The organism is Hydrogenophaga sp. (assembly GCF_051858985.1).
Lineage (GTDB): Bacteria > Pseudomonadota > Gammaproteobacteria > Burkholderiales > Burkholderiaceae_C > Hydrogenophaga.
The window spans coordinates 165,117-276,492 of the sequence record NZ_JBHYGM010000002.1 but is presented as its reverse complement, the minus strand read 5'-3'; the positions used below and the strand labels follow the sequence as shown (position 1 = coordinate 276,492).

Genomic DNA, 111,376 nt, shown 5'->3' with positions numbered 1-111,376 from the left:
CACGCCCAGTTTCTTGGCGAGCTGGTCGGCCACGGCGCGGCCCGTCAGATCGGTGCTGCCACCGGGGGGGTAGCCGATGAGCACGGTGATGGGCTTGTTCGGGTAGGCCGCTTCCTGAGCCCACACCGTGCTGGCAAAGAAAGTGGCCAGGATCGGCGCGAGGGCAATGGCGAGAGGGTGCTTCATGGTGTTTCTCCTTCAGATGACCGGATTCTGGTTTCGGGAGACACGCGCGTTGTGCCGTTTCGGCACGCGCCGTTGCCGAAACGTACCAGTCAGCCCGGATCGACCGTCTGCCAGAAGGCTTCCGCGGCCGGCGAGAGCTTGCGCTTGGCGCGCACCATGCGGACTTCGAACCCGATCTCCAGTGCCTTGCTGCCCACGGGCGCAAGTTGCTTCGCCTTGCACGCACCGGCGGCCAGCGACCATGGCAACCACGCCACCCCCAGTCCCTTGAGCGCGTACTCCAGCAGCGCATCGGCCGAGTCGCATTCCACCGTTTCCACCAGACTCGGTGCCTTCGGGTGGTTGCTGAGGTGGTCGCGCACCAGGCGGCCCAGCGCGAGCGTTTCGCCATACGCCAGGTATGGAACGGGCTGCGCCTGGTCGAGGCTGAAGGCGGTCTGTCCCAGTGCATTGACCTTGCCCACCGGCACCAGCCGGTCGGTGGCCACCCGGCGTTGCAGGTACTGGTGTGAACTCAGTCGCATGGCAATCTGCGGGTGGTGGTAGGTCAGCATGAAGTCCGCCTCACCACGCTCGAAACGCTGCAGTGTCTCCGCCATGGAGCCCGTTCGCACCACCACACGCACACCAGCGCGCTGACGCCGGATGCGGGCGAGCCAGTCGGCCGCCACCGTGCGAGCAAGCGTGCGACCCGTGCTCAGCGTCACCGTGGCTGTGCTCGCCTCGCCATCGACACCCGCAATCTCACTGCGCGCCTGCGCCATGGCCGGCACCATCTGCAGCGCGTAGCCCAGCAGCTTTTCGCCCTGGCTCGTCAACCGCACCGAGTTGCCCCGTCGCTCGATGAGAGGCGCTCCAGCCCAGGCCTCCAGCGCCTTGATGCGCCGCCCGAAGGCCGGGTGGGTGACATGCCGCTGTTCGGCGGCGCGCGTGAGGCTGCCGGTGTGGGACAGGGCGATCAGGTCTTCGAGCCATTTGGTCTGCATGGGGCGACTTTAGTGGTGTCGAAAAATTAGCGTTGACTAATCAATGAGTCCTGGCTAATATTTCTCCCATGCCCGAACCCACTCCCATCAACGCCGTCCTGCGCACGCTCGCCGACCCGACCCGCCGGGCCGTGTTCGAGCGCATCGTCGATGCCCACGAGATCACCGTCGCCGACCTCACACGCGGCAGCGGCGTCACGCAGGGTGCGATCTCACAGCACCTCAGGTCGCTCAGGCAGGCTGGCCTCGTGGCCGAGCGGCCGGAGGGTCGCCACGTGTACTACCGGGCCGAACCGCAGGGCCTGGCGCCGCTGGTGGACTGGATGAGCCACTACGGCGTGTTCTGGCAGGACCGCTTCACGCAACTCCGGAAACTTCTCAAGGACATCGACCCATGACCGACACCGCCCTGAAGCCCCGCACGCAGGACATCGAGGTGGACGCGTTCCTGCCGCACGCGCCCGCCATCGTCTGGAAGACGCTCACCACCAGCGAACTCATCGGCCGCTGGTTGATGGTGCCCACAGGCTTCGAGCCGGTGAAGGGCAAGCACTTCACCTTCCAGACCACCCCCGGCGGCGCGTGGGACGGCGTGATCCACCTGCAGGTGCTGGATGTGGTGCCTCATGAGCGCCTGGTGTACAGCTGGAAGGGCGGGCACGACGCGAACGAAGGCTACGGTTCTCCACTGGACACGGTGGTGACGTGGACCCTCACGCCCGCCACCGGCGGCACGCGTCTCAGGCTGGTGCACGCTGGCTTCATCGCGCCTCGCAATGATGTGGCTTTCCAGAAGATGAGCGGCGGCTGGCAGCACGTGGTGCAGAACGTGGGCAAGCTGTCGGGCGAGGTGAGCGAATGAGCGCGCCCTTCACTGGCGGCTGCGCCTGCGGACGCCTTCGCTACGAGATCGACGACGCACCCGTCTTCTCCAACCATTGCCAGTGCCGGGACTGCCAGCGCAAGAGCGGCACCGGTCACGGCTCCTACATGACCTTCCCGGACAGGGGCCGCGTGAAGCTCACAGGCGAGGCGCGCGAATGGAGCGTGAAGGCCGACAGCGGCAAGGTGAAGCATCAGGCCTTCTGCCCCCATTGCGGCTCACCGGTGTACCTCACCTTCGCGGCCATGCCGGGCCTCTTCACCATCCACGCCGCGAGCCTGGACGACCCCACCCGCTTCCTGCCACAGATCGTCACCTACGGCGCGCGCGCCCTGCCCTGGGACTGGATCGATCCGGCGCTGCCGGTGGTGGCGACGATGCCCGGCTGAAGGCTGCTCAGGCCACTTCGGGCGATAGCGCGTGAATTGCCTGGAAATGGGTGAGGAACACGCGCCCGCTGAGGTGCTGCAGAAAGTCAGTCTGCTTGAGCCGGTCCATCACGGGACCTTTCACCTCCGACAGGTGGAGCCGCAACCCGGCCCCGCTCAGCCGCTGGTCAATCGCTTCCAGGCTTTCCAGTGCGCTGGCATCGATGTCATTGATCGCCGAACACTGCAGTACCACGTGTTCGAGCGCGGGGCGCCTGGCCACCACATCGTTGATCCGTTCTTCCAGCGCACGTGAGTTGGCAAAGTACAGGCTCTCGTCGACGCGCAAGCTGAACACGCTCGGGCTGGTCAGCACGGTGTGGCGCTGGACGTTGCGGAAATGCTCCGTGCCGGCGACGAGGCCCACCTCGGCCATGTGCGGGCGGCTGGTGCGGAAGAGGTAGAGGGCCAGCGACACGGCAACGCCCACCACCAGCCCGGTCTCGACGCCGATGCCAAGCGTGGCGAACAGGGTGGCCACCACGGCGATGAAGTCGGCCCTGCCGTACTGCCAGGTCTTGCGCAGGATGCTGAAATCCACCAGCGAGAGCACCGCCACCACGATGGTGGCGGCCAGCGTGGCCTGCGGCAGGTAGAACAGCGCCGGCGTGAGGAACAGCGAAGCCAGCAGGATGCCCACCGCCGTGAACACACCAGCGGCCGGGGTCTGCGCGCCGGCATCGAAGTTCACCACCGAGCGCGCGAAGCCGCCCGTCACGGGAAATCCCCCGGTGAACGCCGCGCCCAGGTTGCTGGCACCCAGCGCCACCAGCTCCTGGTCGGGCTCGATGCGCTGGCGTCGCTTGGCGGCCAGCGTCTGCCCGACCGAGACCGACTCCACGAAACCCACCACGCTGATGAGCAGCGCGGGCACCAGCAGTGGTTGCCAGAGGCCCGGATCCCACAGTGGCAGCGTGAACGGCGGCAGGCCCTGCGGCACGGCGCCCACGATCTTCACGCCCTGCGCCTGCCAACCGAGCGCCCAGGTGAGCAGCGTCGTCAAGGCAATGGCGGCCACGGGTCCGGTCTTGGCGACGATGTCTGCCGCTCGAGTCGACATGCCCAGACGCTGCAGCAGCGGCTTGAGCCCGCTGCGCACCCAGAACAGAAAAGCCACAGTCAACACTCCGATGGTCAGCGTAAGCCCATGCGCTTCACCGAGCTGCGAGAGCAGCGACAGGCCCAGGTTCAGAAAGTTGTGCCCATCGGCCTCCACGCCCAGCAAGGTCTTGAACTGACTCGCTGCGATCAGGATGCCGGATGCCGAGATGAAGCCGGAAATCACCGGGTGACTGAGGAAGTTGGCGAGAAAGCCAAGCCGCAACAACCCCATGGCCAGCAACAGGACGCCCGAGAGAAAAGCCAGGGTGATGGCCGCCGCCCAGTATTCAGGCGAACCCGGCACTGCATGTTCACCGATGGCGGCGGCTGTCATGAGCGACACCACCGCGACCGGCCCCACAGCCAGCACGCGGCTGGTGCCGAACCCCGCATACAGCAGCAGCGGTGCCACACTGGCGTAGAGACCCACTTCCGGCGGCAACCCCGCGAGCATGGCGTAGGCCAGGCTCTGGGGAATGAGCATGATGGTGACGATGACCGCCGCCACCCCATCGCCCAGCAGGGTTTCGCGGTTGTAGGCGCGGCCCCACTGCAGGATGGGGAGCGAGGGCAACATCAGGCCCCCGCGCGCTGGCGAAATCCGCTGCGTTCGGCCACTTCGAAGATCAACATGCCGATCACCATGGCGGCCACGAACACCGCGGCTTTCACCTCACCTGAGGCCATGGACACGATGCCCGGCCCCGGGCAGAAACCCGCCAGGCCCCACCCAGCGCCGAAGGTGAGGCCGCCAACGATCAGGCGCCTGTCGATCTGGTTCGATTTCGGCAGGTGCAGGGCGCCTCCCAGGAAACTGGTCGTGCGCTTTCGCGCCAGGGCAAACGCGAAGAAGCCAACGGCGATGGCGCCCCCCATGACAAAGGCGAGCGACGGATCCCAGGTGCCGAAAAGATCCAGGAAGCCAAGGACCTTGCCCGGGTCGGTCATGCCTGACAACAGCAGGCCCAGGCCAAAAAGCAGCCCGACGAAAAATTCAATGACGCGGTGCATGTGCAGGACCTTTAAAGAACGTGGCGAACCACGAAGACCATGGCGAAACCCGCGCCCATGAAGGCCAGCGTGGCCACCAGCGAGCGCGGCGACAGGCGCGACAAGCCGCACACGCCGTGTCCGCTGGTGCAGCCCGAGCCGTAGCGCGTGCCCAGCCCCACCAGCAGACCCGCGGCCACGATGGTGGCGAGGCCGGCATCGATGCGTGGCGCGTTGGCAAACCCCTCGGGCGCGAGCAGCCCATACACCAGCGGAGCGGCGAGCAGGCCCAGCAGAAAGGCGATGCGCCAGCCGGCGTCGCCCACCTTCGGTGGCAACAGCCCGCCAAGAATGCCGCTGATGCCCAGCACGCGGCCATTGAGCAGGATGAACAAGGCAGAAGCCACGCCCAGCAGAACGCCGCCGGACAGTGACGCCCACGGCGTGAAGTTGGCCCAGTCGATGTTCATCGCTTTTTCCTCGGTGGTTCGCAGAACTGCGCGTGCAGCACCTGCATGACGGCCAGCGCCTGGGGGCTGTCGAGCAGGTAGTAGATGTTCTTGCCTTCCCGGCGTGTGCTCACCAGCGCTTCGTCGCGCAGCACGGTGAGCTGCTGCGAAAGCGTGGGCTGAACGATGCCCAGCAGCTCTTCAAGCTCGCCCACCCGGTGTTCTCCCTGGGAGAGCTGGCAAAGGATCAGCAGGCGGTCCGGGTTGGACAGCACCTTCATGAGGCGACAGGCATCGGCGGCGGCGGCCTGCATGTCCTCAAGGTCAAGGGCGGCGTTCTTCATCGCGGGGGTTCTCCGGTTCTTGAATGTCGCAAAGTATATTGACACACAATATATCTGTCAATATACTATTAACAACTTATCTGAAAAGCGACGCCATGAACCACCCAAGCCTCTCTCCACAAGTGCACGGCCAGTTCGACCCCGCCACCTGGACCGTCACCTACGTGGTCCACAACGGCCCGGGCAGCGAATGCGCCATCATCGATTCGGTGCTCGACTACGACCCCAAGTCGGGCCGCACGCAACATGCCTCGGCCGATCGGGTGATCGATTACGTGCGCGCCAACGACCTGAAAGTGCGCTGGATCCTGGAAAGCCATGCGCATGCCGATCACCTGTCGGCTGCGCCCTACCTGCGTGACCAGCTTGGTGGGCAGGTCGGCATCGGCGCCCACATCACCACCGTTCAAAAGGTGTTCAAGGGCGTCTTCAACCTGGAGCCCGGCTTCCGGCAGGACGGCTCGCAGTTCGACCATCTGTTTCAGGACGGCGAGGTGGTCCCGCTCGGCGCCCTCTCCGGCGAGGTGATGTTCGTCCCGGGCCACACACCCGCCTGCGCGGCCTACCGATTCGGCGACGCAGTCTTCGTCGGCGACACGCTCTTCATGCCGGACGTGGGCACGGCCCGCTGCGACTTTCCCGGCGGAGATGCCCGCGCCCTCTACGCGTCCACCCGCAAGTTGTTGAGCCTGCCGCCTGAGACACGGCTCTTCATGTGCCACGACTACCCGCCAGATGACCGGGAAGTGGCTTTCGAAACCACGGTGGCCGAGCAACGCGAAAAAAACATCCACGTGCACGACGGCGTGAGCGAAGAAGAGTTCGTGGCCATGCGCACGAAGCGCGACGCCACCCTGGAAATGCCCACGCTCATCCTGCCGTCGGTGCAGATCAACATCCGCGCCGGCGAAATGCCGCCTGCTGAAGACAACGGCGTGGCCTATCTGAAGATTCCCCTGAACGCGCTCTGATCGAGCGCACCCCCGTCCCATCCCACCTCCCTGGAGAACTCTCATGACCAAGAACGTCGGCGGCATCGACCGCACCCTGCGCATCGTCATCGGCCTGGCCCTCATCGCGGCTGCCGCCACCGGCACCGTGGGGCTGTGGGGTTACATCGGCGTGGTGCCCCTGCTCACCGGGCTCGTCGGCTGGTGCCCGCCCTACGCCATGCTCGGTTTCAACACCTGCTCGATGAAGAAGTGACTGTCACGCCGGCACGGGATCGGCGGCCGTCTTTTTCTTCCGCTCTTCCAGCCGGTTGCGCAACACCCCGTTGATCTCAGCGCCGAAGATCAGCGTGGTCGCGCTGATGTACAGAAATACCAGCGTGGCCACCACGCCCGCAAAACTGCCGTAGAGCAGGGCCAGCTTGCCCGCCGTGCGCAGCGTGTAAGACAGCGCAGCTGCCGCGCCCACCCACATGGCCGCGCCCACCACGGCGCCGGGCAACACGGTGTAGAGGCGTTGGCGGATGTCCGGCAGCCAGCCGTACATCAGCGCGTACAGCGCCACCAGCACCAGATAAGCCAGCGCATAGCGCACGGCATGGCGGATCCAGTGCACATCCGGCCCTTCACCCACGTTGTCGGCCAGCAGTTGCCACACGTAGGGCAGGATCACCACGGAGCTGAACGCCACCAGAATCGCAGAGCCCACGATCACGGTGAAGAGCGTGACCTTGATGCGTGCTTTCCAGAAGGACAAACCCCGTTCGATGCCATAGGCGCGGTTCAGCGCCGAACGGATCGCCTGCATGCCGGAGGATGCCGTCCACAGCGTCACCACCACGCCAATGGCCAACAGCGCCTGGTTGCGCTGTGCCAGCACCTGGTCGATGACGGGCTGCATGACCTCCCGCACCAACTGCGGCGCGTACTCCATCACCCGGCTGACCAGTTGCGCTGCGTCACCGGGCTTGCCGATGTAGCCGGCCGACGCGGACAGCAGGATCAGCAAGGGGAACATGGCCAGCACCGAGGAGAAAGCCAGGCTGCCCGCCTGGTTCGCGCTCTGGTGAAGGATGTAGTTTCGAACGGCCAGCACCATGACGCGCAGGCCCGGCGTGTTCAGCACGCCTTCCTTGATGCGGCGCCCGGTGTCCTGAATCCTTCCCATCGGCAACAGCGCCCGGCCGGCGCCGTTTATTTGATGCGACGGCCCAGCGGCGTGTACCGAAGCAGCTTGCTCCAGCCATCACGCCCGCTGGCAGCCCTGCCCACCAGTGCGGAGCCCGCCAGCAGGCCGGCGGTGCGAAGCAGGAAAGAAGGGCTCTTGCGGGTGATCATCCAGGCGGCGATGCCCGCCCCCAGCACCAGCCAGTGTTCGCCAGGCGCGCTCGGGCGTGCATGGTCCAGGACTTTCAGTTCCTGGACGGGGGTGACCTCGGGGGTGGGCCGATCCGTGCGGCGGGTCCTCTCGACCATGATGAATCTCCTTGGATGTGGGGAGTTTCAAACTTAACGTCTTGAGAGGCTTTGCCTTGTAGGACGTCTCCGCATCCGGCGTCAGCGCCGCGCCATCCACGCCTCCAGCGGCCAGCGCGTCGGACCGCTGAGCGCGGCTGCGGCCCAGGCCGCCACCCACAGGCCAAGGCAGAACACCACGCTCTGCACCGTCGTCCACATGAGCCCCAGGCCCACCCCGGAAAAGAGCGCCATGCAGATGAGGCTGTGGCCAACGTAGAGCGAGAGCGTGCGCTGGCCCAGCGGCCCGAGCCAGCGGCACCAGCGCGCCCTGCCCCCGCGCGACGCCAGCGCCAGTGCGACCACATACAGCGCCGCCATGGGCATCGACACCCATTCGCCCAGGACCTCCAGCCAGCGACTGACGGGCTGGCTCGCTGGCGTCATGCCATAGCCCCAGCCGTGCAGACCGCCCAGCGCCAACACCGGCACGCACGCCAGCAGCCACACGCGATTGAGCCAGCCGCGCCAGCGACGGTGTGTCAGCAGCCGCAAGCGCGCGGCCGCCACGCCGCAGAGCATGCAGAAATACAGCACGGGCGCCGAAAAGATGAGGGCAGACACCTGCTGCAGCGCATAGGTGCTCGCGTTGACACCCAGGAATTCCCAGGCATTTCGCACGCTGGAAAGCGAAGCACCTTCCACCACCAACGGCAGATCCGACAGACGAAAGATCACGCCTGCCAGCAACAGCTTGGCCAGCACCGCCGCCAAGAATGCGCCGCGCAGGTGCCGGCGAAACCGGCGCCAGGGCATGTGCAATCTGCCGAGCACCTGCCAGCCCACCACGGCGTACATGGTGAGGATGTCGCCCAGGTAGACGAACGCACCGTGCAGCACACCCAGCAGCAGCAGGCGGCCCTGCCTTGCCGCGCCGCGTTGCAGCGCATCGGGCCTGGAATGGCGGCGGGCGGCCAGCCAGAGCCCCATGCCGAACACAAAGGCCAGCATCGTGTAGCCCTTGCCCTGCAACAACCCCGCCACCAGGCCCTGCGTGGCGGCGGCCCACGTACTTTCGGGCGGCAGGCGCAAGCCGAGGTGCGGGCCCAGGGGCGCAATGGCATAGCCCACGGTGTTCACCACCAGCACGGCCACCAGGGCCAGGGCTCGGAGCGCGTCGGGCAGCGGCTGGCGATTCGAGTCGCCCGTCATACGCGGGTCTTGGGTGTGTTCAAGGAAAATCCATGTCGAAGCGAAGCAGGCATGCCCGCCATTGTGCCGACGCGCAGGCTTTGCTCATCATGGGCACTCAGAGCGAAGGAAGGATGACCACCATGACCACGACCACCCACCGCGTCTTCAAGATGGCCTTCGCCAAGGTCTATCCCCTGTATGTGCAGAAAGCTGAGCGCAAGGGCCGCACAAAAGCGGAAGTCGATCAGATCATCCGCTGGCTCACCGGCTACGACCAGGCCGGCCTGGAGCGGCAGATCGAACAAGGCAAGGACTTCGAAGCTTTCTTCGCTGAGGCCCCGGCCATGAACCCCAACACATCGCTGATCACCGGTGTGGTCTGTGGCGTGCGCGTCGAGGCCGTGGACGACCCGCTGATGCAGAAGATCCGCTACCTGGACAAGCTGATCGATGAACTGGCGAAGGGGAAGAAGATGGAGAAGATCCTGCGGGCTTCGCCAGAAGCCTGACGGGCGGCTGCCACGGCTAAACTCGCCTTCAGCCCACGTAGTCAGCTCACTTTCCAAGGCCACATGACAGCATTCAAGGGTTCTTGTCTCTGCGGCAGCGTCACCTATTCGGTCGGTCGTGCGCCGGTTCAAGTCGTGGCGTGCCACTGCGGACTTTGCAGGCGAATGACGGGCGCGCCCTTCTCCGTCTACGTGGTCGCCCGAAGCGCCGACGTTGAGGTCCTGGAACAGAACGCCGACCTCACGCGGCACCAGGTCACCGAGCGAACAACCCGAAGCTTCTGCGGCCAGTGTGGGACGCCGATCTTCAATGTCAACGTCCACGACTACCCGGGGCTGAGCATGCTTTACCTCGGGACGACGGAGGCACCCGAGCGCCACGTGCCGGCCATGGAAATCTTTTGCGAGAACAAGCTTCCCTGGGTCGTGCTCGGCACCACCTGCAGCCCACACGCGCGTTCGCCTGGTGAGGCCTGACACATCTCGGTCAGCTCGACCACACCAGCCTGACTGACCGCCACGCGGTGCAGGCCAGCGAGCCCTTCCCTGCAGCGCAGGCTGCACCAGAAAAAAGCCGACTAGTTGCTCGGCCTCCGCTCCAGCGCAGCCCGCAGCTCGCCCACGATGCCCTTGCGGAAAGCCAGCACGCACACCACGAAGATCACACCGATGATCACGGTGACCCACGAGCCCACCTTGTCGGCCAGCAGGTTCTGCAGGGCAATGACAATGCCGGCGCCGAGCACGGGGCCGAACAGGGTGCCCACGCCGCCCAGCAGGGTCATGAGGATGACCTCGCCCGACATGCTCCAGTGCGCATCCGACAGCGTGGCAAAGCCCATCACCAGGGTCTTGAGCGAACCGGCCAGGCCTGCGAGGGCGGCCGACAGCACGAAGGCCAGCAACTTGTATTTGTCGGTCTGGTAGCCGAGCGAGATGGCACGGGGTTCGTTCTCGCGGATCATCTTCAGCACCTGGCCAAAGGGCGAATGGACGATGCGCGAAATGGCCATGAAGCAGCCGACGAAGATCGCAAGCACCAGGTAATACATGTTGGTGTCCGAAGCCAGCGAGATGAGGCCGAACAGCTCGCCGCGCGGCACACCTTGCAGGCCATCCTCACCGCCGGTCTGGGGCACCTGCAGGCAGACGAAATAGACCATCTGCGCAATGGCGAGCGTGATCATGGCGAAGTAGATGCCCTGACGGCGGATCGCAACCGCGCCCACCACCAGGCCAATGAGCCCCGCGCCCACCGTGCCCGCCAGCAAGCCCCACTCGGGCGTGAGCGCGTAGACCTTGATCAGGTGGCCCGAGATGTAGGCCGCCGACCCGAAAAAGGCAGCGTGCCCGAAGGACAGCAGGCCCGTGAAACCCAGCAGCAGGTTGAACGCGCAAGCGAACAGCGCGAAGCACAGCAGCTTCATGAGGAACACGGGATACAGCCCCACCAGGGGTGCGACCACGGCCAGTGCCAGTAGTACGGCGTAGGTGACGCGGGTGGTTTTGGACAGGTTTTTCATACGATTGACTTCAGGCCTCTTTGCCGAACAGGCCGGCTGGTCGCACCATGAGCACGAGGACCATGATGACGAAGACCACGATGTTCGAAGCTTCGGGGTAGAAGACGCGCGTCATGCCTTCGACCACGCCCAGCGCGAGCCCGGTGAGGATGGACCCCATGATCGATCCCATGCCCCCGATCACGACCACCGCGAACACCACGATGATGAGGTTCGAGCCCATCAGCGGACTCACCTGGATGATGGGCGCGGCGAGCACCCCGGCCAGCGCCGCCAGTGCCGCGCCAGCGCCGTAGGTGAGCATCACCATCATCGGCACGTTGACGCCGAAGGTCTGCACCAGCGCGGAATTTTCGGTACCTGCGCGCAGGTAGGCCCCCAGGCGCGTGCGCTCGATGAGGTACCAGGTGCCGAAGCACACGGCCAGGGACGCGAACACCACCCAGGCTCGGTAGTTGGGCAGGAACATGAAGCCGAGGTCGGTCGACCCCTGCAGCAGATCGGGCACCGGGTAGTTCTGACCCGATGCGCCGTAGATCTCGCGGAACACGCCTTCGAGAATCAGGGTGAGGCCGAATGTGAGCAACAAGCCGTAGAGCGGATCCAGCTTGTACAGGTGCCGAAGGAACAGCCGCTCGATCACCACACCCAACGCCCCCACGAGCAGCGGTGCAACCACCAGGGAAACCCAGTAGTTGACGCCGAACTGGTCGAGCATGATCCAGGCGGCGAAAGCACCCAGCATGTAGAGGGTTCCGTGCGCGAAGTTGACCACGCCCAGGAGCCCGAAGATCACCGCCAGACCGAGGCTGAGCATGGCGTAGAACGCGCCATTGACGAGCCCGAGCAGGATCTGGCCCATGAAGGCCTGATGGGGTATGCCGAAAATTTCCATGGAATCTCGTCCGGTCAGGCCAGACTCAAAAAAACTGCCAGTGAGTCAACATGGGCGCGCCCCGCACGGGGCGCGCCCTGCTTCAAGCGTTTACTTCTTGACCAGCGTGCACTTGGACTCGGCCACCGTGGTGTAAGCCTGCTCGCCGGGGACCTTGGCCACCAGCTTGTAGTAGTCCCACGGCGTGGTGGATTCCTTGTTGCCCTTGACCTGGTACAGGTACATGTCGTGGATCATGCGGCCGTCCGCGCGGATCTGCCCTTTGCTGTAGAAGTCATTGACCTTGGTGCTCTTCATGGTGGCCATGACCTTGTCGGCGTCGGTGGTCCCTGCCGCCTGGACCGCCTTCAGGTAGGTGGTGGTGGCGGAGTAGTTGGCGGCCTGCAGAGAAGAAGGCATGCGCTTGTACTTCTCGAAGAAGCGCTTGGCGAACTTGCGCGAGGCGTCGTCCTGGTTCCAGTACCAACTGTCGGCCAGTTGCAAGCCTTCGGTATTGGCCAGGCCCAGGCTGTGCACGTCGTTGATGAACACCAGCAAGCCTGCGAGCTTCATGCTCTTGTTGATGCCGAACTCGCGGGCGGCCTTCATGGCATTCGTGAAGTCGCCGCCGGCGTTGGCCAGCGCCAGCACATCGGCCTTGGAGGTCTGTGCCTGCAGCAGGAACGAGGAGAAGTCGGACGCGTTCAGCGGGTGGCGCACCGAGCCTGCCACGGTGCCGCCGTTGGCCTTGACCACCGTCGACGCATCGGCTTCGAGCGAATGGCCGAAAGCGTAGTCGGCGGTCAGGAAATACCAGTTCTTCGCGCCGCCCTTCACCAGCGCATTGCCCGCCACCTTGGCCAGTGCCACGGTGTCGTAGGCGTAGTGCACGGTGTAGGGGGAGCACGCCTCATTGGTCAGGCGCGCAGATCCCGCGCCGATCACCATGAAAGGGCGCTTCTTCTCTTCGGCCACCTTGGCCATGGCCAGGGCCGTGCCGGAGTTGGTGCCGCCCACCAGCATCGACAGGCCTTCCTTGTCGATCCACTCGCGGGCCTTGGAGCTGGCCACGTCGGCCTTGTTCTGGTGGTCGGCGGACAGCACCTCGACCGGTCGGCCCAGCACCTTGCCGCCGAAATCTTCGGCCGCCCACTTGACCATCTCGGCGCCAGCAGGGCCGTCGATGTCCGCGTACAGGCTGGACATGTCGGTGATGAAGCCGATCCTCACCGGGCCGGTGCCCTGCGCAGATGCGGCGGTGGCCAGCGCGATGGACGCGGCGATGACGATGGGTTTGAGTTTCATGGTGTCTCCTTCGGGTTAAAAAAAGCCGGGCATGTTGGCGCTGCGGGTACAGCGGTCAGACGCCCAGGTACTCCTGCAACATGGCCATGTTCTGGCTCAATTCCTTCTTCTCGAACTGCTTGACGATCACGCCGTGCTCCATCACGTAGAAGTGATCGGCCAACGGCGCTGCGAAGCGGAAGTTCTGTTCGACCAACACGATCGTGTAGCCCTTCTTCTTGAGGGCGAGAATCATCTCGGCGAGCTTCTGCACGATGACGGGCGCGAGGCCTTCGGATATCTCGTCCAGCAGCAACAGGCGGGCTCCGGTGCGCAGGATGCGGGCCACCGCCAGCATCTGCTGCTCACCGCCCGAGAGGCGCGTGCCCGGGCTGCTGGCGCGTTCCTTCAGGTTGGGGAACATGTCGTAGATCTCGTCCAGCGACATACCGCCGGGGCCCAGCACGGGCGGCAGCATGAGGTTTTCTTCGGCGCTGAGGCTGGCGAAGATGCCGCGCTCTTCAGGGCAATAGCCAATGCCCAGGTGCGCCACGCGGTGCGGCGCCATGCCGATGGACTCCGTGCCCTGGATGCGGATGGAACCCGTGCGCTTGCCCGTGAGGCCCACGATGGCGCGCATGGTGGTGGTGCGGCCAGCGCCGTTGCGACCGAGCAGCGTGATGACCTCGCCCTCGTGCACGGTGAGGTTGACGCCATGCAGGATGTGCGACTCGCCGTACCACGCGTGCAGGTCGTCGATGCGGAGCATTTCCTTGGCCATGGTCAGTGAGCTCCCTGCAGTGCGGTGTCGGCCGAGCCCATGTAGGCCTCGATCACCTGCGGATTGCGGGACACCTCGGCGTACGGGCCATCGGCGATGATCGCGCCCCGCTGCAGCACGGTGATGCGGTCGGCAATGGATGCCACGACGTTCATGTTGTGTTCCACCATGAGGATGGTGCGCCCCTGCGACACCTTCTTGATCAACTGCGTGACCCGGTCCACGTCTTCATGGCCCATGCCCTGCGTGGGCTCGTCCAGCAACATCAGCTCGGGCTCCAGCGCCAGCGTGGTGGCCAGTTCCAGCGCGCGCTTGCGGCCGTAGGGCAGGTTCACCGTCAGCTCTTCGGTGAAATCCTGCAGGTCCACGGCAGCCAGCAGCTCGCGTGCGCGCTCGTGCAGGTGATGCAACGAACTTTCCGCCTTCCAGAAATGGAACGAGGTACCCAGGTTGCGTTGCAAGGCCGCGCGGACGTTCTCCAGCACCGTCATGTGCGGGAACACCGCGGAGATCTGGAACGAACGCACGATGCCGCGTCGCGCAGTCTGTGCGGGTTTCTCGTGGGTGATGTCCACGCCGTTGAACCGGATGGTGCCGCTGCTGGGCGGCAGGAATTTGGTGAGCAGGTTGAAGAACGTGGTCTTGCCTGCGCCGTTGGGTCCTATCAGGGCGTGGATGTGGCCACGCTGCACTTTCAAGTCCACCTGGTTGACCGCCACGAAGCCCTTGAATTCCTTGCTCAAGCGCTGCGTTTCAAGAATGCACTCTGCTGACAATTGCTTCTCCGGCGACTGTTTATCCATGGCCACGCCGGCTTGCGCCAGACGCGATCGATGGGAGTTGTTGGGTCGAGAATCCGCGACCGGTCTGATGGGTGCAAGCGTACTCGCGCTTGGCTGTGGGCGAAAGCAGGGTCTTCACTCAGTGCCCCGCCAGAAACCGATGCACCAGATCCAGTTGCTCGGGCACGTTCAAGGCCGGCGCGTGTCCGCAACCGGCAATGGTCACCACCAGCGCCCGGGGCCCGCGGTCGCGCATGGCTTCTGCGGTGTCGGCCAGCAGCAGGTCCGAGTCGGCACCACGCAGGCACAGCACGGGCACGTCGATGCGGTCGTAGGTGGGCCAGAGGTCGTAATCGTGGGGGTGGTCGATGAACTGGCGCACCATGGCCGGGTCGTAGTGTGGCGTCACGCGGCCGTCCGGCAGGCGTCGGGTGGAGCTCTCGGTGAAGAGGCGCCACTGTGCATCGCTGATGTAGCCGTACGGCTTGTAGACGGTGCGGAAGTACTGCTCCAGTTCGCTCACCGTGTCGAAGCCCGGTGGGCTGCCGGCGTAGCTGCGGATGCGCTGCACCGCGGCGTCGGCGAGCCTGGGGCCGATGTCGTTGAGCACCAGCCTTTCGACTCGGCCGTGCAGTGGCCCCGCTGCGCACGCCATGCCGATGGCGCCACCCATGGACGTGCCCACCCAATGGAAGCGCTTGAGTGCGAGCTGGTCCACCAGCGATGTGGCAATGCGGCCGTAAAAATCGAGGCAGTACTCGGCTTCGGGTTTCGGGCTCCACTGGCTCAGGCCACGGCCAATGGTGTCGGGGCAGATCACACGCCAGCCCAGGGCGCACAGGTGCTCGGCCAGTGGGTCCATGTCGCGGCCCGTGCGCGCCAGGCCATGCCAGGCCACCACCACAGGGCCCGTGGGCTCTTCGGGTTCCCAGTCCATGAAGTGGATCTCGCGGCCCTCGCACTTCAGGTAGCGCGAGCGGGGCAACACGGTGGTGGCGATGGCGGTGTTCATGGGTTGCGGCCCTTCATGCGCGAGAGCACGGCGCGTTCCCTGAGCTTGCCCACGATGCCGGTGGGAAAGTAGTACACCGAAAGCACGAAGAGCAGGCCCAGCCAGAGCAGCCACCGGTCTGGCGTGAGCAGTGCGGGCAGCAGCGGAATGCCCTGGGTGGCCTCGCCGGCCAGGCGCAGCAGATCCTGCAGATAGCTCTGCGCCACCAGGAACAGCACGCTGCCAATGAGCGCGCCGTACAGCGTGCCCATGCCACCGATGACGACGATGAGCAGGATGTCGAGCATGATCTCGAACGAGAGCGAGGTGTCGGGTCCGTTGTAGCGCAGCCAGATGGCCAGCAGGCACCCGGCAAGCGTGGCGAAGCTGGCGGACAACACATTGGACAGCGTGCGGTACACCACCGTGCGGTAGCCCAGCGCTTCGGCTCGGAAATCGTTCTCGCGAATCGCTTGCAGGACGCGACCGAAGGGCGAGTTCACGATGCGCAGGATGGTGAGGAAGATGGCAGTAACGGCCAGGAAGATCAGGTAGTAGGTGATCAGCCGGCCGTTCAGGTCCACCTCGCCCAGCGGCGTGCGGATGGGTTCCTCGCGCAGGCTGAAGCCGGGCGACAGCAGCTCGGGCACGCGGAAGGTCAGGCCGTCTTCACCGCCCGTGAAGTCGGAGAGCTGAGACGCCAGCGTGAGGAAGGCCGAGGCCACGGCGAGCGTGATCATGGCGAAGAAGATCGCCTTCACGCGCAACGAGAACAGGCCGATGAGCAGCGAGAGCACCAGCGAGATCAGCAGCGCGCAGACGATGCCGACCAGCAAGGCACCCCAGCTCGCCTGCTCCACCGAGTTCAACGCAATGGCCACGCCATACGCCCCGATGCCGAAGAACATCGTATGCGCGAAACTCACGATGCCGGTGTAGCCCAGCAGCAGGTCGAAGCTGGCGACCAGCGCCACGAAGATCAGCACCTTGGCCGCCACGTTCAGCGCCTTCACACCAGGGAACAGGAAGGGCGCCAGGGCCAGGCCCAGGAACAGCACGATCAGCAACACGCTGAGCCAGCGGCTGCGCGGGAGGTCGTTGGAAAGGAGTCGGGAAATCATGCGGCGCTCCTGTTCAACGGTTCGTCACCGGGTACACGCCCTGTGGCCGCCACAGCAGGATGGCCACCATCAATGCGATGTTGGAGAACAGCGCCACCTTCGGAGCCAGGAAGCCGGTGTAGTTGGCCATCAGCCCCACCAGCAGGGCACCGATCAGCGCCCCCGTGGTGGAGCCCAGGCCGCCGATGATGATGACGATGAAGATCAGCACATTGACCTGCGCGCCCATCTGCGGAATCACGCTCTGCTGGTACAGGCCCCACATCACGCCGCCCAGGCCGGCCAGCGCGCTGCCCACCACGAACACGCCGATGAAGAGCTGGCGAATGCGGTAGCCGAGCGACTCGACCATCTCGCGGTCCTGCACGCCCGCGCGCACCAGCAGGCCCACCTTGGTGCGGTTGAGCGTCCACACCATGGCCGCGAACACCGCCAGACCCACCAGCACCGCGAGCAGGCGGTACTTCTCCACCGCCGCGTCGCCAAAGATGAAGGAACCGCGCAATGCCTCTGGCAGCGGCAATGCGATCTGCTCCGGCCCCCACACCACCTTGATGAGTTCTTCACCGATGATCATGCCGCCCATGGTGATGAGGATCTGCTTCAGGTGCATGCCGTACACCGGGCGGATGATCAGCCGCTCGAACACCCAGCCCAGCGCGCCGGCCACTGCCATGGCCACCAGCATGGCCGGCAGCAGCGCCGCCAGGTTCAGCCAGAGGCTGTCGGCGGTGGTGAAGCTGTTCATGCTGCCCAGCACCGTGGTGGCCACAAAGGCGCCGAGTGCGATGAACACGCCGTGACCGAAATTCAGCACATCCATGAGACCGAACACCAGCGTGAGGCCCGACGCAATGATGAAGATAATCATGCCCATGGCCAGGCCCGCCACCGTGAGCGTGATCCAGGTGGAGCCGCTGCCCACGGCAGGCAACGCGAGCAGCGCGAGCACGGGCACCAGCGCCAGCGGCTTCCAGTCGAAGTCGGCTTTGAGCAATGTCATTGGTGCGCTCCGAGGGAAAGGCCGAGCAGCCTGGATTGCAGGTTCTCATCGGAAGCCAGTTCTGCCATCGAGCCGCTGTGCACCACACGCCCGTCGTCCATCACGGCCACCGTGTCGCCGAGCTGGCGCGCGAAATTGAAGTTCTGCTCCACCAGCAGGATGGTGGTCTTCGCGGCCTTGAGTTCGCGGAAGGCCGCGATCATGTTCTGGATGATCGCGGGTGCCAGCCCCTTGCTGGGCTCGTCGATCAGCAGCAGCTTGCGCGGCTCGACGATGGCGCGCGAGACGGCCAGCATCTGCTTCTGCCCACCGCTGAGCTTGCCGGCCGGGTGCAGCCAGAACTTCTTCATGGCCGGGAACAGGCCGAAGATCCATTCCAGGCGCTGCGTGTCGATGTCGTCCAGCGTGCGCGCGCCGCGCGCGGACAGCAGCATGTTCTCTCGCACCGAGAGGTCCGAGAAGATGCCCATGCTCTCAGGGACGTATGCCACGCCGCTTTGCGCGATGTCGGGCGTGGGTCGTTGGGTGATGTCCACGCCGTCCAGCGTGAGCGTGCCCTGGCTGGCGTGCCACAGGCCCATGATGGTGCGCAGCGTGGTCGTCTTGCCCGCGCCATTGCGGCCGAGCAGCATGGTCATCTGGCCTGCCGGCACCTCCAGGTCCACGCCGTGGAGGATGTGGTACGCGCCAATGTGGGTGTGCACCCCTTGCAGGGTGAGCAGGTTGCTCATGCTGCCATCTCTTCTTCAGGATTGATGCCGAGGTAGGCCTGCTGCACCACCGGGGAGGCGATCACCTCGGCCGGGTCGCCATCGGCCACCAGTTCGCCGTTGTGCAGCACGATGATGCGGTCCGAGAGTTCGCGCACCACGTCCATCTTGTGCTCGACCAGCAGGATGGTCTTGGTCTTGTCGTTCTTCAGTTGCCGGATCAGGTTCAGGATCACCGGCACCTCGTCCACGCTCATGCCGGCGGTGGGTTCGTCGAACATGAACACCTGCGGCTCCAGCGCCATCAGGATGGCCACCTCCAGCTTGCGCTGATCACCGTGCGGCAGGCTGCTGGCGAGCGCGTCGCGCTTGTCGGCCAGCGCCACGGTCTCCAGCACGGCATCGGCGCGTTCCAGCAGATCGCGCCGGTCGCTCCAGATGCGCCACAGGTTCAGCCCTGCGCGGGCCTTGGCCTGCACGGCCAGGCGCACGTTCTCGCGAACGGTGAGGTTGGGAAACAGGTTGGTGAGCTGGAATGCACGACCGAGGCCGGCCTGCGCCCGCGCCGGCGCACCGAGCGCAGAAATGTCCTTGCCACCCAGCAGCACGCGGCCCGCACTGGCCTTGATCTGGCCGGAGATCAGATTGAAGTAGGTCGTCTTGCCCGCCCCGTTCGGGCCGACGATGGCGGTCAGTGTGCCCGGCGCGAACGCGCACGAGACGGCACTCACCGCCACGTGGCCACCGAAGCGGACCGTGAGATCTTGGGTTTCAAGCATCGAGAATCCTCGGAGAGAGGCAGTGTCCGTTCGCCCTGAGCCTGTCGAAGGGCCTCCAGGCGTGGATGGGTTTCGACAGGCTCAGCCCGAACGGTTGTTGAGAATCAGCGCTTGTTCCTGATGGGAATCGCCAGATCCTCAGGCTTGATCTCGCGAACCAGTTCCGGCACGCCCCACGCAAATGCCGGGTCCACCTTGATCTTGAAGTGGTACATGCTCTGCATGGCCTGGTGGTCTTCCTTGCGGAAGGTCATCTTGCCCTTGGGCGTGTCGAAGCTCATGCCTTCCATGGTGGTGATGAGCTTCTCGGTGTTGGTGTCACCGTTGGTCTTCTTGAGCGCGGTCACCACGGCCATGGCGGCGCTGAAGCCACCGGCGGTGAAGAAGTCCGGCGGCGTCTTGAACTGCTTGTAGTGCTCGGCCACCATCGCGTCGTTCACCGGGTTCTTGGGGATGCCGAAGTAGTAGTACAGCGCACCTTCCATGCCGGGGAACTGCTTGTAGGCGACCATGGCCGGCAGGATGTTGCCGCCCGTGGCGAGCTTGATGCCGTAGCGCTTCTCCAGCTCCATTTCGGCGATCTTGCCAAACGGCGTGGGCGCACCCGACCAGCCCACCGAGATGTACTTGTTGCCCGGCTGGTCCTTGAGCTTGTCGACGATGCGCAGCAGGCCAGCGGTGAAGTCCGTCGTGCCCACGGGCAGGTATTCCTCGTGAACGATCTTGGCCTTCTTGATGAAGTCCTTGGCGGCCTTCACGCCGTCGCGGCCGAAAGCGTTGTCGTTGGCGAGCGTGGCCACCACGTTGCCCGGCTGGTCCAGCGCCACGGCGTTGGCGGCGGCGTCCTGGCTGCTGTTGCGGCCGGTGCGGAAGATGTACTTGTTCCACTTGTCACCGGTGATGGAGTCGGCCACGGCGGGCTCCACCAGCAGGATCTTCTTGTATTCCTCAGCCACCGGCAGCATGGCCAGGGCCACGGGCGAAGCGGTCGGGCCGATCGCCAGGTCCACCTTGTCGTCGGCGTACGCGGCGGCCAGCAGGCTCTTGCCCACGTCGGGCTTGCCCTGGTCGTCCTTCTCGATCACCACGATCTTCTTGCCCCCGACCATCATGGTGCCCTGGGTGGCGTAGCTCAGGCCCATCATCAGGCCCGCCTGGGTCTGCTTGGCATAGGCCTCCAGCGGGCCGGTCTTGCTGTGGATGTGGGCGATACGGATCTCGCCTTTGTTGGCCTGAGCCGATGCGAGGGAAGTGCCGAGCGCGGCCGAGCAGGCGAGCGCGATGACCGCCAGACGGCGGGTGGTGTGAGTCATGTCTTGTCTCCTGGTTGTAGCGGTCACAGCGCTGGGCGCCGCGCTGGTGCTTTGCAGGCTTCGTGCCAGCGAGACAAGCCGTTGATTTACAACCAGATTTTTTCTGCAAGCTCAGGAGACGTCTGATTTTCAGACGACGTGTATCGCAAAAACTGTCTGAAATTCAGACAGTCGTCTGGATTTCAGACAATTCGCCCTGCCCCGCCAGCCGGTCGTACAGGCTTGCGCGGGAGATGCCGAGCAGCCGGGCCGCTGCGGTGCGGTTGCCACCGGTCTGCGCCAGCGCGTGCGCAATGGCGCGCTGCTCCAGCTCGGCGATCTGCTCGGGCAAGGGGCGCACGTCGCCCACCGGCAAGCTGCGCGGCGCGTTGCGCGGCAAGGCACTCGGGGTCAGCGCCGGCAGGCCGGCTTCGCGCAGCACGGCGTCGACCTGCGCAGCCTCAATGTGGTGGGTGTCGCTGCGCAGGGCGAGCTGCTCCAGCACGTTGCGCAGTTCGCGGATGTTGCCGCGCCACGGTTGGGCGCCCAGCAGGGCCTGGGCGTCGGCGGTGAGCTCGAGCTGGGCGCCGCCGCCGCGAGCGGCGATGTCCTCGCACAGCGCCTCGATCAGCAGCGTGATGTCGTCCTGCCGTTCGCGCAGGGGCGGCACGCGGATCGGCAGCACATTGAGACGGTAGTAGAGGTCTTCGCGGAAGCTGCCGTCGCGCACCATCTGCTGCAGGTCGCGCGAGGTGGCAGCGACCACGCGCACGTCAAAGCTCACCAGCTTGTTCGAACCCAGCGGCTCGATCTCGCCTTCCTGCAGGGCGCGCAACAGCTTGACCTGCACCGACATCGGCATGTCGCCCAGTTCATCCAGGAACAGCGTGCCGCCGTCCGCCAGCTTGAACTTGCCGTCTCGCCCCTTCTTGTCGGCGCCCGTGTAGGCACCGGGCGCGACACCGAAGAACTCGGCCTCCAGCAGGGTGTCGGGCACGGCCGCCATGTTCACGCTCACGAACGGGCGCCCCGCACGGGGTGAAGCGGCGTGGATGGCGTGGGCGAGCAGTTCCTTGCCGGTGCCGGTCTCTCCCAGCAGCAGCACCGGGCTGGCCGACTGCGCAGCGCGGCGCGCCTGGCGCTTCACTTCCAGCGCGGCGGCGCTGCTGCCCACGAAGCTGGCAAAGGTGTACTTGGTGCGGCGCTGGCTGGCGAGTTCGCGGCGCGCCTCGCTCAAGTCCTGCTCGAGCCGCGCGAACTTGCTGATGAGGGGTTGCAAGGTGGTTTCGGGGTGATCGAACAGCACGATGCCGAGCACGCCGATGACTTCGCCCACGTCGTCGCGCAGCGGGATGCGGCTGACGACGAAGGTGCCGGCCCGGTTGGTGAGCAGGTCGATGAGGATGGGCTTGCCGGTGGCCAGCACCTGGTGCATCTGCGTGTTCTGCACAACGCGCGAGACCGGATGGCCCACAAAATCTTCCTCGCGCTCGAACCCGAGCGCGGGCAGGAAACGGCGGTACTGGTCGTTGATCCACACCACACGCCCGTCGCGGTCCACCAGCATCATGCCTTCGCTGGCGTTGGCGAACAGCTCGAACATGGACTTTGCGGCCAGTTCAAGAATGCTTTGGGCGTCGCGTGGGAGGCGGTCGTCGCGGGTCATGGGCGAATGGTACCCCTCACCGTAGTGGGTCCGGTCATCGGCGGCGAGCCGACATCAACTCTGCTCGCGGACGCGGTGCGTTCTGCGCAGCGGCATAAAGGAGGAGGCGGCTCCAGCCGCCGGCGGACAGCCGCGGAGCAGAGCGCACCGCATCCGTGAGCACGCGAGGTCTACCGCCCTAAACCACCACCCGACGCGCCAACAGACGCGGCAGGATCAACACCAGCACCACCACCGCCAGCAAGGTCGCCGACATCGGACGCTGCAGGAACACCATCCAGCTCCCCTCACCGATGGACACCGCATTGCGCATCTGGGCTTCAGCCATCGGGCCCAGGATCAGGCCCACGATGACCGGCGCCGTGGGGAAGTCGTAGCGGCGCATCACCACACCCAGCAGACCCAGGCCGTACATCAGGAACAGGTCGAACGCGCTCTGGCGCATGCCGTACACACCCACCGTGGCGAAGATCAGGATGCCCGCGTACAGCTGCGGGCGCGGGATCTTCAGCAGCTTCACCCACAGGCCCACCAGCGGCAGGTTCAGCACCAGCAGCATCACGTTGCCGATGTAGAGCGAGGCAATCAGCGCCCACACCAGCGCGGACGATGTCTGGAACAACTGCGGCCCGGCATTGATGCCGTAGTTCTGCAAGGCGCTCAGCAGAATGGCGGCCGTGACCGACGTGGGAATGCCCAGCGTGAGCAACGGCACCAGGGTGGCTGTGACGGCCGCGTTGTTCGCGGCCTCGGGCCCGGCCACGCCTTCGATGGCACCGGTGCTGCCGAACTCGGCCTTGTGCTCGGGGGAGGCCAGCTTGCGCTCCGTGGCGTAACTCAGGAACGTGGGAATCTCCGTGCCACCCGCCGGAATGGTGCCGAACGGAAAGCCGATGGCGGTGCCGCGCAACCACGCTGGCCAGGAACGGCGCCACTCACTGCGCGTCATGTGGGCCTTGTTCATCTTGTTCATCGTGGCTTCGCTGCGGCCTTCGTAAAGCGCGTTGTAGAGCGCCTCGGCCACCGCGAACAGGCCCACGGCCACGAGCACCACCTCGATGCCATCCATGAACTCCAGCACGCCTGCGGTGTAACGCACCTGCGCGGTGATCTGGTCGATGCCGATGAGGCCGAGCGCCAGGCCGAAGAACAGCGCGGTCAGCCCGCGCAGCGTGCTCTGGCCCAGCACGGCGCTCACCGTGGTGAAAGCCAGCAGCATCAGGCAGAAATACTCGGGCGGGCCCAACTGCACAGCGAACTGCGCCAGCATGGGTGCGAACAGGGTGACCAGGATGGTGGCAATGGTTCCAGCCACGAAGGAGCCGATGGCCGCGCTGGCCAGCGCCGCACCGGCGCGCCCGCTCTTGGCCATCTTGAACCCCTCCAGCGCGGTCACCATGGTGCCGGTCTCGCCCGGCGTGTTGAGCAGGATCGACGTGGTCGAGCCCCCGTACATGGCGCCGTAGTAGATGCCGGCGAAAAAGATCATCGACGCCGTGGGTTCCACCTGGCCCGTGATGGGCAACAGCATGGCCACCGTGACCGCCGGTCCGAGCCCGGGAAGAACGCCGATGGCGGTGCCCAGAGCGCAACCGGCAAAGGCCCACAGCAGGTTGATGGGCGTGCCCGCCGTGGCAAAGCCACCGAGCAACTGGTTGAGGGTGTCCATCATGGCGTCAGATCCATCCGGAAGCGGTGATGCCGGGCAGGTTCACCGCCAGCACCTTGGTGAACAACCAGAACACCGGCGCCGAAATGACGATGCCGATGACCGCGTCTTTCACGGTCTGCTGCAGGCTGCCTGCCGGTTTGCCTTCGCTCGCGCGCAGGCCGCGCACCGCCAGCACGAAGCACAGCGCGCAGCTCAGGATGAAGCCGATGGTGGTGATGAGCGACGCATTGAGCAACACGCCGGCCGAGACCCAGGCGAGCGAGCGCCAGTCGCCGCGCGCGGAACCCGACGGCTCCGGCATGTTGCGGTAGCCACCGCTCCAGACTTCCCACAGCAGCATCACCCCACAAATGGCCAATGCTCCACTGATCACCCAGGGCATGAAGTTCGGGCCCACACCCGCGTAGCCGGAATCCGAAGAGATATCGGTCGCGCCATACGCGAGCACGGCCGCGACGAGCAGCGCGCCCACGGCGACGGCCAATTGGCCAGGCCGGTGGGCGGATTGAGATGGGGAATCAGGTTGAGACATGTCAGCTTTCCAGAGCGCCGGAGCAAGACGCGCGACGAGATAAGTGTCCGCCTCCAGAGGCATCAAGGGTCCGGCTACGCCGGCCCAAGATGCCGTCCCCCCTCGAAGCGCCGAAGGCGCGCCACAGAGGGGGGAAGCCGCGAAGCGGCACAGGGGGGAGTTCCGATCTACACCATGCCGGCGCGAACCATGGTCGCGCGCAGCGACGAGAAGTCCTTGTCCACGAACTCGTCGAACGCCTTGCCGGTGAGCAGCGCGGGCGTCCAGTTGTTCTTCTCCACCGAAGCCGCCCACGACTTGCTCTGGGTGGCCTTGACCACCATGGCGGTCAGCGCGTCGCGCTGGGCCTGCGTGATGCCAGGCGCGCCGTACACGCCGCGCCAGTTGCCGATCTCCACGTCGATGCCCTGCTCCTTCAGCGTGGGCACGTTGATGCCCTTCACGCGCTGACCCGAGGTCACGGCGATGGCGCGCATCTTGCCGCTGTCGATGTATTGCTGGAACTCGCTGTAGCCGCTGCCGCCGATCGTGACGTTGCCGCCCAGGATGGCCGCCGTGGCTTCACCACCCCCACGGAACGGAACGTAGTTGATCTTCGAAGCCGGCACGCCCACGGCCTGCGCAATCTGCGCCGCGGCGATGTGCTCGGTGGCGCCGCGCGAACCGCCGCCCCACTTGACGCTGCCAGGGTCCTTCTTGAGCTGCTCGACCACATCCTTCATGGTCTTGAAGGGCGAGTTCTCGGGGAGCACGAACACGTTGTATTCGGTGCTCAGGCGCGCAATCGGGGTGAGCTGCGTGATCGACACGGGCGGCTTGCCCGTGATCAGGCCGCCCAGCATCACGGCACCCATCACCATCAGCGCGTTGGGGTCGCCCTTGCTGGCGTTGTAGAACTGGGCCAGGCCGATGGCGCCGGCCGCACCGCCCTTGTTCTCGTAGGTCACGGACGAAGCCACGCCCGCGTCGCGCATCGCATCGCCGAGCGCACGGCCGGTGCCGTCCCAGCCGCCGCCGGGGTTGGCGGGGATCATCATCTTGATGTTGGCGTTGGCCCAGGCCGCATTCGGCAGGGCACCCGCAGCGGCCAGGGCGGCCAGGGTCTTGAGGAAGGTATCGCGGCGCATGCTTGTCTCCTGGTGGGTAAAACGGACACTGCGGATGTTGCGCCAGCACGCTGTCAATCCGCTGTCCAGATTCCTAGTACAAACCCTAGCCCCCACGCTCCTCCGCCGCGCGGGTCGCTGCCCCCCGAGGGGGCTGGGCCTGCCTTGGGGCGGCCCGGCGGCTGGCCCGTGTTGCTACTTTGCCGGGCCACCATAATCACGCCAGATGAAGCTGCTGCTGATCGAAGACAACCCCACCATGCAGACCACCCTGCGCCGCAGTTTCGAGCGGCGTGGCATGCAGGTGCTGGGCTGCGACGACGGGGCCAGGGCGCTGGCCCTGTGGCAGGCCAGCCTGCCCGACGCGGTGCTGCTCGACCTGAGCCTGCCCGGGCTGGACGGCCTGGAAGTGCTGAGCCAGGCGCGCGCAATGGGCCTGACCACGCCGGTCATCATCCTCACTGCGCGCGGCACCGTGGGCGACCGCATCCTGGGCCTGAACACCGGCGCCGACGACTACCTGCCCAAACCGTTCGACCTGGACGAGCTCGAAGCCCGGCTGCGCGCCCTGGTGCGCCGTTCCGCCAGCGCGACGCCGGCCCCGCCGGTGTGGTGCGGCATGCACGCCGACAAGGACAGCGGTGCGGTGTATTTCGACGGCCAGCCCATGGAACTGGCCCCGCGCGAACTGGCCTTGCTGCGCGCCCTGCTCGGCAAACCAGGCCACGCCATCGCCAAGGAGCGCCTGTTCGAACTGGTGTTTCCCGGTGAAAGCCAGGTGCAGCCCGAGGCCATCGAGGTGGTCGCCTACCGGCTGCGCAAGAAGATCGCGCACACCGGGGCGCAACTGGTGACGCTGCGCGGGCTGGGCTACCTGCTCAAGTCCGAGCCTTCATGAACAGCCCGGCAACCCTTTCCTTGCGTCGCACCCTCTTGCTGGGGATCCTGCTGCCGGTGTTTGCCTTCGTGCTCATCAACACCGTGGTGCTGTACCGGCAGGCGCTCGCCGCGGCCGACACGGCCTACGACCGCACGCTGCTGGCCACCGCCAAGTCGCTGGGCGAGCAGTTGCAGGTCTCGGGCAGCGGGCCGGGCGCGCGCGTGCAGTCCACCATGCTGTATTCGGCGCTCGAAGCCTTCGAGGCCGACAACCGGAGTCGGCTCTACTACCGCGTCAACGGTTTCGATGGCGAAATGGTGTCCGGCTTCGACGACCTGCCCGCCCAGCGCGGCAGCATCCCGACCAAGAACATCTACGCCGCCCTGGTGAACTTCTACGACGATGAGTACCGGGGCGTGCCGGTCCGCATGGCGGTGCTGCTGCAGCCCGTGGCCGGTGTCGAAGGTCTGGGCATGGCCACCATCCAGGTGGCCGAGACCCTGGAGCTGCGCCAGACGCTGGCGCGGCAGATCCTGGTCGACACGCTCTGGCGCCAGGCGGTGCTGGTGATCGTGATCGCGCTGGTGGTGGTGTTCGTGGTGCAGCGTGCCACCCGGCCGGTTCGCGCCGTGAGCCACGCGCTGGCCGCCCGCAGCGAGAACGACCTCTCTCCTTTGCCCACCGAAGGCGCGCCTCGCGAACTGCGCCCCCTGCTGGATGCCACCAACCAGCACATGCAGCGCCTGGCCGATCTGCTGGACCACCAGAAGCGTTTCGTGCGCGACACCTCGCACCAGTTGCGAACGCCACTGGCGGTGCTCAAGACACAGGTTCAGTCGGCGCGGCGTGGCGATGTGGAGCCCTTGCAGGCGCTCGAAGAAATCGGCCATACCGTGGACCGTGCCACCGAACTGGCCAACCAGATGCTCGCGCTGGCCAAAGTCGAACAGCTGCGCCAGGACAAGAACGTGCCGGTGGTGGACTGGTCGGAGGTGTTGCGGGCGGTCGCGCTCGATCTCTCGGCCCTGATTGCCGATCGTTCGCTCGACTTTTCGCTGGACGCCCGGCCCGCGCCGGTGCAGGCGCACGAATGGGCCCTGCGCGAACTCAGCCGCAACCTGCTGCACAACGCCGTCAAGAACACCCCGGTGGGCTCGCGGCTTGCGGTGTCACTGGTGACCGACGGGCACACCGCCGCCCTCACCGTGAGCGACGACGGACCGGGCATCTCGATTGCCCTGAGGGAGCGGCTGTTCCAGCCGTTTGCCACCGACCACAGTCGCGGGCCGAGCCTGTCAGGCTCAGGACTGGGCCTGGCGATCTGCCGCGAGATCGTGAACTCGCTGCGCGGCAGCATCGACCTGGACAACCGCGTTCAGCATGGACAGGTGCTCGGGCTGGACGCCACCGTGCGACTGCCTTTGTCACCCACCCCCAACGAGACATGAAGACACCCTCTGCCGACAGCACCGCCAAAGTTCGACTCGACAAATGGCTCTGGGCCGCGCGCTTCTACAAGACGCGCAGCCTGAGCAGTGAGGAAATCGACAAGGGAAGGGTGAAGCTCAACGGCGCCAGCGTGAAGCCCTCTCGAGATGTGAAGCCGGGAGACGTGCTGGAACTGCGCATCGGTCACGAAGTGCGCACCGTGGTCGTGCGGGCCTTGAGCGGCGTGCGCGGCCCGGCTCCTGTGGCCGCCCTGCTCTTTGAGGAAACGCCCGAATCACTTCAACAACGCCACGAAGCCGCCGAGCTGCGCCGGCTGGCGCCCGAGCCAGCGCACAGCCAGCCGCTCGGCCGTCCCACCAAACGCGACCGGCGCCACATCGAAGGCCTGCGCGACTCGCCGCCCGGGTGGAACGACCGCTGGAGCGCCTCACTCGATCAGGAATAGCGCGGCAACTTCAGCCCTTGCGCAGGCCCAGCCACATCACCGTGGCCACCACCACCAGGCCGCCCGCCACCTGCACCAGTGCGATCGACTGACCGAGGATGGCCCAGGCCAGCACGAGCGCAAAGATGGGCTCGATGTTCATGATGGCGGAGTTGCCCACCACACCCAGCCTGGGCAACACCGTGAACATGATGGTGAATGCCGTGCCGTAGAGAAAGGTGAGCCCCAGCAAGCCCACCCAGCCCATGGGCGCCTGTGGCAGTGCCAGGCCACCCTGCACGCTGGTGGCAATCAGCGCCATCAAGGCCACGATGGCCATGGTGGTCGTGGTTCGCAACCGCCGGTCCAGATCGCCGGTTTCCTGCTGCGTGATCACCAGCGCCAGGCCGAAAGTGGCCGCGGCCGCCAGCGCAAAGCCCACGCCCACACCAATGCGCGACCAGTGCCCGGAGGCCCCCAGGCCAGACGCCGCACCGAACACATCAAGTGCCAGCGCCAGCCCCACCAGCATGACCGGCATGGCGCGCAGAACGCGCGGCGCGGCGCGCTGGCCGTACACCACGCGCGCCCACAAGGCCGTCCACAACGGGTAGGTGTTGAAAGCCAGCAGCGCCAGTGCCACCGGCAGGCGGGCCACCGATGCATACAGGCAAAGGCTCTGCACGCCCACCAGCAAGCCGATGATGGGCAGGGCCTTGCGGTGGCGCGGCTGCAGGTTCAACGGAACCCGGTACACCACCAGCATGAGCCCGACCACCAGCGCAGTGACACAACTGCGGAAAGCCACCGCCGTTGCGACGCTCACCCCGCTGTCGAACGCCAGCCGCGCGGCGACATGGTTGGCACCCATCATGAAAGCGATGAGCAGCAGCGTGGCGAACGCGGTGGTGGAAATGCCGGCGGTGGACGGTGGTGTGGAAGTGGACATGGCCGCGCAGAAATGAAAAACGCGCCCGGAGGCGCGTTCGTGTGGCTGGCATGTCTTGGCGGAGCGAGAGTCTGCCGGAATCGAACCCCAGAACGCACCGGGTAGTCTCATTCTACCGGCATTCTCCTATGGCGATCAGAAACCAGTAGACCCACGTTGTATCGCGTGATATCGTCCAGTCTCACTCAAATTGATGGACATGGCGATGGACAATTCTCACTGGCGAACGATATGGCCCGCATAGCCAAAGAACTTGGCGCACTGCAGGTGCAACGGCTGATGCAGCCCGGTTGGCATGCAGTGGGGGGTGTCTCGGGCCTGTACTTAAAGATTGCACCCACCGGCGCCAGAACCTGGGTGCTTCGCGCCACGGTGGGCAGCAAGCGCCGTGACATGGGCTTGGGTGGCTACCCTTCGGTCACGCTGGCAGGCGCACGCGAAAAGGCCCGAGAAGCCCGCCTGCTGATCGAGAAGGGGACCGACCCGATCCTAGCCAAACACCAAGCCCGCTCTGCACTGATCGCGGAGCAGGCCAGGGCAAAGACCTTTGAAGAAGCTGTCACCGCGTTCATGGATGCGAAGAGCGATGAATGGCGCAACGTGAAGCATCGCCAGCAATGGGCCAACACCCTCGCCACCTACGCCAGTCCGTACATGGGCAAGGTGCTGGTGTCCGATGTTGCCCAGGCACACGTCGAGCAGGTGCTTCGCCCAATCTGGCGCGAGAAAACCGAAACGGCCACCCGGGTGCGTCAGCGAATCGAGAAGGTGCTCGACTTCGCCAGGGCGAGCGGATGGCGCACCGGGGAAAACCCCGCCTCATGGCGCGGCCGGCTGTCCGAGCTGTTCCCCAAGCCGAGCAAGATCAAGACAGTGGTGCACCAGCGTGCGCTAGCCCCGCGCGAGATGCACGCCTTCATGCTGGATCTGCGCAAGGCATCCGGCACCGCCGCTCGCGCGCTGGAGTTCGCCATCCTGACCGCCGCACGCAGCGGCGAGGTCCGTGGTGCCACTTGGGCAGAAATCGACCTGCATGGCGGGTTCTGGACCGTCCCAGGCGAGCGCATGAAGGCCGGGCGCTTGCACCGAGTGCCGCTGTCTGCGCAGGCCTTGAGGTTGCTCAAGGCGCTGCCCCGGATCAAGGGCAATGACCTACTCTTCCCTGCCCCGCGCGGTGGCCAGCTTAGCGACATGACCCTAACTGCAGTGCTCCGTCGCATGGAGGTGGATGCAGTTCCCCACGGCATGCGCGCCTCGTTCAAAACTTGGGCGATGGATCACACCGAGTTTCCGCGTGAGCTGGTGGAGATTGCCCTCTCGCACACCGTGGGCGATGCCGTGGAACAAGCCTATTCACGCAGCGACATGGTTGAACGTAGGCGCGTGCTGATGACCGCTTGGGCGAAGTTCCTCGCCCTACCGCAGAAGGCTGCGAACGTGGTTAGGTTGCGGGGGGCTGCATGAGCACACAAAAGCCAACGAAACCAGCGAGCACTGGTAAGAAGTCCTCAGCAACGAAAAAGGCCACTAGCGATGCCACGCGAATGCCCGTCTCGCGAGCCAACAAGTCGTTAGCCGAGTACCTGCAAGGTAAGACGCCTGCGGAGCGCATGGCTGTGATGCGAGACATTCAGCAGCACCCCGACTATTTCGCGCTGCAACGGCTCGAAGACGCGCTCACTCAAGCCCATTTCTCCCCGGAGGTGCGAGCATCGGCGGTCATGAGTGACTTTGTGTTCCTGATGCGAGAGGTGCTGGCCGAGTATGTGCCGGGCACGGAACTGAGCGATCTCGTTGAACCGCTGCGACGGCTCATTGCTAACCATGGCGGCGGACGCCCTCCAAAGGCTGACCCCCTTGCTGTCCTAAAAACACAATCCGCGTTGGAGGCGGCTTGGCATCCAGCCCCACAGAGGGCGGCAGCGAAGCAGCACAACGTCACCGACCGGACTGTTCGAAACTACGCGAGCTCCAAAAAAGTGAAACCGGGTTAATTCCGCTGTCGTTGTTTTGATCGCCCGATACCGCAGCCGAAGGCATAGCGGGATCACTTGGGGCGACAGATGACAAACCTCGAATCACGGTCCTACCGACCGAAGCAAGCCGCGGAACTGCTCGGTATCGGCACTGCAACCCTCTGGCGCTGGATCAAAGAGCGACCGGACTTCCCTCAACCCATTCGCCTGAGCGCACGCTGCACCGTCATCCCCGGCGATCGGTTGATCGCATGGCGCGATGCGCAGGCGAAGGGCGAACATGGACCGAAGGTGTCCGCGTGAGCAGGGGCCAGAAAAGCGAATGCCCGGGTGGAGCCGGGCACATCGCACAAAACCAAAATGCTGACGCCACCATTGTCCCACCATCGCCCGATGGCGGCAACGTGGAGAAACGCCGCTCGACCGCGATTGCGCGCCTGGCATTGCGTGGGCACGTCACGACGGCGGTGCTGACTGGCGCATATTTCGTCAGCCGCCAAGGGCTCACGCGGTACTGCAGAACCCTTGATGAGCTTGAGGCGTTCGCGCGCCAAGTGGGGGCGCGATGAGCTTCGACCGCGACCGTCGCCCCGAGCCAAGGGGCTACTTTGAATCCGAGGGCCTGACGCTCAAGGGTCCGGGCAAGTGGAAGACCACCATCTGCAACTTCCACGGTGGCAGCGATTCGATGCGCGTCAACGTGGCGACCGGTGCCTGGGTGTGCATGAGCTGCGGTGAAAAGGGCGGTGACGTGCTGGCCTTTCACATGGCATCCCACGGGCTGGAATTCGTTGACGCTGCCAAGGCCCTCGGATGCTGGGTGGAGGATGGCAGGCCACTGCGCCCGCAGAAGCCCGCGCCACTGCCACCGCGCGCTGCCCTTCAGGTGCTTGCCTTCGAGGCCACGCTGGCCGCGGTAGCCGCTGGCAACGTCGCGCATGGCGTCACCCTCACCGAACCCGACCGGTTCCGCCTCTTGACCGCCGCCGGCCGGATCAATCGACTGGTGGAGGCCTACGCATGAGGGCCTCTGAATACGACAGCTTTGCCGCCTCTCTGGATGCCGACATTGAGGCGCGCGGTAGCTCACTGCGACCGCCCTTTGCATTGCCTGGTGTGGTGCTGGCGTGCGGGACCGAGCTGACGCCTGAGCCCGTTGAATGGCTGTGGCCCTACTGGCTTGCGCTCGGAAAAGTCCACATCCTGGCAGGTGCGCCTGGTCAGGGAAAAACCACCATCGCAGCCGGCGCGCTCGCCGCTACCGTCACCATCGGCGGGCGCTGGCCCGATGGCACGCGCTGCACGCCTGGGAACGTCATCGTCTGCAGTGGCGAGGATGATCCAGCGGATACGCTGCTCCCCCGCTTCATTGCAGCTGGTGGCGACCGCTCGCGCATCTTCTTTGTGCAGGGGATCCGGGACGAAGCCGGCCTGTACCCATTCGACCCTGCCCGCGACATGCGTGAGCTTGAGACCGCCATCAAAGCCGCGGGCGGTGCAAGCCTGGTCATTCTCGATCCGGTGGTGTCTGCCGTGACCGGTGACAGTCACAAAAACACCGAGGTGCGCCGCTCCCTGCAACCGCTCGTTGACGCCGCCGCCGCTGGACGCTTTGCCGTCCTAGGCATCACGCACTTCAGCAAGGGCGGCCAGGGTGGCGACCCGACCCAGCGGGTGATCGGTTCGGTGGCATTTAGTGCCGTGGCCCGGGTGGTGCTGGTGGCCGCGAAGGTGCGAGGCGAAAACGGTGAAGACCGCCGCATTCTGGCGCGCTCCAAGTCCAACATTGGCCCGGATGATGGCGGTATCGAGTACCACCTGGAACAGGTGGAAGCACTGCCAGGCATTGAGGCATCCCGGGTGACGTGGGGCAAGACGGTCGAGGGGAGCGCGCGCGCCTTGTTGACGGACGTTGCCGACGATGCCGAACAGGCACCAAGGGAGAGCGCCGCCGACTTCCTGCGCGAGGTGCTCAAGGACGGACCCACGTCAGCCAAGATCGTGAAGGCCGAAGCCGCCGAAGCCGGACATGCATGGAACACCGTGCGCCGCGCCGCCGATGACCTCCTGATCATCAAAAAGAAGGACGGCATGGCCGGCGGCTGGTACTGGCAACTCGCGAAGATGCCCCCGAAGAATACGAAGGAGCCCAACGTTGAAGACTGGGTATCTTCGGATTCTTCGGCTGCACAGGTGAGCACCTTCGACGAAAGCGAGGGCTTTTGAAATGGAAGCCGCAGCCATCTTTCAACGCCTGTACGCGGCCGGTGTTCGCCTGGAACTTCAGGGGGAGCGCCTGAGCGCATCCCCCGCCGCGCGCCTGAACGAAGAACTGAGAGCCCTGATCCGCACCCACAAGCCCGCGTTGGTGACGTACCTGATCGATGCCCACCAGACCACCCTCGAACTGATTGAGGCCGCCATGCGCGCCTGCGACCACCACGGGGACGGCCCCGTGGCCCGGGAGGCCATGCGTCGGGAATGTCTTGAGACGCCGCGAGAACTGCGGGCCGATCTTCGCGACCATCTGAATCAAACGTATCGCGGTGGCACGCCATGACGATGAGCATTTTCTTTTGGGTGCTTACCTGGTGGCGAGGCGGGGCGGGCATCGCCCGATGCAGACCAATCCCCGCTGACACCGAGTCCCCAAGCCGGCATCGCTTTTTCCGTAGTTTCAGACTGAAGAAGTGATGATCGGACTTCCTATTTCCGAGGCGGCCGGAGTGCTGGGAGTCCGCCCTGGCACGCTCGCAAGATGGGTGCGCGAAGGTGCCCCGTGTGTTCAGCGTGGCCGCCGTGGGCGCGGGAATGCCCTCCTGATCGATCCTGATGCAGTGCGCACCTGGCTCGGTGCGGATACGGCCGACGCCTTGATTCTCGAATTGGCCGCCACCTTCCCCGACGTGCTCGCCACCGCCGCCGGCGATGCGTTCCACCTGATCGAAGGGCCACACAAGCGCGCCACCGCGGGTGCGCTGGCTGGTGCATGGTTTCTGGCTGCATCGGCTGTGCTGGATCACTTGCGCCAGCGATGCGCGAGCGTGGGCGAGATCCAGGCACTGCCGGATGAAGTGCAACGCCTCCAGAAAATCGCAAAAGGCGTTTGATTTTTGCGTGACTGCGTACCTTGGTTCCATCGTCACCAACCGGAACACCAAAATGGATTCACTTGAACTCGCCTACGTCAAACGCGCGGAAGCATCGATCGCCATGCTGGCGTCGGGCATTCCGAACACCGAAAAGAAGGCTGGCGCATTCGTCACCATCGCCCGCCGACTGCTAAGCGCGGGCCGCAACGAGATCGCACTCAGCGCACTCAAGGCGCACGCAACCGATGACCTGGTGACGAAGGCCATAGGCAACGCTCTGGACGTCGATGATCTGTGGCGAGGTCCCGAGGCGCAGGCCCTTGCGCGTGCATACCTCGCGTCCATCGCCGAGTTCTCCATCTTCGATCAGATCAAACGCTACGCTCGCACGCTTCCTCCGAACATGCGCTTTGCGATGCTTGCGACCGGCGCGGTCGGAAACGTGGTGACCGAGGGCGGTCCGAAGCCCGTCATCGATCTCTCGCTGAACCTGGGCGACGTGGACTTTCTGAAGGCCTGCGCCATCGTCGTGATGAGCCGCGAGCTCTCGCTGGCCACGGGCGCAGAAGGCCAGGCACTTTTCGAACGAGAACTTCGCGAGGCGATCACCCGCGCAATGAACCGCAGCGTGTTGCTGGCGCTCCTGGATACGAGCACCACGACCGTCGCCGCGGGAGCCGACCCACTGGCTAGCTTGCGGGCAGGGTTGCGGGCTGCAGGCCCGAGCTATGGCTTCGTGGTCGCTGTCAGCGAAGGTGACGCCGCCTGGTTGGCAACCCATGAAAGCAATCGATCGGCAGGCGTGCGAGGTGGCGAGTTCGCCCCTGGCATTCACCTTGTGGCGGTGGACGGCCAGGCCGGCATGGTGGTGATCCCCGCAAGCCGCATCGCTCTGTTCGACGGCGGGGTTCGCATGGCCTCCACCGGTGAAGCGACGGTCGATCTTCGCGCCAGCCCGGAGGCTCCCGCACAACTGACTTCGCTTTTCCAGACGAACGCAGTCGCCATGCTCATCGAACGTCAATGGCATCTGGCAGCGGACTCGACTGGTGTCGTCATCGTGGAGGATCTGTAATGGCTACTCGCGACGTGGCCGTGCTGCAGCGCATTCGCGCGCGTCGGCGTGAAATGGCCCATTCAGACCCGCAGGCGATCGAAGTGCAAGGCACCAAATCGATGACCGCGGCAGACGCATACCGGGAGGATGCCCACACGTCTCCCGCTGCGAAGCAGATCGGCTTCGATCCCGAGGAATTCGGGAAGGCGGTAGGCGAAGCAATCCGCAACGCAGTCGAGCCCTTGCACAAGCGCATCGCTGTGCTCGAAAGCGGTGGCGGTAAGAAGGCCGCCGGCCGGTGCGGCCTCGTTTTCAAAGGTGCGTTTCAGCGGGCACTGGACTACGAAGAAGGCGACGTCGTGACGCAGAACGATCGCGTCTATGTCGCTGCGCGGGCGGTATCGGCTGGCGAGGGCCTGCGCGAAGGCATGGCCGGCTGGGTGTTGATGGTCAAAGGAGTAGCGCAATGATCGAGATCGATCGAAGAGCAGTGACCGCAATCCTGCTCGACCGGGTGCGCGACATGATCGAAACGGAATTCCCAGGCACCACGACCAACGCCAATGGTCAGAAGCTGCTCGATGAAATCGTGAGGTCGCCCGGTTTTCAGTCGCTGGTCACGCAACAGGTGGCCGAGTTCGAAGCGCGCATGAAAGGCCAGGTGCATTGATGGCCATACCAAGGGCCCGGGGGGGTGGGCGAAGAATCCGAACCCTTTCGCCCCAGGAAACCGCGCCCCACCTCACGCGCACCGTACACACTGAAACTTGATTTCCATGGACGCACTACACGGCGGGAAAAGAGCAGGCGCAGGCCGCCCCAAAGGGTCGACGACCCGGAAGGCAAAGGCGGGGCAGTCAGGGGCAACCGTATTTGATGATCCGCTGGCCTACCTTTGCGCGGTCGCAACTGGTGCCATCCCTGGCGAGGCGCTGCGAGTTGCCGCGGCGAAAGCCGCCCTGCCCTTCACCACACCGAAGGCCCGGGCACCTGTGGCAAGCCCAGCACCGTCCAGCCTGCGCTCGAAGGTGCAGCGCAGTTCCGAAGCAGCGGACGAACGCGCATGGGCCGCCAAGGCCGCCAGTGTGCGCAAGCGTTTGAAGGGTTCAACCGATGGCCGTTGATATTCGACCGATGCCGGCGTGGTGCCGAGGCACCAGAAACCGCGCTGGACCGCCGCCGGTCTTTCCGGGTGGCGACCCTACGCCCGAGGATGTGGAACTAGCTCTGGCGCTGTTCCAGGAGCTTGATGCGGACAGCCAGGCTTGGTACGGAGGTGAATCCTTCGCGCGACGTCTGCAGAAGCGTCTGCGCTGAACACCGGCGGCACCAGCCTGAGAGGGTGCGCAAAATCGCGCATGCTTCCCGGGGAGGATCGGGAGACTCGCTCAATCCTCTGACAGCCGGAACATGATCCAGCCAATCCGGTTGAGCACCAGTCCACACAGCGCGACCCACTTGCCGTAGGGCTCGCCACCGGCGCCGATCACAACACCGATCAGGCCCAGAAGAGCGCCTACCCACAGCAGGATTTTGGAGACGTCCATGGTCCCGATGTACGTTACGCAGGGTGCATCTAGAGGGGGTCGCGGTGCTGCCGAAGAGCTTCTTTCACGACGGCCAGCAGCCAGGTGCGCGCGGACTCCGCGCCCTGAACGTGAGACTCAGGAAGCGTCTCAAAGTGTATGGAGGTGAACTGCTTCTCTAGATGATGGTGGACCGCAGCAGCCATCTCTTCGGGGTTCGGGTGGCTTTGCATCAGCGCGACTACCGCAGCTTGATACATGCGATCCCCGCCCCCGAGGTCCTGCATTACGTCCACCGCATTCTTGAACACGGTCTGTAGCTGCTCGACCTTCTGCTCCAGTTCGCGGATGCGTTCCTCTGAGTTCATGTTGCGGCCCTGCCCTCGGATTTGATGATGACCTCGGCATTGTCATTCTTGACGCGGCTTGTGCGCGGGAGGCAGGGACGTGGGCATATGGCTCCTTACTGTGGAGCGCGCAATCATTTCTTGAGAGGGCGCCACATCGATCAGCCACTCCTGCGAGACCCATGCGTCGTTCTCGCGGGCGAGTCCTGAGAACACGATGATGGACTTCTCCTGCCAGCATTCCTTCACCTTCGCCTCGCTCAAGGTGAACATGCCCGGCGCGCTTCTGACCTCCAGAAACTCCAGCACCTTCACCTCTTTGCTGCCGTTCAGATACTTGGTTGTCATGAGTTCGCCGACCATCGTCGTGCGAGCGCCTGCGTTGAGGCGTCGACCGTTCTGGCGCAGTTGGGTCAGGGTGACGCGCATGGCAGAAGCCGTGAGAAAAGGTCCAGCAATTTATACTGTACAAAAATACAGTATACCCTCCTGATCTAGCGTTCCGCGTCGAGAGACGCTGCAGCCTTATGCCGGGCCGGCCGAATCGCGATTCGGCACTTTCTGAACAACTTGAGTTGAGCCTCGTTTGAACCACAGGGAGTTACCAATCAACTCGTCTTTGTCATCCAAGCACACCCTCACAACGAGCCGGCCCTCTTCCTTGGTAACGAACGGACTCATCTGCACTGCGAACTGAACAGTTTTTATCTTTTTCGCGGACGCGTTTGCTGGGGCGACACTTATCAGAGCTTTGTCCATATCCACAATTGCCTGCTTAGGCAACGCGACTTTATGGAGAATTTTCTCATTCAACAACACTTCAAAAGTAAGGGCGTCGAGCACTCTATCTGGCGGCAACTCAATCACGCAGCTGATCGCAAGACGGGGCAACACTAAATCGCCAGTTAGCGGCATTGACACAAATCCACTGCCATACCAACCGACCACAGTTGCTTGGCCCGATTGTTCAGGACGCATGTCCTCACTGTAGAGGCAAAAAAGCCGCGGGGTCTCAAGCTGAAGCATGGTGAACGAGAGTAGCAGCAGCTTCTACAACGACGGTGCGCGATCGCTGGGCATCGAAAATCGCTTGTTCAGGCACGCCCAATGCACCTGCGATAAGAACAATCGTTGAGTACGTCATTTGCTCAGGCTTTCTTTCCCACCTGGCGACGCTTGGCTGATGTGCGCCAATACGCTCTGCAAGTTGTTGCTGAGATAGCCCCGCATTCAGGCGCAATGCGGCCAATCCGCCTGCGCTCTGTTGCGCGACCTTCGAGCTAATCTTTGCTCTTGCACGAGCTAGCGCCGCTGCCATCTCAGGATCAGCCTCTTGCTCGGCAAGATAGTCTTCAACGAGTTGGCCACCTGCTTCTAGCGCAGTGTCCATGAATTCGTCCACTTCAACCCAACGATCATGTCTATAGACAGTGGCCCGGCACTCCACCACTCCTACCGCCATCCCTCCGATATCAACGGTAGATTGGAATTGAATACTTGTCGTATCTAGCTCGTAACTCCCGGAAGGCAGCACTACCTTGATCGTAGGAGGTGTTTCGGTCGGCGAGGGCGAGTGCATAGTAGGTACTCCGTTGGGCGTCAAATCCGACGAGAATCCGGTAGCCTGGTAAGGAGCCATCATCTTCGCGGTACTTGAGAATATAAATATTGAGCCCTAGCTTGCGGGCGTTCTGTAGGACCTTGACCTCGAAAGGAGGGTCGTACAGATAATGGTTGTGCTCCACGCACAGGTCTTCAAGCTTTGCTTGATCACCGGCAAGCTCCTGCAGAAGCAGTAGTGCCTGGGCGGCAGCGTCGATGTCACGATGCTTCAGCGCTTCGATTTCATCTTTAATCTCTCGAGTGACGATCAGTCGAGCCATTTATAGCATGTTTGTTATGTTTTGGCGCCTCGCGGGGCGATTTTTATGCCCCTCCCTAAGCAGGATGCCAAACCTATCACACCAGGCCATTTCGTCACCACATAAAGTGACCAAACTGTCAACTAGTTGCCTCGTCTCAACACTAGCGTCTGCAGCCGTAGCTAGTAGCAAAGTTGACGATGGACACTTTGATGGACACAAAGCAAAAGCGGCCCGGAGGCCGCATATTTACTAGGGTTCTGGCGGAGCGAGAGGGATTCGAACCCTCGATGAGGCTCTACACCCCATACTCCCTTAGCAGGGGAGCACCTTCGGCCACTCGGTCATCGCTCCGGAAGCTGCGTATTATGCCTCAGCTTGCGATGGTGTCCGCCGTCTGGTCGAGGTCGAACTCGCGGTGCAGCGAACGCACCGCCAGCTCCATGTATTTCTCGTCGATCACCACGGAGGTCTTGATCTCGGAGGTGGAGATCATCTGGATGTTGATGCCTTCCACGCTCAGGCACTTGAACATGCGGCTGGCCACACCCACGTGGCTGCGCATGCCGATGCCCACGATGCTCACCTTGCAGATGCGCGCATCGCCCACCACCTCGGCCGCACCGAGCGCGGGCACCACCTTGGCCTTGAGCAGGTCGAGCGTCTTCTGGTAGTCGTTGCGGTGCACCGTGAAACTGAAATCGGTCTTGCCGTCCTTGCTCAGGTTCTGGATGATCACATCGACCTCGATATTGGCATCGGCCACCGCGCCGAGGATCTGGTAGGCGATGCCAGGGGTGTCGGGCACGCCGAGCACCGAAATCTTGGCTTCGTCGCGGTTGAAGGCAATGCCGGAAACGACGGCTTGTTCCATGTCTTCGTCTTCCTCAAAAGTGATCAGGGTGCCGGAGGCGGCTTCTTCTTTCAGGTCGATGTCCCAGGGCGTGAAGCTGGAGAGCACGCGCAGGGGCACCTTGTACTTGCCGGCAAATTCCACCGAGCGGATCTGCAGCACCTTGCTGCCCATGCTGGCCATCTCCAGCATTTCCTCGAAGCTCACACGATGCAGGCGACGCGCTTCGGGCACCACGCGCGGATCGGTGGTGTAGACGCCGTCCACATCGGTGTAGATCAGGCATTCGGCCGCCTTGAGGGCAGCGGCCACGGCCACGGCCGAGGTGTCGCTGCCGCCACGACCGAGCGTGGTGATGTGACCGTCGGGATCCATGCCCTGGAAACCCGTGACGATGACGACCTTGCCCGCTTCCAGATCGGCGCGGATGCGGGCGTCATCGATCGATTCAATGCGTGCCTTGGTGTAGGCGCTGTTGGTCTTGATCGGCACCTGCCAGCCTGCGTAGCTCACCGCCTCGATGCCTTCAGCCTGCAGCGCGATGGCGAGCAGCGCAGACGACGCCTGCTCGCCGGTGGCGGCGAGCATGTCGAGTTCGCGGCCGTATGCCGTTCCCGGTCGGGCCGGGGCGAGTTCCTTGGCCAGGCCCAGCAGGCGGTTGGTTTCGCCGCTCATGGCGCTGGGCACCACCACGAGCTGGTTGCCCGCGCGGTGCCACTTGGCCACGCGGCGCGCCACGTTGCGGATGCGCTCGGTCGACCCCATGGAGGTGCCGCCGTACTTGTGAACTATCAAAGCCATCGGGATTGGTCGGAGTGGAGTGGTCGTCTCTGGATGCCCTCTTTCCCGGGCTCCATCAGGCAAAACCCTGAGATTATAGGGTGGGGGGTTGCGATGCTGGCCCGTAAGAAAGCCGTGCACCGTCGCGCGTGACGAAGCCACTGGCCACCTTCAGCCGGATGCCATGACCGCGCGTGATGCAGTCCGCGACCTGGTCGAGCAACTCGTCAAGTTGCGCGGCGCTGGGCGCCACGCCCAGCTGTCGAAGCCACGCACGCAGGGCATTGCCCTGCCGGTCGCGTGAGAGCGATTGCAAGGCTTCGATGGCTGGTGGGCTTCCCGTTCGCGCCAGGTCGATGGCCGCGAGTTCATCCAGCAGCCGCTGCGCCTGCGCGGCATGACGGGCACTGCGCGCCAGCAGGCCGCGGAACCCCGGAAAGCAGGCTTCCCACGCGGGCAGGAGCCGGGCGCGAATGCGGTTGCGTGTGAAGCGTTCGTCGATGTTGCTGGGGTCATCGACGAAGGTGTGGCCGTGGTCCTGCAGCCAGCTTCGCAGGTCGGCGGCAGCAACGCCAAGCAGTGGCCGGCCGAAAACCTCGCCGTGGCGCTCGAAGCGCTCCGGCATGGCGGCCAGACCTGGCAGGCCGGCGCCGCGGCTGAGGGCGAGCAGCAAGGTCTCCACCTGGTCGTCGGCATGCTGGCCGAGCAGCACGCAGGCAGCGCCCGCGTCCTGCGACAGGCGTGCCAGCGCGGCGTAGCGCGCGTCGCGTGCGGCGTCTTCCGGGCTTTGACCGCGCTCGTGAGAAGCGTCCACGTGGGTGACCCGCAGTGGCACGCCGTGTTGATCGCAGAACGCGCGCGCATGCTGTTCGAACCCATCGGCAGCGGCCTGCAAGCCGTGGTGCACATGCAGGGCCACCACGCGCCCGGGCCAGCGCGACGCGCCGGCGAGCAGCAAGGCTGTGGAATCCGCGCCGGCGCTGTAGGCCACGGCGACGACGCTGGTGGAAGACACGGGATGCCGCCCACTCCACGCCGCCAACGCCTGCTCGCAGGGGTTGGCCGATGGGTGGCCGGCGGGGTTCACCTCAGCGCTTGTCCTTGGCGTCGGCCTTGGTGTCGGTGAACCGGCCGTAGCTGTTGAGCCGCGCATGGCGTCGGTCCAGCAATTCCTTGACCTTGAGATCGGCCAGTTGCCGCCAGGAATCGCTCAACGCGCGCTTGAGGAAGGCAGCCATCTGCTTGTGGTCGCGGTGTGCGCCGCCCACAGGCTCGTTGACGATCTTGTCCACCAGCCCCAGGGCCTTGAGACGGTGCGCAGTGATGCCGAGCGCGTCGGCCGCATCGCTCGCGCGGTCGCTGGTCTTCCAGAGAATCGAGGCACACCCTTCGGGGCTGATCACCGAGTACACCGAGTACTGCAGCATCAGCACCTGGTCGGCCACCGAAATGGCCAGAGCGCCACCGGAGCCCCCTTCACCAATGATCGTGGAGATGATGGGCACCTCGAGCTGGGCCATCTCGAAGATGTTGCGCCCGATGGCTTCGGACTGCCCGCGTTCTTCGGCATCGATGCCGGGGTAGGCGCCGGGCGTGTCCACAAAGGTGAACACCGGCAGCTTGAACTTCTCGGCCAGCTTCATGAGGCGCAGCGCTTTGCGGTACCCCTCGGGCTTGGTCATGCCGAAGTTGCGGATGCCGCGTTCCTTGGTGTCGCGCCCTTTCTGGTGGCCGATGACCATGCAGGGCTGGCCGTTGAAACGCGCCATGCCGCCGACGATGCTCAGGTCGTCCGAGAAATGCCGGTCACCATGCAGTTCAACGAAGTGCGTGAAGATCTCGCGCACGTAGTCTAGCGTGTAGGGCCTGTCGGCATGGCGAGCGATCTTGGTGATCTGCCACGGCGTGAGGCTGCTGTAGATGTCCTTGGTGAGTTGCAGGCTCTTGCCCGCGAGCTGCTCGATTTCTTCGGAGATGTCGACCGCTGATTCGGTCTGCACGTAACGAAGTTCCTCGATCTTGGTTTCGAGCTCGGCAATGGGCTGCTCGAAATCCAGAAAATTCTTCTTGGCCAAGGTCAACTCCTTGTCTTGTCAACGACGTCCCGACGGGCCGGCAGGTTCAGTAGCTCACCGGCAGCGGATCGAGCGACCGCCAAATATACCAAGTTGCCACGCTGCAGAAGGGCGCCCAGGAGTTGGCCACTTCGCGGATCTCGCTGCGGCTGACCGGCTCGCCCGAGAAGTAACACCGGCTGATTCCGTTCTGCAGTCCGATGTCGTCCAGCGGTAGTACGTTGGGCCGCATGAGGTGGAAGATGAGGAACATCTCCGCCGTCCACCGCCCAATGCCGCGAATGGCCACGAGCTCGGCAATGATGGCTTCATCGTCCATCGTTGCCCAGGACTTCACATGCACCTGGTCGTTGGCGAAGTGCAGGGCCAGGTCCACCAGGTATTCCACCTTGCGAGCCGATAGCCCGGCTGCGCGCATGTCATCGACCTTGAGCTTGAGCACCTGGGCCGGTGTCATTCTTTTGGACAGCAATGCAAACCGGTCCCACACCGACTGCGCAGCCTTCACGGAAATCTGCTGGCCCACGATGCTGCGCGCGAGCGTGCCAAAGGCATCGCCACGCGATTGCAGGCACGCGCTGCCGTACTGGGGAATCAGCTTCTTCAGCACGCGGTCGCGCTTCATCAGGTGTCGGCAGGCGTCCACCCAGTAAGGGGGCGGTTCGGGCACGGCGTCGGGCAGCGCGATCGAGGCCATCAGGCGCGCTCCCAGGTGGTGCCGCTGGGGTTGTCCTTGAGCACGATGCCCTGGTCCAGCAACACCTTGCGGATGCGATCGGCTTCGGCAAAATCGCGCGCGGCCTTGGCGGCAGCGCGTTGCTCGATCAGCGCCTGGATCGCCGCCTCGTCGGTCTCGCTTCCGCCCTGCAGGAAGCGCTGCGGGTCGTCCTGCAAGAGGCCGAGCGTGCCCCCCAGTGCGCGCAACAGGCCCGCCAGTCCCGCGTCCTTTCTGCGGTTGACTTCGCTGGCGAGTTCGAACAACACCGCGACCGCCTCGGGCGTGCCGAAGTCTTCGTCCATCGCGGCGCGAAAGCGCTGCGCGTGCGGCTGGGTCCAGTCGATCGGCTCGACGGCGGCCGGGGACACCTGCGACAACGCGGTGTAGAGGCGCTTGAGCGCGCCACGCGCGTCGTCCAGGTGCACGTCGCTGTAGTTCAACGCGCTGCGGTAGTGGGCGCGCAGGATGAAGAAGCGCACCGTTTCCGGATCGTACTTTTCGAGCACCTCACGGATGGTGAAGAAATTGCCCAGGCTCTTGGACATCTTCTCGTTGTCCACGCGCACGAAGCCGTTGTGCATCCAGAAGCGTGCAAGCGGCTGGCCCGTGGCACCCTCGCTCTGGGCTATCTCGTTCTCGTGATGAGGGAACTGCAGGTCGGCCCCTCCGCCATGGATGTCGAAGGTCTCACCCAGGATCTCGCAACTCATGGCCGAGCACTCGATGTGCCAGCCGGGGCGACCTTCGCCGTACGCCCCATGCCACTTGGCCTCGGCGGGTTCATCGGTCTTGGCAGCTTTCCAGAGCACGAAGTCCAGCGGGTCGTGCTTGCCGTCGCTCACTGCCACGCGCTCGCCAGCGCGAAGTTCGTCGAGCGACTTGCCTGAAAGCTTCCCATAACCCTCGAAGCGGCGCACGGCAAAGTTCACGTCGCCGCCTTCGGCGCGGTAGGCCAGGCCGTTCTGCTCCAACCGGCCGATCAGGGCCAGCATCTGGGGCACGTACTGGGTGGCGCGGGGTTCGTGCGTGGGTCGCTCGATGCCCAGCGCATCGGCGTCCTGGTGCAAGGCATCGACCATGCGGTTGGTCAGCGCGGTGATGGTCTCGCCGTTGCGGATGGCGCGCGCGATGATCTTGTCGTCGATGTCGGTGACGTTGCGCACGTAGGTGACGCGGTAGCCGGTGGTCCTGAGCCATCGCTGCACGACATCAAAAGCCAGCATGGAGCGGGCGTGACCGAGGTGGCAGAGGTCGTAGACCGTCATGCCACAGACGTACATGCGCACATGACCGGGTTCAAGGGGCTGGAACGCCTCCAGACTTCGCGACAGCGTGTTGTGGATTTTCAGGGTCATGGAACGGCGGCGAGTGGTCTGGCGCGGCCATGGGAACCGGACCCCCTCAGATACAATTCGTCAGTATATCCAGCCCGTCTGTTTGCCCTTTGCAACGTCGGGCCTTCGATCAACGTTTCACTGGCCCCGTCCATCGCCCGGACGCCCAGGTTCGCCCTTTGAGGTCCCATGCTCCACCCCGTGAAACCCTCGACCCATTCACCCCGTCATACAACCCTGGTCACGCTGCCGGCCCGCCTGCGCCGCCTGACCTGGGCTGCCGTGGCGCTGGTCAGCCTGGCCTCGCCACTGGCCTGGGCACAGACCGACAACTACGGCGAGGTGAGCCGCCTGGTGCGCTCGGGACAGCTCAACGAAGCGATGCTGAAGGCCGAGCAGTACCTGGCGACCAAACCGCGCGATCCCCAGATGCGCTTCCTCAAGGGCGTGATCCAGACCGAAAGCGGCAAGTCGGCCGACGCGATCGCCACGTTCACCAAGCTCACCGAAGACTATCCCGAGCTGCCCGAGCCTTACAACAACCTCGCCGTGCTCTATGCGGGCCAGAGCCAGTTCGACAAGGCCCGTGCCGCACTCGAGATGGCCATCCGCACCAACCCGAGTTACGCCACCGCGCACGAGAACCTGGGCGACGTCTACGCCAAGCTGGCCAGCCAGGCCTACAGCAAAGCGCTCCAGCTCGATGCCGGCAACGCCGCGGTAGGCCCCAAGCTCAGCCTGATCCGCAACCTGTTCGCTGGCAACGCCGCGGGCACGGCACGTCCTGCCACCTCGGTGGCGGCAGCCCCGGCACCGGAAACCGCGCCCGCACCGGCAGCCAGGCCGCCAGTGGCAGCCGCGCCGGCGCCTGCAGCGGCTCCTGCCCCGGCTCCCGCAGCTGCACCGGCGCCCGCCGCTTCGGGTGATGCCCAGCGCGGGGTCGAGGCGGCCGTGACCGCCTGGGCCGAAGCCTGGTCGTCCCGCAAGATGCCGCTGTACCTCGCCGCGTACAGCCCCAACTTCACGCCAGCGGGTGGGCAGTCGCGCAGCGACTGGGAAGCCGACCGCCGCGCCCGCATCGTGCCGCGCTCGCGCATCGGCGTGGAGGTGAGTGACCTCGATGTGACCGTCAACGGCGACCGAGCCACCGCCCGGTTCCGCCAGGCTTACACCTCCGACACCCTGAACGTCACCAGCCGCAAGACGCTGGACCTGGTCAGGAACGGCAACCGCTGGCTGATCGTTCGGGAATCCACGGGATCCTGATGGCGAGTCGGAGGTTCGCTCAACGCGGTCACGCCAGCTTCCCGACCTCGGTGATGGGTGCAGGTGGCAGCACCTCCTGGCGCATGCCCCGCGGTGTCTGGCTGGCGGCGCTCCTGTCTGCTCTGGCGTTCGGGATCTACGCGTCGTTCGGCACCACCCCCCTGCCGGCCACGGCCACGGCTGCACCCTCGCTGATCGATTCCGCGCAGGCGTTCATCAGTGAAACGGTCAAGAGCGAGCCAGAACCGGTGCCATCAGGTTTGACGGCGGTGGCCTTGACCAGCGAGCGACTGAAGGCGTCAAAGCCCCTGATGGGTCAGGCTGAAGCGCGGCTGATCGAGATCTACCAGCTCATCGGCCAGGCGCAGCACCGGCAGGCGCTCGAGCGCGCCCAGTCGCTGGTGCGCGACCACCCCAACTTCCAGCTCGCCCACCTTGTGCATGGCGACCTGCTGAGCCTGCAGGCCCGCCCCGTGCGCCGCCTGGGCGACGTGCCCGACACGCAGGCGCTGGCCGCTGCGCAACAGCTCGCCACGCTCAGGGAGGAATCCAGCCGGCGGCTGCGCGCGCTCACCGAGCGTCCACCCGAGGGAGGTGTACCGACGCAGTTCCTGACCCTGTCGCCCCAGAGCCGCCATGCCATCGCCATCGACGCGTCGCGCTCGCGGCTCTATCTGTTCGAGAACCAGAGTGCTGCGCGCCCCACCAGCGAAGAGGAACGCGCACCGCGTCTCAAACTCATCGGCGACTTCTACATTTCCGTGGGGCTCTCCGGCATCGAGAAGACCACCGAAGGCGACAAGCGCACACCGCTGGGCGTCTACTACATCACCAGCACGCTCAACCCTGCCAACCTGCCCGATCTGTACGGCGTGGGCGCGCTGCCCATCAACTACCCCAATCCGCTGGACGTGCAGCGCGGCAAGACCGGCAGCGGCATCTGGCTGCACGGCACGCCGAGCGACCAGTTCGTGCGCGCGCCGCAGGCGTCCGATGGATGCGTGGTGCTCTCCAACCCGGACCTGGAGCGCGTGCTGTCCACGGTGCAGATCCGCACCACGCCGGTGGTGATCGCCCCTGAACTCCAGTGGGTGCAGCCAGAAGCCCTCGCACCGGATCGCGGCCAGTTCGAATCCGTCCTGGAGTCCTGGCGCCAGACCCGCAGTGCGGGCGACGCCAACGCCCTGAAAGGGTTTTATTCCAGCCGCTTCCTGAACCAAGGCCGCGATCTGGCCCAATGGTGGCCCCGCGTCGAAAGCGAGCTGCGATCGAACGGTTCGCGTGAGATCCAGCTCAAGAACGTCTCGGTGCTGCGCTGGCGAGACCAGGACGACACGCTGGTCGTCACCTTCGGTGAAGTGGCCATGGGCCAGAGCCGTGGCGTCACTCGGCGGCAGTACTGGACGCGTGAACAGGATCGCTGGACGATCTTTTTTGAAGGAACCCTCTGATGTACCGACCCCTCCTCACGCGCCGCGGCGCCAGTTCCCTGCTGGCGGCGCTGCTGACCAGCGCTTCGCTGATGCTGCTGCCCCAGAGCACCATGGCGCAATCCGCTGCGCCCAAGGTCCGCCTGAGCACCTCCATGGGCGACATCGTCCTGGAGCTCAACCCGGGCAAGGCGCCGAAATCGGTGGAGAACTTCCTGCAGTACGTCAACGACAAGCACTACGACGGGACGGTGTTTCACCGCGTCATCAGCGACTTCATGATCCAGGGCGGCGGTTTCACGCCCGACCTGCAACAAAAGCCCACCAAGGCCCCCATCCCCCTGGAAGCTGGCAATGGCCTGAAGAACGACCGCGGCGCCATTGCCATGGCGCGCACCAGCAACCCGAACTCGGCCACATCTCAGTTCTTCATCAACACCGTTGACAACGCCAACCTGAATGCGCCCAAGCCTGACGGGCATGGCTATTCCGTGTTCGGCAAGGTGGTCTCCGGCATGGACGTCGTCGACAAGATCCGCGCGGTGGCCGTCCGCGACCAGGGCATGCACCAGAACGTGCCCTCGACTCCCATCACCATCCTCAAAGCCACTCTGGAGAAATAACACCATGGCCAATCCCCAAGTCGAACTGCACATTGCCGGTCACGGCGTCATCACGCTGGAGCTCGACGCCGAGAAAGCCCCCCAGTCCACCGCCAACTTCCTCGCGTATGTGGCCAAAGGTCACTACGACAACACGGTGTTCCACCGTGTCATCCCCGGTTTCATGGTGCAGGGCGGCGGCTTCGAACCCGGCATGACCCAGAAGCCCACGGACAAACCGATCGCCAACGAAGCCAACAACGGCCTGAAGAACGACACCTACACGGTCGCCATGGCACGCACCAGCGACCCCCATTCGGCCACGGCTCAGTTCTTCATCAACGTCGCCAACAACGGTTTCCTCAACCACACCGCACCCAGCGCTCAGGGCTGGGGCTACGCCGTGTTCGGCAAGGTGGTGTCAGGCAGCGAGATCGTGAAGAAGATCGAAGGACTGCCGACGGGGCGCAAGGGTTTCCACGACGACGTGCCCAAGGACGACGTCGTGATCGAAAAGGCGGTCGCCCTCTGATCGTCGGGGGCGTCCCGCCCCTGCTTCCATGCACGTGACTCCGATCGACCGCTTTGCCGAGCTGAACGCACCTGCGAGCTGGCAAGCGGTCGATTTCATTTCCGACCTGCACCTGCAGGCCAGCGAGCCGGAAACCTTCGAAGCCTTTGAGCGTTACCTGCGCGAGCCCTCGCCGGGCCCTGCGGATGCGCTGTTCATCCTGGGCGACCTGTTCGAGGTCTGGGTGGGCGACGACGTGCTCGATGGGCCGAGCCCCCTCACGGACGAGCATCGGTTCCAGCGTGACTGTGCGGCCGCGCTGCAAGCCCACAGCCGGCGAACGCCCATCTACTTCCTGCACGGCAACCGTGACTTCCTGTTCGGCCCGAAGGCCCTGGCCGCCAGCGGCATGCACAGCCTGAACGACCCCACCGTGCTGGTCTTTCAGGAACAGCGCTGGCTGCTCAGCCACGGCGACGCGCTCTGCCTGGAAGACACCGACTACATGCGCTTTCGCGAACAGGTGCGTCAGGCATCGTGGCAAAACGAATTCCTGGCGCAGCCGCTGGCGCAGCGCGACGCCGTGGCGCGTGAGCTGCGCTCGCAGAGCGAAGCCCGCAAGCGGCGCACCGGCAACGACCCCAGCCTGTGGGCCGATGTGGACGCTGACGCGGCTCGCGCATGGCTCGGCCACGCACACGCCCACGCGCTGATCCATGGCCACACCCACCGGCCCGCCGACCATGCGCTGGGTCATGGGCTCGGACGCACCGTGCTCAGCGACTGGGACGCCGGTGCCACACCACCCCGTGCCGAAGTGTTGCGCCTGGACTCGCTGGGCCTGCACCGCCTGCCACTTTGCGCGGGCTAGACGCTTCCGTTGACATGATCGATTTCATCCAGCGCTGGTTGCCGCGCAAGCTCAGGCGCCCCACCCCCTTGCCCGATGCCCTGTGGCGCGCCACGCTTACCGAACACCCCTTTCTGGCTGAATTGCAGACGTCGGAGCAGGAACGCCTGCGCCTGCTGTGCGCGCACTTCCTGATGGAGAAGGAGTTCCATGGCGCCAACGGGCTGGCGGTCTCGGACGCCATGGCCCTGGCCATTGCGGCGCAGGCCTGCCTGCCGCTGCTGCACATGCACGGCGTCTCGGGCGAGCCCGTGCGCGATGCGCGAGACCTGCTGGACTGGTACGGCGATTTCGTGGGCATCGTGGTGCAACCCGGCGCCGTGGTGGCGCGGCGCAAGACCATGGACAGCGCTGGCGTGATGCACCACTACGACGAAGTCATCGCAGGCGAGGCCATGGACCGGGGACCTCTGATGCTGAGCTGGGAAGACGTGGCCCACGCGGGCGAACGGGCGCAGCGCGGTCACAACGTCGTCATCCACGAGTTCGCCCACAAGATGGACATGCTGGGCATGCGCCTGGGAGATTCCCCCGATGGTGCGCCGCCCCTGCCCGGTGGATTCCTGGGCACCCGCCAGAGAGTTCGCGCGCAGCAGATCTGGCACCAGACGATGCAGGCGGCGTACGACCGGTTTCGCGAAGCGGTCTCGATGGCCGAGCGCTTCGGAGGCGAAGTGCCCTGGCTCGATGACTACGCTGCGAAGGACCCGGCGGAGTTCTTCGCGGTGACCTGCGAAGCGTACTTCGTCAACCGCGAGCGCTTCGCCCTGGAGTTTCCCGAGCTCATGCCGTTGTACGACGGCTTCTTCCGCGCGGCCCGCACGCTCAACGCTTGAGCAACACCTTGAGCGCGTTCTGAAGCCGGCGCGCGGTCGAGGCGTCGAAGGAGGACGCCAGGACGGCAGCCACGTCTTCCACCCAGGTGTCCGCGGGCGCTGCCGCGTGGCGGCGCGTGAGCAGCTGGAGCTGCAGCAGACGCCGCTCACTCAGGTGCTCCGCGGGGGTCGGCACTTCGGCGGCCATTTCCAGCCGCAGCAAGGTCTCTGCACCCAGCGCAGCCGCTGATTTGCCCAGGGCGGCCACCCAGGCCGCACGGCTCGGGCCGTTCACCCGCGCTCCCAGCGCCTGCGCGCTCGGCACCTGCTCCGCATCGCGTTGTTCCCAGGCGGTCATGAGCTGGGTGATGACTTCGCCATGGGCCTGTGCGGCCAGTTTGCGCAGGCTGGCCTGGGCGGCTTCCAGTGCCTGGCGCTGCGCGCGGAAGGCGGCATCGCCCAGCCGCGGCCCACGCGGTTCGCGTTCCTCACGCCAGGCGCCAGCCGGCGCTCGGGCGTCGCGGAAATCTCGCGGTCCGCCGCGCGCATCGGGACGGCCACCGGGCTTGCCGTCACGGCGCGCGTCTCGGCCTGCCGGTTCGGTCTTCTTCATGCCGGGACGATCGTCGCCGCGCATGGCCACCAGTTTCTTCGGTGGCGTGGCAGGTGCAGGTGCGGGTGCCGGCGTGGCCGCTTCAACAGGCGCTTCCTCAGTGGTGGGCGTTTCGGGAGAGGCCGCATCGCCACTCGATTCCATGGCCGCAGGCTTCTGCGCGACGGGCGCGGCAGCCGTCTCGGGCTGCGCACTCAGGGCGGCCTCGAGTGCACCCATGGCCGCACGGATCTTCTGCGCGTCGCCGCCGGCACTGGCGGTTTCCAGTGCGCGAGACGCGTCCAGCACGCGCTGGTCGTGCGCGCTGAGCGCCGTGACCGCCTTCTCGCGCTCCGTGCTCTTGCGGGCAAAGGCCTCGTCGATGGGCTGGCGAAACGCCTCCCAGAGTTTCTGCTCGTGCTTGCGTTCCAGCGGCACGGCATGCGCTTCGGCTTGCCAGCGCTGCTGCAGCGCCTTCACCGCGTCGATGCGCAGCATGGGCGCTGCCCCGAGTTGCGTGGCCTCTTCGATCAGCGCCTTGCGACGCGCCGTGCTCTCGGCCTGCGCCGCTTCCAGGCGGGCGTGCGCGGTGTGCATGGCTTCTTTCCACACCGGCTGGATGTCGGCAAAGGCCTTCTCGCTCAGGTGGCCGGCTTCGCGCCAGCGCTCGGAGAATCCATGCAGCTCGCGCACCTGGCTCTTCCAGTCGGTGCTCTCGGCGTGCGCCGTCGTCCAGGCGCGCAGTTCTTCCATGATGGCCAGGCGCTGCGCCTTGTGCGCCTCGCTTTGCTGGCGCACCTGCACCAGCCAGGCTTCCACCACCTTGTGGGCTTCGGTGCAGGCTTCGTCGAAGCGTTTCCAAAGCGCGTGGTTGGGCTGGCCGCCCTGGTCGGTGGTCTTCCACTGGTCGCGCAGGGCACGCAGCGTCTCCTGCATCTTGCGGCCTCCCAGCCGCTGACCTTCGGGCGCCTGCAGCAATGCTTCGGCCTTGGCCACGAGTTCCTCGCGCAACTGGTCGGCGCGCCAGCGCTGCCAGCCTTCAAGTTCACCGGCTTGCGCCAGCGCGGCGTTGGCGCGGCCCTCCAGTGCGGCGCCCACCAGGCGACCGTGGCTCTTGAGCAGGCCTCGCACGTCGGCAGCGGCTTTGGGCGTGGCCTTGCCGTGGCCCTCGGCGAGCTCGCGCTCCAGCACCACCAGCGCTGCTTCAAGGTCTGCGGCGGCGCGCGCGCGGCGCTCCTGGTGTGCCAGTGAGTCCTGCGCGTTCTTCTCCACGCTGGCGGACGTCTCCTGGCCGCGCGCGGCACGAAGCTCGTCGGCCCACACGGGCACGGCGGGCAGCGGCGCCTGCGGGTTGGCATCGGCGGCCACGGTCTGCGCGAGCGCCGCGCCAAAGGCGTCCCACACGATCTGGAGCTGCTGGCGAGACGCGTCGAGCATGGGCGGGAATTTCACGTCCACGCTGGCCCATTGCGGGTCTTGCGTCAAGGCACCCGCCTGTTGCTGCCACTGGTCCACGTCGGCGCGCAGCGTCTCGGCCATCTGCTGGGCTTCGCGCCATGGCTTGGTGGAGAGCACCTCGATGCGCTGGGCCATCAGCACGGCCGCTTCGCGCTCGACCTGCACGCGGTGCTGCAGGTCTTCAATGGCCTTCACGCGCTCGGCGAGCGCCTGCTTGAGCGCGGCCAGCGGCTCGCGCGAGAGCGGCGCACCAGCGCGGGCGGCGTCGCGTTGCCAGGCCAGCGCGTCGGCCAGGTTCAGGCGCGACTGATCGATCATGGCCTGGGCCTTCTGCGCCCACTCCACCGACATCTGCTCCTGCGACTTCTGGCGCTTCACTTCATCGAGCTTTTCCTTCAGCGGCTTGGCCGCGCCGCGGTCGCGGTGCGAGAGTTCCTTGAAGACCTCGTTCATCTGCTCCATCGAAGGATCGGTGGCCAGCCAGGTGCGAATGCGCGCGGCGCGCTCGCCGGAGGTCGGCGCGGAAAACGCACCGCCGGTCACGGCGTCCAACGGGTGGGCAGCGTGGGCGCTGGCGGACTTGGGAGAGGTGGGCGTGTTCACGGCAGATTCGGAAGCGTTGGACGAAGACGGGGCTTTGCGCAAGGAAAACAGCGACATGGGGGGAGGATTGGATCGATTCGCAGCCGGCGCCACGGCGGCGCGACCAAACACATATTGTCGCCGCAGTTGGCGCGCGACACCGCACGCGCACGCACGCTCAGCGAGGAGCCAGCTTCAACTCGGCCTGAGGGCGCCAGTTCTCACCCTGTCGTCCCAGCAAAGGCGCCCCCAGGAACAGGCGCTCCTCAGGCAGTTCGCGACTCGCCAGGTACTCCTTGACCACCACCGCTCGCGCCACGGCCAGTTCGCGCAGCGCGTCGGCCGTGACCGGCACCGCCGCCATCAGCAGCGCTTCCATTTCGATCTGGGGGATGTCCCTCGCGATGCCGATGGCGTTGCGCGGCTTGGCAATGTCGGCGCGCCGGTACACCTCCTTGAGCAGCGCCGGGTACTCTTCGGCCGAGACCGTCAGGCCTTCTGGCGGCGCCGCACCGGACCGGGCCAGTGCGCGCCGTTTCTCGGCGAGCACCTGCTGGTCCAGCCGCGAGCGCTGGTAGCCCGTGCGCTCGCTCTCCAGATCGGCCTGCCCGACCACCGTCACCTGCAGCGCGGGCCTTTGCGCCAGCGCTTTGGCCACCGCGTCCAGACGCTCGCGGCTGGCGGCGTCCAGCGTCTGGCGACCCTCGCCAAACGCCACCTGGCTCATCTCGGGCCCGCCGCCTCCAAAGGCACTGGCAATCAGCGAGAAGGGCGCGGTGATGGCCTTGCCGATGAGGTTGAAGATGAGCCGGAAGATCAGCGGCGCCAATCTGAATTGCGGGTCGTTGAGCGAACCGCTGACGGGCAGGTTGATGTCGATCACCCCGTTTCGGTCGGCCAGCAGGGCGACGGCCAGCTTGATCGGCAGGTTGGGCGCCTCGCTCCCGCTCACCCGGTCGCCGAAGCTGAGCTGGTTGAGGATGATCTGGTTGCTGGCCGTGAGCTGCCCGCTGGGTTCGACCTTGTAGGCCACGTCCACGCTGAGCTTGCCGCGTTCGATGCCGTGGCCCGCGTACTTCACGGTGTAGGGGGAAAGCGGCGGCAACTCCAGGTTGCGCACCTTGCCTCGGATGTCCATGGCCAGGGGCCTGGCCAGCGGATTGAGCTTGCCGTCGATCTCCAGCGCCGCCGTGCCCTCCGCACGCCCGCGCAAGGTCAGATCGCCCAGTTGCGGCGCATCGGTGGCGGTGCCGGCGCTGGCGAAGGCACTGAGTCCGCCCGTGAGTTCGCTCAGGTTGGCGGAGTAATTGGGCTTGATGAAACGGTCCGAAAACAGCACGCGGCCGTTGACGAGGCTCACGGGCCCGAAGCGGATGTCTGCAGGTGGGCCCGATGACGCGGCAGCCAGCGGCGCAGACGCCGCAGGCGTGGAAGCAGCGACACCCTCTTCTGCCTCCGGCGGCCTGATGAGGCCCTGCAGGTTGATGCGGCCCGCCTCGTCGATGATCAGCCGGGCAAAGTAGTCGCTCAGCACCGTCTCTTCGACCGCCAGCCGGGTGGCCTGACCCGGGGCCATGGCCAGGGCAAGCCCGCGCACCTGCAGCGATTTCCAGGCCAGCAGGTCCTCCGCCGGGGAGCGCGTATTGGCGCGGAAATCGTCCAGCCCGGCCTGGCCCGCCAAGCTCAGGCGCAAGCCAGAAGCCGGCAACGCCGCCTCCACGGAGCCCTGGTAGCTGGCGTCCGCGCGCAGCAGTTCGAGGTTCAGGCGGTCGCCAAAATACGGTTCGAACTCCTGCAAGGGCAGCCGGTCGGCTTGCACCCTCGCCTTGAGGCGCAGGCCGTCGTCCAGGCCGGGCAGGCGCAAGGTTCCCGCAACGGACAGACGGCCCGACTCGCCGCGCGCTGCTTTGGCCGGGCCGAGCCGCAGTTGCAGCGCCACCGGCATGTCGGGCGACTTGCTCGCCAGCGGTTGCAGGTTCTTCACCTGCAGCTTGAGCTGGCTCGCGGCCACACTCACCGGCCGCACCGGCAGGCGATCGTCCAGCGTCACACTGCCGCCATCCAGTTCCACATCGGCCAGCGTCACCTGCCAGGGCATGGGCCGGGGGGTTTCGGCAGGCTGGCCTGGCGAGGGCCTGACCCAGTCCTGCACCTGCCATCGCCCACTCGGGTCCCGCTGCACGCTTGCCTCCAGCCGGCTGGCGAGCACCTTGCCCACCGTCACGGTGCGCGCGCCCAGGTCGAGCCGGGTATCGGTCATCTGCAAGGCTGCCAGGCTGGCCAGGGGCCGACGTGCGGGGCCGAGCCGCAAGGCGTCCATCTGCAGCCTGGGGACATGGACCGACAGACCCATGGGCTGCGCGTCGCGTGGAGCGCGCCAGGCCAACCCGATGTCTGCCTGCAGGCGCCCATCGAGCTCGGGCACCAGCGTCTCGGCCAGATAAGGCGCGAAGGTGGCCAGCGGCACCGCGCCCAGTGTGAGCTGCGCCTGCGCCTCGGCGGCCGTGGCGCTGCCCTTCAGGTCGATGGGCGTGTCGCCCAGGCGGGCGCTGGCTTCGAACGGCACCGGCGCCACCGTGGGCCAGCGCAGGTCTTGCACCTGCACACTCAGCGCCGTCAATGCCAGATCCGCCGCCGGCCGCACGGACGCGTCCCGCCATGGCAAGGCGCCGTCTTCGAGCGACAGGCGGGTCACGCTGACCCGCCATGGGGTGTCCGCCGGGGCAGGCGCCGGCCCGGTCGGCGCTGGCGCCAGGGCAGCCAGTGCCGCGCCGATGCGCGCCAGGTTCAAACTGCCCTGCGCGTCGCGCGCCAGCTCGAGCCGGGGCGACTGGAGCACCACCGACGCCAGGTCGACCTCGCGCGCCAGAGGCTCCAGGTGGTTGATATCCAGTTGCAGTCGATCCCAAGACAGCAAGCCCGCCTCGTCCGACGAGCCCAGCCGCTCGACCACGCGCAACCCTGCAAGCGCTGCCTTGCCCGACACCGCCAGTCTGGGCTGGTCCTGGTACTCGAAATCGACCTTGAGCGCCAGCTGCAAGTTGCCGGCGCGGGGCTGCACCGGCCATTGGGACGGCCAGTAAGGCAGGTAGGGCGCCAGGTCCAGGGAGGGAATGTCCAGACGGGCCTCGGTGTCGCGCGTCCGCGCAAAGGGCGTGGTGCTGGCACCGGAGTCGAACGCACTGCCATTGAGGACGAAGGCCAGGCGAGGCTCGGTCACCACCGCCTGCCGGGAGGGCAGGTTGCTGAGGAACGGGACGCCCAGCTTCAGGCCGGTGAGACGGTGCGTGGACGCGGTGGCGTCGTCGACGAAATCCAGCTCGCCGCCCACCACCTCTATATTGAACAGTGCAAAGTGCCCGGGCTCTGAGGGCTTTGCACTTTCGCCGGGGCGCAGGCGCGCCAGGATGTCGTCGACGTCGTACCGGCCCTCTCCCAGGTGTCGCAGGCTCAGCCGGGGCTGCTCGACATGCAGCGCGGAAACGACCGGTGCCAACCGCAGCAGGGATTGAAGTTCCGCATTGGCATACAGGCGATCGAGCGAGAACTGGGAGCCGCTACCCGAAGCGTCGGCCACCCGCACGCCTTCGATGGTGAGCCCCAGCGACCAGGGTCGGAAATCGATGCGTTCCACCGTCACCACCCGGCCCAGCAGTTCTGAAGCCCGGCTCTGCAATTGCCATTTCAGCAAGGGCGGCACGGTGAGCCAGGCCAGGGCCCACAGCACCAGCAAGGCGCCCAGCGCGATCAGCAACCGCTTCAGCCAGGGCCTGCTGCTCTTCGGGAGGGACAGGGCGTTCATGGTGCGATGGATGGCTGCTCGATAGCGCGAGTGTCGCCGATGCTCCCCGGCCTATTCGCTCCGCCAAAAAGAAACCCCGGCAAGCGAGGCCTGCCGGGGTTGACGGCGGGCGAAATGCTCTTGCCGTCGATTTGGCGGTGGGAGTTGGATGTCCCTCCAGCCTGGAAGCAACAGATTGCTCCCGTTGGTTGCCAGCGTGCGGTACACCGCGTTGCCAGCGTGCGCCTGTCATCGAACAGGCAGATACAGGTTACTCCCGGCGCCCTGCACGATCAAGGCGCGGGCCGGGAATTGCCATGGAGATTTTCAATCGCGCCCGGAAATGCCATTCAGCGACCCGGGAAACGCATTTTGGAACATGAAAGGTGGTCACGAGCCGACAAGCGGTCGTTACCAATGCGTCGCCCGGCAAGCCCTGATCACACTGGGATCCGCGCTATGGAAGTCCGCACGCTTACGTTTTCTAACACTTGTACATGACTTTTAGTTGTTAAAAACTGATTCAAAAACATTGACCGAGTATTAATAACCCCCTACGATCCGCTCGCTTGCCCGATCCGGGCTTCCCCCAACGCTGCCAGAAAGGCTAAGTCGACCTCCTCCCACGAGGCCACCGTCGATGGCGACCCCATCCAAGGAGCGATCCCATGACCGCGAACACCGCATCGCCACAACAGAGCACCACAGGTGCCGTGGCATCCCTGAAAACCGCGCTGCGGGACACCTACCAGGGCTTCTTCGACATCACGCACAACAGCCTGGCCCTCATGGGCACGCTGCTGGCCGTGGCCCTCATCACCCTGAGCGCGCGCGCCGACCTGCGCCAGAACGCCGAACAGCAGCTGCTGGGCTGGCTGCTCGAGCGTCAGGAGGCGCTGGCCGAGGACACCGTGTACGCCGCCGAGCCCACGGCCATCGACCGCGTGACGGCCGCCCTGCCCGCCGCGCTGCCCAAGGAACAGGCCAACGTCGCCTACTGGCTCAGCCGCAAATACCGCGTGGCCGCCGAACCGCTTGGCGCTCTGGTCGCAGAAGCCTATGAAATCGGCGCCAAGGCCAACCTCGATCCGACCTTGATCCTGGCCGTGATGGCGGTCGAATCGCGCTTCAATCCATTTGCTCAAAGCCCCGTGGGTGCCCAGGGCCTCATGCAGGTGCTCACGCGGGTGCACACCGACAAGTACGAAGACTTCGGCGGTCACCTGGCGGCCTTCGATCCGATGTCCAACCTACGGGTGGGTGTGCGCGTGCTGCAGGACTGCATCAAGCGTGCGGGCTCGGTCGAAGGCGGACTGCGTCTGTACGTGGGCGCCGTCAGCACCGACGGCAGCTGGTACATCAACAAGGTGATGGCCGAGCACCTTCGCATCCAGAGCGTGGCCAAGGGCAAGCCGATGCAGCGCTATGTGCCGCAGGTGCGTCCGATTCCGGTGGTGGCGCCAGCCACACCGGTGGAGGCCGTGCCAGCCAAGCCCGCCGCCGAGCTGGAAGCCGAAGGCCCGGCCCAGCCGCACCTGCCAGCCGCAGGCCTGACGCGCTCCTGATCGGCGCGTCGGACTCGCGGGCTCGGCTAAACTCGCCGGGTACGCAACTGGCGATAGGCGCGCGACCCCGACCTTCAAGGCTCGGGGGCCGGCGCTGACGTGGCCCCCCTGACCCCTTCAAATCGAGCGGCGCTGGGACAACCACTGGGAAGCGTACCGCCGGGATCGCGACGGTTCCGGTGTTCAGCCGTTCGCCTGGGCAGCCCTTGTCTCCGCGCAAGGTTCCACGTCTTGAAGGACTGCCATGTACGACCGCCAGCACCTGATCGAACAAACCGATCCCGAGATCTTTGCCGCCATCCAGTCGGAGAACGCGCGCCAGGAACACCACATCGAATTGATTGCCAGCGAGAACTACGCCTCGCCCGCCGTGATGGCCGCGCAGGGCACGCAGCTGACCAACAAGTACGCCGAAGGCTACCCGGGCAAGCGCTACTACGGCGGTTGCGAGTTCGTCGACATCGCCGAGCAACTGGCCATCGACCGCGTCAAGCAGATCTTCGGTGCCGAAGCCGCCAACGTGCAGCCGCATTGCGGCGCGTCGGCCAATGAGGCGGTCTTCCTGGCCTTCCTCAAGCCCGGCGACACCATCATGGGCATGAGCCTGGCCGAAGGCGGCCACCTCACCCACGGCATGGCGCTCAACATGAGCGGCAAGTGGTTCAACGTCGTGTCTTATGGCCTCAATGACCAGGAAGCCATCGATTACGACGCCATGGAGCGCAAGGCGCACGAAACCAGACCCAAGCTGATCATTGCCGGCGCTTCTGCCTACAGCCTGCGCATCGACTTCGAGCGCTTTGCCAAGGTGGCGAAAGACGTGGGCGCTGTGTTCATGGTGGACATGGCGCACTACGCTGGCCTGATCGCCGCAGGCATCTACCCCAACCCGGTGCCGCACGCCGACGTGGTCACCTCCACCACGCACAAGAGCCTGCGGGGTCCACGCGGCGGCATCATTCTCATGAAGGCCCAGCACGAGAAGGCCATCAACAGCGCCATCTTTCCCGGGCTCCAGGGCGGACCACTGATGCACGTCATCGCTGCAAAGGCGGTGGCATTCAAGGAAGCACTGGCACCGGAATTCAAGACCTACCAGCAGCAAGTGCTGACAAATGCGCGCATCGTCGCCGAAACGCTCGTTTCCCGAGGCCTTCGCATCGTCAGTGGCCGCACCGAGAGCCACGTGATGCTGGTGGACCTGCGGGCCAAGGGCATCACCGGCAAGGAAGCCGAAGCTGTGCTGGGCAGCGCCCACATGACGATCAACAAAAACGCCATCCCCAACGATCCCGAAAAGCCGATGGTCACCAGCGGCGTGCGCATCGGCACACCCGCCATGACGACTCGCGGCTTCAAGGATGAAGAGGCGCGTCTGACGGCCAACCTGATCGCCGACGTGCTGGACAACCCGCGCGACGCCGCGAACATCGATGCCGTGCGCGCCCGGGTGAACGCTCTCACAGCCCGTTTCCCTGTTTACCGATGAAATGCCCCTTCTGCGGCCATCTGGAAACCCAGGTCGTTGAGACCCGGGTTTCCGAGGACGCGGATTTCATCCGGCGCCGCCGGCAATGCGGCCACTGCGAGAAGCGGTTCACCACCTACGAGCGCCCGGAAGTGAGCTTCCCCGCGGTGGTGAAAAAGGACGGGCGACGTGTGGACTATGTGCCGGCGAAGTTGCGCGCCTCCTTTGCGCTGGCGCTGCGCAAGCGCCCGGTGAGCACGGAACAGGTGGACGCGGCCATCGAGCGCATCGAGGAAAAGCTCCTCAACCTGGGCGCGCGCGAAGTCCCGGCCACGCGGCTGGGCGAAATGGTGATGCGCGAGCTCAAGAAGCTGGACAAGGTGGCCTACATCCGCTTTGCCAGCGTCTACCGCAGCTTCGAGGACATCGACGAATTCAGGGCCCTGGTGGACGAAGTCCGGCGCTGAAACAGGCCGGTTTTCGTGACGTCCGGTACGGCCTCGACCGTCCATCCTCTCCAGACGGCACTTCGGCGTCTGTCCCTCGTCCCAGGGGTATCCCCCGCCCACAATTCGGACGTGAAACATTCATTTACCTATTGGCCTGGACGTGTCCGCGGCCTGCAGGCGGGTTTCACGCTGATCGAACTGATGGTCGGCGTGGCGATCATGGCCATCCTGCTGGCGGTGGGTGTGCCCAGTTTCCAGTCTGCCGTGGCTTCGAACCGGCTGACCAGCAGCACCAACGATGTGGTCAGTGCGCTGGCGCTCGCCCGGACCGAGGCCATCCGCCGCGGCACGCGCGTGACCGTGTGCAAGAGCGCGAACGCCACCGCCTGCACCACGGGTGGCGGCTGGGCGCAGGGCTGGATCATCTTCATCGACACCACCCGGTCGTCGACCGACGCCACGGTCGACGGTGGTGAAGCCATTCTCTCCGTCAACGCTGCCGCCAGCGGCAACATCGTCATGGTGGGCTCTGCCGGCGTGCCGAACTTCGTGTCTTTCGCTTCCGACGGCCAGGCCAAGCTGATGAGCGGCGCTTCGCAGGCCGGCACGCTGCGGGTGTGCAGCACCGCGAGCGCCCTGGCCGACACCCGGCGTGCACGCGACATCGCCATCACCGCCTCGGGGCGCGTCACCACGACCACGCCCGCTTCCGTGGCGGCCAACTGCCCCGCACCATGAGGAACCGCATGCGCCCTGCCCGCACCCTTCGAGCACGCCCGATCGGGCACCAACGCCAGCGCGGCGTGGGTCTGATCGAGATCCTGGTGGCCGTGCTGATCCTGGCCCTCGGGCTCCTGGGCATGGCCGGCCTGCAGGCCAATGCGCTCAAGACGAACCAGAGCAGCTATGCGCGCGGCCAGGCGGTGATGCTGAGCTACTACATGCTGGACGCCATGCGCGCGGACCGCGCCTCGGCCGTTTCGCTGACCTACAACACGGGCGCCGTGAGTGCGGGCGTGATCGCGCCGATCTGCAATCCGCTGGCCATCACCGGGGCCACGCTGTCGGACAACAACCGCCGGGACTGGTTGCAGAGTCTGCGAACCAGCCTGGGCAACGAAGACACCACCTGCGGCGCCATCAGCTGCGATGTCAACGGCGTGTGCACCATCCAGATCACCTGGGACGACAGCCGGGCTGGCGGTCTGGGTGCCCAGCGCTTCGAAACCACGAGCCGCCTATGAGCCGCACCGCACGTTTCCCCCAATCGCCGACCCGCCCCGCGCGCTTGCGCCAGGCGGGCTTCAGCATTGTCGAGCTGATGGTGGCGCTGGTACTGGGCCTGTTGCTCATCGGCGGCGTGATCAACATTTTCATGACCAACCAGCAGACCTTCCGGGCCAACGAGAACCTGGGCCGGCTGCAGGAAAACGCCCGCATTTCGTTCGAGCTCATGGCGCGTGAAGTCAGGCAGGCGGGCGGCAACCTGTGTGGTGCCACCTTGATGGCGAACGTGCTCAACAACGCGACCACCGCATGGACCTCCAACTGGGAAGCCGGCGTGCTCCAGGGATTCGATGGTGCACAGGCCGCGACCGGGATTGTCGCCACCGGCGCGGCCGTCAATGAACGGGTGGCCGGCACCGATGCCGTGCGGGTGCTCAGCGGCGGCATGTTCGACGGCGTGACGATCACCTCGCACGACGCGGGCACGGCCCAGATCACGCTCGGCACGATCAACCACGGTTTCGCCACCAACAACATCGTCGTGGTCTGCGACGGCCAGTCGGCCGCCTTGGCCAAGCTCACCAACGCCACGTCCGGCACGTCGGCCGTGGTGGCCCACGACAACGGCGCCGGCATCACCGACAACTGCAGCGAGGGCTTGAACTTCCCTACCGATTGCTCCAGCGAAACGGGCAACTCGCGCGCATTCCAGCCCGGCGGCTTCGTCACCCTCATGACGGCCAGCACCTGGTACGTCGGCAACAACGCCCGTGGGGGTCGTTCGCTGTTCCGTGTGAACGCCGGTGGCACGGAAGAGATTGCCGAAGGCGTGCGCGACATGCAGCTGGACTACCTGCTGCGCAACAGCGCCACGGGCACGCTGGATTCCAACTGGGTCACGGCTGCGGCCATTGCCGACTGGACCCAGGGCGCCGCAGCTCAGGTGGTGGCGGTTCGACTGCGCCTGACGCTCGAGACGCAGAACGCGGTCGGCACCAACCAACAGCCGGTCGAGCGCCAGCTCATCCACGTCGTGAACCTGCGCAACAGGCCTGCCTGATGAAAACACCACGCCGCTTCTCCTCCCGCCACGCCGCCCTGCCCCAGCGCCAGGCTGGTGTGGCGCTGGTCGTTGCCCTGATTCTTCTGGTGATCATGACCCTGGTGGGGCTGAGCGCGCTGCGCACGGTGACGCTGGAGGAACGCATGACCGCACAGACCTTCGACCGCAGCCTGTCTTTCCAGGCGGCCGAAGCCGCCCTGCGGGAAGCCGAGATCCTGGTCGAGACCACGGTGCCCACGCCCGCTGCGCTGGCCGCCTGCGTGGCGGGGGTGTGCGGGGCGCCCGCCGCCAACGCCACCATGCGCTGGGCAGACGCCTCCTTTGCCGGCTGGCAGAACGCCACCGTGGTGGCCAACGGCCCCATCAGCATCACGCCCCAGTACATCGTCGAGTACCTGGGCAACACCTTTCCCTGCCAGCCGGGCACGCCGTCTGCTGGAACCGACTGCAAGCGCTACCGCATCACGGCGCGCAGCAACGCCGGCAACGACCGGGCGGCGGTGATGCTGCAGTCGATCTTTGCCGCCGAATGATTGTCCTCGGAGTACCGCCATGAAAAGCCTGTCACACCTGAACACCGCGTTGAAGATCGTGGCCATGACGGCCATCGTGCTGGCGACGCTCAGCGTCCAGTCGCAAACCGTCTTTCCCTGGCCGAGCAAGCCGCTGGGCGCCACCATCAGCGCCAGGCCCATGACCATGCTGGTGGCCGGCCGCGACCACAAGTTCTTCTACGAGGCCTACAACGACGCCAGCGACATCGACGGCGACGGCACGCTGGACACGCGCTTCAAGCCGGCCATCACGTACTACGGCCTGTTCGACTCGACGCTGTGCTACGCCTACAGCGGCTCTGGCCTCACGGGTCTGTACAGCCCCGGCGCCACCGCCGATGCGCAGGGCCGCTGTTCAGCGAGCACCACGCACCGGTGGTCAGGCAACTGGCTGAACTATGTCACCACCAGCCGCATCGATGCCTTGCGCAAGGTGCTCTACGGTGGCTTCCGCGAAGTGGATAGCGCCACCCAGACCATCCTGCGCCGCGCCTACATTCCGCAGGACGCGCACAGCTGGGCCAAGGAATACCACAGCCAGGCCACCGACGGCTACCTGATCAGCGACTACACGCCGCTGGCGCAGCCCACTGCCACCGACCGCCGGCACTTCTTCGGCAACCTCACCGCCAACCGCGGCGTCAACTGCAGCACGCTCGACAACTGCAGCAACATGGCGCCGCTCCTGCGCATGCGCACCAACGTCGGCAATGACCGCCGCGTGTGGGAGTGGGCTTCCAAGGAACGCCCGGTGCTGCACGACAACCTGTCGTCGGGCGGCTTCCCCGCCGGGACCGACGCACAGGTCGACAACACGGTCCGCGTGCTGGTGTGCACAGCCACTTACAACGCCGGATGCCGCCGGTACCCCAACGGGCAATACAAGCCGATCGGCCTGCTGCACGAGTACGGCGAAAACGATTCGATGCTCTTCGGCCTGCTCACCGGCAGCTATGACAACCACATGTCCGGCGGTCGGCTGCGCAAGGTGGTGTCCTCCTTCTCGAACGAAGTCGTGGCCAACACCGGCATCTTCGAGACGAACGCGCGGATCGTGAACACCTTCAACCGGTTGCGCATTCGCGGCTTCAACCAGAGCAGCAGTTCGGACGAGTACTGGAAGTCCAACCCATACACCGACTCGGCACTGGCCGCGACCGAAGGCCAGCTGGTGGACTGGGGCAACCCGATCGGTGAGATGCTTTACGAGGCCACTCGCTACTACGCGGGCCAGGGTTCCGCCACCACCTCCTTCAACACGTCGACCACCTTCGACACGGCCGTGGGCCTGAGCAGTGTGGCCTGGGACGACCCCTACTCCAACACCAGCGCGGCCCGGGCGTCGTTCTGCTCACGCGCCAACTTCCTGACCATCTCCGACATCAATCCGTCGTTCGACTCGGACACGATGCCCGGCAGCACCTTCAACACCTTTGCCGGCGACATCACGGGCCTCAACGTCACGACATTGGGCAACACCATGACCGCTGTGGAGTCCAACATCACCGGCATGCGATTCATCGGCCAGTCGGGCACGGGCACCGGTTCCTACGACGCCGCACCCACGCCCAAGAGCGTGACCTCGCTGGGCACCATTCGCGGCCTGGCGCCGGAAGAGCCGACCAAGCAGGGCAGCTACTACTCGGCGGCGATGTCGTACTACGCCAAGACGACCGACCTGCGCCCTTCGCTGCAAGGCCGGCAGTCGGTCGACAACTACGTGGTGGCGCTGAGCTCACCGCTGCCGCGCATCGAAGCACGCCTGCCCAACGGCCGGATCATCAACCTGGTGCCGTTCTCCAAGTCGGTGGGCGGTTCCGGGATTTCTGCCACCAAAGGCAATTACCAGCCCACCAACCAGATCGTCGACTTCTACGTCGAACAGATCGCCAACTCGGGCGCTGCCGACGCCGACGCCTCGATCAATGGTGGCCGCTACTACGCCCGCTTCCAGATCAACTTCGAAGACGTGGAGCAAGGCGGTGACCACGACATGGACGCCATCTCCGAATACACCGTGCTGGCCAATGCGGACAACACGCTGTCCGTCACGGTCCGGCCCACCTACCAGGCCGGTGGCATCTACCAGAACATGGGCTACGTGATCTCCGGCAGCACCCAGGACGGGGTGTACCTCGTGGCCCGCGACGAGACGGGTTCGGGCTCCTACTTCCTGAACGTGCCGGCAGGTCGCACGCCAGGCTATTGCGACGTGACCACGCCACCTGCCGACTGCGCCACGCTGCCCAGCGTGGGCGCCACAGGCAACACCTTCGTCTTCACCCCCAACACCGGCACAGGCGGCGCCACGCTGCTGCGCGACCCGCTCTGGTACGCCGCCAAGTGGGGTGGCTTCGTCGACCGCAACAACAGCAATACGCCAGATCTCCCGCTGGAATGGGACGCCAACAACGACGGCGTGCCGGACACCTATTTCCTGGTGCAGAACCCGCTGAGGCTGCGCGAAGCCCTGCGCAAAGCCTTCGACAACATCATCGAGAAGAGCGGCAGCGGTGGCAACATCATCGCCAACAGCACGGTGCTCTCCACCGACTCGCTGGTCTATCAGGCCACCTTCAACAGCACGCGCTGGTCGGGCGACCTGGCGGCCTACCCGGTCACCGATGCGGGGGTGGGCTCGATCGCTTCCTGGCGTGCCGCCGACCACATCCCGGCACACGACTCCCGCAAGATCACGTACTGGTCTGACGCGACGGGCCCGGAAAAGGGCAAGTTGTTCACCTGGGCCAATCTTTCCGCACCCGAGCAGGCGCTGGTCAACAACAGTGAGCCCCTGCTGAACTACCTTCGAGGTCAGCGCACGCTGGAAATCCAGAACGGCGGCACCCTGCGCGATCGTTCCGTCAACACCGTGCTGGGTGACATTGCGCACTCTTCGCCCGCCTATGTGCGAGACACGGAGACTGTTTACGTGGGCGCCAACGACGGCATGCTGCACGCTTTCAACTCCCGCACGGGCGCAGAGCTGTTTGGGCACATTCCCAGCAGCGTGCTGCCCCGCCTGAGGAACACGGCCTCACCGGCCTACAACGACCAGCATGAATACTTCGTGGACGGCGACATCGTGGTGTCTTCCCGCACGCCGGTGATCACCAACAACTACCTCGTGGCCACGCTGGGCCGGGGCGGCAAAGGGCTCTTCGGGCTGGACGTCACCGACCCGGTGAACTTCGCGCCCGCCAACGTGCTCTGGGAGTACTTCTCGCCCACCGACCCGGACCTGGGCTACATGCTGGGCCGGCCTGTGCTGGCCACCATGAACGACGGCCAGCGCGTGGTGATCGTGGGCAACGGCTACAACAGCACCAGCCAGAAAGCCGTGTTGTACATCTTCAACCTCGTCACGGGTGCGCTGGTGCTGAAGATCGACACCGGCGTGGCGGGCGACAACGGCCTGGCAACACCGGGCCTCTTTGACAGCAACAACGATGGCCGGGTGGACTACGTCTATGCGGGCGACCTGTACGGCAACGTCTGGAAATTCGACCTGTCGGGTGCCAACGCCACCAACTGGGCGGCCGCCAACGCTGTGATGTCGCCCTTCTTCCAGGCCCGTGACGCAGCCAACGTGCCGCAGCCGATCACCGCGCCGATGCGGATCACGCGCAACGACGCGTCCTCCGACGTCAACTTCGGACAGCGATTCATCCACTTCGGCACCGGCAGCTACTTCCGCACCACCGACCCTGGCTCCACCGCCCAGCAGACCTGGTATGGCCTGATCGACCGGAACACCCCGATCAATGGCCGCACCAACCTGATGTCTCGCGCGGTGCAGACGACCGGCACATTCAATGGCGCTCCGGTGCGCACTTTCGCCACCGCCGCCGCGGGCGACATGGCGGGCCGCTCGGGCTTCTACCTCGACTGGCCGACACCGCCAGCGCCAGCCACGGCCGAGCGCGTCGTGACGGCTTCCAACATCTTCCGTCTGGCCGAGCCCACGTTGCTGGTGAGCTCGATCATTCCGGTGGTGGACGAGTGCACCCCTGGCGGCAACGGCTACCTGAACGCGATCAACCCGTACACTGGCGCCCGACTGTCAAGGCCATTCTTCGACGTCAACGACAATGGCCAGTTCATCGACGATGTGCTGGGCGGTGCCGGCAACTACATCGGCTCGATCGATCTCGGCGTGGGCATGCCGGGCGAAGCGATCCTGGTGGGCAACCGGCTCGCGGTGGGCGGCTCCAAGGGCACGGTTGAAGACATCCGCGTCAACACCGGTGCCGTGCCGATCCGCGGTCGCCTGACCTGGCGCGAGATCATTCGGGACTGACCACTTCCTTCACTGGATTCAAGACATGAGCAACCCCTTTCATCCCCTGCGCAGCGCCCTGCGGGCACAGCGTGGCTTCACGCTGGTCGAGCTGATGATCGTGGTGGCCATCGTCGGCATCCTCACGGCCATTGCCTTCCCCAGCTATACCGCCTACATGCAGAAGACCCGGCGGGCCACCGCCGGGGCCTGCCTGATGGAGCTGGCCCAGTGGACGGAACGCAACTTCACCACCTGCCTGGCCTACAACCGCACCGGCGCCGGCTGCGCCACCGCGATGACGTCCGCGCAATTGCCCAACCTGACCTGCCGCACCGATCTGGCTGGCATCTACACCTTCGGCTATTCCGCCAACCCCACGGCCACCGCCTACATCCTCCAGGCCGTACCTGGTGCGCCGCAAGCCGGCGACACCGCGTGCGCCACCCTCACGCTGAACCAGGCGGGCGCCAAGGGCGCCACAGGCACCACGCCGGCCGGTTGCTGGAGGTGATGGCGCCCGGGCGCGCCGAACCCGGCGCCATGGCACGGGCCCTGGAGCTGGCCCGGCTGGCCTTGCGCCTGTCCAACCCCAATCCGCGCGTGGGCTGCGTGCTGGTGGCTCCCGATGGTCGGGCGATCGGTGAAGGCCACACGCAGCAAGCCGGAGGCCCTCACGCCGAGATCATGGCCTTGCGCGATGCCCAGGCACGGGGAGAAGCCACGCGGGGCGCCACGGCCTTCGTCACGCTGGAACCGTGCTCGCACCACGGGCGCACGCCGCCCTGCTGCGACGCGCTCGTGCAAGCCCAGGTCGGCAAGGTGGTGGTGGCCACCACCGACCCCAATCCCCTGGTGGCTGGCAAGGGCCTTGAAAGGCTGCGCGCCGCGGGCATCGCGGTCGATCTCCTGCCACAAGACGACGCATGGGCGCTGGCCTCGCGCGAACTCAACGTCGGCTTCTTCAGCCGCATGACAAAAGGCCAACCGTGGGTGCGCATGAAGATGGCCGCTTCGCTCGACGGCACCACGGCGCTGGAAAACGGGGTGAGTCAGTGGATCACCGGTGACGCCGCGCGCGCCGACGGACACGCCTGGCGAGCCCGCGCCTGTGCCGTGCTGACCGGCGTGGGCACCGTGCTGGAAGACGACCCGATGCTGGACGTGCGGCTGGTGGAAACACCCCGGCAGCCTCACTTGGTCGTGGTGGACAGCCACCTCAAGACCCCGCCCGACGCCCGACTGTTCGAGGCGCCTGGGAACGGCCTGCCGCGCCAGGTGTGGATCTACCACGCCAGCGACAACGAAGATGCCATGGACCGCCTGAAGGCCCGGGGCGCCACGCTCATCCCCATGCCGGGTCCAGGGGGCAAGGTCGAACTGTCCGGCATGCTGCACGACCTGGGTCGGCGCGAGGTGAATGAACTGCATGTGGAGGCCGGGAGCAAACTCAACGGTTCCTTCCTGCGCGAAGGACTCGTGGATGAAGTGCTCCTCTACCTCGCGCCCTGCCTGCTGGGTGCGGGCGCCCGCCTGGCGGATTTCGGCCCGCTGCAGCAGCTGAGCCATGGCGTTCGCCTGGCGATTGCCCACCCCGAGATGGTCGGCGCCGATTTGCGCCTCCTGGCCCGCGTTCAGAACAACGCAAGCGAGAAAAGATAGTTCTTTAGTTCTCTTTTCTGCGTTACAGTGCCGGCCATGAAAACGGCACGGCTGACCCGACAAACCCCTGAAAGGCAGGTTCAGGGCTTCACCCTGGTGGAACTGCTGGCCGCAATGGGCCTGCTCGCCGTCATCGTCGCCTTCGCGGCACCCAGCTTCGCCAGCATGGCTCGCCGCCATCGTGTCGAGACGCTCAAGGACAACGTCATCGGCGCCATCCAGCTGGCCCGCACCGAGGCCATTCGCCTGGGTCAACCCGTGGTGTTGCGGCGTGTGCAGCCCTGCCCCGAAGCCAGTTCGAATGCCGACTGGCGCTGTGGCTGGCGCATGTTCGCGGACGCCAACGGCAATCAGGTCTTCGACGACGATGAAGCGCTGCTGCAGACCGCGGAGCTGCCGCCGGGCACCGTGTTCATCAAGGCCGGCGCGGTCAATGTCGGGGCCGTGGCCATTGACCGCTACGGACAGGTCACCCAGGCCGGCACGAGTCTGCGCATCTACCCAGCGGGCGATGGCTTTTCGGCCCGAGATGGCGTGATCGTCTGCTTTCCCGCGGGCAGTCGCGTGCGCACCGTGAAAGGCGCTGCCTCATGCTGAAGCGCGTCCACGCCCTCTTTCCACGCCAAAGGGGCGTGAGCCTGATCGAAAGCCTGGTGGCGATGCTGATCCTGGCCCTGGGCGTGTTGGGGCTGGCCGGTCTGCAGGCGGGCACGCTCGCCCAGGCACGCCATGCGAACGCACGCGCCGCCGCCGTGCAGATGGCCAACGATCTCCTGGAACGCATGCAGCTCAATCCTCTGGTGCGCGCCGCGCCCGCGGGCACGGCCTCCTACCAGATCGACTGGGGCGTGCACGTCGACAACGCGCCCGACTGCCAGAGCGGACCGTGCACGGGGGCGCAACTGGCGCGGCACGATCTTTCACGCTGGAAACGCTCATGGCAGACAGCACTACCTGGCGCCGACGCACGGGTGTTCGTGTCGCGAACCGATCCGCGTCAGCTGGGGGTGATGCTCGGTTGGGCCGACGCCGGCACGACGCCCTTCGGCCAGCCGCCCCTCCCGGCAGCCGAAGGCGACGACGTCGAGACCCGGTGCCCCTCCGGCCTGACCTGCCACCTCGTGTACGTGCGGCCATGAACAGGCGATGCAAGCGGCGTCACCGCGGTGTCGGTCTGGTCGAGCTCCTGGTCGCGCTGGCGATGGGGTTGCTGATTTCCGTCGCGGCCATCGGCACCATGGCGCACTCGCGCGCCACCGCCACGGTGCTGGGCGAAGCGATGCGGTTGCACCAGGACGCGGCCACCGCCATGCGCATCATCGAACACCAGGTGCGGCAGGCAGGGGCGCGGCGGCTGGTCGAAGTCCCGGGCGGCACGGTCGAATTTCATGCCGTCGACCCCGCGGGCGTGCCCGCGCTGGTGGACGGCACGCAGGGCAGCGGGACTGCGCCCGACACCTTGCGCACCGGCCTGGACGCTGATCCCTCGATCGACGCCCGCGACTGCCTGGGCAAACCCCCGATCGGCGATCGCATCCGGAACCGATTCGAGATCGTCGAGGGCAACCTCCGGTGCCTGGGGTCGGGCGGCAAGGACCCCCTCCCACTCATCGAAGGGGTGGAAGATCTTCAGGTGAGCTACGCGGTGCGCGTCGGGGACGGGGTCCAGTACGTCGCTGCCCCTGCCGACTGGAGCCTGGTGCAGGGCGTCATGGTGTGCCTGCGGATGGTGAGCCCGGCGCGCAGCACCGTGGCCAGCACGCTCACCGGCTGCCAGGATGAGGCAGTGCCCGATGATGGCCGCATGCGACGCGTTCTCGTACGCGTGATCAACCTGCGCAACAGCCGCGCGTGAACACTTCGCGGTCGACACAGCAAGGCGTGGCGCTCCTGGTGGTGCTGGCAGCCCTGCTGCTCACCAGCATCGCGTTGCTCGGAAGCCTGCAGGTGGGTTGGCTCGCCGAACGCCGTGTCGGCAGCGAAAGCGACACGCAGCGCGCGTTCGCCGCCGCCGAGGCGCTCATCCGGGACGCCGAACTGGACATCATGGGCCTGCGCGCCAACGGAACGCGATGCGACAGCGATCCAGCGGCACAACCGCCCTGCCGCAGCGGCACCGGCGCGAGCCCCTTCTTTCCGCAGGGCGACGAGGACCTCGACGTGCTGCACGCGCGCGTCGTGGCCGGCCACCGGCAGTGCTTGCAGGGTATCTGCCTGCCCGTTAGCGTGGACGCGCTGCAGGACGTCTGGAGCCAAGACCGCGCGGCCATGTCGTCGGTTGCCGCGACGTACGGTCAGTTCACCGGAACGGTGCCAGGGGACGACGGCAACCCCCTGCTGAGTGCGGCACCTCCGCGTGCGTGGTACTGGGTGGAGGTGTTCCGGTATTCGCAAGCCGGCGGCATCCTGAACCCCGCAGGGGACACCCCGATGCCCGATCGCCGTCATCCGTTCGTCTACCGCATCACGGCCTATGTACAGGGCCTAAAGTCGGGCACCCGCGTGCACCTGCGTTCGGTGTTCGTGCCCTACCCGCAGAACCCGACTCCATGAACCGCAAAGGCCCGTCGTGCATCGCATCCCGCTACTCCGTCTGGTCCTGATCGCCTGCAGCGCGCTGGGGTCCTGCGTACAGGCGGAACCCTTGAAGCTCATGCAGCACCCGCCGCGCCTCTCCCGCGAGCCGGCTCCCAACGTCATCGTGTCGGTGGACAACTCGTCCAGCCTCGGCCCTCGGGGGCTGATGGACCTCAAGGCGGGGCTGAAGTCGGCGTTTGCACCTCAGCACCTGGACCAGGATCGCGTCCGCCTCGCCTGGCAGGCCATGCACGGCTGCCGCGGACTGCCGGGCGACGCTCACGCCTGCCACGGCTACAACGGCATTCGCCGTCTGGACGACAGCCATCGACAGAACTTCCTGGCCTGGGCGGAAGGGCTTGAGCTGGGTAGGGGTTCGCCCGCACACGGAATGATCGATGCGGCAGGCCAGTACCTCAGCGCGTCCCACCCGGGAAACGACGGCGCCTGGGCCGCGGACCCGGGTAGAGAAGCGGAACCCAGACTGGCGTGTCGCAAGGCGCACCACCTGTTCCTCAGCGACGGCGGCTGGGGCCACGCCTCCAGCCGGGGCGTGGACACCGCCGGGCCCGACGACCAACGCGTGGCGCGCGGCAACAACCCGGACCGCGCGGCGGCCCAGCTGCCCGATGGCACGGCCTACACCGGCTCCGCCCCGCAGACCAGGCTCTACAGCGACGATTGGGGCACCGCTGAATGGAGCACGCTGTCCGATCTGGCCTTCCACTACTGGTCAAAAGACCTGCAGCCTGAGGTGCCGAACCAGGTAGCGCCCCGCTGGCAGACGCAGGTCAGCGAGAACTTCGGCACCGATGCCGCGCCGGCGGTGCTGGATCCCTACTGGAACCCGCGCAACGATCCCGCCACCTGGCAACACCTCGTGACGCACACCATTGGCCTGCGCCAGGCCACCGACTGGACGCTGCCCCCCACCTGGGCGGTCGACCAGTTCGCCGGTCTCGCGCCTCTCATCCGCGGCGAGGTGCAGTGGCCATCGCCTTTCTGCAACGCCGAGCGCACCGGCCCCGGCAACGAACCCTGCGACGGCGCCGAGACGTACAAATGGCGAGCGCCATTTCGCAAACCCGAGCTTTGGCACATGGCGCTGAACGGCCGAGGCCGGTTCCTCCCCGCTCCCGATGAGGCGGGCCTGATCGACGCACTGGGCAGCATCCTCGAGGCCATCACGCCCACCGACCCGCCTCGATGGACCAGCGTGGTCGGCAGCGCCAGCCGGCTGCGCGCCGATGGCATGGTGTTCATCGCTGGGTATGACGCCAGGCGCTGGAGTGGCGAGCTCACTGCGCAGCGCATCTCGGCCGACACGCACGCCATCAGCGATGCCCCGGTGTGGCGCGCCAGCGCGCTGCTCGATTCGCCGGAACTCAAGCCCTCCCAGCGCTTGATCCTGACGCACGACGGGCGCCAGGGCGTGACGTTCCAATGGGACCACTTCTCCGCGACGCAAAAGACACTTCTGCGCGGCCCCGAAAGCCACGCACGTGCCCGACAGCGCGTGGAGTACCTGCGCGGCGACCGCTTTCTCGAGACGCAGCACGGTGGGACCATGCGCCAGCGCAGTTCGCGCCTCGGTGACATCGTCAACTCCAACCTCTGGCACACCGGGCGCCCACTGCGGCCCGCCTTCGATCACCCCGGCCACGCCGATTTCCGCACGCGCCACGCCGCCCGCCGGCCGATGGTCTACGTGGGCGCCAACGACGGCATGCTGCACGCCTTCGACGCACAGACCGGCGCCGAGCGGCTGGCCTACGTGCCTCAGGCGGTCTTTGGCATCCTGCGTTCGTACACCTTGCCGTCTTACTCGCACCGCTACAGCGTGGACGGCCATCCCTTCACCGGCGACGCCGACCTGCGCGCCACAGAAGGCTCGCCCCCCGACTGGCGCACCGTGCTGGTCAGTGGCCTGGCCAGTGGCGGCCGCGGCTACTTCGTGCTGGACGTCACCGACCCCCAGAAGCTCTCGGCCGCATCGGTGATGCTGGACCGGACCATCGCCAGCGATGCCAGCGGCGAGTTTTCAGGCCAGGAAGACGTGGGCCACCTCCATGCGGCGCCCGCCGTGGACGACGTCACCCTGCGCAGCGAGCAGATCGTCAGGCTCAACAACGGGCGCTGGGCGGTGGTCATGGGCAATGGCGTCAACAGTCCGCTGGAACGCCCGGTGCTGCTCATCCAGCACCTGGACGGCGACCGCAGCCTCGTGCGGCTGGTGGCGAATTCACGGGAAAAGCAGTCCAACGGACTGTTTGCCCCGCGTCTCATCGACGTCAACAACGACGGCAGGATGGATGTCGCTTACGCGGGCGACCTGCAAGGGCAGCTCTGGAAGTTCAACCTGTCCGGCCCGAGCGAAGCCGATTGGGGGGTGAGCACGTGGGACGGCAGTGGCGAGACCTGCCGCGATTCCACTGCGTGCCAGCCGTTCTTTGTGGCAACGGACAACGCAACCCCGGCGAAGCGCCAGGCCATCACCACCGCTCCCCTCTGGCTGGCGCATCCCCTGGGTGGCATCCAGCTGATGTTCGGCACCGGCCGCCACCTCCAGCTCTCGGACGCCTCGGACGCCCAGGTGCAGACGATCTACAGTGTGTGGGACAAGGGTGCCATCCAGCAAAAGGACGGGCGCCTGATGCTGCTCGACAGCGCTCCGCTTGTCGCGTCGGCTGCGCGCACTGCGCTGGTTCGCCAGGAAGTGCTCGCCAGCCTGCCACGGGAGCATGGTGGTCCCGGCGACGCCGCACCCGATTTGTCTACCAGCACCGGGAACACCGTGGCCTACACGCGCGGCAACCACGCCACCACCCCGCGTGGCTGGTACCTTGATCTGCCGCAGCCCGGCGAACGCGTGCTGCAGGCCCCTGTGTATTTCGAAGGCCAGAAGGCCGTCATCACCAGCACCGCACCCGCGGACGTGAATGCCAGCGAAAGCTGCGAGGGCGGTGCGCTGGAAGATGATCACTGGCTCACCGTGCTCGACATCATCTCGGGCCGGCCCCCTGGCACGGCCGTGTTTGCACTGCCCGGCGTCACCGCGAACACACCCCGCGCCAGCCGCGCGAGCGTGAAGGCAGCGGAATTCATCACCCTCCCCGCACCCGGCAACCGCCTGGACCTCATTTCCGCGCGCAACGGGGCCGGCTGCACCGACCGGGCCTGTACCGACAAGGCCTCCCTGCTGGGCGCCAACGGCCCCGGCGTGCGGATGGATTGGCGCGAAATCCAGCGATGAAGCCGCGCGGATTCACGCTGGTCGAAGCCATGATCGTGGTGGCCCTCATCGCCGTGCTCGCGGTGATCGCGCTGCCCCACTACAACCAGTACGTGATGCGCAGCCACCGCGCGCACGCGCGCGCCGCGCTGATGAAACTGGCGCAATGGATGGAACGGGAAGCCACCGTGCGAGGCTCCTACCCGCTGACCAGCCAGATTCCGGCGGGCCAGCTCGTGGTGGAGGGAGGCCGCTACACGCTGGCAGTGACGTCCGAAACGGGTTGGAGCCACCAGCTCAGCGCCCTGCCCGCGGGCGCCCAGGCGGCGGACGCATGCGGCAGCTTCCACATCGACCACACCGGCCAGCGCAGCCAGGGGGCCACCGCCCTGGTGCCTGCACCCATGGAAAGCCGGAGCTGCTGGGAGCGCTGATTCCGCGTGCGCGAAGGCGGGCGAACCGTGCGTGCTCGAAAACCCTGCGAAAATACGCCGATGTTTACCGGCATCATCACCGGCGTGGGGCGCATCGCCGCCCTCCACGACCTGGGCAGCTCTTTGGAACACGGCAAGCGACTCACCATCGAGGCGCCCGCCGGGTACCTCGACGACGTGGGCCTGGGCGACAGCATCGCGCTCAACGGCGCCTGCATGACGGTCACCTCGATCGACCTGCCCCGCCACCACTTCACCATCGACGTCTCGGCGGAGTCGCTGGCCCGCACCACCGGCCTGTCGCAACCCGGCCACCGCCTCAACCTCGAAAAAGCGCTGCGCGCCCACGACCGCCTGGGCGGGCATATCGTTTCCGGGCATGTGGATGGCGTCGGTCAGGTCGTGCGCTTCGCCCAGGTGGGGGAAAGCTGGGAACTGCGCGTGATGGCGCCGCTCGCGCTCGGGAAATACCTCGCCTACAAAGGTTCGATCACCGTCAACGGGGTGAGCCTGACCGTCAACGAGATCAACGACAGCCCCCAGGGTTGCGAGTTCAGCATCAACCTCATTCCCCACACGGTGCAGAACACCGCGCTGGGCCAACTGACCGAGGGCAGCCCGGTCAACCTCGAAATCGACACCGTCGCCCGCTACGTGGAGCGCATGCTGGGCGCTGGCGCCCTCACCCCGAAGGAATCCGAATGAACGCCCGTGACAACCTGGCCCCGGTGGCCATCTCGCCCGTGGAGGAGATCGTCGCCGAGATGCGCGCCGGGCGCATGGTGATTCTGGTGGACGAGGAAGACCGCGAGAACGAAGGCGACCTCGTGCTGGCGGCCGACCACGTCACGCCCGAGGCCATCAACTTCATGGCGCGCTTTGGCCGTGGCTTGATCTGCCTCACGCTCACGCGCGAGCGCTGCGAGCGCTTGCGCCTGCCGCCGATGGTGCCGCGCAACGGCACGAAGATGGGCACGGCGTTCACCGTCTCCATCGAGGCCGCCGAAGGCGTGACCACCGGCATTTCGGCCGCCGATCGCGCACGCACGGTGCAGGTGGCCGTGGCGCCGAACGCGCAGGCGGGCGATCTCGTGCAGCCCGGCCACATCTTTCCCCTGCAGGCGGTCGAAGGGGGTGTGCTCATGCGCGCGGGCCACACCGAAGCCGGCTGCGACCTCGCTGCCATGTCCGGCTGCAGCCCGGCGGCGGTGATCTGCGAGATCATGAAGGACGACGGCACCATGGCGCGTCTGCCCGACCTGCAACTCTTCGCCGCCGAGCACGGGCTGAAGATCGGCACCATCGCCGATCTGATCGAACACCGGAGCCGCCATGAGAGCCTGGTGAAAAAGCTGGGCACGCGAACGATGAACACGGCCTTTGGCGAGTTCAGCGTCACAGCGTTCAGCGACGAGCCCAGCGGCGCGCTGCACCTGGCCCTGGTCAAGGGCCAGTGGAAGCCCGAGGACAGCATCGCGGTGCGCGTGCACGAACCGCTGTCGGTGCTCGACGCGCTGGAAGTCGGGCGAGCCATGCACTCCTGGAGCCTCGAAGCCAGCCTGCGCCACATTGCGCAAGCGGGCGCGGGCGTGGCCGTGCTGCTCAACTGCGGTGAAAGCGCGGCGCAATTGCTGGCCCAGTTCGAAGGCACGGCCCGTTCGGCGCAGGCGCCCGAGCGCGGTCGCATGGACCTTCGCACCTACGGCGTGGGCGCGCAGATCCTGCGCGAATGCGGCGTGCTCAAGATGCAGCTCATGGGCAACCCGCGCCGCATGCCCAGCATGGCCGGCTACGGGCTCGAAATCACCGGCTACCTCGGCCACAACGACTAAGAAACGGAAACCCACATGTTCGGCGCAGACAAAGGCACGCCCAGCCCGCTCGACGGCAGGAAACTCAGCATCGGCATCGTCCAGGCCCGATTCAACGAGGCCATCACCGATGCACTCTTCAACGCCTGTCTGAGCGAGTTGCTGGCACTGGGCGTGCAGGAAAAGAACATCGCCCACGTGAAGGTGCCCGGCGCCCTGGAAGTGCCCGTGGCCCTGCAGGCCATGGCCGAGCGCGACGACTTTGACGCCTTGATCGCGCTGGGCTGCATCATCCGCGGCGAGACCTACCACTTCGAACTGGTGGCCAACGAGTCCGGCGCGGGCGTCACCCGCCTCGCGCTCGATTACCAGATCCCCATCGCCAACGCCATCCTGACCACGGAGAACCTGGAGCAGGCGGTGGCCCGCCAGGTCGACAAGGGACGCGACGCGGCCCGGGTGGCGGTGGAGATGGCCCACCTCCTTCAAGAGATCGGCTGAACATGTCCCAGGAAATTCCTTCCCATACGTCCGACCAGCCTGGCAAGAGCGGCCCGACGGGCCGCAAGGCCGCGGACAAGTCGGCCCGCACCCGGGCGCGTGAATTCGCCTTGCAGGCGCTGTACCAGCATCTGGTGGGCCGCAATGCGGCGGTGGACATCGACAGCTTCACGCGCGACCTGGCCGGTTTCCACAAGGCCGACAGCGTGCACTTCGATGCCCTGCTTCATGGCTGCATCGCTCAGGCCGGCGAGCTCGACGCGCTGATCTCGCCGCGCCTCGATAGACCTCTGGCGGAGATCTCCCCCATCGAGCACGGCATCCTGTGGATCGGTGCCTACGAGTTCCAGCACTGCCCGGACGTGCCGTGGCGCGTGGCCCTCAACGAATGCATCGAGCTGGCCAAGTCCTTCGGTGGCACCGACGGCCACAAATACGTCAACGGCGTGCTGCACCAGCTCGCCGCGCAGTTGCGACCCGCCGAGGTGAACGCCGCCCCGGCTCGCGGTAGCTCTCGCAAGACGGCTCCATGAGGATCGCGCAACGCGCCCAGCGCATCGAACCCTTCTATGTGATGGAGCTGGCCAAGGCGGCGGCATCCATGGCAGCCGGCGCCCGCCCGGGCGAGCGGTCGATGATCTACCTGAACATCGGCGAACCCGATTTCACCGCGCCACCGCTCGTTGTGGCCGCTGCGGAACGCGCCATTCGCGACGGCCGCAGCCAGTACACGCCGGCCACCGGCCTGCCCGCGTTGCGCCAGGCCATCAGCAGCTGGTACGCATCACGCTTCGGCCTCTCCATCGACCCCGGGCGCATCGTGGTCACGGCGGGCGCTTCTGCGGCCCTGCAACTGGCCTGCCTGGCACTCATCGAGGCGGGCGACGAAGTCCTCATGCCCGACCCGAGCTATCCCTGCAACCGCCAGTTCGTCCAGGCCGCCGAAGGGCGCGCCGTGCTGGTGCCCAGCGGAGCCGACCAGCGTTTCCAGCTCAGCGCTGCCCAGGTGGAAGCCCACTGGACAGCCGCCACACGCGGTGTGCTGCTGGCTTCACCGTCCAACCCCACCGGCACGTCGATCGCGCGCGAGGAGCTTGAGCGCATTGCACGGCTGGTGCGGGAACGCGGCGGCATCACCCTGGTCGACGAGATCTACCTCGGCCTGAGCTACGAGGAAGCCTACGGCCACAGCGCGCTGGGACTGCCCGACGGCCTGGGCGACGAGGTCATCAGCATCAACAGCTTTTCCAAGTACTTCAGCATGACGGGTTGGCGCCTGGGTTGGCTGGTGCTGCCCACTGCGCTGGTGCCCGCGGTCGAGCGGCTGGCGCAGAACCTGTTCATCTGTCCCAGCACCATTGCGCAACATGCGGCGCTGGCCTGTTTCGAACCCGACAGCCTCACGGAATACGAACGCCGCCGCGCGGCCTTCAAGGCGCGACGCGATCATTTCATCCCGGAACTCAACCGGCTGGGGCTGAGCGTGCCGGTCATGCCCGATGGCGCGTTCTACGCCTGGGCCGACGTGAGCGGCCTGTGCGCCCGCTGGGGCATCCCACCGACGGGCGCGCGGCCGGACGAAGGCGGCAGCTGGGCGCTGGCCTTCGAACTGATGAAGCGCTGCCAGCTGGCCACCACGCCTGGGCGCGACTTCGGCACGGCCGAACCCGGGCGCTTCCTGCGCTTTTCCACCGCGAACTCGATGGCCCAGCTCCAGGAAGCGGTGACGCGGATGGAGCAAGCGCTGTGACAGCGGGCCAGGGCGCTCCATTCACGTGGCGTGTGCGGGTCTATTGGGAAGACACGGACGCAGGCGGCATCGTCTTCTACGCCAACTACCTCAAGTTCTTCGAACGGGCGAGAACCGAATGGCTTCGCGAGCTCGGCATTGGTCAGCAAAGCCTTCGCGACGAAGTCGGCGGCATGTTCATCGTGAGTGAAACCCGTGTGCAATACCATCGCCCTGCGCGGCTGGATGATTTGCTTCTGGTTACAGCCCGGGTGCAAGAAGCAGGCCGGGCCTCGCTCACAATCGAGCAGCGTGCGCTCCTCCCACCCCCGGAAACCGGCGCGCCTCCCCTGATGCTCTGCGAAGGGACCATCCGCATCGGCTGGGTTGACGCCCAAAGCCTGCGTCCACAGCGCATTCCCGCCCCGGTGCTGGAGGCCCTGCAAGCCAGGGGCTGAGCGTCTCCTTCGAAACTTTCATCCATCAACCGTCTCCGAGTACCCATGACCCAAGATCTATCCATCGTTCAATTGATGCTCAATGCGAGCTGGGTGGTGCAGGCCGTGGTGGTGCTGCTGGTGGTGGTCTCCGTGATCAGCTGGGCTGCCATCTTCCGCAAGGTGTTCGCCATCCGTCGCGTGCGCAACCACAACGACGACTTCGAGCGCGAGTTCTGGTCCGGCACGAACCTGAACGAGCTGTACGCCGCCGCTGCCCAGAGTGCGCGCCACGGCGGTCCCATGGAGCGCATCTTTGCCAGCGGCATGCGCGAATACCAGAAACTGCGCGAGCGCCGCATCACCGACAACGGCGCGCTCCTCGATGGCGCTCGCCGTGCGATGCGGGCGAGTTTCCAGCGCGAGCTGGACGCGCTGGAAGCCAACCTGTCGTTCCTGGGCACCGTCGGCTCCGTGGCCCCTTACGTGGGCCTGTTCGGCACGGTCTGGGGCATCATGCACGCCTTCACCGGCCTGGCCGCGCTGGCGCAGGTCACGCTGGCCACCGTGGCTCCGGGCATTGCCGAAGCGCTGGTCGCCACGGCCATCGGCCTCTTCGCCGCCATCCCGGCCGTGGTGTTCTACAACCGCTTCGCGCACGACATCGACCGCGTGGCCAACGGCATGGAGACCTTCATGGAAGAGTTCTCCAACATCCTGCAGCGCAACCTTGGTGCGCAGTCCCAGACCGCCTCAGGACACTGAACATGCCCGCCGTCTCCTCCCGCGGCCGAGGCCGCCGCACCATCAACGAGATCAACATGGTCCCGTTCATCGACGTGATGCTGGTGCTGCTGATCATCTTCATGGTCACGGCGCCACTGATCACGCCCAGCCAGATCGCGCTGCCCAGCGTGGGCCAGGCAGGTCGCCAGCCCGACCGCTTCGTGGCCGTGATGATCGACAAGGACGAGCAGATCACCGCGCGTGAGGGATCCGCCAGCGGTGAAGCGCAACCCGTCGCCCTCGGCCAGCTGGTGACGCGCGTGCAGCAGCTGCAGATGGCCAAGGGCAGCATGCCCGAAGGCGGGGTGCCGGTGGTGATCAGTGCCGACAAGAACGTGAAGTACGAAGCCGTTGTTCGCGTCATGGATACCTTGCAGCGCGCGGGCGTTGCGCGCGTGGGCCTGTCCGTGCAAACCTCGCGCTGAATTTCCCATCCCATTCATGCAATCCACCGCCGACCACCTCGACCTCGCCCCGCCGCGCGACGGACGCTGGCTGGGCCCCATGGGCCTGGCGCTGGTGGCGCACGGTCTGCTGGTGATCGCACTCACCATGGGCGTGCAGTGGCAGCACGATGCGGAACCGATGTCGGTCGAGGCAGAGCTCTGGTCGCGCACACCTCAGCAGGCCGCGCCACGCGAAGTGGCTCCCCCGCCGCCGCCGCCCCAGGTTCAACAGACGCCCACGCCGCCACCCAAACCGGCACCAGCGCCTGCCCCGGCCCCCGCGCCGCCGCCCCCCGGACCCACCCAGGCAGAAATTGCCACGGCGCAGGCCAAGAAGAAGGCCGAAGCGGACAAGCGCGAGCGCGAGGCAGAAGCGAAGAAAGCAGCCACCCAGAAGGCTGCGGCGGAAAAGTTGGCGGCGGAGAAGAAGGCCGCCGCTGAAAAAGCCGCCGTGGAAAAGGCCGCTGCCGAGAAGGAGCGTCAGCAGAAGCTGGCCGAACAGAAGCGCGAAGCCGAGCAAGCCCGCGTGGCGCAGCAGATTCGAGAAGACCAGATCAAGCGCATGATGGGCCAGGCCGGCGCCACCGGTGGTCCGCAAAGCACCGGCACCGCCCAGCACTCCAGCGGGCCGACGCCCGGCTACGCGGGCCGCGTCGCCGCCCGCATTCGGCCCAATGTTGTCTTCGCCGATGTGGCGCCAGGGAACCCACGCGCTGAAGTCGAGGTGCGCATGCAGCCCGATGGCACCATCTCATCGCGCAAGCTGGTCAAGAGCAGCGGCAACCCGGATTGGGACGAAGCCGTGCTGCGCGCCATCGACCGGACCGCGACCTTGCCCAAGGACACCAATGGCACTGTGCCACCTTCGATGGTGATCGGCCTGCGACCTCTGGACTGAGCGAAGCGCGGCCGGCGCGCTGCGTCTCCAATCCAGAAACGCCGCGGAACTGGCTTTGCCAGGCCGCTGGCGTTGTCCCCCTTTCAGGGGGAAGCCGCGCAGCGGCGCAGGGGGTGCTTTCTAGTCAAACACGATCTCTGCACGCTGCTCGTGCGCCTGAGCCATCCAGCTGGCCAAAGCGGCGTCGGTGGGGAAAAACAAGGCACGGTCGTCGAGCTGCAGCTCGCATTGCGCACCCTCTCTCATCAGGCTGAGTCTCACCGGCAGTCCCCGAACCAGTTCGCCCTGTTCGGTGATCTCGCGCTTCGGAGGGAATTCGCGCACCAGTTGCGCCACCGCCGGCGCGTGGCCGTTCACCGCGACGCGCAGGTACTTGCCGAAACGGCAGCGCGCAGCGGCCAGGTCCCACACCTGCTGGATCTTCAGGCGCACGCCGCCCGAGAACCGGTCGGGTTGTGCCACGGCCTGCACGATGATGAGTTCGTCGTCCTTGAGAAGGTGCCGGTGGGCGTTGATGAGGTTCTCGTCGGCGCTGGTTTCAAACACGCCGGTCTTGTCGTCGAGCTTGAAGAGCGCGAGCTTGCCGCGCTGGCCGTTGATGACGCGAAAGTCGGTGACGATGCCTGCCAGGATCTGCGGGTCGCGGCTTTCCATCACATCACCCAAAGGCGTGCGCGCGAACCGGCGCACCTCGCGCTCCACTTCGTCGAACAGGTGGCCCGAGAAATAGAAACCGATGGCGCTCTTCTCATGCGTGAGGCGCTCCTTGATGCCCCACGGCGTCACGGACACCAGGTCGGGCTCCTGCGTGCTGGAGCCGTGGTCGTCGCCACCCATCATGTCGAACAGGCCGCCCTGGTTGGCGTTGGCGAGGCTGGCGGCGGCAAACTCGAACGCGCGGTCCACCGAGGCCAGCAGTTCGGCCCGATTCAGGTGCAGTGAATCGAATGCGCCGGCCTTGATGAGAGCTTCCACCGTGCGCTTGTTCAGGCGCGTGCGATCAACGCGCACGCAGAAGTCGAACAGGCTCCTGAACGGTCCCTTCTCATCGCCCCTGGGGCCTTCGCCGCGGCCTTCGCGCGCGGCCACGATCGCCTCGATGGCCTGCTGGCCTGTGCCCTTGATGGCGCCCAGGCCGTAGCGGATGGACTTGTCGGTGATGGGCTCGAAGCGGTGGACGCCACGGTTGACGTCCGGGGCCTCGAACGCCATGCCCATCTTCTGGGCGTCCTCGAACAACACCTTGAGCTTGTCGGTGTCGTCCATTTCCACCGTCATGTTGGCGCAGAAGAACTCGGCCGTGTAGTGCACCTTGAGCCAGCCCGTGTGGTAGGCCAGGAGCGAATAGGCGGCGGCGTGCGACTTGTTGAAGCCATAGCCCGCGAACTTCTCCATAAGGTCGAAAACCTCGTCGGCCTTTTCCTGCACGATGCCGTGGGTCGCGAGCGCACCGGCGCGGAACTTCTCGCGGTGCTCGGCCATTTCCTCGGCCTTCTTCTTGCCCATCGCGCGGCGCAGCAGATCGGCGCCACCGAGCGAATAGCCACCCAGGATCTGCGCCGTCTGCATCACCTGTTCCTGGTAGACCATGATCCCGTAGGTCTCGGACAACATCTCCGCGACCGCGGGGTGCGGGTACTCCACCGGTTCGCGGCCGTGCTTGCGGTTGACGAAACTGGGGATCAGGTCCATGGGACCGGGCCGGTACAGCGCGTTCAGGGCAATCAGGTCCTCCAGCCGGCTGGGCTTGGCGTCGCGCAGCATGCCCTGCATGCCGCGGCTTTCAAACTGGAACACCGCTTCGGTCTGCCCGCGCGAGAACAACGCGTACACCTTCGCATCGTCCAGCGGCACGTCCTCGAAGCGGAAACCCTCCTGGCCGGGATGGCGCTTCATGATGAGTTCGCGCGCGATCTCCAGAATGGTGAGCGTGGCCAGCCCGAGAAAGTCGAACTTCACGAGGCCGATCGCCTCCACGTCGTCCTTGTCGTACTGGCTCACCGCCGATTCGCTGCCGGGCTGCGCATACAGCGGGCAGAAGTCGGTGAGCTTGCCCGGCGCGATCAGCACACCGCCGGCGTGCATGCCCACGTTGCGCGCCATGCCCTCAAGCTTCTGTGCGAGCTCGATGAGCGTCTTGACGTCGTCTTCCTTCTGGAGGCGCTCGGCCAGCACCGGCTCCATCTCGATCGCGTAGTTGTTCTTGTCGCCATCCTTCTTCGGAACCGGCGGGTATTGCAAGGTCACCGACATGCCTGGCTTGTTCGGGATCAGCTTGGAGATGCCATCGCAGAAGCCGTAGGAGAAATCGAGCACGCGACCCACGTCTCGAATGGCTGCGCGCGCGGCCATGGTGCCGAAGGTGGCGATCTGGCTCACGGCGTCCTTGCCGTACTTGTCCTTCACATAGTCGATCACCCGGTCTCGGTTGGACTGGCAGAAGTCGATGTCGAAGTCGGGCATGGACACCCGCTCCGGGTTCAGGAACCGTTCGAACAGCAGCTTGTACTGCAGGGGGTCGAGGTCGGTGATCTTGAGCGCATAGGCCACCAGCGAGCCAGCGCCAGAGCCACGGCCGGGACCCACAGGACATCCATGGTTCTTGGCCCAGTTGATGAAGTCGCCCACGATGAGGAAGTAGCCGGGGAACCCCATCTTCAGGATGGTGTTGATCTCGAACTCGAGCCGCTCCACATAGCGCGGGCGCTCGGCGTCGCGCTTCACCGGATCGGGGTACAGGTGGGCAAGACGTTCCTCCAGCCCCTCGAAGGAGGACCGGCGAAAGAACTCCTCCATGGGCATGGGCACGCCATCGATCAGTGGCGTGGGGAAATCGGGCAACTGCGGCTTGCCCAGCGTCAGCGTGAGGTTGCAGCGCCGGGCGATCTCCAGCGAGTTGGCGATCGCCGAAGGCACGTCGGCGAACAGCGCCTGCATCTGCGCAGCGCTCTTGAAATACTGCTCGCGGGTGAAGCGGCGCACGCGGCGGTTGTTGCCCAGGATCTCGCCATCGGCAATGCACACGCGCGCCTCGTGGGCTTCGTAGTCGTCGGCCTCGAGGAACTGCACGGGGTGCGTGGCGACCACGGGCAGATGCAGGCGCGCAGCAAGCTGCACGGCCTGGCTCACGTGCCGTTCGTCATCGGCACGGCCGGCGCGCTGCAGCTCCAGGTAGAAGCGATGGGTGAAGAGCGTGGAGAGCTGCAAGGCCAGATCGGCAGCGCGTTGCGTGTCGCCCTGCAGCAAGGCCTGGCCCACCGGACCTGCCTGAGCACCCGACAGCAGGATGAGCCCGGCGTTGAGTTCCTGCAGCCAGTCGCGGTGCACCACGGCCTGGTCCCGCGCACCGTTGCGCGTCCAGGCACGGGCGAGCAACTCGCAGAGGTTGAGGTAGCCCTGGTGGTCCTGCACCAGCAGCAGCACGCGGGGTGCGGCTGGCTGGTGGCTGCCGGGCATGGCGCCGGGCGTTTCCTCGGCAAAACCTTGCAGCATCACCTCGGCGCCAATCAGCGGCTTGACGCCGGCGCCACGCGCGGCCTTGTAGAACTTGACCGCGCCAAACAGGTTGTTCAGGTCGGTGATGGCCAGTGCAGGCTGTCCGTCGGCGGCCGCAGCGGCCACCACGTCGTCGATGCGGTTGGTGCCATCGACGATGGAGAATTCGGTGTGCAGGCGCAGGTGTGTGAACATCCGGCCATTTTAGGAGGCTCGGATCAGGCGAACCACCTCACACGATGGGTTTCACATCTTCCTTCAAGAGCTGCAGCACTTCCGAACGGAACTCGCGGCTGTAGAGGATGGCGACCACCAGCAGCGTGGCTCCCACCATCGCCATGGGCGATACGAACCAGGCCAGCGCGGCAAACGAAAAGTAGTAAGCGCGCAGGCCGTCATTGAACGTTTCAGCAGCCGCACCCACCATGCCGGCGGCACGCTTGGCGTAGGACTCCCGGTCGGCCTTGCCCGATTCGAAATCGGCAGCGGGCGGCATGGCGCCGATGACCAGCGCCACAAACGTGTACTGCCGCATGCACCATGAAAAGCGAAAGAAGGCGTAGACGAAGATGGCCACCATGACCAGGATCTTGAACTCGAAAACCACCAGGGTGGTGGTCTGCGCGAACGGGATCTCGCTCATGAGTTCGGTGGCCTTGTCGGTGGTACCGAGCAGGGCAAACAGGCCACCGATGACGAGGATCGATGTGGAGGAAAAAAAGGCCGGCGTGTTGGACAGCGTCTGCGTGATCAGGCCATCGAGCATGCGCGGTTCGCGTGCCGTGGTCTGCATCATCCAGTAGGCCCGATAGCGGTTGGTGGTCTGGATCAACGAGCCCACCTTGCGGCCCCAGACCCGGGCGAACCAGGCGTAGCCTGTCCACAGCGCAAAAAAGCAGACCAGCGCCAGCCAGTCTGCCCAGGGGATGATGCTGAGGACTTTCATACGGCAAATATACGCTCCGCCATCCCTTACCGTTCGCCCTGAGCCTGTCGAAGGGCCCGCCTGATGGGGCTTCGACAGGCTCAGCCCAAACGGGCTGTGAGGATCAGCGCGTGAACTTCGCCGCCACTTCCGCGACGCGCTCACCAAAAAGGCGCGCAGTCTCCAGGTCGCCCGGCAGCATGTCACCCGCACCTGCGTCCGACGGGCTCTGTGCGATGGCACCGCTGTAGCTCACCAGGTAGTTCACGTCGTTGCGCTGCGCTCCCTTGGTGTTGCTGGGCATCAGGCCCTGGCTGACCCAGATCATGCCGTGCTGCATGGCCAGCGTGAACAGCGTGTTGAGCGTGGCGAGCTTGTCGCCATTCATGCCGGCGCTGTTGGTGAAGCCAGCGGCAATCTTGTCCTTCCATTTCTGGGCGAACCAGGGCTTGCTGGAAGCGTCGGCGAATTTCTTGAATTGCCAGCTCACGGTGCCCATGTAGGTGGGCGAGCCCATGATGATGGCGTCCGCCGCATCCAGCGTCTCCCAGCCACCTTCGGGCAGGTTGCCCTCGGCATCGATGGCCAGGAGCTCGGCGCCCGCCCCCTGAGCCACCGACTGCGCCATGCGCTGGGTGTGACCGTAACCCGAGTGGTAAACCACGACAACTTTGGGCATGAGGAATCCTTGAAGAATGAATGGGGACGAATTCAGGCCTTGCGGCGGGCGTCAACGCTGTACGCACCGGCACCAAAGGCGGCGAAGGCGAGCAGACCACCGGTGATGGCGATGTTCTTGAAGAACATGAGCTGCTGCATCATCTGCTGCTCGGCCGGCACGGCCCAGTAGGCGTGGAAGAAGTAGCTGGCCACCAGCACGAACACGGCCAGCGCGATGGCGGCATAGCGCGTGCCCAGGCCGATCAGCAGCGCCAGGCCACCGATCAGTTCGATCGCCAATGCGATGGCCACGCCCACTTGCGGCAGCGGCATGCCCATGGCAGTGGCGTATCCCACGGTGCCGGCAAAGCCCGCGATCTTGCTGAAGCCAGCTGGCACGAAGACGATGGCCAGCAGGATGCGGCCGATCAGGGCCAGGGGATTTTGAAGAGCGTTCATGGTGAGTCCTTTGGAAATGAAAAAAGTGAAGGGTGAGAGGGGAGGGAAAATCTTCAGGCGGCGAGATCGAACACGAGCACTTCGGCATCCTTGCCGTTGGCCAGGGCCAACCGGGTCTCGCCCGTGAGTGCGGCCGCGTCGCCGCCATGCAGGCGCTGGCCGTTCACGTCCAGCTCGCCGCGCACCAGGTGCACGTAGGCCTTGCGCGCCGGATTCAGCGTGAGTTCGGCGGCGTCCTTGCCGTCGAGCAGCCCCGCGTACATGGCGGCGTCGGCATGGATGGTCACCGAGCCTTCGGCGCCATCACTGGACGCCACCAGGCGCAACTGCCCGCGCTTTTCGGCGTCCGTGAAACTCTTCTGCTCGTAGCCTGGTTCGATGCCACGCACATTGGGCTCGATCCAGATCTGCAGGAAGTGCGTGGTGCTCTCGGGTGCGTGGTTGAACTCGCTGTGACGCACGCCGCTGCCCGCGCTCATGCGCTGCACATCGCCGGGCGGGATGCCCTTGACGTTGCCCATGCTGTCCTTGTGCGCCAGGTTGCCCTGCAGCACGTAGCTGATGATTTCCATGTCGCGGTGGCCGTGGGTGCCGAAACCGGTGCCCGGGGCGATGCGATCCTCGTTGATCACGCGCAGGTTGCCCCAGCCCATCCAGGCGGGGTCGAAATACTCGGCGAACGAGAACGAATGGTGGCTCTTGAGCCAGCCGTGGTCGGCATAGCCGCGAGCGTCGGAGCGTCGAATCTGGAACATGGTGTGGTCCTTTACTTCGGTGGGGCTGGCTTCGGCGGGGAGACGCCGGGGCTGGCATGGGGTGAATTGTGGGCGCCCCGACCGGACTTTTGACTGCACGGATTTGATGGCATCATTCAATTCATTTGAATGATTGACGGAGCATCCCGATGGCCACATCCACCCCGCGTGCCGCGCTTTCACCGGAAAACCTGGGACTGCTGGAGGCCGTGGCGCGCTTGGGCAGCATGGCCGCGGCCGCGCGAGAAGTGGGCATGGTGCCCAGCGCGCTCACCTACCGCATCCGCCAGATCGAGGACGCGCTGGACGTCCTGCTGTTCGACCGCAGCGCCCGACGCGCCGTGCTCACGCCCGCCGGCGCGGAGTTGCTGCGCTCGGGCCAGTACCTGCTCGACGAACTGGATGCCGTTGCCCAGCGCGTCAAGCGCGTGGCGACCGGCTGGGAATCGCAATTCACCATCGCCGCCGACGCCATCGTCGCTCGCGCCACCCTGTTCGAACTCTGCGAAGCGTTCTATGCCGAGGGGGCGCCCACCCGGCTCAAGCTGCGGGCGGAAACGCTTTCGGGCACGGTGGAGGCACTGCAGAGCGGCCAGGCAGACCTCGCGTTGGGCGTGCCCAGCGAGATGTCGCTCACCGAGTTCCAGTCGGCTGCCATGGGCACGCTGCAGTTCGTGTACGCCGTGGCGCCCCACCACCCGCTGGCCGCGGTCACCCACAGCCTGTGCGACGAGGAACTGAAGGCACACCGGGCGGTGGCGGTGGCCGACAGCACCCAGCGCGGACGCGGTGTCACGCACAACCTGCTGCCGGGTCAGGACGTGCTCACGGTGCCGACCATGCAGCACAAACTGGAAGCGCAGTTGCGCGGACTGGGCAGCGGCTTTCTGCCACTTCCCCTGGCCCAGCCTTTCATCAACGCCGGGCGCCTGGTGGTCAAGACCGTGCAGCGGCCCAACCGCACGCTGCGCGTGGCCTACGCCTGGCGCCAGCCGCGCAGCACGGGCGACACGGGTCGTGCGCTGCGCTGGTGGCTGGACCGCTTGCAGAGCCCCAAAACGCGCGACGCCCTCCTCCACAACCACCACCAGATTTGACAGTGGGCAGGACCCGCATTCGGGGAGCGGGCTGATACAGTCGGCCACAAGCACCACCGCAACATCCAGCGCACCGAGACATGCCAAAAACCAAAACGCCCCGCGCATCCAGAACGAAGGTCACCCCACTTCACATCGCGGTGGTGGGCGGCGGCATGGCCGGTGTGGCCTGCGCTCGCACGCTGGCGCAGGCGGGGCATCGCGTGACGTTGCTGGAAAAAAGTCGGGGGTTCGGCGGTCGCATGGCCACGCGGCGCACCGAGTTCGGTGGCTTCGACCACGGCACCCAGTACTTCACGGTGCGCGACAAGCGCTTCGACACCGCCTTGCGCAACAACGCCACGGCGGTCGTGCGCCCCTGGAGCGCCAGCACCGTGCGGGTGCTCGACGAGTTCGGTCACGTGCTGGCCAGTGCGCCGCCGCCCACCGAACCGCACTTCGTCGCCTCGCCCGGCATGAGCGCGCTGGTCAACCTGTGGGCGCAGCCGCTCGTGCAACCCGAGCTGCATGGCGGCCTGCTGACACGGGCACTGGTCGACACGCACGTCTCGCGCATCGAGCGTGATGCGCTGCATGCCGATCAGTGGCAATTGCGGGCCGAAGACGCCCAAGGCGGCCAGCAGGTGCTGGGCGGCTTCGATCGGGTCGTGCTGGCGATGCCGCATCCCCAGATCCACGACCTGTTGCTCACCTCCGGTCTGGCGGCCGATCTTCGCAAAGCCCTGACGCCCGTGCATGTGGCGCCCTGCTGGACACTCATGGTCGCCTACCCGCAAGCCATGCAGCCCGGCCTGCCGCACCTCGGACCCCAATGGAACGCCGCGCGCAGCACGCACCACCGCATCAGCTGGCTGGCGCGTGAATCGAGCAAGCCCGGACGCGACCCCATCGAACGCTGGACCGTGCAGGCCAGCCCGGCATGGTCCACCAAGCACCTGGAGGACGACAACGAACGCGTCAAGGCCAAGTTGCTCAAGGGCTTCGCCGAGATCACCGGCATCCGCGCCACCCCCACGCACGCGGTGGTTCACCGTTGGCGTTTCGCGCAGACGCAGACGCCGCTGGGCAAGACCCACCTCTTCGATGCCACGCTGGGCATCGGCGCCTGTGGCGACTGGTGCCTGGGTCACCGCGTGGAAGACGCCTTCGTCTCCGGCCTCGAAATGGCGCTGGCGCTGGCCTGATACCGACGGTGCGCCGGCCATGACGGCCCAGTACAGAGGTCGTTTCGCCCCCTCTCCCACCGGCCCTCTGCACGCGGGTTCGCTGGTGGCGGCCCTGGCCAGCTGGCTGGACGCTCGCGCTCACGGCGGCACGTGGCTGGTGCGCTTGGAAGATGTCGACACCCCGCGCTGCGTGCCCGGCGCCGGTGAGGAAATCTTGCGCCAGCTCGCCACATGTGGCCTGGTCAGCGATGAGCCCGTGGTCTGGCAATCGACCCGCGCTGCGCTTTACCAGCAGGCGCTCGACAAGCTGGTTGCGACTGGAAGGGTCTATCCCTGCGCCTGCTCGCGCAAGGACATCGACAGCGCCCTGCTCGCGCAGGGTGTGGGTCGCGAACGCCACCACAGCGCCGTCTATCCCGGCACCTGCCGTCCCGAAAATGGCGGACTCCGGGGAAGGCCCGCCCGCGCATGGCGCCTGGCGGTGAACACGAGCGAAACCCGGGTCGACTGGAGCGACCGCCGCCTCGGACCGCAAACGCAGGACGTGGCGGCGGAGGTCGGGGATTTCGTGCTTCGGCGCGCCGACGGCCTTTGGGCGTACCAGTTGGCCGTGGTCGTTGACGACGCAGCGCAAGGCATCACCCACGTGGTGCGCGGCCAGGACCTCACCGACAACACGGCGCGCCAGATCGTGCTGCAGCGTGCGCTGGGACTGCCCACCCCGGCGTACCTGCACACGCCCCTGGTGATGGGTGCCGACGGTGAAAAACTCAGCAAGCAGAACGGCGCGCAGGCCCTCGACCTGGGCGATCCGCTGGTGGCGCTGGGCCAGGCCGCACGCACGCTGGGGCTGCCGGCGGCGGCGCGCACCACCCCAGCGCTGGCGCTGGAGGCGTGGGTCAAGGCCTGGTCCGCCTAAAATTCACCGCTTCGCCGACCGACTGCCGCGCCCCATGACCGACCCCCGCCACGCGCTGCCGCGCACCCCACCCAGCCAAGTGACGCACCTGCGCGAAGTGAAGAGCTACGTGTTGCGCACGGGGCGCGTGGGACCGGGACAGGCCCGCGCGATGGAGCAGCACGGTCCTCGTTTCCTCCTCACCTACGCGCCGGGGAGTTTCGACGCCGGCGCCGCGTTCGGACGAGACGCACCACTCATCATGGAAATCGGCTTTGGCATGGGGGGCGCCACCGCGCACATCGCCAGCGTGCGCCCGCAGGACAACTTCCTGTGCTGCGAAGTGCACGAACCCGGCGTGGGCGCGCTGCTCAAGCTGGTGGGCGAACAAGGGCTGGAGAACATCCGCATCCTCCGGCACGACGCGGTGGAGGTGCTGGACCACATGCTGGGCGAGAGCAGCCTGGACGGCGTGCACATCTTCTTCCCCGATCCCTGGCACAAGAGCCGCCACCACAAGCGCCGCCTGATCCAGGGGCCTTTTGTGAACCGGCTGGCGCGCCACCTCAAGCCCGGTGGCTACCTGCATCTGGCCACCGACTGGGAGCCCTATGCCCACCAGATGCTGGAAGTGCTGGGGGCCGAGCCACTGCTCCAGAACACGGCACCCGAAAGGAGCAACGGATACGTCCCCAAGCCCGACTACCGGCCGCTCACCAAATTCGAAAACCGGGGCCTGAAGCTGGGGCACGGCGTTTGGGATCTGGTGTTCCGCCGCACCTGACCGGCGCCTCGTGGCCAGGCAGCCCCGGAATCCGCTGATCCCCACGCGCGAGGGCGTGTCACCGAGCAGCGTGGCGCTGCCTTTCGACAAGCCCCCGCTTTGGCCCACGCTGCTGGATTTCCTGTGCCATCGCCTGCCCGCCGTTCCACCTGAGGCCTGGCGAGAGCGCATGCACCAGGGCGAGGTGCTGGACGAAGCCGGCCAGTCCCTGGGCCCGGACGCGCCGTTCATGCCCGGCGCGCGCGTCCATTACTACCGTGCGTTGGCCCATGAGCCTTCGGTGCCCTTTACCGAATCCGTGGTCTTTCAAGACGACCAGCTCCTGGTGGTCGACAAGCCGCATTTCCTGCCCGTGACGCCCGGTGGGCGCTACGTGCAGCAGAGCCTGCTGGTGCGGCTCAAGCGCTCGCTGGGCATCGACACGCTGAGCCCCATCCACCGCATCGACCGCGAAACCGCGGGGCTGGTCGTGTTCAGCCTGCGGCCGCCAGACCGCGACGCCTACCAGGCGCTGTTTCGCGAGCGCGAGGTGCACAAGGTGTACGAGGCCATCGCACCCCACGATCCCGCGATGGCGTGGCCCGTGGTCCGGCGCAGCCGCATCGTCGAAGAAGATGGCGCCTTCTTTCGCATGACCGAGGCCGACGGTGAACCGAACAGCGAGACCAGCATGGACTTGCTGGAGCAGCGCGGGGAATGGGCACGCTACCGGCTCGAACCGCTGAGCGGCAGACGCCATCAGTTGCGCGTGCACATGAACGCTCTGGGCCTGCCGATCGCGGGCGACCAGTTCTACCCGCGCGTACTGCGCGGCCCCGACGAAGCCGAGGACTTCGCGCAACCGCTGCGGCTGCTTGCGGCGGAAATCGCTTTTCGCGATCCCGTGACGGGTGGACAACGCCGCTTTCGCAGCGCGCTCACCCTGGCCTGGCCAGATTTCAGGCCTGCACTTCGCGCGCCGTGATCTGGTACTTGAAGTCGTCGGGCGCGTAGGAGTCCAGGCGCTGCCCGCCGGTCTCGGCCGTGGGGTACATGAAGAAACCCAGTTCAGGCCCCTGGGCATGGGGCAGCTTCACATCGTGCGCCATGTTCCAGGCCATCCAGTTGCCTTCCCAGCCACCGAACAGCACGCGGTTCACCGGGGCCACCACGGGATGTTGCGTCGTCTTGATCCATTCCGGGGTTTCCAGGCGCATGACCTTGGCCACGTCGGCCGGGTCCATCGCCACCCAGCCGTGGCCGGCCAGGTGCACTTCGGCGCGGCAGTGTTGTGCGCCCTTCAGGCTGGCGGGGTTGCCGCTGAGTTCCTTGTAGCCGAATGCCGATGGCACGAGGCGTATGCCGTAGACGTCGCGCGCGGGCAGGCCAGCGGCGCGGCACAGGCCGACGAAGATGGCATTGAGGTCGGCGCACTTCCCGCCCAGGTTGCCGGTTTCCAGCATGGTCTTGATGTCGCCTTCGCCGCAGCCACGCACCTTGGGTTCGCGGTAGGTGTTGGCCACCACCCAGTCGTAGATCTGCTGCGCCTTCTGCACATCGGTGCGCGCGCCGCGTGTGGCCTTCATGGCCGTGTCTTTCACGATGCCGTCGGTGGGCAGCAGGCGGGTGGGCTGGGTCCAGAAGCGCAGGCTGGCGGCGTCCTCGGTGCTGGCCGTCTTCTGCGCAAAATCCACCGCGCGGTTGCGCGTCTGCACCCGGCTGGTGAGCTCCACCCAGGGGGCGGCCACACCGGGCTCGAAGCTCACGTGCAGCATGCGCGCACCGTACTGGCGGTCTTCGGTGAGGCGGGCATTGCCGTTGCTGCGGAAGTCGCTGGTGAACGACCGCTGCCAGTCGCTCTCCACGGTGGGAACGGGCAGCCACACCTGGGTCGTGCCCTGGGGTTTCACGATGTCCACGCGCGTGGTCACGTCAAAGGTGCGCCATGCGCCGACCTGGGGATCGAATTCGCGTCGCACGGGCTGGGGAGCCGGGGTTTGTGCAAAAGCGGGATGGAAGAACGGGGAAGCGGCGGCCACGGACGTGGCGGCGCATCGCAGGAAGGTGCGGCGATCGGCGGTCATGTAGAGAACTCCGGAATAAGGGGAAACGGGCGGAACCGCACACACAGGGTGCAATGCATCGCCTGGGAAAGGGCCGACCACGTGAACGCGTCGACCTCGGGGGATTATGGGCCTGGGTGAGACGCTTCAGGGCGCCAGCAGACGTTCCACCCAACCCAGGGCCTCGGCACTGCTCCAGTCCACCTCGCCGCGCACGCGTTCGCGCGCCCTGCCCTGGCGGTCGATCAGCACGGTGGTGGGGAACACGCGCACACCCCAGGCCTTTGCATGCTCGCCCAGGGGATCGAGCCACACGGGCAAGGTGAGGCTGGTCTGCGCGACAAAGCGCTGCGCGCGCTGAGGCGGCTCCTTGAAGTTGAGTGCAATGACCGCCAGGCGGTCTTCGCCCAGGAGCGGCGGCAGGCCTTGCAGCGTGGGCATCTCGGCGCGGCAGGGCTCGCACCAGCTGGCCCAGAAGTTGAGCAGCACCGCACGACCCTTGAAATCCGCGAGGCGCACACGCTGGCCTTGCAGATCGACCGTTTCCAGATTCGGCGTGACATCACGGCGCGGCCAGGGACTGCGCTCGAACGCCGGGGCCTGGGCCCGCGCGACCGGGAGCAGCACCGAAGCACCCAGCGCTGCGATGCAATGCCGGCGAGTCCAGGCGTTCACAAGCGTTCGGCCACCCAGCCCTGCACCGACTGCAGGGCCTTGGGCACGCCAGCGGCGTCGGTGCCCCCGGCCATTGCCATGTCGGCCTTGCCGCCCCCCTTGCCGCCCACCTGCTGGGCGACAAAGTTCACCAGTTCGCCAGCCTTGACCTTGCCCATGCTGTCGGCCGTGACACCGGCGGCGATCTGCACCTTGCCGCCGTCCACCGCAGCGAGCACGATGGCCGCCGTCTTGAGCTTGTCCTTGAGCTTGTCCATGGTGTCGCGCAGCGTCTTCGCGTCGGCCCCGTTGAGCATGGCGGCCAGCACCTTGATGCCCTTCACCTCCACGGCCTGGGACATGAGCTCGTCGCCCTGGCTGGATGCGAGCTTGCCTTTGAGCGCACTCAGTTCCTTTTCCAGTGCCTTCATCTGTTCCAACGTCTGGCCGATGCGCGCCGTGAGTTCGGCCGTGGGCGCCCTGAGCGCGCCGGCGGCCTGGGCCACCGTGTCTTCGAGCGACTGCACATAGGCCAGGGCGTTGGCGCCGGTGATGGCTTCAATGCGGCGAACGCCGGCGGCCACGCCGCTTTCGCTCACCACCTTGAAGAGGCCGATGTCGCCGGTGCGTTGCACGTGCGTGCCGCCGCAGAGTTCGCGGCTGGAGCCGATGTCGAGCACCCGCACGGTCTCGCCGTACTTCTCGCCGAACAGCATCATGGCGCCGGTCTTCTGCGCCGATTCGATGTCCATCAGCCGCGCCTGCGTGGCGTGGTTGTCGAGGATCTCGGCGTTCACGAGCGCCTCGATCTGGCGGATCTGCGCGTCGGTCACAGGCGCGTTGTGCGTGAAGTCAAAGCGCGTGCGCTCGGCGTTCACCAGTGAGCCCTTCTGCTGGACATGGTCGCCCAGCACCTCGCGCAGCGCCTTGTGCATGAGGTGGGTGGCGCTGTGGTTGCGCACCGTGGCGGCGCGAAGGGTGGTGTTCACTTCCGCGTCCACCGTCTGCCCCACGACGAGCTCGCCCGACTTCACCACGCCGTGGTGGCCGAACACGTCGGCCTTGATCTTCTGGGTGTCTTCCACCTCGAAACGGGCGTGGTTGCTCTGCAGCACGCCACTGTCGCCTACCTGCCCGCCGGACTCGGCGTAGAAAGGCGTGGTGTCGAGCACCACGAGCCCTGATTCACCCTGCTGCAGGCGCTCCACGGACATGCCATCCCTGTACAGCGCGACGACACCCACATTCTTGTAGACCAGTTCGTCATAGCCGACGAACTTGTTGACCGCACCGCTGTACTCCAGGGCCTTGTCCATCTTGAACTTGCCGGCCGCGCGCGCCTGTGCCTTCTGCTTGTCCATGGCGGCGTGAAAACCCGCCTCGTCCACCGACAGGCCACGCTCGCGGCAGACGTCGGCCGAGAGATCGAGCGGAAAGCCGTACGTGTCGTGCAGCTTGAAGGCCACGTCTCCGGGCAGCACCTTGGCGCCACCCGCCAGAGCGGCATCCAGGATTTCCATGCCGTTGGCCAGCGTCTCGTAGAAGCGCTCTTCCTCGGCTTTCAGCACCTCGGTGATGCGCTGTTCCTGGCGAGCCAGATTCGGATAGGCCTCGCCCATGAGCTTCACGAGATCGGGCACCAGCTTGTGGAAGAACGGCGTCTTCTGGCCGAGTTTGTAGCCATGGCGGATGGCCCGGCGCACGATGCGACGCTGCACATATCCGCGGCCTTCGTTGCCGGGAATGACGCCGTCGCTCACCAGGAAGGCGGTGGCGCGGATGTGGTCGGCGATCACCTTGAGCGACGGGTTGGCGAGGTCGCTGATGTGCGTCTCGCGGGCCGCAGCCTTGATGAGCGCGTCGAACAGGTCGATCTCGTAGTTGCTGTGCACGTGCTGCAGGATGGCGGCCAGACGCTCCAGGCCCATGCCGGTGTCCACACAGGGCGCAGGCAGCGGGGTCACCGCACCCGTCTCGTCCATGTTGAACTGCATGAACACGTTGTTCCAGATCTCGATGAAGCGGTCGCCGTCTTCGTCGGGGCTGCCGGGAGGGCCGCCCGGGATGTGCGGGCCGTGGTCGTAGAAGATCTCGGAACAGGGTCCGCACGGGCCGGTGTCGGCCATCATCCAGAAGTTGTCGCTCTTGTAGCGACCACCCTTGTTGTCGCCGATCCGGATCACCCGCTCGGGTGGCAGGCCAATCTCCTGGGTCCAGATGTCGTAGGCCTCGTCGTCTTCCTCGTACACCGTGGCCAGCAGGCGTTCCTTGGGCAGTTGGTAGACCTCGGTCAGCAACTCCCACGCCCACTTGAGCGATTCGCGCTTGAAGTAGTCGCCAAACGACCAGTTGCCCAGCATTTCGAAGAACGTGTGATGGCGAGCGGTGTAGCCGACGTTTTCCAGGTCGTTGTGCTTGCCCCCCGCCCGCAGGCAGGCCTGCACGGAAGCCGCGCGCACATAAGGCCGCTTGTCCGTGCCGAGGAACACATCCTTGAACTGCACCATGCCCGAGTTGGTGAACATGAGCGTGGGGTCGTTGCCCGGCACGAGCGGGCTCGACGCCACCACCGTGTGGCCCTTGGAGGCGAAGAAGTCCAGAAAGCTCTTGCGGATGTCGGCAACGGAAGCGGGGCGGGTCATGGGGGCCTTGTGGGTGGAAGGTCGTTGTAGGCAGCTGGTGCACAGGGGCACTAAACCCGCTATTTTCCAACATGCCGGCGCACTATGCTTTCACCGCTTCAGGCGGCACAATCGCCCACCGGTTGTTTAACAAGTTAAATGATTGCCGCCGCACCGCACACCGAAACGATGGAGACCCCCATGGACATGAAGACATCACCCCTGGCGCTGTTGAAGGACCCCACCCTGCTCAAGACCGACGGCCTCATCGATGGCCAGTGGGTGCCTGGCAACAGCCGCTTCGATGTGAACGACCCCGCCACCGGCCGCAAGCTGGCCGACGTGGCCAACCTGGGGCCGCAGCACGCCGAAGCGGCCATTGCAGCGGCCAACGCGGCCTGGCCCGCCTGGAAAGGCAAGACCGCCAAGGAACGCAGCCAGATCCTGCGCAAGTGGTTCGACCTGCTGATGGCGAACCAGGATGACCTGGGCCGTCTGATGACCGCCGAGCAGGGCAAGCCCCTGGCGGAGGCCAAGGGCGAAGTGGCCTACGGTGCCAGCTTCGTCGAGTGGTTCGCCGAAGAGGCCAAGCGAGTCAACGGCGAAACGCTGCCCACGTTCGACAACAACCGCCGCCTGCTGGTGCTCAAACAACCCATCGGCGTGTGCGCGGCCATCACGCCGTGGAACTTCCCGCTGGCGATGATCACGCGCAAGGTGGCGCCAGCGCTGGCCGCGGGCTGCCCGGTCATCATCAAGCCGGCCGAACTCACGCCGTTGACCGCGCTGGCCGCTTCGGAGCTCGCCATTCGGGCGGGCATACCCGCCGGCGTGCTCAACGTCATCACCGCCGACAGCGACCAATCCATCGCCGTGGGCAAGGTGCTGTGCGCCAGCGACGTGGTGCGCCACATCAGCTTCACTGGCTCCACCGAGGTGGGCCGGATCCTCATGGCGCAAAGTGCACCGACCGTCAAGAAAATGTCCCTGGAGCTGGGCGGCAACGCGCCCTTCATCGTGTTCGACGACGCCGACATCGACAGCGCGGTGGAAGGCGCGTTCGCCAGCAAGTACCGCAACGCCGGCCAGACCTGCGTGTGCTCCAACCGCATCTACGTGCAAGCGGGCGTGTACGACAGCTTCGTGGCCAAATTCGCCGCTCGCGTGAAGACCGCCAAGGTGGGCAACGGTTTCGACGAGGGCGTGAACCAGGGCCCGCTGATCGAAGAGGCCGCGCTGGAGAAAGTGCAGCGGCATGTGGACGACGCGCTGGCCAAGGGTGGCCGCGTGGTGGCCGGTGGGAAACGGCTGTCGTCCCTGGGCAGCGGTCAGTTCTTCGAACCCACAGTGGTGGCCGATGCGACCGCCGACATGCTCTGCGCCAAGGAAGAAACCTTCGGTCCGTTCGCACCGGTGTTCAGGTTCGACACCGAACAGGAAGCCATCGACGCCGCCAACCACACCGAGTTTGGCCTGGCCAGCTATTTCTACAGCCGCGACGTTGGCCGCATCTTCCGCGTGAGTGAAGCCCTGGAGTACGGCATGGTGGGCATCAACGTCGGGATCCTTGCCACGGAGCACGTGCCCTTCGGCGGCGTCAAGCAATCCGGCCTGGGCCGCGAAGGCTCGCACCACGGCATGGACGACTACGTGGAGATCAAGTTCCTCTGCATGGGTGACATCCTCAAGTAAACTCCACGCCTTCGCGGGTGTAGTTCAATGGCAGAACGGCAGCTTCCCAAGCTTCATACGAGGGTTCGATTCCCTTCACCCGCTCCACAGTTTCGCAAGCCCTTGTTTTGCTTGCGATAATCCTCACAAGCTGAGCCTGGCATGCAGATCCACTACGAAAGTGGGGTACAGCGTGTCGGGCTCATTGTTTTTGAATAGGCGTCCCAGCGGCGTGTACTACGTCCGGCTGTGCGTACCCGCACGCCTAAGGGCCGCAGTCGGTAAGCGGGAGCTTCATCGCTCCACCGGCTGCCGCGACCTGAGGTTGGCCAAGATCGTTGCTGCTGAGCTGGTTGCCCAGTGGCACAGGTCGATCGACTCTCTTCTTCACATGGACATCAAAAAGCTGCAGGCCGGTTCGGTCAAGCTCCTGGGAGACGGCTATATCTCGCTGGTGGAGGCCGCAGAGGAATGCGGGTCAACGCCCGCCGACCTTACGGAAAGGCTTCTGGCTCGCCAGTGTGGACTGTTCGTGCGTGCGCAAGCCTGGTCAGGGTGGCACACCGCAGACATTCACGCCGACTTTGATCACTTGCACGACCCCGTCACGGGTGAGGTCGTCGAGGTGGTAATCGACGGCACTCGGCTGGGAGGCATTCAGGCGATGAAACCCTTCAGTGGCTACCTCGGCATCAGGTTCGCGAGCGAGCTGTCGGACGTGCTACACGGTGAGGCGTCGTCGGTGGCCTTGTGCCAGTTTTTGTTCTGGCCGTCCGCGTCGCGGGGTCTGATCTGCGATCTGCCCGGCCAGACCATCGCGCTCGCGGACATCCTGGTGCGTCGCGTAGATGTGACCAGCATAACCAGCCACATTCTTGGTCAACTCCGGCCGCAGTCCTTGGAGCCATCGGGGTCCGTGGAGTCACGGACCGCAAAATCAAAAGAACCGTTCTCCGCTCTCTGCGCACGCTACTTTGACCACAACCTACATCGTTGGACCAAAAGCGATCACCGACGCCGGAAGGTTGATCACACGAAGATTTTTGAGCAGTTGATTGGTGACTTGCCTGTCGACGAACTGGATCGTAGGGTGATGCGCGACTTCGCGGAGAAGATCAAGGACTTGCCCGCCGAGCGCAGCAAATTTGCCCGCGAGCTGAGCTTGGTCAACCCCACCTTCAACGACCTGGTGGCGCTCAAGAAGTCCCATGACCGTCGGGGTATCACCGAAGGTGAACGACGCAAGATCCTGGACACGCTGGCTCAGATTTTCAATTGGGCTGTAGAAGAAGGCGACATGCCGGTCAACCCTGCTTCCAAGCTGGGCAGCGAGGCAGTGCGAAAAGCCGGCAAGCGCAAAGCCAAGGCTCACGAGCAGCGAGACCAGTTGTCGCCCGACGACCTGAACAAGGTATTTTCCGCACCCTGGTTCGTCAAGGGCGTGGGCGATCGCACTGCCAAGGGGACGTTCTACGCATACCGACCGCACTACTATTGGCTGCCGATCCTTGCGCTGTACTGCGGCGGTCGCCTCAATGAACTCGCCCAACTGTACCTAAAGGATATCGTGGCCCCCCATGGCATTTACTGCCTGGACTTCAACCTCGAGGGCGACGGAAAGATCGACATTGACGAGGCAGACGCCGAGGATGCTGTCGACAAGTCCCTGAAGAATATGAGTTCTGCCCGGCGCGTTCCCGTACCGCAGCTGGTGATTGACCTCGGCTTCATCCACTACGTCGAGAGGTTGCGAGAACTCGGGCACACGCGCCTCTTCCCCGAATTGATATTCGATGCAGAGAAGGGCTACGGTAAGCACGCCGGGAAGTGGTTCAACGACGCACTACTGGGCAAGAAACTGGGCATCCCACGAAATGGGAAGAAGACCTTTCACTCGATGCGGCATAACTTCGCGACCGCGCTGGGCGCGCTGCATGCTGAGGCCAACCAGAAGGCTGATCTGATGGGGCATACCCGCAAGGGCAGCACGTCTGAGGTCCGATATGACAAGGGTGTGTTCGAGAGTCGCAAGATCCTGATTGACCAGGTCACCCATGCACACCCGAAAATCCAGCCGTTCGACGTGGAGCTTGGTGTCCAGGCATTGAAAGACGCGCTCGCTCTCAAGGCCAGTCGTGTCGGCAAGGATCTGGATGGGAAAATCGCCAAAGCACCATAGGCAACAATTCGAGCGGACCCGGACGCGCGGTTGTAGGCGTCAGTCCCAGCTCTCAGCGAGCGCCTCGGCCTGCCGCAGTACCAGTTCGACTGCAGCATCCTGAAGATCCGGCGGGTACTTGTACTTGCGCAATATGCGTTTGACCATCAACCTCAGCGTGGCGCGCACGCTGTCGCGTTGCGCCCAGTCCACGGACACGTTCTTGCGCAGGTTGTCGGTCAGCTCATGGGCTATCTTCTTGAGCGTCTCATCAGTCAGCTCCCTAACGGCCGACTCGTTGTTGGCCAGCGCGTCATAGAACCGCACCTCGTCGTCCGTCAAGCCCAGTTGCTCACCCCGGTTCGCTGCCGCGCGAAACTTTTTCGCCATCTCGACAAGCTCCTCCATCACCTGCGCCGTCTCGATGCTGCGGTTCTGGTACCGGGAGATGACGCCGGCGAGCAGGTCTGAGAACTTCTTCTCCTGCACCACGTTGCTGGCGAACTTGGTCTTGATCTCGCCCTCCAGCAGGCGCTCCAGCAGCTCCACCGCGAGGTTGCGTTCGGGCAAGTTCCGCACCTGTGCCAAGAACTCGTCGTCCAGCAGGCCGATGTTGGGCTTCTCAAGGCCGACGGCGTCGAAGATGTCCACCACACTGTCGCTTACCACCGCCTGGCCGATGATCTGGCGTATTGCCACCTCGCGCTGCTCGTTGGTTTTTTTCTGGGTACTGATGTCACGCTTAGTCAGGATCACCTTGACCGCTTGCAGGAAGGCTACTTCGTCGCGTAGTGCCTTGGCCTCGTCCAGCGTGCAGCAAAGGCTGAATGCCTTGCTCATGGCCAAGGCCACGTCGGCGAACCGTTTTCTGCCTTCGCGCTTGCTGTCCTTGTTCTCGGCCTTGATGCCCAGCACATGGTTGGCCGCGCCCGCGAGCGTCTTGTGCCCGCCTGTCTTGAAGCCGGCGTAGTTGAAGCCGTGCAGCATGGCGCGCAGCACGTCCAACTTCTCCAGAAGCACCGAGAGCGCCTCGTGAGCATCCACTGTGGGTTTGCCGCGACCCTTGCTGGCGGTGTACTCCATCATCGCGGCCTTCAGCTCGTTGCCGATGCCGATGTAGTCAACCACCAAGCCGCCCTGCTTGTCCTTGAACACACGATTCACCCGGGCAATGGCCTGCATCAGGTTGTGGCCTTTCATGGGCTTGTCCACATACATGGTGTGGACGCAGGGGGCATCGAAGCCGGTGAGCCACATGTCGCGCACGATCACCAAGCGAAGCGGGTCCGTCGGGTCCTTGAAGCGCTTCTCCATCCGCTTCTTGGTCTGAGCGCTGTAGATGTGCGGACGCAGCAGCGCCTTGTCGCTAGCACTCCCAGTCATCACGATCTTGATCGCGCCCTTCTCGGGGTCGGTGTCGTGCCAGTCCGGGCGCAGTTTGACGATCTCGTTGTAGAGGTGGACGCAGATGTCGCGACTCATGGCCACGACCATGGCCTTGCCGTCTTGGGCCTTGTTGCGTTCCTCGAAGTGGGTTACCAGATCGGCCGCAACACTTGCCACACGAGGCTCCGCACCTACCACCTTCTCCAGGGCGGCCCAGCGGCTCTTGAGCTGCGCTTGGGTGCTTTCCTCTTCGTCCTCAGTCAGCTCGTCTACCTCGCTATCAAGGAGGGACAGGTCCTCTTCTTTCAGCCTGAGCTTGGCCAGCCGGCTCTCGTAGTAGATCGCGACGGTGGCACCGTCCTCCTTGGCCTGCTGCATGTCGTACACATGGATGTAGTCGCCAAACACGGCCCGTGTGTCGCGGTCGGCGCTGCTGACCGGCGTGCCGGTGAAAGCAACAAACGTGGCGTGTGGCAGGGCGTCGCGCAGGTGCTGGGCGTAGCCAACCTGGTAGCTGGTCTTGAACTCGGGCGGCGCGAAGTCAGCAGTCAAGGCTGACGGTGTGGCCGTACCTTCAGCTGAAGTGGCCGCTTGCGCGGGGCTCTTGCCTTCGGAACTTGCCTTGCGCGTCTTGAGCTTTGCCTCAAAACCGTACTGCGTACGGTGAGCCTCGTCAGCGATCACCACGATGTTGCGCCGCTCTGAGAGTACGGGGAAAATGTCCTCGTCTTCGCCCGGCATGAACTTCTGGATGGTGGCGAAGACGATGCCGCCCGACGGCCGGTTGCTCAGCAACTGGCGCAGTTGCTGCCGCGTGATGGCCTGCACCGGCTGCTCGCGCAACAGGTCTTGCGCCAAGCTGAACACGCCGAAGAGCTGGCCGTCCAGGTCGTTGCGGTCGGTGATCACGACGATAGTGGGGTTCTCCATCGCCGGTTCCTGCATCACCCGGGCGGCGAAGCATGTCATGGTGATGCTCTTGCCGCTGCCCTGCGTGTGCCACACCACGCCGCCCTTGCCGCGCAGGCTGGCGGCGCTGTCGGGCCTGGACGCGGCCACCACATGCTCGATGGCCGAGCGCACCGCGTGGAACTGGTGGTAGCCCGCGATCTTCTTTACCAAGGCGCCGTCGTCCTCGAACAGCACGAAGTAGCGCAGATAGTCCAGCAGGTACGCAGGTGCCAGCGCACCGCGGATCAGGGTCTCCAGCTCATTGAATTCACCCAGGGGGTCCAGGTTCACGCCGTCGATGGTGCGCCACTGCATGAAGCGCTCGGCGTTGGCCGAGAGCGAGCCCAGGCGCGCTTCGCTGCCGTCCGACACCACCAGCACCTCGTTGTACTGGAACACGTCAGGCACCTGTTCCTTGTAGGTTTGGATCTGGTCGTAGGCTTTCCAAATGTCGGCGTTCTCGTCTGCTGGGTTCTTCAGCTCGATCAGCACCAGCGGCAAGCCATTGATGAACAGGAGGATGTCGGGGCGGCGAGTGTGATGTGGCCCTTTGATGGTGAACTGATTCACCGCCCAGTACTCGTTGCGTTCGGGGTGGTCCCAGTCCACCAGCCGAACGAAATCGCCTCGGGTCTCCCCGTCCAGCTGGTACTGCACCGGCACACCGCCTGTCAGCAGCTTGTGAAACCCCTGGTTGGCCGACAACTGGGCGGGCAGGCCCAGCTCCAGTACCTGCTGCAAGGCGTCTTCCCGCGCAGCGGTGGGCACGCCAGGGTTGAGCCGTTGCATGGCCTCGCGCAAGCGAAACGGCAACAACACCTGGCGGTAGTGCGCGCGCTGAGGCTCGGTGCCGTCGTGTGCAATGTCCGGGCCGCAACGGTGCGTGTAGCCCAACTCGGTGAGCCAGCCCAGTACTTCCTGTTCCAGTTGGTCTTCGGTCATGGCGCTCCGTGATCGATTTTTTTTCGTTGCCTGCCGTTGGAGAGTTACGGTAAACTATGGTTTAAGTGGATTGGGGGTTCCCGGTCGGCGCTACAGCCTCGGTGGGTTCATCGGGGCTTTTCGCTTTCTGGGGTGGGTAAATCATCAGCCCCACGCCCTCATAGCCGCTGCCCACCTTGGCCCGCCCACCATCGCAGAAAAATTTCTGCTTCAGCAGTTCAAACGCTTGGTTCGCCTGCTGCGGACGGATGTAGTTCAATCCCACCGGTCGCGCCACCAGATCAGCCAGCTGCAGGCCCGTCAGGTTGGTCTTCTTGTCCGCAAACACGATGTCGAACGGCAATACCCTGTTTCCCGGGTTGTCACCGTCGCAGATACGCCGGAACTCCAGTTCCAGCTCGGCATCCTCTTTCTTGCCCCGGCACTCCACCACCACGTGGGTCTTCACCTGGTCTTGCCCCTTCTCAGCCAGAAACTCGCGCAGCGCCTCCAGGCAGATGCCCAGGGCAATGTGGTACGGGTTGGAGCTGGCGCCCTCACCCTTGCTCAGGCGCGTCTTGTCCACTACGCCGGCAATCAGAATGAAGTTGCTGGCTTCCATGATTGAGGTCAGCCGTGCCGTGAAGGCTACGCGCGTCGGGCGGTGACTCAGGAAAGCGAAGTCGCCCTTCTGCTTACGGATCTCGTTCTCGTGCAGCACCACGCTGTCGTGGCCGAAGTAGTTGAACTTCAGCTTCTCGACGGCCGGGATTATTTTTTCGGCGTAGTGCCGCTTGTGAAACACGCACAGGGCCAGCACGAATACCGGGTAATCCGGGTCGATGCTGGCGAGCGAATGGTCACCGCTCTCGTCCACATACACCACAAAGTCGCTGAAGCGCCGGCTGGTGGAGGGCTGCTCGCTTTCGGACGCCTCTTGCTCCACCGGCAGGGCCTCTGCCGTTTCAAAGAGCGCGTACTGGGTGCCGGGGGTGCTCATGCGCAGACATGCTCCGCAGAAGCCACCGCTTCGGGCAAGCGCAGCCGACCTGAGATCAGGCGGGGCAACAAGGTGTCGCGAAGAGATACCAGGGTTCTGATTTTCTCCTCGTTCGTCACGATACTGTCGTCGATGTATTGGGAGACAGACTCAAAAGCAGTCAGGACTTCGTGCGACGGCGAAATCACAGGTAATTTCTGGAAGTCCTTCTTGTTGATCGATCCGAAAACGGTGCCTTCAGAGTCGTATGTCTTGAACTGCTCTTCAAGTCCCCGCATCGCATAGAACGTGTATCCCCTATAGCCTTTGGGATGACGAACTGATGCGACACCCCGCCCCACACAGCATCGCTCCATTGCCATGTTCACATCTCCAACGGGAGCCCTGACGCTGACCAGCGTGTCGCCCGTTTCCGCGATACGTGAGGGGGCAGTACAGAAAATTCTTTGAGTTGGAAATCGAAGCCCGAAATCGGTTCTTCCTTGGTAAAACGGCAGGCCGTCCCCGCGGCTGTTGTATGTTTCGCCTGGCGGGGACTGTCCCATTGTGAGTGTGAACGTCTCACCTACTGTCGATCGCATCCAGCCCTTTGGCACCAATTCCTCGAAGCCGTCGGGGAACAGTGCGGCGGTAGCCTCGTCCATGCCCTCGGGCTCGCGGCCCTCAGCCTTGGCGCGCACGGGGTCGAAATCGACGAACCAGCTTTTGAACAGGGCTTGGGCGATGGCTTCGAGGGTCATGTTGGTTTGGCGCAAGAGGGTGATGCGGTCGTCGAGTTCGCCCAACACCTCAGCAATTAGGTTCTGCAATGCCAACGGTGGCAGCCGAAGCCTGATTCCACGCAGTGATTTCAGCGGCGTGGCGATTCCAGGTGTGCCAACCTGCGATGTGTTCATCAACAGGGCGGCGCGTCCTTCCGCGCTTTTGAAGAAGTACATCAAATAGAGTGGACTGGCTTTTCTCCTGTCAGGCGACAGCTTCATGAGGCTCGTAGAGAGCATGTAGCGATGGCCGTCATCGGGCGTAATGCCCACTTCGCCGATGTTGCCCCTGTGCGGAAAAACAAGGTCGCCAGGTTTCAAGCAGCAGCTTGCAAGTGAGTTGGCTGTGTCTTCGGAAACAAAGACATAGTTGCCCTCTGGCTCCCGGCCGCCACTCAAGTTGTTGCCCCGAATCACTCGGACACCAGATGGCACATACAGGTCTGCTTTCATGCGTGACCCGAAAGGGCCAACCGCCATCGAACCCGCGTGTGGAGCGGCCAGGTCACTGATTGAGACAACAGGCCACTCAGAACTCATACCCAAGCCCTCCCAGCTTCTGCCGAATCAGCGTGTCCAGCTCCGCGCCCTTGGCCATCTGCTCGCCAAGCAGCTCGGTGAGTTTCTGCATCTTGTCGGAGAAGGCGTCGTCGTCGTCGTCCACCGCTTCGGCGCCCACGTAGCGGCCGGGCGTGAGCACATGGCCGTGCTGGGCGATTTCCACGAGGGGAACGCTCCGGCAGTAGCCAGGTTCGTCCTGGTAGTCGCCACCGCCTGCGTCACCACGCCAAGCGGCCACGGTGTTGGCAATGCGTGCAATGACCTCGTCGGTCAGCTCGGTCTGCACGCGGCTGATCATCTGGCCGAGCTTGCGGACGTCGATGAAAAGCACCTCACCCTTGCGCGTCTTCTGCTTGGCCAGAAACCACAGGCAGGCTGGAATCTGCGTGTTGAAGAACAGCTGTCCGGGCAGCGCGATCATGACCTCCACGACGTCGGCGTCCACCATGGCGGCGCGGATCTGGCCTTCGTTGTTCTGGCTGCTGCTCATGCTGCCGTTGGCCAGCACGATGCCTGCGCGCCCGCTGGGCTTGAGGTGGTGCAGCATGTGCTGCAGCCAGGCGTAGTTGGCGTTGCCCTGTGGCGGGTCGCCATACACCCAGCGCGGGTCGCCTTCCAAGCTGCCGTGCCACCAGTCGGAGATGTTGAACGGCGGGTTGGCGAGGACGAAATCTGCCCGCAAGTCTTTGTGCTGGTTGCGGGTGAAGGTATCGGCGGGTTCCTTGCCCAGCTTGAAGTCGATGCCGCGGATAGCCAGGTTCATGGCGGCCAGGCGCCAAGTGGTGGGATTGGCCTCCTGCCCGTAGATGGACACGTCGCCGAGCTTGCCTCCGTGGGCTTCGATGAACTTTTCGCTCTGGACAAACATGCCACCCGAGCCGCAGCACGGGTCGTACACTTGGCCGCGATGCGGGTTGAGCACGGCCACCAGCGTCTTGACGATGCTGGCCGGCGTGTAGAACTGACCGCCCCGCTTGCCCTCGGCACTGGCGAACATGCCCAGGAAGTACTCGTACACCTGCCCGAGTACGTCACGGGCCACGGCCGGGTCGGTGCCGAAACCGATAGTGGAGATCAGGTCCACCAGCTCGCCGAGCTTGCCATCGGGCAATTGCGCACGGGCGTAGCGCTTGTCCAGGATGCCTTTGAGCTTGGGGTTCTCAGATTCGATGATCGTGAGCGTGTCGTCGATCACCTTGCCGATGTCGGCCCGCTTGGCCAGGGCGCGCACGGCTTCCCAGCGCGCGCCTTCGGGTACCCAGAACACGTTGGCGGCTCTGAAGTAGTCGCGATCTTCCAGCTCGGCGGTGATGTCTTCGGGTGAGGCGTCGGCGAGGAAGTAGTCGTCGGCCGGGTCTTTCAGGCGCGCTTCGATCTCGGCTCGGCGGGCAGTGAAGGTGTCGCTGATGTACTTCAGGAAGATGAGGCCCAGGACGAAGTGCTTGTATTCGGCGGCGTCCACGTTGGCGCGCAGCTTGTCGGCGGTAGCCCAGAGTGTTTTTTTGATGTCGACGAGCATGAGGGTCCGTTGCGAATAAGCGGGTCGCCCCTCCAGGGGCAGTGCCGTGCGTATTCTGAGGCATGGCCCCGACCCGCTGTGGAAGGGCGGGGACGGCACACACAATTGTCGATGTGGCGGATTTGCCTTGCGTTCCCTATGCGCTTTTATTGCGCTATTGGCGCTCCTCGGCCATGGCGGTCTGGCCGTAGACACGCTGTGGCTGTACTCTGGCAACCGGGACTTATGCTGGCCATGCTCGTCGGCCGTACGATTCTGGCGAAACTCGACTTTTTTCTTCTCGCCATCGGCTTGGGACGGGTCTCTTGCTTATAGGCAGGATCGGCCTACCTATAAGCACTCTGGTCGCCGCGACAGGAAAAAAGCGGCGCCAAGGGCCATCGACCTGGGCGTGTCCAGATAGGGGGGTGAAGGTCGCGGTGTAGATCCGCCGGGTTCACGTTCTAAGTCCCGCACCGTTGTGCTCTCCGCGCGGGTACGAGTTCATTTTCTCGTGATGATTGCGACGACCGAATTTCCGTCCAGGAAGAGGGGCGAGGTCGCCTCGCCGGCCGCTGCCTCGCGCAGCTTCCTGATCAACCGCACCTCTGTACGGGTCAGCGACAGGGGCCCGAGGCAATCCTCGATGCCCTTGAGCATCTCAGGACTCGTCTCGCCCAGGAGCATGCGCATCACCGCACCGGGCTCCACGTGAAGAACATCTGCGAGGGCGCGGGCCTTGTTGATGGGAAAACGCATACCTCCCGACTTGATCATGGTGACCACCGTTGGCGAGTCGTAACCCATGGCGAGAGCCAGGTCATGGTCGCTGAGTTCGAGATCGGCTTGCCGTTCAGCAATCAGCTGCTTGAGGGTGGGAAGGCTGTCAAGGGAGGCGATGGGCATGGTAGTTCCTGGTTGACGATCGCACCGCGCGATCGAGTGCATTGATTTCAACCCCCATGAATCGGACGGGCGTAAGGCACCGTCATGCACTGCACTCAGCCGTCGAACGCCGTCAGGACCACATGCCGGTGAACTGGAAGTCGAGCTTGGAGACATCCTTGGCCACGCCAAGGTGATACCCCTGCCGACTCAGTTGCTCGTACTCAGAGGTCAGGGCCACCATGCGCATCATCAAGTCCTCCAGCCGCATGTCGTAGCGGCGTGCCAGCAGCTGCAGATCCTTGGCAGCATCGCCAGACACCGTCAAACGCAACTCCTTCTTCAAGCCGATCATGTAGTTCCTCTGGGGTCCGGGAGTCGAACGCTGGAGAAGATGCTGACCGGTTGAAGCAGGATTTGGGACAGTAACCCAGTACTGAGTCGCCGCCGCCCTTGACTGCAGTTGATGGGCGCTGTAGAGAGCGCATGGCACTATCAGGCCCGAGCTAGAGGCACAACCGCAAGGCCGCCGGTGACGAGGTCTTCAGCTTCACCATGCTCACCGTCAACGCCGACGAACATGGAACTGTTCAAGCATTTCCACAAGCCCCAGGTCGAAAAACGCATGGTGGTGATCCTGCAGGCCAAGCAATATGACGCTCGGCTTGACGCCGCCCCGGGACAGTCCATGGAGTTCATAAGGCAGTTTCCCGCCCACCGACTGTCGCGACGGCTGAGCATGTTCGAGGAAGGCGGTGGACCTGGTTCGGTGGGCGCTCAGTAGCTGCTGATCCAGGACGGGGCGGGGAAAATGGTGCTGCAAGGTATATAGGTGATGACCGCGACTACAAAAAGTCCTTAGTCAGCAATGACTTACGGCATGTTGGCCACACAGCATCTGCACGAATTTTTCAGGGCTTAGAGCACGCGCATTCTGCGCTCCAAGCCCATCAGTGCGTTACCGATTTTGGCGTTGGCATGCTGGTCGCGCATCAGCTTGTAGTGCTCCGCAGGTAGCTGGGCCCTGGCTCGTCGGCGAACCATAGCCACGTTGGGGATCAAGGCGTCCTCGCGCGGGTGATCGCCAACGGCGAACTTGGCCACGCCGGCCGTGGCCCAAGCCCGCTGCATGCGCGTGGTGCGTCGCCTGAGCTCTGCCTCGTTGAGCTCGCGTGCGGCGCGCACCTCCGGACGGTCGATGATGCGAAAGTGCGTGGCGAACTTGGCGCGGTACGGATAGCCGAAGAGGTCGTTAACGGTGTCAAGTCCGAATTCAACGCATGCCCAGCGCTGGAGCGCGATCTCCATCCGCACGGGCTGCTCGACCACCGGGAGTATGACGTGCTGATCCAGGGTTTTAAGGTAGAGCTTGGCTTGCATGAGATCGACGCGGCGGCCGTAGATGACCTGTTCCTTCGGTGTGGGATGGCGTCGCTCCAACGGCTTTGGCTTCTGTCCCTTGCCGCTCAATGCGCCGCGCACGCCGTAGTCCCAGAGCGCCTTGTCCTCTGGACGAAACCTGGCGGCAATGGCCAGGTAAAGCGTCTTCAGCGTGTCGGCGTGGGCAACCGGGTCCAGAACCTCCCTGGGTGTTGCATCCACAGCCACCTCGAGCGCGAGCAGCCTGGGGTTCTCGTAGGCAACGGAAATCGCTCGAAGGTCGCTCGGGGTCGGGTCTTGGACAGTCACTTGCCAGTCACGACTGTGCTTCTTCTGGGGTGTCCATTCATGGCTGCCTGTGAGTCGTGGCAGGGAAATCCTGATCCCATGGTTTGTGAAGGTGGCGTAGTCGATCTTGGCCGCGAACTTGAGGGCTTCGACTTGTAGCGGGGGTGGTGGTGACGATGGCATAGGCGACGAATTCTCCCAGACTGACCACGTCGTCTTAGCCGAAGTGCATGTCGCCTGCGAAATGTTGCGTATTGCTCGTACAGCACTGCATGCAATACAAGCAATACAAGCGCAGCGTGCTCGGACAGCCCTGCGTACTCGCTAAGCCCTGCGTACTCGCTAAGCCCTGCGTACTCGCTAAGCCCTGCGTACTCGCTAA

Annotated in this window: 112 protein-coding genes and 2 tRNA genes (1 of these 114 running past the window's edge); 60 read left to right on the top strand and 54 right to left on the bottom strand. The window is 65.4% G+C overall.

The window, feature by feature from the left end:
- Positions 1-186: the 5' portion of a Bug family tripartite tricarboxylate transporter substrate binding protein gene (locus ACTIEY_RS07725; protein ID WP_439518536.1), read on the bottom strand. 789 nt of this gene lie to the left of the window's left edge; 186 of the gene's 975 nt are visible here — the first part of the coding sequence; it begins with the start codon at positions 184-186; its stop codon lies beyond the left edge, outside the window.
- 89 nt (positions 187-275) lie between these two features.
- Positions 276-1,172 carry a LysR family transcriptional regulator gene (locus ACTIEY_RS07720; protein ID WP_439518535.1) on the bottom strand — a complete coding sequence of 299 codons (897 nt, stop codon included), beginning with the start codon at positions 1,170-1,172 and terminating at the stop codon, positions 276-278.
- Positions 1,173-1,240: 68 nt separating this feature from the next.
- On the opposite strand from ACTIEY_RS07720, the gene ACTIEY_RS07715 reads away from it, so the two are divergent.
- From ACTIEY_RS07715 to ACTIEY_RS07705, 3 genes are read left to right on the top strand one after another with little or no spacing between them, the layout of a single operon-like run.
- Complete coding sequence (locus ACTIEY_RS07715) at positions 1,241-1,570, top strand: ArsR/SmtB family transcription factor (RefSeq protein ID WP_439518534.1); 330 nt, start codon at positions 1,241-1,243, stop codon at positions 1,568-1,570.
- The gene (locus ACTIEY_RS07710) at positions 1,567-2,034 is read left to right on the top strand and encodes an SRPBCC family protein (protein WP_439518533.1); all 468 of its coding nucleotides are present in this window, start codon (positions 1,567-1,569) and stop codon (positions 2,032-2,034) included. The genes ACTIEY_RS07715 and ACTIEY_RS07710 overlap by 4 nt, the downstream gene beginning before the upstream one ends.
- Positions 2,031-2,444 (top strand): GFA family protein, encoded by a 414-nt coding sequence (locus ACTIEY_RS07705; protein ID WP_439518532.1) that lies wholly within the window; start codon positions 2,031-2,033, stop codon positions 2,442-2,444. The genes ACTIEY_RS07710 and ACTIEY_RS07705 overlap by 4 nt, the downstream gene beginning before the upstream one ends.
- 7 nt (positions 2,445-2,451) lie before the next feature.
- Here ACTIEY_RS07705 and ACTIEY_RS07700 read toward each other — a convergent pair whose 3' ends face one another.
- From ACTIEY_RS07700 to ACTIEY_RS07685, 4 genes are read right to left on the bottom strand one after another with little or no spacing between them, the layout of a single operon-like run.
- Positions 2,452-4,161, bottom strand: a complete 1,710-nt coding sequence (locus ACTIEY_RS07700; RefSeq protein ID WP_439518531.1) for a SulP family inorganic anion transporter — start codon at positions 4,159-4,161, stop codon at positions 2,452-2,454.
- The gene (locus ACTIEY_RS07695; protein ID WP_439518530.1) at positions 4,161-4,595 is read right to left on the bottom strand and encodes a DUF6691 family protein; all 435 of its coding nucleotides are present in this window, start codon (positions 4,593-4,595) and stop codon (positions 4,161-4,163) included. Before ACTIEY_RS07695 ends, ACTIEY_RS07700 begins: the two co-directional genes overlap by 1 nt.
- An 11-nt stretch (positions 4,596-4,606) precedes the next feature.
- Entirely contained in the window at positions 4,607-5,044 is a 438-nt protein-coding gene (locus ACTIEY_RS07690) for a YeeE/YedE family protein (protein ID WP_439518529.1), read from the bottom strand.
- Positions 5,041-5,367 carry an ArsR/SmtB family transcription factor gene (locus ACTIEY_RS07685; RefSeq protein WP_439518528.1) on the bottom strand — a complete coding sequence of 109 codons (327 nt, stop codon included), beginning with the start codon at positions 5,365-5,367 and terminating at the stop codon, positions 5,041-5,043. Before ACTIEY_RS07685 ends, ACTIEY_RS07690 begins: the two co-directional genes overlap by 4 nt.
- A gap of 95 nt (positions 5,368-5,462) precedes the next feature.
- Between ACTIEY_RS07685 and ACTIEY_RS07680 the strand changes: the two genes are divergently transcribed.
- The gene (locus ACTIEY_RS07680; RefSeq protein ID WP_439518527.1) at positions 5,463-6,338 is read left to right on the top strand and encodes an MBL fold metallo-hydrolase; all 876 of its coding nucleotides are present in this window, start codon (positions 5,463-5,465) and stop codon (positions 6,336-6,338) included.
- Between the two features lie 43 nt (positions 6,339-6,381).
- On the top strand, positions 6,382-6,573 hold the full coding sequence (locus ACTIEY_RS07675) for a YgaP family membrane protein (protein ID WP_439518526.1): 192 nt from the start codon (positions 6,382-6,384) through the stop codon (positions 6,571-6,573).
- Positions 6,574-6,576: 3 nt separating this feature from the next.
- Here the strand turns inward: ACTIEY_RS07675 and ACTIEY_RS07670 are convergent, their stop codons facing one another.
- The 3 genes from ACTIEY_RS07670 to ACTIEY_RS07660 all read right to left on the bottom strand — a co-directional run bounded on the left by ACTIEY_RS07670 (position 6,577) and on the right by ACTIEY_RS07660 (position 8,984).
- Positions 6,577-7,485: a YihY/virulence factor BrkB family protein gene (locus ACTIEY_RS07670; RefSeq protein ID WP_439518525.1), complete on the bottom strand. Its 909-nt coding sequence runs from the start codon at positions 7,483-7,485 to the stop codon at positions 6,577-6,579.
- 26 nt (positions 7,486-7,511) lie between these two features.
- On the bottom strand, positions 7,512-7,793 hold the full coding sequence (locus ACTIEY_RS07665; RefSeq protein ID WP_439518524.1) for a hypothetical protein: 282 nt from the start codon (positions 7,791-7,793) through the stop codon (positions 7,512-7,514).
- Positions 7,794-7,874: 81 nt separating this feature from the next.
- Positions 7,875-8,984, bottom strand: coding sequence for a DUF418 domain-containing protein (locus ACTIEY_RS07660; RefSeq protein WP_439518523.1), 1,110 nt, complete (start codon positions 8,982-8,984; stop codon positions 7,875-7,877).
- 122 nt (positions 8,985-9,106) lie between these two features.
- On the opposite strand from ACTIEY_RS07660, the gene ACTIEY_RS07655 reads away from it, so the two are divergent.
- Positions 9,107-9,475 (top strand): DUF2200 domain-containing protein, encoded by a 369-nt coding sequence (locus tag ACTIEY_RS07655; protein WP_439518522.1) that lies wholly within the window; start codon positions 9,107-9,109, stop codon positions 9,473-9,475.
- A 63-nt stretch (positions 9,476-9,538) separates the two neighbouring features.
- The gene (locus tag ACTIEY_RS07650; protein ID WP_439518521.1) at positions 9,539-9,952 is read left to right on the top strand and encodes a GFA family protein; all 414 of its coding nucleotides are present in this window, start codon (positions 9,539-9,541) and stop codon (positions 9,950-9,952) included.
- A gap of 101 nt (positions 9,953-10,053) precedes the next feature.
- On the opposite strand, the gene ACTIEY_RS07645 is transcribed toward ACTIEY_RS07650, so the two are convergent.
- From ACTIEY_RS07645 to ACTIEY_RS07575, 15 genes are all read right to left on the bottom strand, one after another.
- The gene (locus tag ACTIEY_RS07645; protein WP_439518520.1) at positions 10,054-10,998 is read right to left on the bottom strand and encodes a branched-chain amino acid ABC transporter permease; all 945 of its coding nucleotides are present in this window, start codon (positions 10,996-10,998) and stop codon (positions 10,054-10,056) included.
- A gap of 10 nt (positions 10,999-11,008) precedes the next feature.
- A complete protein-coding gene (locus ACTIEY_RS07640) occupies positions 11,009-11,893 on the bottom strand; it encodes a branched-chain amino acid ABC transporter permease (RefSeq protein ID WP_439518519.1) in 885 nt (294 codons plus the stop codon).
- Between the two features lie 90 nt (positions 11,894-11,983).
- Entirely contained in the window at positions 11,984-13,177 is a 1,194-nt protein-coding gene (locus tag ACTIEY_RS07635) for an ABC transporter substrate-binding protein (RefSeq protein ID WP_439518518.1), read from the bottom strand.
- 55 nt (positions 13,178-13,232) lie between these two features.
- Positions 13,233-13,937 (bottom strand): ABC transporter ATP-binding protein, encoded by a 705-nt coding sequence (locus ACTIEY_RS07630; protein ID WP_439518517.1) that lies wholly within the window; start codon positions 13,935-13,937, stop codon positions 13,233-13,235.
- A gap of 2 nt (positions 13,938-13,939) precedes the next feature.
- Positions 13,940-14,713, bottom strand: a complete 774-nt coding sequence (locus tag ACTIEY_RS07625) for an ABC transporter ATP-binding protein (RefSeq protein WP_439518516.1) — start codon at positions 14,711-14,713, stop codon at positions 13,940-13,942.
- Between the two features lie 145 nt (positions 14,714-14,858).
- Entirely contained in the window at positions 14,859-15,731 is an 873-nt protein-coding gene (locus ACTIEY_RS07620) for an alpha/beta fold hydrolase (RefSeq protein WP_439518515.1), read from the bottom strand.
- Positions 15,728-16,831, bottom strand: a complete 1,104-nt coding sequence (locus ACTIEY_RS07615) for a branched-chain amino acid ABC transporter permease (protein WP_439518514.1) — start codon at positions 16,829-16,831, stop codon at positions 15,728-15,730. Before ACTIEY_RS07615 ends, ACTIEY_RS07620 begins: the two co-directional genes overlap by 4 nt.
- Positions 16,832-16,844: 13 nt before the next feature.
- Positions 16,845-17,834: a branched-chain amino acid ABC transporter permease gene (locus tag ACTIEY_RS07610; protein WP_439518513.1), complete on the bottom strand. Its 990-nt coding sequence runs from the start codon at positions 17,832-17,834 to the stop codon at positions 16,845-16,847.
- Complete coding sequence (locus ACTIEY_RS07605; RefSeq protein ID WP_439518512.1) at positions 17,831-18,565, bottom strand: ABC transporter ATP-binding protein; 735 nt, start codon at positions 18,563-18,565, stop codon at positions 17,831-17,833. Before ACTIEY_RS07605 ends, ACTIEY_RS07610 begins: the two co-directional genes overlap by 4 nt.
- Positions 18,562-19,323, bottom strand: a complete 762-nt coding sequence (locus ACTIEY_RS07600) for an ABC transporter ATP-binding protein (RefSeq protein ID WP_439518511.1) — start codon at positions 19,321-19,323, stop codon at positions 18,562-18,564. The genes ACTIEY_RS07605 and ACTIEY_RS07600 overlap by 4 nt, the downstream gene beginning before the upstream one ends.
- A 104-nt stretch (positions 19,324-19,427) precedes the next feature.
- Positions 19,428-20,636, bottom strand: a complete 1,209-nt coding sequence (locus tag ACTIEY_RS07595; protein WP_439518510.1) for a substrate-binding domain-containing protein — start codon at positions 20,634-20,636, stop codon at positions 19,428-19,430.
- Between the two features lie 163 nt (positions 20,637-20,799).
- Positions 20,800-22,281 carry a sigma-54 interaction domain-containing protein gene (locus ACTIEY_RS07590; RefSeq protein WP_439518509.1) on the bottom strand — a complete coding sequence of 494 codons (1,482 nt, stop codon included), beginning with the start codon at positions 22,279-22,281 and terminating at the stop codon, positions 20,800-20,802.
- Positions 22,282-22,459: 178 nt separating this feature from the next.
- Positions 22,460-23,950: a tripartite tricarboxylate transporter permease gene (locus ACTIEY_RS07585; RefSeq protein WP_439519422.1), complete on the bottom strand. Its 1,491-nt coding sequence runs from the start codon at positions 23,948-23,950 to the stop codon at positions 22,460-22,462.
- A gap of 7 nt (positions 23,951-23,957) precedes the next feature.
- Positions 23,958-24,485: a tripartite tricarboxylate transporter TctB family protein gene (locus tag ACTIEY_RS07580; protein WP_439518508.1), complete on the bottom strand. Its 528-nt coding sequence runs from the start codon at positions 24,483-24,485 to the stop codon at positions 23,958-23,960.
- 167 nt (positions 24,486-24,652) lie between these two features.
- Positions 24,653-25,612: a Bug family tripartite tricarboxylate transporter substrate binding protein gene (locus tag ACTIEY_RS07575; protein ID WP_439518507.1), complete on the bottom strand. Its 960-nt coding sequence runs from the start codon at positions 25,610-25,612 to the stop codon at positions 24,653-24,655.
- 205 nt (positions 25,613-25,817) lie between these two features.
- Here ACTIEY_RS07575 and ACTIEY_RS07570 point away from each other — a divergent pair, with 205 nt between their 5' ends.
- The 3 genes from ACTIEY_RS07570 to ACTIEY_RS07560 are packed head-to-tail and all read left to right on the top strand — an operon-like array spanning position 25,818 to position 28,365.
- On the top strand, positions 25,818-26,489 hold the full coding sequence (locus ACTIEY_RS07570) for a response regulator transcription factor (RefSeq protein WP_439518506.1): 672 nt from the start codon (positions 25,818-25,820) through the stop codon (positions 26,487-26,489).
- Positions 26,486-27,919, top strand: coding sequence for a sensor histidine kinase (locus ACTIEY_RS07565; protein WP_439518505.1), 1,434 nt, complete (start codon positions 26,486-26,488; stop codon positions 27,917-27,919). The genes ACTIEY_RS07570 and ACTIEY_RS07565 overlap by 4 nt, the downstream gene beginning before the upstream one ends.
- Entirely contained in the window at positions 27,916-28,365 is a 450-nt protein-coding gene (locus tag ACTIEY_RS07560) for an RNA-binding S4 domain-containing protein (protein ID WP_439518504.1), read from the top strand. Before ACTIEY_RS07565 ends, ACTIEY_RS07560 begins: the two co-directional genes overlap by 4 nt.
- Before the next feature lie 10 nt (positions 28,366-28,375).
- On the opposite strand, the gene ACTIEY_RS07555 is transcribed toward ACTIEY_RS07560, so the two are convergent.
- Positions 28,376-29,293, bottom strand: coding sequence for an EamA family transporter (locus tag ACTIEY_RS07555; RefSeq protein WP_439518503.1), 918 nt, complete (start codon positions 29,291-29,293; stop codon positions 28,376-28,378).
- Positions 29,294-29,524: 231 nt separating this feature from the next.
- Here ACTIEY_RS07555 and ACTIEY_RS07550 point away from each other — a divergent pair, with 231 nt between their 5' ends.
- The 10 genes from ACTIEY_RS07550 to ACTIEY_RS07505 all read left to right on the top strand — a co-directional run bounded on the left by ACTIEY_RS07550 (position 29,525) and on the right by ACTIEY_RS07505 (position 36,088).
- Complete coding sequence (locus tag ACTIEY_RS07550) at positions 29,525-30,757, top strand: tyrosine-type recombinase/integrase (protein WP_439518502.1); 1,233 nt, start codon at positions 29,525-29,527, stop codon at positions 30,755-30,757.
- On the top strand, positions 30,754-31,287 hold the full coding sequence (locus tag ACTIEY_RS07545) for a hypothetical protein (RefSeq protein WP_439518501.1): 534 nt from the start codon (positions 30,754-30,756) through the stop codon (positions 31,285-31,287). Before ACTIEY_RS07550 ends, ACTIEY_RS07545 begins: the two co-directional genes overlap by 4 nt.
- A 69-nt stretch (positions 31,288-31,356) precedes the next feature.
- On the top strand, positions 31,357-31,572 hold the full coding sequence (locus tag ACTIEY_RS07540) for a helix-turn-helix transcriptional regulator (protein WP_439518500.1): 216 nt from the start codon (positions 31,357-31,359) through the stop codon (positions 31,570-31,572).
- 262 nt (positions 31,573-31,834) lie between these two features.
- Positions 31,835-32,293 carry a CHC2 zinc finger domain-containing protein gene (locus ACTIEY_RS07535; protein WP_439518499.1) on the top strand — a complete coding sequence of 153 codons (459 nt, stop codon included), beginning with the start codon at positions 31,835-31,837 and terminating at the stop codon, positions 32,291-32,293.
- Positions 32,290-33,495, top strand: coding sequence for an AAA family ATPase (locus tag ACTIEY_RS07530; protein WP_439518498.1), 1,206 nt, complete (start codon positions 32,290-32,292; stop codon positions 33,493-33,495). Before ACTIEY_RS07535 ends, ACTIEY_RS07530 begins: the two co-directional genes overlap by 4 nt.
- A gap of 1 nt (position 33,496) precedes the next feature.
- Positions 33,497-33,829 (top strand): hypothetical protein, encoded by a 333-nt coding sequence (locus tag ACTIEY_RS07525; RefSeq protein WP_439518497.1) that lies wholly within the window; start codon positions 33,497-33,499, stop codon positions 33,827-33,829.
- 133 nt (positions 33,830-33,962) lie between these two features.
- Complete coding sequence (locus tag ACTIEY_RS07520; RefSeq protein ID WP_439518496.1) at positions 33,963-34,379, top strand: helix-turn-helix domain-containing protein; 417 nt, start codon at positions 33,963-33,965, stop codon at positions 34,377-34,379.
- Positions 34,339-35,436, top strand: coding sequence for a hypothetical protein (locus tag ACTIEY_RS07515; RefSeq protein WP_439518495.1), 1,098 nt, complete (start codon positions 34,339-34,341; stop codon positions 35,434-35,436). The genes ACTIEY_RS07520 and ACTIEY_RS07515 overlap by 41 nt, the downstream gene beginning before the upstream one ends.
- Positions 35,436-35,888: a hypothetical protein gene (locus ACTIEY_RS07510; RefSeq protein WP_439518494.1), complete on the top strand. Its 453-nt coding sequence runs from the start codon at positions 35,436-35,438 to the stop codon at positions 35,886-35,888. The genes ACTIEY_RS07515 and ACTIEY_RS07510 overlap by 1 nt, the downstream gene beginning before the upstream one ends.
- Entirely contained in the window at positions 35,885-36,088 is a 204-nt protein-coding gene (locus tag ACTIEY_RS07505) for a hypothetical protein (RefSeq protein WP_439518493.1), read from the top strand. Before ACTIEY_RS07510 ends, ACTIEY_RS07505 begins: the two co-directional genes overlap by 4 nt.
- Before the next feature lie 718 nt (positions 36,089-36,806).
- On the opposite strand, the gene ACTIEY_RS07500 is transcribed toward ACTIEY_RS07505, so the two are convergent.
- The 12 genes from ACTIEY_RS07500 to cysS all read right to left on the bottom strand — a co-directional run bounded on the left by ACTIEY_RS07500 (position 36,807) and on the right by cysS (position 44,934).
- Positions 36,807-36,965: a hypothetical protein gene (locus ACTIEY_RS07500; protein WP_439518492.1), complete on the bottom strand. Its 159-nt coding sequence runs from the start codon at positions 36,963-36,965 to the stop codon at positions 36,807-36,809.
- A gap of 29 nt (positions 36,966-36,994) precedes the next feature.
- Positions 36,995-37,312 (bottom strand): hypothetical protein, encoded by a 318-nt coding sequence (locus tag ACTIEY_RS07495; RefSeq protein WP_439518491.1) that lies wholly within the window; start codon positions 37,310-37,312, stop codon positions 36,995-36,997.
- 42 nt (positions 37,313-37,354) lie between these two features.
- Positions 37,355-37,720 carry a hypothetical protein gene (locus ACTIEY_RS07490; RefSeq protein ID WP_439518490.1) on the bottom strand — a complete coding sequence of 122 codons (366 nt, stop codon included), beginning with the start codon at positions 37,718-37,720 and terminating at the stop codon, positions 37,355-37,357.
- A gap of 96 nt (positions 37,721-37,816) precedes the next feature.
- Positions 37,817-38,269 carry a hypothetical protein gene (locus ACTIEY_RS07485; protein ID WP_439518489.1) on the bottom strand — a complete coding sequence of 151 codons (453 nt, stop codon included), beginning with the start codon at positions 38,267-38,269 and terminating at the stop codon, positions 37,817-37,819.
- Positions 38,270-38,303: 34 nt separating this feature from the next.
- The gene (locus ACTIEY_RS07480; protein WP_439518488.1) at positions 38,304-38,693 is read right to left on the bottom strand and encodes a helix-turn-helix domain-containing protein; all 390 of its coding nucleotides are present in this window, start codon (positions 38,691-38,693) and stop codon (positions 38,304-38,306) included.
- Between the two features lie 70 nt (positions 38,694-38,763).
- On the bottom strand, positions 38,764-39,174 hold the full coding sequence (locus ACTIEY_RS07475; RefSeq protein WP_439518487.1) for a hypothetical protein: 411 nt from the start codon (positions 39,172-39,174) through the stop codon (positions 38,764-38,766).
- A 240-nt stretch (positions 39,175-39,414) separates the two neighbouring features.
- Positions 39,415-39,507: transfer RNA gene (locus ACTIEY_RS07470), tRNA-Ser, on the bottom strand.
- 19 nt (positions 39,508-39,526) lie between these two features.
- The gene (locus ACTIEY_RS07465; protein WP_439518486.1) at positions 39,527-40,807 is read right to left on the bottom strand and encodes an aspartate kinase; all 1,281 of its coding nucleotides are present in this window, start codon (positions 40,805-40,807) and stop codon (positions 39,527-39,529) included.
- Between the two features lie 73 nt (positions 40,808-40,880).
- Positions 40,881-41,873: a tRNA lysidine(34) synthetase TilS gene (gene tilS / locus ACTIEY_RS07460; RefSeq protein ID WP_439518485.1), complete on the bottom strand. Its 993-nt coding sequence runs from the start codon at positions 41,871-41,873 to the stop codon at positions 40,881-40,883.
- A 1-nt stretch (position 41,874) separates the two neighbouring features.
- Complete coding sequence (locus tag ACTIEY_RS07455) at positions 41,875-42,861, bottom strand: acetyl-CoA carboxylase carboxyltransferase subunit alpha (protein ID WP_439518484.1); 987 nt, start codon at positions 42,859-42,861, stop codon at positions 41,875-41,877.
- 46 nt (positions 42,862-42,907) lie between these two features.
- Positions 42,908-43,558: a DNA-3-methyladenine glycosylase family protein gene (locus ACTIEY_RS07450; RefSeq protein ID WP_439518483.1), complete on the bottom strand. Its 651-nt coding sequence runs from the start codon at positions 43,556-43,558 to the stop codon at positions 42,908-42,910.
- Positions 43,558-44,934 carry a cysteine--tRNA ligase gene (cysS, locus tag ACTIEY_RS07445; protein WP_439518482.1) on the bottom strand — a complete coding sequence of 459 codons (1,377 nt, stop codon included), beginning with the start codon at positions 44,932-44,934 and terminating at the stop codon, positions 43,558-43,560. The genes ACTIEY_RS07450 and cysS overlap by 1 nt, the downstream gene beginning before the upstream one ends.
- Before the next feature lie 180 nt (positions 44,935-45,114).
- Between cysS and ACTIEY_RS07440 the strand changes: the two genes are divergently transcribed.
- The 6 genes from ACTIEY_RS07440 to ACTIEY_RS07415 all read left to right on the top strand — a co-directional run bounded on the left by ACTIEY_RS07440 (position 45,115) and on the right by ACTIEY_RS07415 (position 50,468).
- Positions 45,115-46,179, top strand: a complete 1,065-nt coding sequence (locus ACTIEY_RS07440) for a tetratricopeptide repeat protein (RefSeq protein ID WP_439518481.1) — start codon at positions 45,115-45,117, stop codon at positions 46,177-46,179.
- Between the two features lie 83 nt (positions 46,180-46,262).
- On the top strand, positions 46,263-47,630 hold the full coding sequence (locus ACTIEY_RS07435) for a L,D-transpeptidase family protein (protein WP_439518480.1): 1,368 nt from the start codon (positions 46,263-46,265) through the stop codon (positions 47,628-47,630).
- Positions 47,631-47,701: 71 nt separating this feature from the next.
- On the top strand, positions 47,702-48,232 hold the full coding sequence (locus tag ACTIEY_RS07430; protein ID WP_439519421.1) for a peptidylprolyl isomerase: 531 nt from the start codon (positions 47,702-47,704) through the stop codon (positions 48,230-48,232).
- Positions 48,233-48,236: 4 nt separating this feature from the next.
- Positions 48,237-48,743, top strand: a complete 507-nt coding sequence (locus ACTIEY_RS07425; RefSeq protein WP_439518479.1) for a peptidylprolyl isomerase — start codon at positions 48,237-48,239, stop codon at positions 48,741-48,743.
- Between the two features lie 34 nt (positions 48,744-48,777).
- Positions 48,778-49,593 carry a UDP-2,3-diacylglucosamine diphosphatase gene (locus ACTIEY_RS07420; RefSeq protein WP_439518478.1) on the top strand — a complete coding sequence of 272 codons (816 nt, stop codon included), beginning with the start codon at positions 48,778-48,780 and terminating at the stop codon, positions 49,591-49,593.
- Between the two features lie 14 nt (positions 49,594-49,607).
- Positions 49,608-50,468, top strand: a complete 861-nt coding sequence (locus tag ACTIEY_RS07415) for a zinc-dependent peptidase (protein WP_439518477.1) — start codon at positions 49,608-49,610, stop codon at positions 50,466-50,468.
- On the opposite strand, the gene ACTIEY_RS07410 is transcribed toward ACTIEY_RS07415, so the two are convergent.
- Positions 50,458-53,157 carry a DUF349 domain-containing protein gene (locus ACTIEY_RS07410; protein WP_439518476.1) on the bottom strand — a complete coding sequence of 900 codons (2,700 nt, stop codon included), beginning with the start codon at positions 53,155-53,157 and terminating at the stop codon, positions 50,458-50,460. The two genes, ACTIEY_RS07415 and ACTIEY_RS07410, sit on opposite strands and share 11 nt — an antisense overlap.
- A 100-nt stretch (positions 53,158-53,257) precedes the next feature.
- Positions 53,258-56,881, bottom strand: a complete 3,624-nt coding sequence (locus ACTIEY_RS07405) for a DUF748 domain-containing protein (protein ID WP_439518475.1) — start codon at positions 56,879-56,881, stop codon at positions 53,258-53,260.
- Positions 56,882-57,528: 647 nt separating this feature from the next.
- Here ACTIEY_RS07405 and ACTIEY_RS07400 point away from each other — a divergent pair.
- The 25 genes from ACTIEY_RS07400 (at position 57,529) to tolA (ending at position 81,978) form a co-directional block, all read left to right on the top strand.
- Positions 57,529-58,425, top strand: coding sequence for a transglycosylase SLT domain-containing protein (locus ACTIEY_RS07400; protein ID WP_439518474.1), 897 nt, complete (start codon positions 57,529-57,531; stop codon positions 58,423-58,425).
- 244 nt (positions 58,426-58,669) lie between these two features.
- Complete coding sequence (gene glyA, locus ACTIEY_RS07395) at positions 58,670-59,914, top strand: serine hydroxymethyltransferase (RefSeq protein WP_439518473.1); 1,245 nt, start codon at positions 58,670-58,672, stop codon at positions 59,912-59,914.
- Positions 59,911-60,360 (top strand): transcriptional regulator NrdR, encoded by a 450-nt coding sequence (gene nrdR / locus ACTIEY_RS07390; protein ID WP_086124216.1) that lies wholly within the window; start codon positions 59,911-59,913, stop codon positions 60,358-60,360. The genes glyA and nrdR overlap by 4 nt, the downstream gene beginning before the upstream one ends.
- A 111-nt stretch (positions 60,361-60,471) precedes the next feature.
- Complete coding sequence (locus ACTIEY_RS07385; RefSeq protein WP_439518472.1) at positions 60,472-61,080, top strand: GspH/FimT family pseudopilin; 609 nt, start codon at positions 60,472-60,474, stop codon at positions 61,078-61,080.
- An 8-nt stretch (positions 61,081-61,088) separates the two neighbouring features.
- The gene (gene pilV, locus ACTIEY_RS07380) at positions 61,089-61,586 is read left to right on the top strand and encodes a type IV pilus modification protein PilV (protein ID WP_439518471.1); all 498 of its coding nucleotides are present in this window, start codon (positions 61,089-61,091) and stop codon (positions 61,584-61,586) included.
- Positions 61,583-62,629, top strand: coding sequence for a PilW family protein (locus ACTIEY_RS07375; protein WP_439518470.1), 1,047 nt, complete (start codon positions 61,583-61,585; stop codon positions 62,627-62,629). Before pilV (ACTIEY_RS07380) ends, ACTIEY_RS07375 begins: the two co-directional genes overlap by 4 nt.
- Positions 62,629-63,165: a pilus assembly PilX family protein gene (locus ACTIEY_RS07370; protein WP_439518469.1), complete on the top strand. Its 537-nt coding sequence runs from the start codon at positions 62,629-62,631 to the stop codon at positions 63,163-63,165. The genes ACTIEY_RS07375 and ACTIEY_RS07370 overlap by 1 nt, the downstream gene beginning before the upstream one ends.
- 19 nt (positions 63,166-63,184) lie before the next feature.
- Positions 63,185-67,486, top strand: coding sequence for a pilus assembly protein (locus ACTIEY_RS07365; RefSeq protein WP_439518468.1), 4,302 nt, complete (start codon positions 63,185-63,187; stop codon positions 67,484-67,486).
- 25 nt (positions 67,487-67,511) lie between these two features.
- Positions 67,512-67,979, top strand: coding sequence for a type IV pilin protein (locus ACTIEY_RS07360; RefSeq protein WP_439518467.1), 468 nt, complete (start codon positions 67,512-67,514; stop codon positions 67,977-67,979).
- Positions 67,980-68,008: 29 nt separating this feature from the next.
- A complete protein-coding gene (gene ribD / locus ACTIEY_RS07355; protein ID WP_439518466.1) occupies positions 68,009-69,127 on the top strand; it encodes a bifunctional diaminohydroxyphosphoribosylaminopyrimidine deaminase/5-amino-6-(5-phosphoribosylamino)uracil reductase RibD in 1,119 nt (372 codons plus the stop codon).
- A gap of 36 nt (positions 69,128-69,163) precedes the next feature.
- Complete coding sequence (locus tag ACTIEY_RS07350) at positions 69,164-69,724, top strand: GspH/FimT family pseudopilin (protein ID WP_439518465.1); 561 nt, start codon at positions 69,164-69,166, stop codon at positions 69,722-69,724.
- Entirely contained in the window at positions 69,718-70,266 is a 549-nt protein-coding gene (gene pilV, locus ACTIEY_RS07345; RefSeq protein ID WP_439518464.1) for a type IV pilus modification protein PilV, read from the top strand. Before ACTIEY_RS07350 ends, pilV (ACTIEY_RS07345) begins: the two co-directional genes overlap by 7 nt.
- A complete protein-coding gene (locus ACTIEY_RS07340) occupies positions 70,263-70,982 on the top strand; it encodes a PilW family protein (RefSeq protein WP_439518463.1) in 720 nt (239 codons plus the stop codon). Before pilV (ACTIEY_RS07345) ends, ACTIEY_RS07340 begins: the two co-directional genes overlap by 4 nt.
- Positions 70,979-71,680 carry a pilus assembly PilX family protein gene (locus ACTIEY_RS07335; RefSeq protein WP_439518462.1) on the top strand — a complete coding sequence of 234 codons (702 nt, stop codon included), beginning with the start codon at positions 70,979-70,981 and terminating at the stop codon, positions 71,678-71,680. The genes ACTIEY_RS07340 and ACTIEY_RS07335 overlap by 4 nt, the downstream gene beginning before the upstream one ends.
- A gap of 100 nt (positions 71,681-71,780) precedes the next feature.
- Entirely contained in the window at positions 71,781-74,957 is a 3,177-nt protein-coding gene (locus ACTIEY_RS07330) for a pilus assembly protein (RefSeq protein WP_439519420.1), read from the top strand.
- Positions 74,954-75,370 (top strand): type IV pilin protein, encoded by a 417-nt coding sequence (locus tag ACTIEY_RS07325; RefSeq protein WP_439518461.1) that lies wholly within the window; start codon positions 74,954-74,956, stop codon positions 75,368-75,370. Before ACTIEY_RS07330 ends, ACTIEY_RS07325 begins: the two co-directional genes overlap by 4 nt.
- 60 nt (positions 75,371-75,430) lie before the next feature.
- Complete coding sequence (locus tag ACTIEY_RS07320; RefSeq protein WP_439518460.1) at positions 75,431-76,075, top strand: riboflavin synthase; 645 nt, start codon at positions 75,431-75,433, stop codon at positions 76,073-76,075.
- Positions 76,072-77,202 (top strand): bifunctional 3,4-dihydroxy-2-butanone-4-phosphate synthase/GTP cyclohydrolase II, encoded by a 1,131-nt coding sequence (gene ribBA / locus ACTIEY_RS07315; RefSeq protein ID WP_439518459.1) that lies wholly within the window; start codon positions 76,072-76,074, stop codon positions 77,200-77,202. Before ACTIEY_RS07320 ends, ribBA begins: the two co-directional genes overlap by 4 nt.
- A 15-nt stretch (positions 77,203-77,217) precedes the next feature.
- Complete coding sequence (ribH, locus tag ACTIEY_RS07310) at positions 77,218-77,682, top strand: 6,7-dimethyl-8-ribityllumazine synthase (protein WP_439518458.1); 465 nt, start codon at positions 77,218-77,220, stop codon at positions 77,680-77,682.
- A 2-nt stretch (positions 77,683-77,684) separates the two neighbouring features.
- Positions 77,685-78,215: a transcription antitermination factor NusB gene (gene nusB / locus ACTIEY_RS07305; RefSeq protein ID WP_439518457.1), complete on the top strand. Its 531-nt coding sequence runs from the start codon at positions 77,685-77,687 to the stop codon at positions 78,213-78,215.
- Complete coding sequence (locus tag ACTIEY_RS07300) at positions 78,212-79,432, top strand: pyridoxal phosphate-dependent aminotransferase (RefSeq protein WP_439518456.1); 1,221 nt, start codon at positions 78,212-78,214, stop codon at positions 79,430-79,432. The genes nusB and ACTIEY_RS07300 overlap by 4 nt, the downstream gene beginning before the upstream one ends.
- Positions 79,429-79,869 carry a tol-pal system-associated acyl-CoA thioesterase gene (ybgC, locus tag ACTIEY_RS07295; RefSeq protein WP_439518455.1) on the top strand — a complete coding sequence of 147 codons (441 nt, stop codon included), beginning with the start codon at positions 79,429-79,431 and terminating at the stop codon, positions 79,867-79,869. Before ACTIEY_RS07300 ends, ybgC begins: the two co-directional genes overlap by 4 nt.
- Positions 79,870-79,914: 45 nt before the next feature.
- Positions 79,915-80,613, top strand: coding sequence for a protein TolQ (tolQ, locus tag ACTIEY_RS07290; RefSeq protein ID WP_439518454.1), 699 nt, complete (start codon positions 79,915-79,917; stop codon positions 80,611-80,613).
- A 2-nt stretch (positions 80,614-80,615) separates the two neighbouring features.
- A complete protein-coding gene (locus tag ACTIEY_RS07285; protein ID WP_439518453.1) occupies positions 80,616-81,059 on the top strand; it encodes a biopolymer transporter ExbD in 444 nt (147 codons plus the stop codon).
- A gap of 16 nt (positions 81,060-81,075) precedes the next feature.
- Positions 81,076-81,978, top strand: a complete 903-nt coding sequence (tolA, locus tag ACTIEY_RS07280) for a cell envelope integrity protein TolA (protein WP_439518452.1) — start codon at positions 81,076-81,078, stop codon at positions 81,976-81,978.
- Between the two features lie 120 nt (positions 81,979-82,098).
- Here tolA and dnaE read toward each other — a convergent pair whose 3' ends face one another.
- The 5 genes from dnaE to ACTIEY_RS07255 form a co-directional block, all read right to left on the bottom strand.
- Positions 82,099-85,668 (bottom strand): DNA polymerase III subunit alpha, encoded by a 3,570-nt coding sequence (gene dnaE, locus ACTIEY_RS07275; protein ID WP_439518451.1) that lies wholly within the window; start codon positions 85,666-85,668, stop codon positions 82,099-82,101.
- A 37-nt stretch (positions 85,669-85,705) separates the two neighbouring features.
- Complete coding sequence (locus ACTIEY_RS07270) at positions 85,706-86,419, bottom strand: DUF599 domain-containing protein (protein ID WP_439518450.1); 714 nt, start codon at positions 86,417-86,419, stop codon at positions 85,706-85,708.
- Positions 86,420-86,522: 103 nt separating this feature from the next.
- Positions 86,523-87,077, bottom strand: a complete 555-nt coding sequence (locus tag ACTIEY_RS07265) for a flavodoxin family protein (protein ID WP_439518449.1) — start codon at positions 87,075-87,077, stop codon at positions 86,523-86,525.
- Between the two features lie 32 nt (positions 87,078-87,109).
- Positions 87,110-87,517 carry a DoxX family protein gene (locus ACTIEY_RS07260; protein WP_439518448.1) on the bottom strand — a complete coding sequence of 136 codons (408 nt, stop codon included), beginning with the start codon at positions 87,515-87,517 and terminating at the stop codon, positions 87,110-87,112.
- Positions 87,518-87,570: 53 nt separating this feature from the next.
- Entirely contained in the window at positions 87,571-88,272 is a 702-nt protein-coding gene (locus ACTIEY_RS07255; protein WP_439518447.1) for a pirin family protein, read from the bottom strand.
- 149 nt (positions 88,273-88,421) lie between these two features.
- Here ACTIEY_RS07255 and ACTIEY_RS07250 point away from each other — a divergent pair, with 149 nt between their 5' ends.
- From ACTIEY_RS07250 to ACTIEY_RS07230, 5 genes are all read left to right on the top strand, one after another.
- Entirely contained in the window at positions 88,422-89,369 is a 948-nt protein-coding gene (locus ACTIEY_RS07250; protein ID WP_439518446.1) for a LysR family transcriptional regulator, read from the top strand.
- 80 nt (positions 89,370-89,449) lie between these two features.
- Positions 89,450-90,553, top strand: a complete 1,104-nt coding sequence (locus ACTIEY_RS07245; protein ID WP_439518445.1) for an NAD(P)/FAD-dependent oxidoreductase — start codon at positions 89,450-89,452, stop codon at positions 90,551-90,553.
- Positions 90,554-90,572: 19 nt separating this feature from the next.
- Positions 90,573-91,454: a tRNA glutamyl-Q(34) synthetase GluQRS gene (gene gluQRS, locus ACTIEY_RS07240; RefSeq protein WP_439518444.1), complete on the top strand. Its 882-nt coding sequence runs from the start codon at positions 90,573-90,575 to the stop codon at positions 91,452-91,454.
- Between the two features lie 34 nt (positions 91,455-91,488).
- On the top strand, positions 91,489-92,217 hold the full coding sequence (trmB, locus tag ACTIEY_RS07235; protein ID WP_439518443.1) for a tRNA (guanosine(46)-N7)-methyltransferase TrmB: 729 nt from the start codon (positions 91,489-91,491) through the stop codon (positions 92,215-92,217).
- 10 nt (positions 92,218-92,227) lie between these two features.
- Positions 92,228-93,181: a pseudouridine synthase gene (locus ACTIEY_RS07230; protein WP_439518442.1), complete on the top strand. Its 954-nt coding sequence runs from the start codon at positions 92,228-92,230 to the stop codon at positions 93,179-93,181.
- Here the strand turns inward: ACTIEY_RS07230 and ACTIEY_RS07225 are convergent.
- From ACTIEY_RS07225 to alaS, 3 genes are all read right to left on the bottom strand, one after another.
- Positions 93,156-94,280: a transglutaminase-like domain-containing protein gene (locus tag ACTIEY_RS07225; protein ID WP_439518441.1), complete on the bottom strand. Its 1,125-nt coding sequence runs from the start codon at positions 94,278-94,280 to the stop codon at positions 93,156-93,158. The two genes, ACTIEY_RS07230 and ACTIEY_RS07225, sit on opposite strands and share 26 nt — an antisense overlap.
- 126 nt (positions 94,281-94,406) lie before the next feature.
- Positions 94,407-94,934, bottom strand: a complete 528-nt coding sequence (locus ACTIEY_RS07220) for a TlpA disulfide reductase family protein (protein ID WP_439518440.1) — start codon at positions 94,932-94,934, stop codon at positions 94,407-94,409.
- Positions 94,931-97,555: an alanine--tRNA ligase gene (gene alaS / locus ACTIEY_RS07215; RefSeq protein ID WP_439518439.1), complete on the bottom strand. Its 2,625-nt coding sequence runs from the start codon at positions 97,553-97,555 to the stop codon at positions 94,931-94,933. The genes ACTIEY_RS07220 and alaS overlap by 4 nt, the downstream gene beginning before the upstream one ends.
- A gap of 180 nt (positions 97,556-97,735) precedes the next feature.
- On the opposite strand from alaS, the gene ACTIEY_RS07210 reads away from it, so the two are divergent.
- The 3 genes from ACTIEY_RS07210 to ACTIEY_RS07200 all read left to right on the top strand — a co-directional run bounded on the left by ACTIEY_RS07210 (position 97,736) and on the right by ACTIEY_RS07200 (position 101,384).
- Positions 97,736-99,226, top strand: coding sequence for an NAD-dependent succinate-semialdehyde dehydrogenase (locus ACTIEY_RS07210; RefSeq protein WP_439518438.1), 1,491 nt, complete (start codon positions 97,736-97,738; stop codon positions 99,224-99,226).
- A 13-nt stretch (positions 99,227-99,239) separates the two neighbouring features.
- Positions 99,240-99,313: transfer RNA gene (locus tag ACTIEY_RS07205), tRNA-Gly, on the top strand.
- Between the two features lie 73 nt (positions 99,314-99,386).
- A complete protein-coding gene (locus tag ACTIEY_RS07200; RefSeq protein ID WP_439518437.1) occupies positions 99,387-101,384 on the top strand; it encodes a DUF6538 domain-containing protein in 1,998 nt (665 codons plus the stop codon).
- 39 nt (positions 101,385-101,423) lie between these two features.
- Here ACTIEY_RS07200 and ACTIEY_RS07195 read toward each other — a convergent pair whose 3' ends face one another.
- From ACTIEY_RS07195 to ACTIEY_RS07170, 6 genes are all read right to left on the bottom strand, one after another.
- A complete protein-coding gene (locus tag ACTIEY_RS07195; RefSeq protein ID WP_439518436.1) occupies positions 101,424-104,642 on the bottom strand; it encodes a type I restriction endonuclease subunit R in 3,219 nt (1,072 codons plus the stop codon).
- A gap of 61 nt (positions 104,643-104,703) precedes the next feature.
- Positions 104,704-105,621, bottom strand: a complete 918-nt coding sequence (locus tag ACTIEY_RS07190; protein WP_439518435.1) for a DUF3800 domain-containing protein — start codon at positions 105,619-105,621, stop codon at positions 104,704-104,706.
- Positions 105,618-106,835, bottom strand: coding sequence for a restriction endonuclease subunit S (locus ACTIEY_RS07185; protein WP_439518434.1), 1,218 nt, complete (start codon positions 106,833-106,835; stop codon positions 105,618-105,620). The genes ACTIEY_RS07190 and ACTIEY_RS07185 overlap by 4 nt, the downstream gene beginning before the upstream one ends.
- Positions 106,836-106,911: 76 nt before the next feature.
- Positions 106,912-108,462 carry a type I restriction-modification system subunit M gene (locus ACTIEY_RS07180; RefSeq protein WP_439518433.1) on the bottom strand — a complete coding sequence of 517 codons (1,551 nt, stop codon included), beginning with the start codon at positions 108,460-108,462 and terminating at the stop codon, positions 106,912-106,914.
- 483 nt (positions 108,463-108,945) lie between these two features.
- Positions 108,946-109,347, bottom strand: a complete 402-nt coding sequence (locus ACTIEY_RS07175; RefSeq protein ID WP_439518432.1) for a hypothetical protein — start codon at positions 109,345-109,347, stop codon at positions 108,946-108,948.
- Positions 109,348-109,459: 112 nt separating this feature from the next.
- Positions 109,460-109,681 carry a hypothetical protein gene (locus ACTIEY_RS07170; RefSeq protein WP_439518431.1) on the bottom strand — a complete coding sequence of 74 codons (222 nt, stop codon included), beginning with the start codon at positions 109,679-109,681 and terminating at the stop codon, positions 109,460-109,462.
- A 225-nt stretch (positions 109,682-109,906) separates the two neighbouring features.
- On the opposite strand from ACTIEY_RS07170, the gene ACTIEY_RS07165 reads away from it, so the two are divergent.
- Positions 109,907-110,110 carry a hypothetical protein gene (locus ACTIEY_RS07165; RefSeq protein ID WP_439518430.1) on the top strand — a complete coding sequence of 68 codons (204 nt, stop codon included), beginning with the start codon at positions 109,907-109,909 and terminating at the stop codon, positions 110,108-110,110.
- Positions 110,111-110,244: 134 nt separating this feature from the next.
- Here the strand turns inward: ACTIEY_RS07165 and ACTIEY_RS07160 are convergent, their stop codons facing one another.
- Positions 110,245-111,177 (bottom strand): hypothetical protein, encoded by a 933-nt coding sequence (locus tag ACTIEY_RS07160; protein WP_439518429.1) that lies wholly within the window; start codon positions 111,175-111,177, stop codon positions 110,245-110,247.
- Positions 111,178-111,376: the final 199 nt, after the last annotated feature.

Coding starts and splice junctions, on each gene's coding strand:
- ACTIEY_RS07720 (WP_439518535.1), bottom strand. CDS start 1,172: ATGCAGACCAAATGGCTCGAAGACCTGATCGCCCTGTCCCACACCGGC.
- ACTIEY_RS07715 (WP_439518534.1), top strand. CDS start 1,241: ATGCCCGAACCCACTCCCATCAACGCCGTCCTGCGCACGCTCGCCGAC.
- ACTIEY_RS07710 (WP_439518533.1), top strand. CDS start 1,567: ATGACCGACACCGCCCTGAAGCCCCGCACGCAGGACATCGAGGTGGAC.
- ACTIEY_RS07705 (WP_439518532.1), top strand. CDS start 2,031: ATGAGCGCGCCCTTCACTGGCGGCTGCGCCTGCGGACGCCTTCGCTAC.
- ACTIEY_RS07700 (WP_439518531.1), bottom strand. CDS start 4,161: ATGTTGCCCTCGCTCCCCATCCTGCAGTGGGGCCGCGCCTACAACCGC.
- ACTIEY_RS07695 (WP_439518530.1), bottom strand. CDS start 4,595: ATGCACCGCGTCATTGAATTTTTCGTCGGGCTGCTTTTTGGCCTGGGC.
- ACTIEY_RS07690 (WP_439518529.1), bottom strand. CDS start 5,044: ATGAACATCGACTGGGCCAACTTCACGCCGTGGGCGTCACTGTCCGGC.
- ACTIEY_RS07685 (WP_439518528.1), bottom strand. CDS start 5,367: ATGAAGAACGCCGCCCTTGACCTTGAGGACATGCAGGCCGCCGCCGCC.
- ACTIEY_RS07680 (WP_439518527.1), top strand. CDS start 5,463: ATGAACCACCCAAGCCTCTCTCCACAAGTGCACGGCCAGTTCGACCCC.
- ACTIEY_RS07675 (WP_439518526.1), top strand. CDS start 6,382: ATGACCAAGAACGTCGGCGGCATCGACCGCACCCTGCGCATCGTCATC.
- ACTIEY_RS07670 (WP_439518525.1), bottom strand. CDS start 7,485: ATGGGAAGGATTCAGGACACCGGGCGCCGCATCAAGGAAGGCGTGCTG.
- ACTIEY_RS07665 (WP_439518524.1), bottom strand. CDS start 7,793: ATGGTCGAGAGGACCCGCCGCACGGATCGGCCCACCCCCGAGGTCACC.
- ACTIEY_RS07660 (WP_439518523.1), bottom strand. CDS start 8,984: ATGACGGGCGACTCGAATCGCCAGCCGCTGCCCGACGCGCTCCGAGCC.
- ACTIEY_RS07655 (WP_439518522.1), top strand. CDS start 9,107: ATGACCACGACCACCCACCGCGTCTTCAAGATGGCCTTCGCCAAGGTC.
- ACTIEY_RS07650 (WP_439518521.1), top strand. CDS start 9,539: ATGACAGCATTCAAGGGTTCTTGTCTCTGCGGCAGCGTCACCTATTCG.
- ACTIEY_RS07645 (WP_439518520.1), bottom strand. CDS start 10,998: ATGAAAAACCTGTCCAAAACCACCCGCGTCACCTACGCCGTACTACTG.
- ACTIEY_RS07640 (WP_439518519.1), bottom strand. CDS start 11,893: ATGGAAATTTTCGGCATACCCCATCAGGCCTTCATGGGCCAGATCCTG.
- ACTIEY_RS07635 (WP_439518518.1), bottom strand. CDS start 13,177: ATGAAACTCAAACCCATCGTCATCGCCGCGTCCATCGCGCTGGCCACC.
- ACTIEY_RS07630 (WP_439518517.1), bottom strand. CDS start 13,937: ATGGCCAAGGAAATGCTCCGCATCGACGACCTGCACGCGTGGTACGGC.
- ACTIEY_RS07620 (WP_439518515.1), bottom strand. CDS start 15,731: ATGAACACCGCCATCGCCACCACCGTGTTGCCCCGCTCGCGCTACCTG.
- ACTIEY_RS07615 (WP_439518514.1), bottom strand. CDS start 16,831: ATGATTTCCCGACTCCTTTCCAACGACCTCCCGCGCAGCCGCTGGCTC.
- ACTIEY_RS07610 (WP_439518513.1), bottom strand. CDS start 17,834: ATGACATTGCTCAAAGCCGACTTCGACTGGAAGCCGCTGGCGCTGGTG.
- ACTIEY_RS07605 (WP_439518512.1), bottom strand. CDS start 18,565: ATGAGCAACCTGCTCACCCTGCAAGGGGTGCACACCCACATTGGCGCG.
- ACTIEY_RS07600 (WP_439518511.1), bottom strand. CDS start 19,323: ATGCTTGAAACCCAAGATCTCACGGTCCGCTTCGGTGGCCACGTGGCG.
- ACTIEY_RS07595 (WP_439518510.1), bottom strand. CDS start 20,636: ATGACTCACACCACCCGCCGTCTGGCGGTCATCGCGCTCGCCTGCTCG.
- ACTIEY_RS07590 (WP_439518509.1), bottom strand. CDS start 22,281: ATGACCCGCGACGACCGCCTCCCACGCGACGCCCAAAGCATTCTTGAA.
- ACTIEY_RS07585 (WP_439519422.1), bottom strand. CDS start 23,950: ATGGACACCCTCAACCAGTTGCTCGGTGGCTTTGCCACGGCGGGCACG.
- ACTIEY_RS07580 (WP_439518508.1), bottom strand. CDS start 24,485: ATGTCTCAACCTGATTCCCCATCTCAATCCGCCCACCGGCCTGGCCAA.
- ACTIEY_RS07575 (WP_439518507.1), bottom strand. CDS start 25,612: ATGCGCCGCGATACCTTCCTCAAGACCCTGGCCGCCCTGGCCGCTGCG.
- ACTIEY_RS07570 (WP_439518506.1), top strand. CDS start 25,818: ATGAAGCTGCTGCTGATCGAAGACAACCCCACCATGCAGACCACCCTG.
- ACTIEY_RS07565 (WP_439518505.1), top strand. CDS start 26,486: ATGAACAGCCCGGCAACCCTTTCCTTGCGTCGCACCCTCTTGCTGGGG.
- ACTIEY_RS07560 (WP_439518504.1), top strand. CDS start 27,916: ATGAAGACACCCTCTGCCGACAGCACCGCCAAAGTTCGACTCGACAAA.
- ACTIEY_RS07555 (WP_439518503.1), bottom strand. CDS start 29,293: ATGTCCACTTCCACACCACCGTCCACCGCCGGCATTTCCACCACCGCG.
- ACTIEY_RS07550 (WP_439518502.1), top strand. CDS start 29,525: ATGGCCCGCATAGCCAAAGAACTTGGCGCACTGCAGGTGCAACGGCTG.
- ACTIEY_RS07545 (WP_439518501.1), top strand. CDS start 30,754: ATGAGCACACAAAAGCCAACGAAACCAGCGAGCACTGGTAAGAAGTCC.
- ACTIEY_RS07540 (WP_439518500.1), top strand. CDS start 31,357: ATGACAAACCTCGAATCACGGTCCTACCGACCGAAGCAAGCCGCGGAA.
- ACTIEY_RS07535 (WP_439518499.1), top strand. CDS start 31,835: ATGAGCTTCGACCGCGACCGTCGCCCCGAGCCAAGGGGCTACTTTGAA.
- ACTIEY_RS07530 (WP_439518498.1), top strand. CDS start 32,290: ATGAGGGCCTCTGAATACGACAGCTTTGCCGCCTCTCTGGATGCCGAC.
- ACTIEY_RS07525 (WP_439518497.1), top strand. CDS start 33,497: ATGGAAGCCGCAGCCATCTTTCAACGCCTGTACGCGGCCGGTGTTCGC.
- ACTIEY_RS07520 (WP_439518496.1), top strand. CDS start 33,963: ATGATCGGACTTCCTATTTCCGAGGCGGCCGGAGTGCTGGGAGTCCGC.
- ACTIEY_RS07515 (WP_439518495.1), top strand. CDS start 34,339: ATGAAGTGCAACGCCTCCAGAAAATCGCAAAAGGCGTTTGATTTTTGC.
- ACTIEY_RS07510 (WP_439518494.1), top strand. CDS start 35,436: ATGGCTACTCGCGACGTGGCCGTGCTGCAGCGCATTCGCGCGCGTCGG.
- ACTIEY_RS07505 (WP_439518493.1), top strand. CDS start 35,885: ATGATCGAGATCGATCGAAGAGCAGTGACCGCAATCCTGCTCGACCGG.
- ACTIEY_RS07500 (WP_439518492.1), bottom strand. CDS start 36,965: ATGGACGTCTCCAAAATCCTGCTGTGGGTAGGCGCTCTTCTGGGCCTG.
- ACTIEY_RS07495 (WP_439518491.1), bottom strand. CDS start 37,312: ATGAACTCAGAGGAACGCATCCGCGAACTGGAGCAGAAGGTCGAGCAG.
- ACTIEY_RS07490 (WP_439518490.1), bottom strand. CDS start 37,720: ATGCGCGTCACCCTGACCCAACTGCGCCAGAACGGTCGACGCCTCAAC.
- ACTIEY_RS07485 (WP_439518489.1), bottom strand. CDS start 38,269: ATGCGTCCTGAACAATCGGGCCAAGCAACTGTGGTCGGTTGGTATGGC.
- ACTIEY_RS07475 (WP_439518487.1), bottom strand. CDS start 39,174: ATGGCTCGACTGATCGTCACTCGAGAGATTAAAGATGAAATCGAAGCG.
- ACTIEY_RS07465 (WP_439518486.1), bottom strand. CDS start 40,807: ATGGCTTTGATAGTTCACAAGTACGGCGGCACCTCCATGGGGTCGACC.
- ACTIEY_RS07450 (WP_439518483.1), bottom strand. CDS start 43,558: ATGGCCTCGATCGCGCTGCCCGACGCCGTGCCCGAACCGCCCCCTTAC.
- cysS (WP_439518482.1), bottom strand. CDS start 44,934: ATGACCCTGAAAATCCACAACACGCTGTCGCGAAGTCTGGAGGCGTTC.
- ACTIEY_RS07435 (WP_439518480.1), top strand. CDS start 46,263: ATGCCCCGCGGTGTCTGGCTGGCGGCGCTCCTGTCTGCTCTGGCGTTC.
- ACTIEY_RS07430 (WP_439519421.1), top strand. CDS start 47,702: ATGCTGCTGCCCCAGAGCACCATGGCGCAATCCGCTGCGCCCAAGGTC.
- ACTIEY_RS07425 (WP_439518479.1), top strand. CDS start 48,237: ATGGCCAATCCCCAAGTCGAACTGCACATTGCCGGTCACGGCGTCATC.
- ACTIEY_RS07415 (WP_439518477.1), top strand. CDS start 49,608: ATGATCGATTTCATCCAGCGCTGGTTGCCGCGCAAGCTCAGGCGCCCC.
- ACTIEY_RS07410 (WP_439518476.1), bottom strand. CDS start 53,157: ATGTCGCTGTTTTCCTTGCGCAAAGCCCCGTCTTCGTCCAACGCTTCC.
- ACTIEY_RS07405 (WP_439518475.1), bottom strand. CDS start 56,881: ATGAACGCCCTGTCCCTCCCGAAGAGCAGCAGGCCCTGGCTGAAGCGG.
- ACTIEY_RS07400 (WP_439518474.1), top strand. CDS start 57,529: ATGACCGCGAACACCGCATCGCCACAACAGAGCACCACAGGTGCCGTG.
- glyA (WP_439518473.1), top strand. CDS start 58,670: ATGTACGACCGCCAGCACCTGATCGAACAAACCGATCCCGAGATCTTT.
- nrdR (WP_086124216.1), top strand. CDS start 59,911: ATGAAATGCCCCTTCTGCGGCCATCTGGAAACCCAGGTCGTTGAGACC.
- pilV (WP_439518471.1), top strand. CDS start 61,089: ATGCGCCCTGCCCGCACCCTTCGAGCACGCCCGATCGGGCACCAACGC.
- ACTIEY_RS07375 (WP_439518470.1), top strand. CDS start 61,583: ATGAGCCGCACCGCACGTTTCCCCCAATCGCCGACCCGCCCCGCGCGC.
- ACTIEY_RS07370 (WP_439518469.1), top strand. CDS start 62,629: ATGAAAACACCACGCCGCTTCTCCTCCCGCCACGCCGCCCTGCCCCAG.
- ACTIEY_RS07365 (WP_439518468.1), top strand. CDS start 63,185: ATGAAAAGCCTGTCACACCTGAACACCGCGTTGAAGATCGTGGCCATG.
- ACTIEY_RS07360 (WP_439518467.1), top strand. CDS start 67,512: ATGAGCAACCCCTTTCATCCCCTGCGCAGCGCCCTGCGGGCACAGCGT.
- ribD (WP_439518466.1), top strand. CDS start 68,009: ATGGCACGGGCCCTGGAGCTGGCCCGGCTGGCCTTGCGCCTGTCCAAC.
- ACTIEY_RS07350 (WP_439518465.1), top strand. CDS start 69,164: ATGAAAACGGCACGGCTGACCCGACAAACCCCTGAAAGGCAGGTTCAG.
- pilV (WP_439518464.1), top strand. CDS start 69,718: ATGCTGAAGCGCGTCCACGCCCTCTTTCCACGCCAAAGGGGCGTGAGC.
- ACTIEY_RS07340 (WP_439518463.1), top strand. CDS start 70,263: ATGAACAGGCGATGCAAGCGGCGTCACCGCGGTGTCGGTCTGGTCGAG.
- ACTIEY_RS07330 (WP_439519420.1), top strand. CDS start 71,781: ATGCAGCACCCGCCGCGCCTCTCCCGCGAGCCGGCTCCCAACGTCATC.
- ACTIEY_RS07325 (WP_439518461.1), top strand. CDS start 74,954: ATGAAGCCGCGCGGATTCACGCTGGTCGAAGCCATGATCGTGGTGGCC.
- ACTIEY_RS07320 (WP_439518460.1), top strand. CDS start 75,431: ATGTTTACCGGCATCATCACCGGCGTGGGGCGCATCGCCGCCCTCCAC.
- ribBA (WP_439518459.1), top strand. CDS start 76,072: ATGAACGCCCGTGACAACCTGGCCCCGGTGGCCATCTCGCCCGTGGAG.
- ribH (WP_439518458.1), top strand. CDS start 77,218: ATGTTCGGCGCAGACAAAGGCACGCCCAGCCCGCTCGACGGCAGGAAA.
- nusB (WP_439518457.1), top strand. CDS start 77,685: ATGTCCCAGGAAATTCCTTCCCATACGTCCGACCAGCCTGGCAAGAGC.
- ACTIEY_RS07300 (WP_439518456.1), top strand. CDS start 78,212: ATGAGGATCGCGCAACGCGCCCAGCGCATCGAACCCTTCTATGTGATG.
- tolQ (WP_439518454.1), top strand. CDS start 79,915: ATGACCCAAGATCTATCCATCGTTCAATTGATGCTCAATGCGAGCTGG.
- ACTIEY_RS07285 (WP_439518453.1), top strand. CDS start 80,616: ATGCCCGCCGTCTCCTCCCGCGGCCGAGGCCGCCGCACCATCAACGAG.
- tolA (WP_439518452.1), top strand. CDS start 81,076: ATGCAATCCACCGCCGACCACCTCGACCTCGCCCCGCCGCGCGACGGA.
- dnaE (WP_439518451.1), bottom strand. CDS start 85,668: ATGTTCACACACCTGCGCCTGCACACCGAATTCTCCATCGTCGATGGC.
- ACTIEY_RS07270 (WP_439518450.1), bottom strand. CDS start 86,419: ATGAAAGTCCTCAGCATCATCCCCTGGGCAGACTGGCTGGCGCTGGTC.
- ACTIEY_RS07265 (WP_439518449.1), bottom strand. CDS start 87,077: ATGCCCAAAGTTGTCGTGGTTTACCACTCGGGTTACGGTCACACCCAG.
- ACTIEY_RS07260 (WP_439518448.1), bottom strand. CDS start 87,517: ATGAACGCTCTTCAAAATCCCCTGGCCCTGATCGGCCGCATCCTGCTG.
- ACTIEY_RS07255 (WP_439518447.1), bottom strand. CDS start 88,272: ATGTTCCAGATTCGACGCTCCGACGCTCGCGGCTATGCCGACCACGGC.
- ACTIEY_RS07250 (WP_439518446.1), top strand. CDS start 88,422: ATGGCCACATCCACCCCGCGTGCCGCGCTTTCACCGGAAAACCTGGGA.
- ACTIEY_RS07245 (WP_439518445.1), top strand. CDS start 89,450: ATGCCAAAAACCAAAACGCCCCGCGCATCCAGAACGAAGGTCACCCCA.
- gluQRS (WP_439518444.1), top strand. CDS start 90,573: ATGACGGCCCAGTACAGAGGTCGTTTCGCCCCCTCTCCCACCGGCCCT.
- trmB (WP_439518443.1), top strand. CDS start 91,489: ATGACCGACCCCCGCCACGCGCTGCCGCGCACCCCACCCAGCCAAGTG.
- ACTIEY_RS07225 (WP_439518441.1), bottom strand. CDS start 94,280: ATGACCGCCGATCGCCGCACCTTCCTGCGATGCGCCGCCACGTCCGTG.
- alaS (WP_439518439.1), bottom strand. CDS start 97,555: ATGACCCGCCCCGCTTCCGTTGCCGACATCCGCAAGAGCTTTCTGGAC.
- ACTIEY_RS07210 (WP_439518438.1), top strand. CDS start 97,736: ATGGACATGAAGACATCACCCCTGGCGCTGTTGAAGGACCCCACCCTG.
- ACTIEY_RS07195 (WP_439518436.1), bottom strand. CDS start 104,642: ATGACCGAAGACCAACTGGAACAGGAAGTACTGGGCTGGCTCACCGAG.
- ACTIEY_RS07190 (WP_439518435.1), bottom strand. CDS start 105,621: ATGAGCACCCCCGGCACCCAGTACGCGCTCTTTGAAACGGCAGAGGCC.
- ACTIEY_RS07185 (WP_439518434.1), bottom strand. CDS start 106,835: ATGAAAGCAGACCTGTATGTGCCATCTGGTGTCCGAGTGATTCGGGGC.
- ACTIEY_RS07180 (WP_439518433.1), bottom strand. CDS start 108,462: ATGCTCGTCGACATCAAAAAAACACTCTGGGCTACCGCCGACAAGCTG.
- ACTIEY_RS07175 (WP_439518432.1), bottom strand. CDS start 109,347: ATGCCCATCGCCTCCCTTGACAGCCTTCCCACCCTCAAGCAGCTGATT.
- ACTIEY_RS07170 (WP_439518431.1), bottom strand. CDS start 109,681: ATGATCGGCTTGAAGAAGGAGTTGCGTTTGACGGTGTCTGGCGATGCT.
- ACTIEY_RS07165 (WP_439518430.1), top strand. CDS start 109,907: ATGGAACTGTTCAAGCATTTCCACAAGCCCCAGGTCGAAAAACGCATG.
- ACTIEY_RS07160 (WP_439518429.1), bottom strand. CDS start 111,177: ATGCCATCGTCACCACCACCCCCGCTACAAGTCGAAGCCCTCAAGTTC.